Annotated in this window: 55 protein-coding genes and 1 pseudogene (1 of these 56 running past the window's edge); 34 read left to right on the forward strand and 22 right to left on the reverse strand. The window is 71.5% G+C overall.

Annotated features, from left to right (window positions below):
* On the reverse strand, positions 1 to 1,443 hold the 5' portion of the coding sequence (locus ACFY12_RS31605) for a HAMP domain-containing protein (protein ID WP_390719370.1). It extends 1,020 nt beyond the left edge of the window; only the first 1,443 of its 2,463 coding nucleotides appear in the window; it begins with the start codon at positions 1,441 to 1,443; its stop codon lies beyond the left edge, outside the window.
* Between the two features lie 677 nt (positions 1,444 to 2,120).
* Between ACFY12_RS31605 and ACFY12_RS31610 the strand changes: the two genes are divergently transcribed.
* From ACFY12_RS31610 to ACFY12_RS31630, 5 genes are all read left to right on the forward strand, one after another.
* Complete coding sequence (locus ACFY12_RS31610) at positions 2,121 to 3,563, forward strand: alpha/beta hydrolase family protein (protein ID WP_390719371.1); 1,443 nt, start codon at positions 2,121 to 2,123, stop codon at positions 3,561 to 3,563.
* A gap of 103 nt (positions 3,564 to 3,666) precedes the next feature.
* On the forward strand, positions 3,667 to 5,745 hold the full coding sequence (tkt, locus tag ACFY12_RS31615; RefSeq protein ID WP_390719372.1) for a transketolase: 2,079 nt from the start codon (positions 3,667 to 3,669) through the stop codon (positions 5,743 to 5,745).
* Between the two features lie 115 nt (positions 5,746 to 5,860).
* The gene (locus ACFY12_RS31620; protein ID WP_390719373.1) at positions 5,861 to 6,607 is read left to right on the forward strand and encodes an HAD family hydrolase; all 747 of its coding nucleotides are present in this window, start codon (positions 5,861 to 5,863) and stop codon (positions 6,605 to 6,607) included.
* Positions 6,604 to 8,988 (forward strand): glycoside hydrolase family 65 protein, encoded by a 2,385-nt coding sequence (locus tag ACFY12_RS31625; RefSeq protein WP_390719374.1) that lies wholly within the window; start codon positions 6,604 to 6,606, stop codon positions 8,986 to 8,988. Before ACFY12_RS31620 ends, ACFY12_RS31625 begins: the two co-directional genes overlap by 4 nt.
* Positions 8,981 to 9,634 (forward strand): histidine phosphatase family protein, encoded by a 654-nt coding sequence (locus ACFY12_RS31630; protein ID WP_390719375.1) that lies wholly within the window; start codon positions 8,981 to 8,983, stop codon positions 9,632 to 9,634. The genes ACFY12_RS31625 and ACFY12_RS31630 overlap by 8 nt, the downstream gene beginning before the upstream one ends.
* Positions 9,635 to 9,712: 78 nt before the next feature.
* On the opposite strand, the gene ACFY12_RS31635 is transcribed toward ACFY12_RS31630, so the two are convergent.
* The 6 genes from ACFY12_RS31635 to ACFY12_RS31660 all read right to left on the reverse strand — a co-directional run bounded on the left by ACFY12_RS31635 (position 9,713) and on the right by ACFY12_RS31660 (position 18,366).
* Positions 9,713 to 10,375 (reverse strand): response regulator, encoded by a 663-nt coding sequence (locus ACFY12_RS31635; protein ID WP_390719376.1) that lies wholly within the window; start codon positions 10,373 to 10,375, stop codon positions 9,713 to 9,715.
* A complete protein-coding gene (locus ACFY12_RS31640) occupies positions 10,372 to 11,529 on the reverse strand; it encodes a sensor histidine kinase (RefSeq protein WP_390719377.1) in 1,158 nt (385 codons plus the stop codon). The genes ACFY12_RS31635 and ACFY12_RS31640 overlap by 4 nt, the downstream gene beginning before the upstream one ends.
* Positions 11,530 to 11,658: 129 nt before the next feature.
* Positions 11,659 to 13,641, reverse strand: a complete 1,983-nt coding sequence (locus ACFY12_RS31645; RefSeq protein ID WP_390719378.1) for a hypothetical protein — start codon at positions 13,639 to 13,641, stop codon at positions 11,659 to 11,661.
* Positions 13,642 to 13,804: 163 nt separating this feature from the next.
* Positions 13,805 to 15,643, reverse strand: coding sequence for a transglycosylase domain-containing protein (locus ACFY12_RS31650; RefSeq protein ID WP_390719379.1), 1,839 nt, complete (start codon positions 15,641 to 15,643; stop codon positions 13,805 to 13,807).
* 227 nt (positions 15,644 to 15,870) lie between these two features.
* Positions 15,871 to 17,145: a hypothetical protein gene (locus ACFY12_RS31655; protein WP_390719380.1), complete on the reverse strand. Its 1,275-nt coding sequence runs from the start codon at positions 17,143 to 17,145 to the stop codon at positions 15,871 to 15,873.
* A gap of 72 nt (positions 17,146 to 17,217) precedes the next feature.
* Positions 17,218 to 18,366 carry an amidase domain-containing protein gene (locus tag ACFY12_RS31660; RefSeq protein WP_390719381.1) on the reverse strand — a complete coding sequence of 383 codons (1,149 nt, stop codon included), beginning with the start codon at positions 18,364 to 18,366 and terminating at the stop codon, positions 17,218 to 17,220.
* Between the two features lie 561 nt (positions 18,367 to 18,927).
* Between ACFY12_RS31660 and ACFY12_RS31665 the strand changes: the two genes are divergently transcribed.
* The 11 genes and pseudogenes from ACFY12_RS31665 to asnB all read left to right on the forward strand — a co-directional run bounded on the left by ACFY12_RS31665 (position 18,928) and on the right by asnB (position 32,534).
* Entirely contained in the window at positions 18,928 to 19,944 is a 1,017-nt protein-coding gene (locus tag ACFY12_RS31665) for a C-terminal binding protein (RefSeq protein ID WP_390719382.1), read from the forward strand.
* Positions 19,945 to 19,986: 42 nt separating this feature from the next.
* Positions 19,987 to 21,162, forward strand: coding sequence for a KamA family radical SAM protein (locus ACFY12_RS31670; RefSeq protein WP_390719383.1), 1,176 nt, complete (start codon positions 19,987 to 19,989; stop codon positions 21,160 to 21,162).
* A gap of 40 nt (positions 21,163 to 21,202) precedes the next feature.
* Positions 21,203 to 22,378, forward strand: a complete 1,176-nt coding sequence (alr, locus tag ACFY12_RS31675) for an alanine racemase (RefSeq protein ID WP_390719384.1) — start codon at positions 21,203 to 21,205, stop codon at positions 22,376 to 22,378.
* A 97-nt stretch (positions 22,379 to 22,475) separates the two neighbouring features.
* Positions 22,476 to 23,573 carry an iron-containing redox enzyme family protein gene (locus ACFY12_RS31680; RefSeq protein ID WP_390719385.1) on the forward strand — a complete coding sequence of 366 codons (1,098 nt, stop codon included), beginning with the start codon at positions 22,476 to 22,478 and terminating at the stop codon, positions 23,571 to 23,573.
* Positions 23,570 to 24,658, forward strand: a complete 1,089-nt coding sequence (locus ACFY12_RS31685; protein ID WP_390719386.1) for an aminotransferase class I/II-fold pyridoxal phosphate-dependent enzyme — start codon at positions 23,570 to 23,572, stop codon at positions 24,656 to 24,658. The genes ACFY12_RS31680 and ACFY12_RS31685 overlap by 4 nt, the downstream gene beginning before the upstream one ends.
* 53 nt (positions 24,659 to 24,711) lie before the next feature.
* Positions 24,712 to 25,908, forward strand: coding sequence for a methionine adenosyltransferase (metK, locus tag ACFY12_RS31690; RefSeq protein ID WP_390719387.1), 1,197 nt, complete (start codon positions 24,712 to 24,714; stop codon positions 25,906 to 25,908).
* 206 nt (positions 25,909 to 26,114) lie between these two features.
* Entirely contained in the window at positions 26,115 to 27,464 is a 1,350-nt protein-coding gene (locus ACFY12_RS31695; protein ID WP_390719388.1) for a glutamate-cysteine ligase family protein, read from the forward strand.
* Between the two features lie 120 nt (positions 27,465 to 27,584).
* Positions 27,585 to 29,273, forward strand: coding sequence for an S-methyl-5-thioribose-1-phosphate isomerase (gene mtnA / locus ACFY12_RS31700; RefSeq protein WP_390719389.1), 1,689 nt, complete (start codon positions 27,585 to 27,587; stop codon positions 29,271 to 29,273).
* Positions 29,270 to 29,848, forward strand: a complete 579-nt coding sequence (locus ACFY12_RS31705; RefSeq protein ID WP_390719390.1) for an acireductone dioxygenase — start codon at positions 29,270 to 29,272, stop codon at positions 29,846 to 29,848. Before mtnA ends, ACFY12_RS31705 begins: the two co-directional genes overlap by 4 nt.
* Positions 29,845 to 30,549, forward strand: coding sequence for an acireductone synthase (gene mtnC / locus ACFY12_RS31710; RefSeq protein ID WP_390719391.1), 705 nt, complete (start codon positions 29,845 to 29,847; stop codon positions 30,547 to 30,549). The genes ACFY12_RS31705 and mtnC overlap by 4 nt, the downstream gene beginning before the upstream one ends.
* A gap of 109 nt (positions 30,550 to 30,658) precedes the next feature.
* Positions 30,659 to 32,534 (forward strand): annotated as a pseudogene (gene asnB, locus ACFY12_RS31715) (asparagine synthase (glutamine-hydrolyzing)).
* Between the two features lie 50 nt (positions 32,535 to 32,584).
* Here asnB and ACFY12_RS31720 read toward each other — a convergent pair.
* From ACFY12_RS31720 to ACFY12_RS31730, 3 genes are all read right to left on the reverse strand, one after another.
* Entirely contained in the window at positions 32,585 to 33,916 is a 1,332-nt protein-coding gene (locus ACFY12_RS31720) for a glutamine synthetase (RefSeq protein WP_390719433.1), read from the reverse strand.
* Between the two features lie 117 nt (positions 33,917 to 34,033).
* Positions 34,034 to 35,992 carry an APC family permease gene (locus tag ACFY12_RS31725; RefSeq protein WP_390719392.1) on the reverse strand — a complete coding sequence of 653 codons (1,959 nt, stop codon included), beginning with the start codon at positions 35,990 to 35,992 and terminating at the stop codon, positions 34,034 to 34,036.
* Positions 35,993 to 36,142: 150 nt separating this feature from the next.
* Entirely contained in the window at positions 36,143 to 37,471 is a 1,329-nt protein-coding gene (locus ACFY12_RS31730) for a glycosyltransferase family 4 protein (protein WP_390719393.1), read from the reverse strand.
* 113 nt (positions 37,472 to 37,584) lie between these two features.
* Here ACFY12_RS31730 and ACFY12_RS31735 point away from each other — a divergent pair, with 113 nt between their 5' ends.
* The 3 genes from ACFY12_RS31735 (at position 37,585) to ACFY12_RS31745 (ending at position 43,178) form a co-directional block, all read left to right on the forward strand.
* Entirely contained in the window at positions 37,585 to 39,909 is a 2,325-nt protein-coding gene (locus ACFY12_RS31735; protein WP_390719394.1) for a PIG-L family deacetylase, read from the forward strand.
* 154 nt (positions 39,910 to 40,063) lie between these two features.
* Complete coding sequence (locus ACFY12_RS31740) at positions 40,064 to 41,671, forward strand: alpha/beta hydrolase (protein ID WP_390719434.1); 1,608 nt, start codon at positions 40,064 to 40,066, stop codon at positions 41,669 to 41,671.
* A gap of 127 nt (positions 41,672 to 41,798) precedes the next feature.
* A complete protein-coding gene (locus ACFY12_RS31745) occupies positions 41,799 to 43,178 on the forward strand; it encodes an MFS transporter (RefSeq protein ID WP_390719395.1) in 1,380 nt (459 codons plus the stop codon).
* Positions 43,179 to 43,189: 11 nt separating this feature from the next.
* Here the strand turns inward: ACFY12_RS31745 and ACFY12_RS31750 are convergent, their stop codons facing one another.
* The 3 genes from ACFY12_RS31750 to ACFY12_RS31760 form a co-directional block, all read right to left on the reverse strand.
* Entirely contained in the window at positions 43,190 to 47,068 is a 3,879-nt protein-coding gene (locus tag ACFY12_RS31750; RefSeq protein WP_390719396.1) for an amino acid adenylation domain-containing protein, read from the reverse strand.
* A gap of 616 nt (positions 47,069 to 47,684) precedes the next feature.
* The gene (locus ACFY12_RS31755; RefSeq protein ID WP_390719397.1) at positions 47,685 to 48,488 is read right to left on the reverse strand and encodes a 4'-phosphopantetheinyl transferase family protein; all 804 of its coding nucleotides are present in this window, start codon (positions 48,486 to 48,488) and stop codon (positions 47,685 to 47,687) included.
* Between the two features lie 278 nt (positions 48,489 to 48,766).
* Entirely contained in the window at positions 48,767 to 49,699 is a 933-nt protein-coding gene (locus tag ACFY12_RS31760; RefSeq protein WP_390719398.1) for a LysR family transcriptional regulator, read from the reverse strand.
* A 181-nt stretch (positions 49,700 to 49,880) separates the two neighbouring features.
* Between ACFY12_RS31760 and ACFY12_RS31765 the strand changes: the two genes are divergently transcribed.
* The 3 genes from ACFY12_RS31765 (at position 49,881) to ACFY12_RS31775 (ending at position 53,217) form a co-directional block, all read left to right on the forward strand.
* Positions 49,881 to 50,330, forward strand: coding sequence for a hypothetical protein (locus ACFY12_RS31765; protein WP_390719399.1), 450 nt, complete (start codon positions 49,881 to 49,883; stop codon positions 50,328 to 50,330).
* Positions 50,331 to 50,365: 35 nt separating this feature from the next.
* Positions 50,366 to 51,778: an MFS transporter gene (locus ACFY12_RS31770; protein WP_390719400.1), complete on the forward strand. Its 1,413-nt coding sequence runs from the start codon at positions 50,366 to 50,368 to the stop codon at positions 51,776 to 51,778.
* A gap of 395 nt (positions 51,779 to 52,173) precedes the next feature.
* On the forward strand, positions 52,174 to 53,217 hold the full coding sequence (locus ACFY12_RS31775) for a hypothetical protein (protein ID WP_390719401.1): 1,044 nt from the start codon (positions 52,174 to 52,176) through the stop codon (positions 53,215 to 53,217).
* A gap of 96 nt (positions 53,218 to 53,313) precedes the next feature.
* On the opposite strand, the gene cynR is transcribed toward ACFY12_RS31775, so the two are convergent.
* Positions 53,314 to 54,246, reverse strand: coding sequence for a transcriptional regulator CynR (gene cynR / locus ACFY12_RS31780; RefSeq protein WP_390719402.1), 933 nt, complete (start codon positions 54,244 to 54,246; stop codon positions 53,314 to 53,316).
* Between the two features lie 140 nt (positions 54,247 to 54,386).
* Here cynR and ACFY12_RS31785 point away from each other — a divergent pair, with 140 nt between their 5' ends.
* A complete protein-coding gene (locus tag ACFY12_RS31785) occupies positions 54,387 to 55,013 on the forward strand; it encodes a carbonic anhydrase (protein ID WP_390719403.1) in 627 nt (208 codons plus the stop codon).
* Between the two features lie 99 nt (positions 55,014 to 55,112).
* Positions 55,113 to 55,583, forward strand: a complete 471-nt coding sequence (gene cynS, locus ACFY12_RS31790) for a cyanase (RefSeq protein WP_390719404.1) — start codon at positions 55,113 to 55,115, stop codon at positions 55,581 to 55,583.
* Positions 55,584 to 55,638: 55 nt separating this feature from the next.
* Here the strand turns inward: cynS and ACFY12_RS31795 are convergent, their stop codons facing one another.
* Complete coding sequence (locus ACFY12_RS31795) at positions 55,639 to 56,574, reverse strand: alpha/beta fold hydrolase (RefSeq protein WP_390719405.1); 936 nt, start codon at positions 56,572 to 56,574, stop codon at positions 55,639 to 55,641.
* 839 nt (positions 56,575 to 57,413) lie between these two features.
* Here ACFY12_RS31795 and mdlC point away from each other — a divergent pair.
* From mdlC to ACFY12_RS31840, 9 genes are all read left to right on the forward strand, one after another.
* Positions 57,414 to 59,018 (forward strand): benzoylformate decarboxylase, encoded by a 1,605-nt coding sequence (mdlC, locus tag ACFY12_RS31800; protein WP_390719406.1) that lies wholly within the window; start codon positions 57,414 to 57,416, stop codon positions 59,016 to 59,018.
* 71 nt (positions 59,019 to 59,089) lie between these two features.
* Positions 59,090 to 60,493 (forward strand): FAD-binding oxidoreductase, encoded by a 1,404-nt coding sequence (locus ACFY12_RS31805; RefSeq protein ID WP_390719407.1) that lies wholly within the window; start codon positions 59,090 to 59,092, stop codon positions 60,491 to 60,493.
* Complete coding sequence (locus ACFY12_RS31810) at positions 60,490 to 61,908, forward strand: cytochrome P450 (protein WP_390719408.1); 1,419 nt, start codon at positions 60,490 to 60,492, stop codon at positions 61,906 to 61,908. The genes ACFY12_RS31805 and ACFY12_RS31810 overlap by 4 nt, the downstream gene beginning before the upstream one ends.
* A gap of 68 nt (positions 61,909 to 61,976) precedes the next feature.
* Entirely contained in the window at positions 61,977 to 63,338 is a 1,362-nt protein-coding gene (locus ACFY12_RS31815; RefSeq protein WP_390719409.1) for a hypothetical protein, read from the forward strand.
* Positions 63,339 to 63,395: 57 nt separating this feature from the next.
* Positions 63,396 to 65,318 carry a peroxidase family protein gene (locus ACFY12_RS31820; protein WP_390719410.1) on the forward strand — a complete coding sequence of 641 codons (1,923 nt, stop codon included), beginning with the start codon at positions 63,396 to 63,398 and terminating at the stop codon, positions 65,316 to 65,318.
* Positions 65,315 to 65,569 carry a hypothetical protein gene (locus ACFY12_RS31825; RefSeq protein WP_390719411.1) on the forward strand — a complete coding sequence of 85 codons (255 nt, stop codon included), beginning with the start codon at positions 65,315 to 65,317 and terminating at the stop codon, positions 65,567 to 65,569. The genes ACFY12_RS31820 and ACFY12_RS31825 overlap by 4 nt, the downstream gene beginning before the upstream one ends.
* A 228-nt stretch (positions 65,570 to 65,797) precedes the next feature.
* Positions 65,798 to 66,001 carry an azolemycin family RiPP peptide gene (locus ACFY12_RS31830; RefSeq protein WP_390719412.1) on the forward strand — a complete coding sequence of 68 codons (204 nt, stop codon included), beginning with the start codon at positions 65,798 to 65,800 and terminating at the stop codon, positions 65,999 to 66,001.
* Positions 66,002 to 66,121: 120 nt separating this feature from the next.
* Entirely contained in the window at positions 66,122 to 68,320 is a 2,199-nt protein-coding gene (locus ACFY12_RS31835; protein ID WP_390719413.1) for a YcaO-like family protein, read from the forward strand.
* Positions 68,321 to 68,331: 11 nt separating this feature from the next.
* A complete protein-coding gene (locus ACFY12_RS31840; RefSeq protein ID WP_390719414.1) occupies positions 68,332 to 69,552 on the forward strand; it encodes a SagB family peptide dehydrogenase in 1,221 nt (406 codons plus the stop codon).
* Between the two features lie 81 nt (positions 69,553 to 69,633).
* Here the strand turns inward: ACFY12_RS31840 and ACFY12_RS31845 are convergent, their stop codons facing one another.
* The 7 genes from ACFY12_RS31845 to ACFY12_RS31875 form a co-directional block, all read right to left on the reverse strand.
* Positions 69,634 to 71,160: a hypothetical protein gene (locus tag ACFY12_RS31845; RefSeq protein ID WP_390719415.1), complete on the reverse strand. Its 1,527-nt coding sequence runs from the start codon at positions 71,158 to 71,160 to the stop codon at positions 69,634 to 69,636.
* Complete coding sequence (locus ACFY12_RS31850) at positions 71,157 to 74,999, reverse strand: hypothetical protein (protein ID WP_390719416.1); 3,843 nt, start codon at positions 74,997 to 74,999, stop codon at positions 71,157 to 71,159. Before ACFY12_RS31850 ends, ACFY12_RS31845 begins: the two co-directional genes overlap by 4 nt.
* 34 nt (positions 75,000 to 75,033) lie before the next feature.
* On the reverse strand, positions 75,034 to 77,424 hold the full coding sequence (locus ACFY12_RS31855) for a hypothetical protein (protein WP_390719417.1): 2,391 nt from the start codon (positions 77,422 to 77,424) through the stop codon (positions 75,034 to 75,036).
* Complete coding sequence (locus ACFY12_RS31860; protein WP_390719418.1) at positions 77,421 to 82,523, reverse strand: DUF6603 domain-containing protein; 5,103 nt, start codon at positions 82,521 to 82,523, stop codon at positions 77,421 to 77,423. Before ACFY12_RS31860 ends, ACFY12_RS31855 begins: the two co-directional genes overlap by 4 nt.
* Positions 82,524 to 82,664: 141 nt before the next feature.
* Positions 82,665 to 83,456 (reverse strand): ribosome-inactivating family protein, encoded by a 792-nt coding sequence (locus ACFY12_RS31865; protein ID WP_390719419.1) that lies wholly within the window; start codon positions 83,454 to 83,456, stop codon positions 82,665 to 82,667.
* A 246-nt stretch (positions 83,457 to 83,702) separates the two neighbouring features.
* A complete protein-coding gene (locus ACFY12_RS31870; RefSeq protein ID WP_390719420.1) occupies positions 83,703 to 84,263 on the reverse strand; it encodes a DinB family protein in 561 nt (186 codons plus the stop codon).
* Positions 84,264 to 84,334: 71 nt separating this feature from the next.
* The gene (locus ACFY12_RS31875) at positions 84,335 to 85,159 is read right to left on the reverse strand and encodes a M55 family metallopeptidase (RefSeq protein WP_390719421.1); all 825 of its coding nucleotides are present in this window, start codon (positions 85,157 to 85,159) and stop codon (positions 84,335 to 84,337) included.
* Positions 85,160 to 85,441: 282 nt separating this feature from the next.
* Here ACFY12_RS31875 and ACFY12_RS31880 point away from each other — a divergent pair, with 282 nt between their 5' ends.
* The gene (locus ACFY12_RS31880; RefSeq protein WP_390719422.1) at positions 85,442 to 85,993 is read left to right on the forward strand and encodes a GNAT family N-acetyltransferase; all 552 of its coding nucleotides are present in this window, start codon (positions 85,442 to 85,444) and stop codon (positions 85,991 to 85,993) included.
* Positions 85,994 to 86,113: the final 120 nt, after the last annotated feature.

Consider the following 86,113-nt stretch of genomic DNA (forward strand, 5'->3'; position numbering starts at 1 on the left):
CACGGCCGCGAGGTCGGTGGAGCTCCGGGCGAGGGACCGCCGCACCCGGTCGGCGGCGGCCTCGGTGCGTGCCTGCTGGTCGGCGACGGCGGCCGCCGGTACGGCCTCGGCCGCCGGTACGCGGTTGAGCAGGAACAGCAGCGGCACCCCCCATGCGGCGATCACGAGTGCGCAGACGAGGACCAGAGCGCGGGCACCGGGGCGGCGGCCCACCGGCCGTGCGGGCTCCGGTCCCCTCTCGCCGAGAAGTTGGCGGCGTATCGACTCCAGCGCCCGGCCGACCCTGCCGGGCTCGCCGAACGCGAAGACCGGCACCGGTCGCGCCAACTCCTCCCGGTCCAGGGGCGTTTCACCGACTCCCCTGGCCAGCCTGGCGGCGGACAGGTGCAGCCGCAACAGCGGTTGCTGCATGCTGCTCCACAGCACCAGGGTGACCAGCAGGGCGATCATCACCAGCGTCCCCGCGGCCACGAGGGCGAACCGCGTATGGTCGGCCCCCTCCTTCGCCGGAGGCACATCCCGCGCCGTGAGGACGGTCAGCCCCAGGCCGGAGGTGTCGCCGTCCTTGCCGTCAGCCGCGGCGACCGATGCCCACCCCGTGATCCTGCGCAGCCCGTGGCGACCGTCACCGAGCTCGCTGCCCGAGACCTCGCCGGCGGGGAGACCGGCGTCCGCGGCATTCGTGACATTCTCAGTGTTCCTGGCATTCGCCGCGTTCGCCGCAGCAGTCGGCAGAGCGAGGGGGGCGGCAGGGGGCGCCTGGGGCGTTCCGTCCGCGGTGGCGGCGGTGGCGGCGGCGAGCGCCTTTCCGTTCCGGTCCGCCAGTTGACCGGTGCGCCCCGCTCCGTACACCGCTGGAGCGGCGACCTTCTCCGAGACGACGAGCAGGAGTTCGCGCTCACCAGCTCCCTGCTCCCCTTTCAGGTCGCCTGCCTGGTCGTGGTTCTCGTCCTGCTTGCGGCCCGGAGCCGGGACGGCCACCCGGGCGAAGAGCAGGAGCCGCGGTTCACCGGCGCCGGAAAGGGCCAGCCGAGGCGCGATGTCCGCGGCCCCGGTCCGTACCAACGCCGCCGCGTCCACCCCGGTCAGCGGCACCTTTTCGCCACTGGCCGCCAGTGGTTTGCCGGTGCGCGGGTCGAGCAGCACACCGCCCCCCGCGGGGTGCCCGGCCGGGAGGAGGGAGCGCAGCAGCGCCATCGGATCACGGGTGCCGGCCGGCGCGTCCGACGCCGCGGAGCGGCGCACCGCCGTGGCTCGTGCGGCGAGGGAGGTCGCGACCGAGTCGGCGGCGTCTTCGGCGATCCGGCGCTCGGCGTCGCGCAGGGCCTGGGGGACGGTCTGTTCGTGAACGGCGCCGAGACCGAGTGCGGTGAACGCGGCAACTACCAGCAGAGCGCAGAGCAGTGCGGCGATCGGCGGGCGGACGCCGCCGAGCAGAGGCATGTCGGCACGGCGTCGGATGCGGTGCGGACGGGGCGCGCGGGCAACAGCGGGCAGGGCAGCGTCCTCTCGGCATGTGGGGGGAGTGAGGGCCGTGCGACAACCGTGTGCAACTCGACCAGTATCAATACGGCGAGCACAGGATAATCACAAGTCCGTTCGTGCTGCGCCCTTTATACCGTCCCATGCGGAACTGCGCTCAACTCACCCTTGGGGGAAGTTGCTTACGTCTTTCCATCCCTCTCCGCAGCGGGTTCGTATGCACTGCGTGACACACAGTCGCGGGACGTTGAAGGTCATCCCGAAATCTACCCATTCTCCAGGAATTCACAGCCGCTTTGGGGTAGTTAGCGAGGTGGGAGGCGGTGGGCGGGGCTCAGGAGTTCCCGAAGTTCCCGAAGATCCTGGAGTTCACGAACTGCTGCGTAACAAAAACGCTCAGTAAAACCGGCGGGAAGCTTCGCCCATCATTCCAGGGCATTTCTCCCGCACCTATCCCGTTTGGGCACGCAATCGCCGAGGGATAAATCCCCGCACGGTCAGGGGGGTTGGCTTGGCCATGGCAAACTGCCTATACGATGACCGGCAGCCGATCGCTGGCCACGTGGCGATCACCGCCGTGGAGGGGGCTGCCCATGAAACACGTACGAGGGCGACACGCACGAAGGCGACAGAGCCATGTGCGCACCCGGATCGCCGGCACCACAGGATTGCTGACTCTCGCCCTCGGCGCCGGAGTCGCGCCGGCCACCGCCGCGGAGAAGACCGCCGGCCGGCCCGTGACGACCGCGGCGGCACGGGATGCCGCGGCGCCCGCCGACAAGGCGGCAGCAACCCCGGACAAGGCGGCGACCCCAGACAGGGCGGCAACCCCAGACAGGGCGGCACCCCCGGACAAGGCGGCACACCCGGACAAGGCAGCCACCCCGGACAAGGCGCCGGCCCCGAAGCGGGCGGCAAACCCGGCCCCGGTGGCGGCCCCGGCTCCCGCTCCGGCGGCTCCGGCTCCCGCCCCGGCGGCTCCGGCTCCCGCCCCCGCGGCGACCCCGGCCCCGGCGCCCGTGCCGGGCCAGCTGACCCTCCCCGCCCCGACCGGCCGCCATCGCGTCGGAACGGTGGACCTCCACCTGCGCGACTCGAAACGCATGGACCCATGGGTGCCCGGACAGCAGCGCGAGCTGATGGTCTCGCTGTGGTACCCGGCCACGCACACCTCCCGCTACCCCGCCGCGCTTCTCCCCAACAGCCAGCAGGTGCTGCCGGGTGGGGTGACCCTGCCCGTCACCGCCGGGCACACCGGCGCCCCGGTTGACGCCAAGGCCGGCAAGCTGCCGGTGCTGCTGTACTCGCCCGGCGGGCGGGGGAACCGGGGGACGGGCACGGCACTGGCTCAGGACCTGGCCAGCCGTGGCTACCTGGTCGTCACCATGGACCACACACACGACACCGGCGACGTGATGTTCCCCGACGGGCGGCATGAGCTGAGCATGCTGCCGCCAGGCACCAAATCGCGCGACCTGATCGACGTCCGGGCGGCGGACAGCCACTTCGTCATCGACCAGCTGGCCAAGATCGCACGCGGCCACAACCCCGACGTGGAACACAAGCCGCTCCCCCACGGCTTGACCGACGCCGTGAGCACGAAGCACATCGGGATGTTCGGCGCTTCCCTCGGCGGAGGATCGGTGGCCGCTGCCATGCACGCGGACTCCAGGATCGACGCCGGTGTGAACCTGGACGGCCAGCTCTTCGGATCGTCGGCCGACAAGCCGCTCGACCGACCCTTCATGCTGTTCAGTTCCGAGCACCACAACCGCAACAGCGACCAGAGCTGGCAGCGGCTGTGGAAGAACCTGCACGGAGAGCGGCTCGACCTGAAGCTGCGCGGCTCCGGGCACAACTCCTTCGTCGACAACCAGGTCCTGTTCCCCCAGGCACCGGGCGCATTCGGGATGACCCCGGAAGCAATGCAGCAGGCACTCGGCACGATCGACCCCAACCGCTCCATCGAGGTCCAGCGCACCTACGTCGCGGCCTTCTTCGACAAGCACCTGCGCGACCGGAAGAGCCACTTGCTGGACGGCCCCTCGCGCGATTACCCGGAGGTCTCCTTCGTCCGCTGAACGCCGATCCCGTGCGGCACGGCTCCCGTACCGCTCTGCTCCCGTGCCGCACGGCTGATCGCGTGGAGATGCGTGCCCTCCGCTCCTGCCGTGTACTGGGAGGATGACGGAGCCGGACTCACTCGACACCCTTGCGGTGAACACCCTGCGTGGCCTGTGCATCGACGCCGTCGAGCAGGCGAACTCCGGGCATCCGGGCACCCCGATGGGGATCGCGGCCGTCGCCTACACGCTCTGGCAGAGGTTCCTGCGGTTCGACCCGCAGGACACGATCTGGCTGAACCGCGACCGGTTCGTCCTCTCCGAGGGGCATGCCTCGGCGCTGCTGTGGTCCCTGCTGTACCTGACCGGAGTACGTGCGGTCGACCCGGACTACGAGGTGCTGGGCCGCCCGGCGGTGACACTTGAGGACCTGAAGACGTTCCGCCAGCTCGATTCCAAGTGCCCGGGGCACCCGGAGTACCGCTGGACCAGTGGGGTGGAGACCACCACCGGGCCGCTGGGCCAGGGAGTCGCCACGTCCGTGGGAATGGCGATCGCGGGGCGCTGGCTGGCCGCGCGCTACAACCAGCCCGGCTTCACTCTCTTCGACTACGACGTGTACGCGCTCGCCGGGGACGGCTGCATGATGGAGGGCGTCTCGGCGGAGGCCGCCTCGCTGGCCGGGCACCTGCAACTGGCCAACCTGTGCTGGATCTACGACTCCAACCGGATCACCATCGAGGGGTACACCGACATCACGTTCACCGAGGACGTGGCGGCGCGCTTCCTGGCGTACGGCTGGAACGTGGTCACGGTCGCCGACGCCAACGACCTCGACGCCGTGGGGCGCGCCCTCCACTCGTTCCGGGCGGAGACCGAGCGTCCCACGCTGGTGGTGGTGCACAGCCACATCGGCTACGGCTCGCCCGTCGAGGACACCCCGAAGGCGCACGGGTCGCCGCTCGGGCCCGAGGGCGTACGGGCGGCCAAACGCTTCCTCGGCCTGCCGGAGGACCAGAACTTCCATGTGCCCGAGGGGGTACCGGAGCACTTCGCGCGGGGCATCGGCGCGCGGGGCGGGGAGCTGCGCGACGGCTGGGTGGAGCTGTTCGACGCCTACCGGCGTGCCTACCCCGCGTTCGCCGAGGAGCTGGCGCGCATTCAGCGCCGGGAGCTGCCCGAGGGCTGGGACGCCGAGCTGCCCGAGTTCCCGGCCGACGAGAAGGGACTGGCCACCCGGGAGTCCTCCGGGCAGGTGCTGAACGCCCTCGCCCGGCGGGTGCCCTGGCTGGTGGGCGGTTCGGCGGACCTGGCACCGTCGACGAAGACCCTGCTGGAGTTCGACGGCGCCGGGGACTTCCAGGCGGCCACCCCGTCCGGCCGCAACCTGCGCCTGGGCGTGCGGGAGCACGCCTCGGCCGCGGTGGCCAACGGCATGGCACTGACCAAGCTGCGCCCCTACTGGTCGGGATTTTTGATCTTCTCCGACTACGCCAAGGCGGCCATCCGGCTCTCCGCGCTGATGGAGATCCCGTCGATCCATATCTTCACCCACGACTCCATCGGCGTCGGCGAGGACGGACCGACCCACCAGCCCGTCGAGCAGCTCGCCGGGCTGCGCGCGATGCCGGGGTTGCTGGTGTTCCGCCCGGCCGACGCCAATGAGGTGACGGAGACCTGGCGGGCGGTGGCCCGGCTCCACCACGAACCGGCGGCGCTCGTCCTGTCCCGGCAGGCACTGCCCACCCTCGACCGCTCGCGGTTCGCCCCGGCGTCCGGTGTGGCCCGGGGCGCCTATGTGCTGGCCGACGCGCCCGACGGCGGCGTACCGGACGTGATTCTGCTCGCCACCGGGTCCGAGGTGTCCCTGGCGCTGTCGGCGCGGGAGGAGCTGGCCGGCGACGGCATCGGGGCGCGGGTGGTGAGCATGCCGTGCTGGGAGCTGTTCGACCGCCAGGAGCGGGAGTACCACGAGCAGGTGCTGCCGCCGTCGGTGACCGCCCGCGTGGGCGTCGAGCAGGCGTCGACGTTCGGCTGGGAGCGGTACGTGGGGGACCGCGGCGCCGTCATCGGCATGCACACCTACGGCGCCTCGGCTCCGCTCAAACACCTGCTCAAGCAGTTCGGCTTCACCCCGGAGCGAGTGGCGCAGACCGCCCGCGAAGTGGTGGAGGCGGCACGCCGGGACGCGACGGGGTGACGACGACCGGTGCCCGCTTCCCGGCTGCTCCGGGCGGACCGCTGGTTCACCCGCCCGGCGCAGCCGCGGCGCTCACCGGTGACCGGATCCGCCCGCGCGGCCTAGCGTCGAGAGCATGCTGGGACTTCCCGCCCGCGTCCACACCTGTCTGTTCGACCTCGACGGGGTCCTCACCCGCACCGCGAAAGTGCACGCGGCCGCCTGGAAGGCGATGTTCGACGCCTACCTGCGGGAGCGGGCCGCGCGCGACGGGTCCGCCTTCGTGCCGTTCGACGCCGTCGACGACTACGACACCTACGTGGACGGCCGCCCCCGCGCCGACGGAGTGCGTACCTTCCTCACCGCGCGCGGCATCGAGCTGCCCGAGGGCACACCGGACGACGGGCCGGAGCAGGAGACCGTCAACGGCCTGGGCACCCGCAAGAACGCGCTGGTGCTGCGCATGATCCAGGAGCGGGGCGTGGAGGCGTACGAGGGCTCGGTGGCCTTCGTACGGGCCGCCCGGGACGCCGGCCTGCGGTGCGCCGTCGTCTCGTCCAGCGCCAACTGCCGCGAGGTGCTGGAGGCGGCCGGCATCGCGGACCTCTTCGAGGAGCGCGTCGACGGGATCACCGCGCGGGAAAAGGGGCTGCGCGGCAAACCCGCCCCGGACACCTATCTGGCCGCGGCCCGCGCCCTGGGCACCGAACCGGGCGGGGCGGCGGTGTTCGAGGACGCGCTGGCCGGCGTGGAGGCCGGGCGGGCGGGCCGGTTCGGGCTGGTCGTCGGTGTCGACCGCACCGGGCAGGCCGACGCACTGCGGCGGCACGGCGCGGATGTGGTGGTGAGCGACCTCGCCGACCTGCTCCAGGAGCGCCCGTGATCACCCACCCCTGCTATGCGACCGAGCCCTGGTGCCTGCGGGAGACCGAGCTCAGCCTGGAGGTGCTCGCCCAGAGCGAGTCCGTGTTCGCCCTCGCCAACGGCCATATCGGCTGGCGCGGCAACCTCGACGAGGGCGAGCCGCACGGACTGCCGGGCGCGTACCTCAACGGCGTCCACGAAACGCACCCGCTGCCGTACGCCGAGGCCGGCTACGGCTATCCCGAGTCGGGCCAGACGGCCATCAACGTGACCGACGGGAAGATCATCCGGCTCCTGGTCGACGACCACCCCTATGACCTGCGCTACGGCGAACTGGCCGCGCACGAGCGGGTGTTGGACCTGCGGACCGGCGTCCTGCTCCGCACGGCGGAGTGGGCCTCCCCGGCCGGCCGCACGGTCCGCATCACCTCCCGGCGGCTGGTCTCCTTCACCCAACGGGCCGTCGCCGCCGTCGAGTACGTCGTGGAGCCCCTGAACGGCCCGGCCACCGTGGCCCTCCAGTCCGAGCTGGTCGCCAACGAACAGCTGCCGCACACCTCGGGGGATCCGCGGGTCTCCGCGGTGATCGACGTACCGCTGCGCTCCGAGGAACACTTCGCGCAGGACACCCGGCTGCGCCTGGTGCACCGCACCGGGCACAGCGGCCAGCGGATCGCCGCCTCCGCCGACCACCTCGTCGAGGGCCCCGAGCACACGACCTGGACGTCCGAGAGCGAACCCGACGTCAGCCGGCTGACCGTCACCGCCTCCCTCTCCCCCGGCCGGCGGCTGCGGCTGGTGAAGTTCGTGGCGTACGGCTGGTCGGGCGAACGGTCGCTGCCCGCCCTGCGCGACCAGGCCGACGGCGCGGTGGCCGCCGCCCACAGCACCGGCTGGGACGGCCTGCTCGCCGAGCAGCGGGCGTACCTGGACCACTTCTGGTCCGGTGCGGACGTGGAGGTCGAGGGCGACGCGCAGATCCAACTGGCCGTCCGCTTCGCGCTCTTCCACGTGCTCCAGGCCGCCGCCCGTGCGGAGGGCCGGTCGATCCCCGCCAAGGGGCTGACCGGCACCGGCTACGACGGGCACGCCTTCTGGGACACCGAGTCCTACGTCCTGCCGGTACTCACGCACACCGCGCCGCACGCGGTCGCCCCGGCCCTGCGCTGGCGCCACGCCACCCTGCCCGCGGCGATCGAGCGGGCCCGCCAGCTCGGGCTCGCCGGAGCGGCGTTCCCCTGGCGCACCATCAGCGGCGCCGAGTGCTCCGCGTACTGGCCGGCCGGCACCGCCGCCTTCCACGTCAACGCCGATATCGCCGATGCCGTGGTGCGGTACGTGACCGCCACCGGCGACGAGGACTTCGCCCGCGGCCCGGGGCTGGAGCTGCTGGTGCACACCGCCCGGCTCTGGCACTCCCTCGGCCACCGGGACGCGCGGGGCGTCTTCCACATCGACGGCGTCACCGGGCCCGACGAGTACAGCGCCATCGCCCGCGACAACCTCTACACCAACCTGATGGCCCGCAAGAACCTCCTGGCCGCGGCGGACGCGGCGCTGCGCCACCCGGACCAGGCGCGGGAACTGGGGGTCGACCACGAGGAGGCGGCCTCCTGGCAGGACGCCGCGTCCCGTGTGGCCGTGCCGTACAACGACACGCTCGGGGTGCACGAGCAGTCCGCCGGCTACACCAGCCTCCAGCACTGGGACTTCGACGCCACCGCCCCGGAGCAGTACCCGCTGCTGCTGCACTTCCCGTACTTCGACCTCTACCGCAAGCAGGTCGTCAAACAGGCCGATCTCGTCCTCGCCCTGCTGACCTGCCCGGACGCCTTCACCGCCGAGCAGAAGGCCCGCGACTTCGCCTACTACGAGCAGCTGACCGTGCACGACTCCTCCCTCTCGGCCTGCTGGCACGCCGTCCTGGCCGCCGAGACCGGACACCTGCGGCTGGCGTGGGCCTACACGGGCGAGGCGGCGCTGATGGATCTGGAGAACCTCGAACACAACACCCGCGACGGCCTGCACATCGCCTCCCTCGCCGGCACCTGGATCGCTCTCGTCCTCGGCTTCGGCGGGATGCGCCCGTACGTGGACGAGGACGGGGCGCACGGTTGCCTCGCCTTCGCTCCCCGGCTCCCCCGGCCGCTGACCCGGCTGGCCTTCACCGTGCTGGTCAGGGGCCGCAGGCTCCGCGTCGAGATCCGGAACGCCACGGCCCGTTACACCCTGCTGGAGGGGGAGCCGCTGGGGCTGCAACACCACAGTGAACCGCTCACCGTGACCACCGCCGAACCGGTCGAGCGCCCCGTGCCCGCGCCGCCCCGGCGCCCGGAACCACGGCAGCCCGCCGGCCGCGGACCGGCCGACCGGCTCGCGGGAAGCGATGTCCATGGGTGAACTGCTGCTGGTCCGGCACGGCGAGACCGAATGGAGCACAGCCGGCCGCCACACCGGTCGCACGGACCCGCCCCTCACCGAGGAGGGCGAGCGGCAGGCCCTCGCCCTGGCCCCCCTCCTCGCCCGGCGGCGCATCGCGCGGGCCCTGTGCAGCCCCCTGCGGCGTGCGGCACGAACGGCGGAGCTCAGCCTTCCGCCCGGCACCGGCGTACGGCTGGAATCCGGGCTCATGGAGTGGGACTACGGGGCGTACGAGGGCCTGACCACCGCCGAGATCCGGCAGACCCGGCCCGGCTGGGACCTGTGGCGCGACGGTGTGCCGCCCGGCGACGGGAACCACCCCGGCGAAACCCTCGCCCAGGTCGGCGAACGCTGCGACACGATCCTCGCCCGCGCCACCGCCGCACCGGACGAGGACCGCGACGCGGACGTGGTCCTGATCGCCCACGGCCACGTCCTGCGCGTCCTGACGGCCCGGTGGCTGGGACAGCCCCCGGCAGACGGCGCCCTGTACCGCCTGGACACCTCCGCACTGTGCGTCCTGGGCACCGAACACGGCCGCCATGTGATCGCGGGCTGGAACCTCCTCCCCTGGCCGGAGTTCCCCGGCCGCGGCTCAGGCCAAGAGCCCACACGCAGATCATGAGCCCACACGCAGATCATGAACTCACACGCAGGTCATGAGCTCAGACGCGGGTGGACAGTTCAGACGCAGGTCCATGGCTCATACGGCAGGCGGCTGCGCTCCGGAATGGAGCTGGTACGCCAGCAGCGCCGCCTGCGTGCGGTTGTCGACGTTGAGCTTGGTGAGCGTGCGGGAGACGTACGTCTTGATGGTGGACATGCTCATATACAGCTGCCCGGCGATCTCGGCGTTGCTCATGCCCTCCCCGAGGAGATCGAAGACCTGCCGCTCACGTTCGCTGAGCCTGGTGACCAGCGCGCGGGCCTCGGCCGCGCGCTGGGGCAACGGCGCCCCGCGGGAGAGGAGTTGCTGGGTGACGGTGGGCGACAGCACCGTGCCGCCGGCGGCGACCGTGCACACCGCGTGGATGAGCTGTTCCGGGCTGAGCTGCTTCAGCAGGAATCCCGATGCCCCCGCGTACAGCGCGGCGGTGATGTTCTCGTCCATGCCGAACGTGGTCAGGACGAGCACCTTGGGCGGATCCGGCTGCCCGAGCAGGTGCCGCGTGGCGGTCAGGCCGTCGCAGCCCGGCATCTCGATGTCCATCAGCACCACGTCCGGCCGGCTCCGGCGGACCTCGTCGATGGCCTCGCCGCCGTCCCGGGCCTCCGCCGTGACCGTGATCTCCTCGGAGGCCTCGACGATGGCGCGGATTCCCGCGCGCACCAAGGCGTCGTCGTCGGCTATCAGGACGCGGATCATGCTGTCTCCTCGGTGCGGGACGCGGGGCCCGGCAGGCGGGCTTGCAGGACGAAGCCCCCGCCGCATCCGGGGGCCGATTTCAGGGTGCCGCCCGCGGACTGGACCTCCTCGCGGAGCCAGACCAGGCCGTTGCCGGTGCCCGGCAGCGGGTCGCTGCCGGGCGGCGGTGCCTGGTTGCACACGGTGACGATCACCTCGGTGCCGGTCTGGTCGATCCGGACGGAGACGGCGGCGCCGCGGGCGTGGCGTGCGGCGTTGCTCAGCCCCTCCGTCACGACCTTGTACGCGAGGTCCTGGGTGGCCGGGTCCGGCGGGGACTGGGAGATGCGGACGTTGATGGTGATCAGGTGTCCCCCGCTGCGGTAGCGGCCGATCACGGGGGCCAGGTCCGTCAGGACGTACCGGCGTCCGGCCGGTGGGGTGTCCGCGGGGTCGGGCGTCTTGGCGAGCGTGACGATCTCGCGCAGGGCGTCGACGGCGTCGCGCCCCGCTTCGGAGATGAGCCGGCACCTCTCCTTGACCGGTTCCGAGGCGTCCTTGCGGACGGCGATGGCACCGGCCTGCAGCACCATGAGGGTGATCTGCCGCCCGACCCCGTTGTGGATGTCCCGTACGAGCCTTTCGCGCTGCTGCAGGGCCGCCTCGCGGAGCCGGCCTTCCTGGAGGAGGGCTTCCTGGGCCTGCTGTTCGACGGTGAGCTCGGCCATCTTCTTGTTCACCTTGGCCAGGTAGCCCATGAGCACCGGCACCAGGACGATCACCGCGGCGCCGGAGACGGTGGCCTCGGGGTGCGGGGCGTGCGCGGTCAGCGCCTCCGGTGTCACCAGCGCGAAGACCAGGGAGACGAGCACCAGGATCGCGGCCAGCACGTAGCGGCCCTTGCGGACCGCGGTGTAGCAGGCCACCGTGGTGCACAGCAGATGACCGGTGACCGCTACACCGGCGACGGAGATCGCGCTGTAGGGCAGGAGCGCGCGTTCGCGCCACACCGTGCCGACCGCGATGGCGAAGGACACCAGCACCCCCGCGGTCGGGTCCCGGACGAGCCCCGCGTGTGGCATCGCCAGTGCGATCTCGACGAGCGGGATGCCGTAGATCCCCGCCAGGACCGTGTTCTTCCACCGGCTGTTGCACAGGGCGGTGTACCACTTCATGCCCGTGCCTTTCCTGCCTTGCCCGTCGCCACCGGCCCCGCGGATATGATCATGAAATGTCCGGATCGGTGGTGAAGTCTATCCTCCTCGCCGGTCCACCCTCCTTGCCGGTCCGGCCTCCCTGCCGGCTTACCCTCCTCGCCGGTCCCGTACGAGCTCCTGGAAGATCCTTTCCCGGTCGCGCTCCGGGTCGCGGAACACCTCCTTCGCCGGGAAGTACTTCTGCTGCATCGTCCGCAGTTCGTCCTCGGACAGGGTGGTCCGGCCCCCGGCGGACAGGGCTCGGCGCACCTCGGCCAGCTTGTCCTCCGTCATCTTCTTCCACCGCGCCTGCCGACGGCTGAGCTCCTGCTGGCCCCACACCCTGGCCCCGCTGGCGTCGAACTCCTCCTTGGAGATCCTGCCGATCAACTTGTCGAGATACGGCTTCGCGCTCTTGTCGAGGAAGTGGTCGTTGAAGGTGTCGAATCCGCTCTTCCCGTCCTTGCCCGGCTTGAGCGTGGCGGCGAAGGCGCCCGTGGCGACCTTGACGATCTGCTGCTCGTACAGCGCGGTCCGGGCGTCCTGCTGCTCCCACACCTTCGCGTCGATCTTCTTGTTCAACGCGGACGCATGGGCGCCGATGCGCTGCTTCTCCTCCGCGGAGGCCGCGCGGGCCCGGGACCGTTCGGCGATCCTGGCGACGGCCGCCTTCTTGGCCTTGGCCCACTTGCCCAGGGTGACCACGTCGGATGTCAGGACGCGGTTGAACTTCTCGTTGAGCTGGGGGAAGAGCTCCTGCACGGCCTGCCCCACAAGACGGTCGCGCCACTGCGTGTCACGGTGCGCCACCAGGTCCTTGGCGGCGCCGTCCCACTGGGCGCGGTCGTGGGCCAGCTGCTTCTGCTCGGCGATCCACCCGGCGACCTCGTTGTACACGAGCTGCGCCAACTGCTCGGCGAGCAGGGCGGGTTCGAGGAGCGGGGCGACCTCCGGCTGGGCGACCATGGCCACCTGAAGCCCCTCGGCGACCGAGTCGAAGGCGAGGTTCGCGTAGTCCCCGGCCTTGGCGTCCTCGGCGACGGCGTAGCCGGTCGCGGCGATCCCCACGTACGGCAGGGCCTTCACACCCAGCTCACCGGCCCGGCCGACCTTGCGGCCCACCTCGGCGAGCAGGCTCGTGTCGGTGGTGAGCCCCTGCACGGTCCGGAGGTCACGGCTGAAGGCCTCGCCGACCTGGGCGGAGAACGTCTCGAAGTCCTTCGCGCCGAGCTCGGCGGACGCGGCGTCGGCCAGGACCTTGTTGGTCTCGCGCAGCGGCGACAGCAAGGCCTTGGGATTCTTCTCGAACTCCTCCAGGGACGTGACGTACTCGACGTCGTCGCCGTGCGTGCGCAGGCGTTCCCGTTGGGTATGGGCGACCCCGTCATCGCCCCAGCTGCACGACGCGGCCGCGCGCTTCGTCCGGCCCGATGCGGCGCCGGTCGCGCATACGCCATTGCCGTCAGGCCAGCCCTTGCCCGCGAGCCACTGACTCATACCGGGGTGGGAAGGGTTGTCGACCCCCTCGATGAACAGGTACTTCCGGGGGATGTCCCCCTTGTACGCCCACGCTCCGTTGGTCGACACCCCGCCCAGCGGACCGCCGCTGTGGTCCCCCTTGAGCGTGCCACTGAATATGCTGCCGTCCCGCTTGAGCGCGTCCCATCGGACCTTGACCCGGATGGCGTCACCGTTCTTCTCGATGGCATTGGCGCCCTCGATGCCCTGCTTCGAAGAGCCCTCCCACAGGAAGACGTGCTCGTGGTGCCCGTTCCTGGCATAGCCCGAGCCCGCTCTCCTCAGCTCCTCCTCCACGTTCTTTCCCTCGGCGAGCCAACGGCTCTTCGAGGTCTGCAGGCCGTTTCTGCCCAGCGAATCGCGCAGCTCGCCGAGGTTCACCTCTCCCCTGGGCCGCTTGTCGACAACGATATGGGTGTATTCATCGGCGTACTGCTGAGTGGTGGCCGCATTCCCCGCCTGGCCGGGCGGAGCGGCCTGGGCGGTGGCTTCGCCGGTGACGGCGAACACCACGGCCGCCGCCATGATCGTGGTGATGACGCGGGGTATGACCTGCTGTCCGGGGTTTGTCATGCCCAGAAGCTTTCGCTTTTCGCGGCAGGGAATCGTCATCCCTTCGTCCAGTCGGTGTCGTCTGCGGTGCCACGCACACCCCTCCCGAAGGGGGAGTCCGTACCCCGGTCCGTGCTCCTCCTGCGGCAGGACCCGGGCGGGCTACGGGCCCTCCCGGCCGGCGCTACCGGGCCGTCATGTACCGCGTCCAGATCTCGGCGGGGAGCGGACTGCCCGGCTGTCCCTCGGGGGTGCCGCCGAGGCCGTCCAGGGGCAGCAGTTCCTGACTCCTGGGGTCGATCCGGGAGAGCGAGACCGCCGTGGAGAGCGTGCCGCGATAGCCCACGAACCAGGCCGACCGGTTGTCCTGTGCGGTGCCGGTCTTGCCGGCCGCGTCCTGGCCGGCGGCGTGGGCCCGGACTGCCGAGCCCCGGCGGACGGCGTCGTGCAGGGCCTCGTCCACGGCCTTCGCCACGGGCGCCGGCAGCGCCCGCCCGGCCGTCGGCCGTTCCACCGGCACGTTCGCGCCGTCCCGGGTGAGCCGGGACACCGAGTACGGCTCCGTGTGCAGGCCCCCGGCCGCGAACGTCGCGTAGGCGTCCGCCATCCGGATGGCGCTGGGCGTCGTGGCGGCGCCCAGTGAGAAGGAGGGCAGCTGGACGCCGAGGCTGCTCTTGAGCAACCCCGACTCCGTGGCCAGCCGGCCTACCCGGTTCAGGCCCACGTCCATACCCACCTGCATCATCGTGGTGTTGACGGACTGGACGACCGCTTCCTTGAGCGGGATCCGGCCCCAGGACTTCCCGTTGTCGTTGACCGCTTTGACGATCTTTCCCGAGCGGTCCCAGTAGGGCCCTTCCGGCGTGTGCAGCGAGATCTTGTCATCACCGTCGTAGACCGTCGCCGGGCCGACCGGGGTGCGGGGCTTGTCGCGCTGGAGCTGCACCCCGTCGCGCAGGGCGGCGGCGTAGACGAAGGGCATGAAGGCGCTGCCGGCCGGTACGACGGTGGAATTGGCGTCGTTGAACCCCTGCTGGAGATAGCCCGGTCCGCCGTACAGCGCGACGATGCGTCCGTCGGTGGTCACCGAGGCGGCACCGATACGGACATTCCGGTCGGCCTCCCGCTGCTGTGGCCGCAGGCCGTCGCGCAGCTTTGTCACGCTCTCGGCCAGGGCAGTGGACCGCGGTTTGTCGAAGGTGGTGCGGATCTGGTAGCCGCCGCGGTCGAACTCGCGGTCGGAGACGTCGCTGTGAGCGAGGACATAAGCATGGGCGGTCTCCACCAAGTAGCCGGTCTGGCCGGTCAGTCCGGTGGGCCGGGGCGGGGCGAGGGGTTCGGGGAAGCGGGTGTAGCCGGCCCGTTCCTTCGGGGAGAGCCTGCCGATGGCCACCATCCGGTCCAGCACCCAGCTCCAGCGCTGCACGGCGCGTTTGCGGTTCTCGGGGCCGAGCGCCGGGTCGTACCGGGAGGCGCCCTGGAGCAGCGCGGCAAGGAACGCGCCCTCACTGGGGTCGAGTTGGGAGACGCTCTTGCCGTAATAGGCGTGTGCGGCCCGCGCGATGCCGTAGGTGCCGCGCCCGTACCAGCTCGTGTTGAGATAGCGAGCGAGAATCTCGTCCTTGCTCATCTTCTGGTCGAGCTTGATCGCGATGAATATCTCGCTGAGCTTGCGGCCGAAGGTCTGTTCCTGGTCGAGGTAGGCATTCTTGACGTACTGCTGGGTGATGGTCGATCCGCCTTGGGTACTGCCCCCGCCGATCATGTTGACGGCGGCCCGGATCATACCGCTGGGCGAGATACCGCTGTCGGAGTAGAAGGTTTCGTTCTCTGCGGCCAGCGCGGCCCAGCGGACCTTCTCCGGCACCCTTTCCAAGGGGGTGTCCTGCCGGTTCACTTCGCCCGTGCGGGCCATTTCGGAGCCATCGGCCCAGTGGTAGACATTGGCCTGCTGGACGGCGAAGGCATGGAGACCGGAGGGTATGTCGGTGCGCACGTACATGATCAGCAGGAGACCGGTCACGGCACCTGTGAAGGCGCCGGACAATCCGAGTACCTGTAACCACGACGGTATCCAGCGCCGCCAGCCGACGCGGCCCGGGCGTGGATAGGCCGGACGCGGCGGGAAGCGGCGAGCGGAATTCCGGGCGTGTGCCCCTGCATGACGTTTGATCACATCTCGACCCTAAAGGACGCGGAAGCGACGTTACGCGCCCGGCCGCCTCCACCGCGGCGGCCGGGCCTCACGCGCTACTTCACCAGGGTTGCCCAGTCGGGGGACTGCGCCGGATCCAGCATGCGCAGCTTCGCCAGGACCTTCGGGTCCTGGACGTCCAGCCAGTCGGCGAGCTGTTTGAAGGTCACACAGCGCACCCCGTCCCGTGTGCACACCGACTTCGTGACATCCTCGACGGCCTTCATGTATATGCCGCCGTTCCAGTCCTCGAAGTGGTTTCCGATGAAGAGCGGTGCGCGGCTCCCGTGGTAGACGCGCTCAAAGCCGTTGAGATAGCCGTCACGGGTCAGCTTTCGCCACTGCTCGTACTTCGCCGGATCGCCGCGGGTGTTGTCACCGGACTGGTTGTAGAGGAAGTTGAAGTCCATGGACAGAACCTGCTTCTCGCTCCTGGGGTAGGGAACCAGCTGCAACGGGAAGTTCCAGATACCGTGGATCTTGGACGGCCAGATCTGGAAGTCACCGGGTGAACTGGCGTCGTAGCGCCAGCCGAACGACTTGGCGGCCTTCAGCAGGTTCGGCTGCCCCTCCAGACACGGCGCCCGTCCACCCGCCAGTTCCTTCTTGTAGTCGAAGGGCAGCGGGGGCAGATCCTTGAACCCGGTGTTCGTCTTCCAGTGCTGCACAAACGCATACGACTGGGTTATCTCGCTCTTCCACTCGGCCGTACTCCAGTCACCGCCGCCCTTGGCCCCGCAGAAGTGACCGTTGAAGTGCGTGCCTATCTCGTTGCCTTCCAGCCAGGCACCCCGAAGCTGCTCCAGAGTTTCCCTGATGTGCGGGTCCGTCGCATAGGAGATCGCCATCTCACCGGGCTTGTGCTGCGGCGGCCGGTACATCGACGCCTTCGACTTCGGCAGCAGATAGGTACCGGTGAGGAAGAACGTCATCTTGGCGTTGTTCTTCCGGGCGACCTCGCGGAAGTGCGAGAAGAGCCTGTCGTCGCCCTGCAACGCACCGTCCCACGAGAAGACCACGAACTGCGGTGGCTTCTCACCGGGCTTCAGCTTCTCCGGTCGGGGCTGGTGCGGCTGCGGACCGGTAGCCGACGTGGAGCCGTCCCCCAGCACCCGGACTTTCCCGTCCCACTTCTCCTCCGGTGCCCCGCTCTTCGACGCGGACGGGTCCGGGGAAGCGGATGCGGGCGGGGAGGAAGCCGGAACCTCGGGAGTGGCCACGGCCTTCGTCCCGGCTCCCTGCTCACCGGAATCACAGGCCGACAGCGACCCGAGGACAAAAGTCGTCCCGGCCACCAGAACCAACGCGCCGCGTGCGGCCTTCTTGGACAATTTCCTACTCCAGACGCCAATTGAGCTGCCGTGCCAAGGCGGGCCGGGCTCTCCGCCCGGCGGCCTCGTGGATCAGGTGCGGTAGGCGTACCACTTCGCGGACGGGGACATCACCGCGAGGCTCAGCATCGACCGTCGGTAGGTGTCGTACGAGTGGTACGTGAGATACGGCATGCCCAGGCTGTTCCGGTACGTCACGAGCATGGTGTGGTCCTTCGACCCGTCACCGTCGAAATCCGCCTGCAGAACGTCCCCGACCTCCATCTGGTAGACGTTCGAAAGGGACTTCACCCGCTTCGAGTTCAGCGCGAACCACGACCATTCGTCGGCGCCCACCCACGAATCCGACTGTGTGTCGGACCCGTACCACCACTTGTCGTAATCACCGGCCCTGCCCGGAGCGTGCTTCCAGCCACCCGCCTTCAGCGCCTGGCTGACAAAGTTCGTGCAGTCCCCGCCTGCCCCGAGGCTGTACGCCCGGTAATCCGGGTTGTGGTTCTTCCAGTACTTCTCGGCGTAAGCGGCCATCGCCGCGTAGTCGTATCCGGTGTTCCGGTTCTTCGGCACGCGCTTCGCGAAGGGCGCCACACCCGCCTCGGGTGCGCTCGGGGTGTCCCCCGCGGCCGACCTCGGCTGCACCGCGGGCGCGGCCGGTGCGGGCGCGTTCACCTGCGGCATCTCGTCCAGCGGCTGGACGGCCGTCAGCTCCCACCCCCCGCCCCGGACGGGTGCGAAGCTCAGCTCGTGGTGAGCCCGGAAGCCCGTGGTCCCCGGCTCGTCACCGCGGACCTTCCGGTACGTCAGCACCGTGCGCTCGGTGACCCGCACCGTGGCCTGCCCGCCGGTGACCCGGGACGAGTCCACGGTGACCCGGGTGCTGCCGGCGGAGTACGCCTCGCCCAGAGAAGCGAGCTTCTTCTTGCGCAGCCGCAGCGAGGACACAACGGCCCGCTCCGAGCGCTCCGTTCCGGGCGAAAGGCGCGCCGTGTTCCCGGACGGCGGCGGTGTGCCGTGCTCCGTCTCCGTCGGCCTGCCGTCGACCATCGCGGCCGTACGGTCCGCTAACACCTCACCGGCGATACGGCCGAAGGACTCGACCGCCGCCTTGTCCACGCGGTCGGGACGCGCCGCCGCCCCGGCAGATGACGCGGGTACCAACACGGCCGACACCGCTATGGACGCGACCACCCCGACAGCCGATCTGAGCGTCAAAGACTTCACGGAACTCCCCTCATCACCCCGGCCAACTCCGGCTCAGGCACGACGAATCATCGCATATGCATTCGGAACGACAGCCCATGGAAGGAAACGAATACGCCAGATTCACGTTTCCGGACACGGCCGCCCCGCACCGGACCCGAACTCACCAGGCTCCCTGCGGCAACTCCGCATTCCTGCTGCGGAAAACCCGCAATTTCCGAAACCGACCGGGAAGCCGCCCTCTCGGTGCCCGCGAAGTCCCCCACGGCCGCTCGCCGAAGGCGGCGTCCTGCGCCTACCCACCCGCCACCGCCCGGTCAAGGGTGCGTAGCGGACGTGATCCCGAGGAGGCGCGGAAACCTTCCGCCCTGTTCAATGCCACAGGTCTCCGCGCTTACGCGGCGCCCGACTCGTGGGAGTGCGGCGGGCTCTCCGCTGTTCGCCTGCGCGTTGAGCTGCGCGAACAGCCCGCGAGAGAAAAACATCCGCAAGGCCGAAAGCAACCTGGTTCGCCTCTCCGCCAGTGACTTCAATGGCTGATCGTGCCTCGTACGCTCCCCCATGCAGAGAGGCGGAAGAGTGGTGACTCGGTCCGGCGTCAACAGCTCCGGGGAAACCGCACATGACCACACGCCCTCGGTCGTCGTACTCGACGCACCGGGGGCGGGGTATGTCGAAGGGGCTGATCTGGAGCAGGAGATCATCAGCCCGTTCGGCAGAGTCCGGCCATTGATCGTGCCGGCGCAGGACCACGGGCGCCTCCATGAACTGGGCGCCGATTACGTCATCCTCTGGCATCGCGTCTCGCTGAACGCGGACTTCTTCAGGAAGTCGGACGCCTGCCGGGCCGTCGTCTGCGCCAGCGTCGGTTACGACCACGTCGATATCGAGGCCGCCCGTGCCCGCGGTATCCCCGTCTACCACGTTCCGCACTACGGAACCGAGGAGGTCGCCGATCACACCCTGGCGCTCTTCCTCGCGCTGGAACGCCGGCTCGGCGAGCTGCGGAGGCATGTGAGCGACGGCGGCTGGGACTGGCGCGCGATCGGCGATCCGCGGCGGCTCAGGGAGATGGTCTGGGGCGTGGTGGGCCTGGGGCGCATCGGGCTCGCGGTCGCGCGGCGGGCCCAGGCCTTCGGGCTCCGGGTCGTCTTCTTCGATCCGTACAACCACCCCGGTATCGAGAAGGCGCTCGGCATGGAACGGCAGCACCACCTCGACCAGTTGCTGGAGGAGTCCGACGTCGTCAGCCTGCACGTGCCGCTCACCACGGACACCCGCCATCTGCTGGACGCCGGCCGTCTGCACCGGATGAAGCAGAAATCCGTCCTGATCAACACGGCGCGCGGCGCGCTGATCGACATCTCGGCCCTCGAGGGCGCGCTCGCCGAGGAGCGGCCGGCCCGGGTCGGCCTGGACGTGGTCGAGGGCGAGCCGGACATCCCCCCGTGGCTGCGGGCCCACCCGAGGGCCCTGATCAGCCCGCATGCGGCCTTCTACTCCGTCCCGTCCCTTGCAGAACTGCGCGCACGAGCCGCCGAGGCGGTCCGCCAGATGATCTCCGGTGAGCCGGTCACCACGGCGGTCGCCGTGCCCTGAGCACTGCCCGCGCACCCGTGACTCCAGTCCGAGGAGAGCAGGATGACCACCGAAGTCGCCCGCACCATCGACCGCGAGAAGTGGACCGACTGGAAATGGCAGCAGCGCAATGCGATCCGGACGGCCCGGCAGTTCCGGCAGCGCTTTCCCCGGTGTGATCAGGAGATCCTGGAACGGATCACACGTCATAACCTCTCCCAGCGCTTTCAAGTGACCCCGTATTACCTGAGTCTGGTTGCCACCGACGCGCACACCGGGGGTCCGTCGGTCGACGACCCGTTATGGAAGCAGGTCGCCCCGCAGGGGTCCGGGAAAAGTGACGCCCCGTACGCCTATGACGGGAAGACCGAGAACTGGGAACTCCCGCACGAGATGGTCACTCCCATCGCCCAGCACAAGTACGACAACCGCGTGATCGTGCGCTATGCAAACGTCTGCCACGCCTACTGTCAGTTCTGCTACGAGGCACTCCGCACGCTCGACAAGGACTCCACAAAGGCGACCTTCGACCGTACCCACTGGCGGGCCACCCTGGACTATCTGCGGGCCAACCCGCAGATAGAAGAGATCATCCTGAGCGGCGGAGAACCGTTCATGCACAGCAACGACCAGATCGACCAGGCGCTGAGGGAGGCCCGGGACGCCCGGCCCGACCTGCTCCTGCGCTTCCACACCCGGGCCCTGACGTTCAACCCCTACCGGATCGACGACGGGCTCTCCGCGGTGCTCGCCCGGCACGGTGTCGTCTCGATCGGCCTGCACATCACCCATCCCCGGGAACTGACCCCGGAATTCGATACCGCGGTCAAAAAACTCCAGTCCGCCGTCCCCATCATCTTCGCCAACGTTCCGCTCCTGGGTGGCGTCAACGACACCCCCCAGACGATGCGTGAGCTGTGCATGGGCCTGTACCGGCGGGGAGTGCACGCGGGGTATCTCTACCACTTCATGCCGCACAGCCCGGAATCCGCGTGCTTCCGCACCCCGGTGCAGCGCGGAGTGGAGATCGTCCGCTCGCTGAAGCGGCACATTTCCAATCCCGCCGTCCCCGAGTACGTACTTCCGCATGCCACCGGGAAATGCACGGTCCCGCTGATGGACATCGGCTCCGTGGACGAATATCCCCGGCACGTCCTGGACGACAACGGGCTCCGCGTGCTGGAACTGGTTAACTGGGAGGGGGAACGCGTGCACTATCCGGATATGGAATCGGTATGACGCTCCTTCGCCCACCACCCGCTGCCGGGAAGGAGATCCGATGACCCGCACCGGGGTGGCACCGCGCGAGTCCCCCGCCCGGCTGGCCGCCGCCCGGCTGGCGAAGACCGTCGCCGCCGACGCGGTACGCCACAACCTCGGGGTGCTGCGCGCGGCGGCCGAGGGCCGGCGGCTGATGGCCGTCGTCAAGGGCGACGCGTACGGGCTCGGCGCACCGGCGATCGCGCGCCTGCTGGTCGCCTCCGGGGCGGACGCACTGGCCGTGGACTCGGTCGCCGAGGGGGCCGAGCTGCGGGAGCACGGCATCGACGCCCCGATTCTGGTGATGGACGTGGACGTCGCCGACACCGCGGCCGCCTGTGCCCGGTACCGGCTCATGCCCGCCGTCGCCACCCCGGAACAGGTCCGGCGCCACGGGGCGGTGGCGTGGCGTCAGGGCGCGCCCGCCACCGTGTGGCTGCGGACCAACGTCGGCTTCAACCGGTTCGGACCGCGCGAGGAACCGGAATTCGCCGCCGTACTGGACGCCCTGCACGAGGCGCGTACCGCCGTCCGCGTGGCCGGAATCTTCGCCCATCTGTCCAGTTCCGGCCGGGACCGGCGGGAGACCGCCGAGCAGGCGGGCACGTTCCGGTCCCGGGTGGCCCGGGCGCGCGCCGCGCTCGGCTCCCCGCTCGAAGCCTCGCTCGCCGCGACCCACGGGCTGCTGCACCCCGAGGCGCTGCGCGGTACGGACTGGGTACGGCCGGGCATCGGCCTGTACGGACTGCTGCAACTGGGCAGCCGGGAAGCGGCGGGGCCGGCCGGCGCCCGCCTCGACGGGCTGCGGCCCGCGGTCTCCGTACGCGCCCGGGTGCTGGAGCTGGTCACCGTGACCCGCCCGGAAGGGCTCGGCTACGACCGGTCCGCGGCCCTCTCCCCCGGCCGGCGCCTGGCCTCCGTCGCCATCGGCTTCTCCCGCGGGGTGACCGGAACCGCCCCGGCGTTCAGCGGACTCCTGCGCGGGCGGAGCTGCCCCATGGCCGGCCGTCCCGGTATGGACTGCACACAGTTCGATGTGACGGACGTGCCGGATGTGCGTCCCGGGGACTGGATGACCTTCATCGGACCGGGGCGCACCGCCCAGGACGCCGGGGCGGAGCTGGGCCTGAGCCTGTACGAACTCCTGGCCACGCTCCGGATGCCCGTACACCTCGAAGACCCGCAGACGTCCTGAAGACCCGCAGACGCTCGGAAGACCGCAGACGCTCTGACGATCGCGCCCGCCACGGCGGCCGTCCACCACCCGCCGTCGCAGTGACATGGAGGAGAACATGACCAAAGACCTGGGCCTGGAACGGATTCCGCCCCGTGACGGTGTGCTGCGGCCGGCTGCCCACGTTCCCGAGGGCTCGGTGGAGGGCCTCCTCAACGCCGCCCTGCGCGGTCCGGTCGAGCCGCTCGACCTGACCTCCGGTCACCGGTCGCTGCTGACCGCGCTCGACGAGGCCCTGAAGCGCGGCGCCGACGGCGACGCGGCGGCCCTGCTCGATGTGCACCGCAGCGCGTACACCGTCTACGAGGGCCTGCTCGGCCACCCGCTGGGCGTCGCCGCTCATGAGCGCAGCGCATGGCTGAACGCGTTCCGCTGGAAGTACGAGGAAGCGGTACTCCGCGGGGACACCGAGGAGATCGCGGACCGCCTGCCGTCCCCACGGGACGCCACCCGCCCGGAGTTCGTCCGGGAGTGGTTCCTCGCCGAGGCCGGGGAACGCAACACGCTCGACCGCCAGGTGGAGGACCATCTGGCGGAGCGCGCCACCGTGGAGCAGCTGGCCCACTTCATCCAGGCCGACGGCTACCTCAACTACCGCTTCTTCGACGCGCTCGTACTGGCCCAGTCGCACTTCATGGAGACCGTCAAGCACGAGATCAGCCACCATCTGTGGGACGAGTGCGGTGAGGGCGAAGGGCACCGGGCCCACACCCTCCAGTTCACCCGGAGCCTGCAGACGCTCGGGCTGTCCCTGCCGACGGTTCCGCCGTGGGAGGACTGGCGTCCGTACGCCGGGCACAACCTCTACTTCGTGCTGGCCTGCAACCGCCGGAACTACTTCAGGGCACTCGGCAGCCTGGCCATGCCGGAACTGTTCGACGTGGACCGTGACGCCGCCGTGGTCAAGGGCCTGGAACGGCATGGCTACGGGGCCGAGACGGACTTCGAGTTCTTCCACAACCACATGGAGGGAGACGCCGAGCACGGGCCCGAGTGGCTGGACGGCGTGATCCTGCCCATCGTCGAGGCCGAGCCCGAGGCCGGCATCGAGCTCATCACGGGCGGGGCGCTCCGCATGCTCGCCATGCGCCGCTACAACGCCTACCTGGCCGCGATGCTCGGCATGGCCGCGGCGGCTCCCGAGCGGAACGCATGAGCCCCGCGGTGGACAACCCGTTTCCGTCCCTGGAGATGACGGAACGGGCCACCGGGCTCCGGGCCCGTGAACGGCTGAGCACCAACGAGAACGAGTTCGGGCCGTCGGCCGAAGCCGTCCGGGCGATAGCCGCCGCGGCGGCAGAGGCCCACCGCTACCCCGACTGCGACCACTTCGCGCTGCGTGAACGGCTGGCCGCCCGGCTGCGGACCGGGCCGGACACCCTCAGGGTCGGCTCGGGTGTGGACGGGCTGCTCGGCGCGACGGTACGGGCCTTCCTCGGCCCCGGCCGGACCGCGGTGACCAGCGAGGCCACCTATCCGACGTTCGGCTACTTCGCCCGGGCCGCGGGATCCGGACTGCGTCTGGTGCCCTACCGGTCGGGAGCGGCCGACCTGGAGGCGCTGTCGCGCTGTGCGCACGAGCACCGCGCCGATGTCGTCTACCTCGCGGATCCCGACAACCCGACCGGCAGTTCCCGGGGCGCGGCGACGGTTCTGGCCCTGGCGGACGACCTGCCCGCCGGCACCCTGCTGGTGGTCGACGGCGCCTATGCCGAGTACCAGAACCCGGCCGACCGGCTGACCGCGCGGCAGGTGACGGGCCGGCGCATGCTGTGGCTGCGGACCTTCTCCAAGGCCTATGCGCTGGCCGGGCTGCGGGTCGGGTACGCGATCGCCGACCGGGAGTTGCTCGGCGCGCTGGCCGGGGGCGCCGAACACTACGTCGTCGGCCGGGTGGCCGAGGCGGCGGCACTGGCCGCGCTCGACGCCACGACGCACCTCTCCCACGTCATCGAGGAGACCGCGGCCGGACGCGCGCACTACACCGCGGCCCTGAGCCGGCTGGGGCTGACCGTGCTCCCCGGCATGACCAACTTCGTCACGATCCGGCTGGCCGACCAGGCCACGGCCGGACGCCTCGCCGGTGCCCTGGCGGCGCTGGGGATCTTCGTACGGCACCTGCGGGTTCCCGGTATGACGGACTGCCTGCGGATCACCATCGGTCCCGCCACGCAGCGCGCAACGGTCCTGGACGCCCTCGCGCGGTACCTGGATCACCCCGTCACCGTGCCCGCCCGATAGCCGGAGCTCCCGTCGACCACCGTCCGTTCCGCTTCCTGTGTGAAGGAGTCTCCATGCCCCTGCCAGCCCCCGAACCGACGGCCACGCAGATCGCCGAATCGGTGTGCCCCGGCCACCCGGACAAGGTCGCCGACCAGGTGTCGGACAGTGTGCTCGACGCCTTTCTCGCCGAGGATCCGCACGCCCGCGTCAACTGCGAAACCCTCGTCACCCGGGGCAGTGTGGTCGTCACCGGGCAGATCACCTCCACCGCCGACGTGGACGTGGAGCGCACCGTCCGCGCGGTGCTGCGCGAGGTGGGCTACCACGACCCCGAACGGCACGGGCTGTCCGCCGACCGCAGCGAGATACGCCTCCAACTGGACCGCCAGTCACCGGAGATCGCCCACGGCGTCGACCTGGGAGGCGCCGGCGACTCGGGCATCGTCTACGGCTACGCCACCGACGAGACACCGGAGCGGATGCCCCTGAGCTGCGTACTGGCCCACGACATCGCCCGCCGCGTCAGCACCGCGCGGGACGACGACGGCGGCAGGCTGCTGGGCCCGGACGGCAAGGTCCAGGTGCAGCTGGCCGAGGAGCCGGGCGCGGGCGGGGAGACGGGCCGGCGGGCGGTCGTCGTGGTGTCGGCCCAGCACCCCACCTCGCTCGGGCTGGAGGAGCTGTCCGGCATGGTGGCCGAGAAGCTGGTCGGCCCTGCCCTGCGCGAGCGCTCCGTCACCCCCGCGCAGATCCATGTGAACCCCGCGGGCACCTTCGTCGTGGGCGGCCCGGCGGCGGACGCGGGACTGACCGGCCGCAAGCTGATGGTGGACTCGTACGGCGGGCTGGTGCGCCACGGCGGAGGCTGCTGCTCGGGCAAGGACGCCACCAAGGTCGACCGCTCCGGCGCGTACGCCGCCCGGTACCTGGCGGTGAATCTGGTGGCCGCGGGGCTGGCACGGCGCTGCCGGGTCGGACTCGGGTACGCCATCGGCCGCCCGCTCCCCGTATGGGTGGACGTGGATTTCCTGGGCACCGGCACGGTCGACGCCGAACGGGTCGCCAGGGAGCTTCCGGGGCTGGTGGACCTGCGGGTGGAGGCCGTGATCGAGCACCTGGGGCTGCGCTCGGTGCCGTTCCGGCCGACCGCGGCCTTCGGCCACTACGGCCGCGCCGACCAGGAATTCGCCTGGGACGGAACCACTCTGGCCACGAAATTCCGGGCACACTTCGCCACTTCGGGTGAGTCCGGCTCCGCGCGGCGCTGAGCGACACCGCTCGTACGGCGGCCGGGGCGCCCGGGTGCACAGCCCGGGCGCACGGGCGTCACCGTCCCACGCGTCCAGCTACCGACGGGAACGACGGCGTGGGAGGATCGGAGCCATCCCGGGATGTCGGAATTCCACCATCGCGCTCTGCGCCCGAGAGCGCGTGCGCACAAGAGCAGTTCTCCTTCGTAATCCCAAGGTGGATCATGTCTGTTGCCTCCGAAGCGTCCTCCCTCTCCCCAGCGGAACTGCGCAGCGTGTTCGAGAAGAACAGCTCGCGTGAGCTGGTCGGCATCGAAGTCGAGTCCGCCGCGCTCGATCCCCGTACCGGTCTCGGAATCCCCTACGACGGCGCGGCGGGAATCGGCGCCTACCTCGCCCACATGGTCGAGGCAACGGGCGGTGAACCCCTGCACGACTGCGGATTCCTCGTCGGAGTCCGGCTCTCCGACGGCGGGATGATCTCTCTCGAACACGGCGGTGCGGTGGAGTATTCGTCTCCTCCCGTGTCCTGCGTCGCCGACCTGATGGACCTCACCCGGCGCACGCTGGAACAGCTCGCGGAGCACGCGTGCCGCTTCGGATTCGCCCTGGTGCCCGGGTCCCAGTACCCCTTCACCGCTTTCGAGGACGTGCGGTGGATGCCGCACTCCCGTACCTCGATCATGCGCGAGCACTTCGAAAGCCTCGGCAACGAGGGCATGTTCGGCCCGCGCATCATGTCGATGATTCTCTCGACACAGGTGTCGTTCGACTTCACCTCGCCCGTCGACCTCGCCGAGAAACTCCGGGTCCAGGCCGCGGCCTCCGCCCTCTTCGTCAACGCGCCGATGGAGGCGGGCAAGCCCTGCGGCGCGCTCTCCCGCCGTATGCAGTTCTGGAGCCGTGCGGACCCGGCCCGCACCCGCGTCATCCCGGTCACGCTCCGGGAGGACTTCACCATCGAGCGCTTCATCGAGTGGGCGCTGACGCTGCCGATGGTGCACCGGGGAATGCCGGACGGCAGCCGGCACCGGGTGGCGCCCGTTCCCTTCGGCACTCTGCTGGAGCAGGGATTCGACGACGGCACCAAGCCGGACCTGCGGGACTGGCGGGACCATCTGTCGCAGATCTTCCCGGACGTCCGGCTGCGGGACACCCTCGAACTCCGGGCGGTGGACGGGCCGCCCTACCCCGCACTGGGCACCGTACCCGCGTTCTGGAGCGGGCTGACCTACGACGCCGCCGCCCGCGCCGCCGTCTGGGACCTGCTCCGCAGCATCAGCCCCGAACAGCACCTCCAGGGGCTCGACGACATCGCGGAGCGGGGCATGGACGCGGAGCTGGCGGGCCGCCCGGTGCGTGAACTGGCCGCGGAACTGCTCCGGTTGAGCGAAGCGGGGCTGCGTGCTCAGATCGACGCGGGGCGGGAGCGGGAGGAGGCCGCCGCGTACCTGGAGCCGCTCAAGGACATCGTCAAGACCGGCGAGACCTTCGCCGACCGGGTGCTCGCGCTGTGGCACCGCGATCCCGGGCACTTTCCCGAGACGTTCGTCGATGCCTACCGGATCCGGTGAGTCGACACCTGCCGGATCCGGTGACCCGACGCGTGCCGGATCCGGTGAGCCGAGGCCTACCGGATCCGGTGGGAGGGCAGGGGAAGGACACACACATGGGGACCACAGGGAAGGACATACATGGGCACCACGACGGGTGATCAGTCCCCCGGCTTAGCCCTGCACTGGCAGGACGACGCCCTCATGGCCGTCGACCAGCGGCTGCTCCCGCACACCTGCCGCCTCCTGCGCCTGCAAAGCGTCGACGCGCTGATCGACGCGATACAGGGCCTGGCCATCCGCGGTGCGCCCGCCCTCGGCCTCGCGGGAGCCTTCGGCGTCGCCCTCTCCGCACAGGCGCATCACCGCGCGGGAACGGTCGACGAACCGGCCGTGCACGCCGACGCCCATCGGCTGGCCACCGCCCGGCCCACCGCCGTCAACCTCGCCCGTGGTGTGCGCCGCGCCCTCGGCCGGCTGCCCCAGGGCCCGCAAGCGGTCCTGGACGAGGCGCAGCGGATGGTCGCCGAGGACGCGGCCGTCAACTCCGCCGCGGCGACCCGGGCCGCGGACCTGGTGGAGACGCTCACCCCGGACCGCCCGCTGCGCCTCCTGACGCACTGCAACACCGGTCGGCTCGCCACCGGCGCCGTCGGCACCGCACTCGGCGCCATCCTCGAACTCGCCCGCCGCGGACGGGTGGCGGAGGTGCTGGTCGACGAGACGCGGCCGCTTCTCCAGGGCTCCCGGCTCACGGCCTGGGAGCTGCGCGAGGCCGGGGTGCCCTACCGCGTCTGCGTGGACTCGGCGGCCGCCGCCGCGATGTCGCGGGGACTGGTCGACTGCGTCCTCGTCGGGGCGGACCGAATCGCCGCCAACGGCGACACGGCCAACAAGATAGGCACCTACGGGCTCGCCCTCGCCGCCGCCCGGCACCGGATTCCCTTCCTCGTGGTCGCGCCCGAATCCACCTGGGACGAGGGCCTGCCCGACGGCAGCGGAATCACGGTCGAGGAACGGGACGGCGCCGAGGTCGTCCGGCACGGTGACACGCCGGTGGCGCCGGCGGACGCGACGGCCTTCAACCCCGCGTTCGACGTGACGCCCCGCGAGCTGATCACCGCCCACGTCACCGAGAGCCGTACCGACCTCCTCCCCCGGGAGACCCGGGCACTGGCCGAGCTCTCCCGCGAGCTGTACCTCCGCGGCTGGATGCCGGGCACGGCGGGAAACCTCTCGGTGCGCCTGGCCGGGGAGCAGGCAGGCACGGCGCTCATCACGGCCAGCGGCCGCGACAAGGGAAGCCTCACCGCCCAGGACGTGGTCGCCGTGGACGCCGCGACGGGCGAGGTCCGGGTGCCGGGGCGGCTGAAGGCCTCGGCGGAGACCGCCATCCACGTGGCCGTGTACACGGCGACCGCCGCACACGCGGTCGTGCACGTCCACTCCCCGTACGCCACCGTGATGGCCGGCCGGTCCGCCGAGCCGGGGCGCACGGCCCAGCTGCCGCTGACCCGGTTCGAGCTGCTCAAGGGGCTCGGACTCCGGGACCCGTCGCACACGGTGCTGCCGGTCTTCCCCAACTGGCCCGACGTGCGGAGGATCGCCGACGAGGTGGCCGCGTACCTGACGTCCCGGCCCGACGCGCCGCCGGCCCTCCTCATCGCCGACCACGGCATCACCGTGTGGGGGCAGGACCTCGCGCAGGCCCGCAACCGGCTGGAGTGCGTCGAGGCGATCTGCCGGCTGCTCGTGCTCGGCACCGGAGGCGGAGACAGCGGCGGGCGCGAGGGCGGGAACACCGAACCGGAGGAGGGCCAAGCCCCATGACACTGCTTCAGGTCATGCCCGACGACGATGCCGACCGGGTGCTGCTGCGCACCCGGGACGCTTCCCGGATCGCGGACGTACTGCGGGGACTCGGTGTGGAGTACGGCCGGTGGGACGTGCGTGCTGAGGTGCTCCCCGACACCACCCAGGACGAGCTGCTGGCGCACTACCGCGGGGAAGTGGACGCGCTGTGCGCACGGGACGGGCTGGTGCTGGTCGATGTCGCGCAGCTCCGCCCCGCACCGGGCCCGGAGTGGGCGGAACGCGCCGCCAAGGCCCGGGCGGCCTTCCTGGAGGAGCACCGCCACGCCGAGGACGAAGTGCGGTTCTTCGCCCACGGAACCGGCTGCTTCTACCTTCACCTCGAACAGGCCGTCCACGCCGTGGTGTGCGAGGCGGGCGATCTGCTGTCCGTTCCGGCCGGCACCCGTCACTGGTTCGACATGGGCCCCTGCCCGGATTTCGCCGCCATCCGCTTCTTCAAGGAAGAGGACGGCTGGGTGGGCGATTTCACCGGGGACCCGATCGCCCGGAGCTTCCCGCGGCTCGACTCGCTGCTGGACGGCGACCGGTGAGCCCGGGGGCCGTCGTCCTCGATGTGGAGGGAACCGTCGGCGCGATCGCCCACGTCCACGACGTCCTCTTCCCGTACGCGCGCGAGCGGCTGCCCGGGTGGTTCGCCGAACACCGCGGCACCGCGCGCGCCGCACGCGTGCTCTCCGGGGTCCGGGAGTACCTCGGCACCACGGACCTCGACGAGGCGGGCGCCGTCGCACAGCTCACCCGCTGGATCGACGAGGACGTCAAAGCCCCTCCGCTGAAGACGGTCCAGGGGTGGATCTGGGCCACCGGCTACGCCGACGGCTCCCTCACCTCGCACGTCTACCCGGAGGTCCCGCGGGTGCTGCGGCGCTGGCACGCGGCAGGCGTCGCGCTCTACATCTACTCCTCCGGATCGGTCACGGCACAGGAGGACTGGTTCGCGCACACCCCGTCCGGTGACCTCACCCCGCTGCTGCGGGGCTACTTCGACCTGGACACGGCCGGGAGCAAGCGATCGCCCGACGCGTACCGGCGCATCTCCGCGGCGATCGGCACCCCGCCGGACGCCACGCTCTTCCTCAGCGACTCGGCCGAGGAGCTGGACGCCGCGGAGGCGGCCGGCTGGCACACGGCCGGCGTGCGCAGACCGGACGACCCCCGCCCCCACCCCGTTCCCGGGCGCACCACGGTCCGTTCACTGGACGAGCGGGAGCTCGGCCAGCTGATGCGGTGACTTCCTGCGCCGCCGGAGTGGCCCGACGCGCCCACGCGGATATGCCGCACACACCCCGGGCACGTGAAGCAGGAACGCGCACACCAGACGCGACGAAGGCAGTGTTGCCATGTGCGGAATCGCCGGATGGATCGCCTACGACAGGGACCTCACGGGGGAACCTGAGCGGCGCGTCCTCGCGGCCATGACCTCCGGCCTCCAGTGCCGGGGGCCCGATGCCGGGGACGTGTGGGTCTCCCCCCACGCGGCCTTCGGCCACCGGCGGCTGGCCGTGATCGACATCGAGGGCGGCACCCAGCCCATGGTGGCGGAGGAGGACGGACACCCCGTCGCGGTCCTCACCTACAGCGGCGAGGTGTACAACTACCGGGAACTGCGAAGGGAGTTGGAGGACAGCGGCCAGAAGTTCCGCACCACGAGCGACACCGAGGTGGTGCTCCGCGCCTATCTGGTCTGGGGCTCCGGCTTCGCGACCCGGCTGAACGGCATGTACGCCTTCGCGCTCTGGGACCCCCGCCGGGAGGAACTGCTCCTGGTGAGGGACCGCTTGGGCGTCAAGCCGCTCTACTACCGGCCCACCCCGTCCGGCGTGCTCTTCGGCTCCGAGCCCAAGGCGGTGCTTGCCCACCCCGAGGCGGACGCCACGGTGGGCACGGCGGGACTGCGGGAGGTGCTGAGCCTGGTGAAGACGCCCGGGCCGGCCGTCTACGACGGTATGCACGAGGTACGTCCCGGCCACCTCGTCCGGGTCCGTCGTTCCGGCATCAGCGACCACCGGTACTGGAGGCTGGAGTCCCGTCCGCACACCGACAGCCTCCGGACCACCGTGGCCACCGTCCGTTCCCTGCTGCGGGACGCGGTCGGCCGGCAGCTGGTCGCGGACGTTCCCGTGGGCACGATGCTCTCGGGCGGCCTGGACTCCAGCACCGTCACCGCGCTGGCCGCCGAGGAACTGCGCCGGCAGGACCGCGGGCCCATCGCCACCTACTCCATCGACTTCGTCGGGCAGGCCGGCCACTTCACCGCGGACGCCGTCCGCTCCACCCCCGACGGTCCGTACGCCCGCGCGGTGGCCGCGCACGTCGCCGGTGACCACCACGAGGTGATGCTGGACTCGGCCGACATGGTGGCGGCGCCCACCCTGGAGGCGGCGGCGCGCGCCTACGATCTGCCCGCCGTCCTCGGAGAGCACGACACCTCGCTCTATCTGCTGTTCCGCGCCGTCAGCGGTCACACGAAGGTCGTGCTCCGGGGAGTCGGCCGACGAGGTCTTCGGCGGGTACCGCTGGTTCCACGACCCGCGCACGCGCGCCGCCGGCACCTTTCCCTGGATCGTCGAGGGGCTGCCGGCGGAGGAGACCGCGGACCCCGCCCAAACTCTCTTCGCCCCGACCCTGCTCGACCCCACCCTGCTCGCCCCGGACCTCCTCAAGGCGCTGGACCTGCCCGGATACCGCCAGGACCGCTACCACGAGGCCCTGGCGGAAGTCCCGCACACGGACATCGCGGATCCGCTGGAGCGCCGGATGCGGGAGGTCTCCTATCTGACCCTGACCCGCTTCCTGCCGCTCCTCCTCGACCGCAAGGACCGGATGAGCATGGCCTCCGGCCTGGAGGTGCGGGTCCCCTTCTGCGACCACCGGCTGGTGCAGTACGTCTTCAACACCCCCTGGGCGATGAAGTCCTTCGACCACCGGGAGAAGAGCCTGCTGCGCGCCGCGGCACGGCCCCTGCTCCCCTCCTCGGTCACCGACCGTGTCAAGAGCCCCTACCCCCGTACGCAGGACCCGCGTTACACCGACGCGCTCCGCACCGCGCTCACCAGGATCCTGGACGACCCGACGGCCCCGGCGCACGACCTGGTGGACGTCGAGGCGGCACGGCAGGCAATGAGCGGAGACCCGGAGAAGCTGCGGTACGGAGTGGACGTCGTCCTGGCCCTGGACACCTGGCTGAGGACCTCGGGCGTCCGACTCGCGCTGTAGAACGGCCAGTTGGCTGGGCAGCCGCCGGCCGGGCCCGGGCGGCGGGCGTTTCAGTAGCGCCAGCGGACGGCCTCGACGGCCTCCGCGCGGGCGCGCCCCGCGAAGAGCCGGTGCTCCGCGCGCCGCACGGTGAGGACGGCGCCGAAGAGGTGGTCACCCATCGCCTTGCGCAGCACGGCCGACTCCTCCAGGTGCCGGACGGCCTCCAGCAGGCTGTCCGGCAGCCGTTCGATACCGTACCGGGCCAGCTCGTCGGCGTCCGCGCGGGCCGGATCGTCCCCGTACTCCGCGGGCAGCCGCAGGGTCTCGTCCAGGCCGGCGAGCCCGGCGGCGATGAGCGAGCCCACCAGCAGGTACGGATTGGCCGCCTGGTCGAAGCACTTCACCTCGGCATTGGCGCAGGTGCCGCCCTCGCCCGCCGCTCCGGTGATGAAGCGCAGTGCCGCCTCGCGGTTCTCCAGCCCCCAGCACCGGTACGCGCCGGCCCACACCGACGGCTCCAGGCGGAGATAGCTGACCGGAGTCGGGCAGCCCACGGCGGTCAGGGCGGGCAACGACCGCAGCACACCGGCGAGGAACGCCTCGCCCTCCGCGGTCATGCCGTACGGCCCCTCCCCCACGTACAGCAGGTTCTCCGCCTCGCGCCAGAGACTCAGGTGCACATGCCCGCCGTTGCCGACCCCGGAAGGGGTGGTCAGCGGGGCGAAGGAGGCCCGTAGCCCATGGGCCCGGGAGACGGCGCGCACCGTGTGCCGGACGAGGACGGCCGTGTCGGCGGCGCCGAGCGGGTCCTCGGCGGCGGTGGAGACCTCGAACTGGCCCGGCTCGTACTCGGGGTGGATCTGAAGGACCTCCACGCCCTGTGCGGTGAGCGCGTCGAGGACGTCGAGGAGGTACGCCCCGGAGTCCGCCAGCCGGGCCAGCCCGTACGCGGGGCCGTCGCCGAGGCGGTCGGACTCGACCGTCCACTCCGTCTCGAACCCCATCCGCAGGCTCAGTCCCCGGTCGGCCGCCGCCCGCGTCATACGGCCCACGAAGAGCCGATGGCAGCCGGGGTAGGGCTCGCCTTCCTGACCGAAGCGGTCCGCCGGTGCCCACGCCCACCCGGGCTGGGCGGCGAGCCGGGTGATCCGGTTCAGGTCGGGCACCAGCCGCAGGTCGCCCGAGCGGCTGCCGTAGCCGTCCGCGGACGCCATCGAGTCATCCGCCAGGAAGGCGTCGAACGCCGGGGAGGCCCCTACACCCCGGAGCGCGACGTCGGGCAGCCGGCCGAGGGGCACGGCCTTGACCCGGCTGATGCCGGCGTTGTCCACGAAGCTCACGGCGACGGCCCGCACGCCCTCGCCCGACAGGCGCGCCACCACGCGCTCCGCGCCTGACATCCCGCCGGCCGTGACCCCGGCCGTGCCGCCCTCGTCCATGCTCCATGGTGTGTCCTCGGCACACCCGTCCGAAACTCCTCAGCGCACCCCTCCAGGACGAGGGCCGGCCGGTGATTCTCAGGAAGGGGGCGCCGAAGGGGGCAGCAAGGTCGCCGGGGGTGAGGACTGCCGTCTGGCGGTGTCCAGCTGGTAGGGCACGCTGGTGACCATCACTCCGGGGGTGAACAACAGCCGGGCCTTGAGCCGCAGTGCGCTCTGGTTGTGCAGGAGTTGACCCCACCATCGGCCGAGGACGTATTCGGGGATGAAGACGGTGACCACGTCGCGGGGGCTCTCACGGCGGAGGTTGCGGATGTAGTCGAGGGTCGGTCGCGTCATCTCGCGGTAGGGGGAGTCGAGTACCACCAGGGGGACGTCGAAGGAGTGGGCGTCCCAGGCGCTGCGCAGACTGTCGGCTTCGTCGGGTTCTACGGAGACGGTCAGGGCCTCGATGGTGTCGGGGTGGATGGATTTGGCGTAGCCGATGGCGCGCAGGGTGGGAGCGTGGATCTTGGAGACGAGGATGACGGCGTGGTTGCGTGAGGGGTGCTCGGCCGGTGCGTCACCGGGGACGGCGAGTTCGGCGGCGACGCTGTCGTAGTGCCGGTGGATGGCCTTCATCAGGAAGAACAGCACCGGCATCGCGACGGTGACGATCCACGCGCCGTGCAGGAACTTGGTGATGAGCACGATCACCAGGACGATCCCGGTGAAGGCGGCACCGACGGCGTTGATCGCCCGCGAGTGGTGCATATGCCACCGCTGTGCGGTGCTGGTGGTGCGGGCCAGCTCCTTGTTCCAGTGCTTGACCATGCCGGTCTGGGACAGGGTGAAGGAGACGAAGACGCCGATGATGTAGAGCTGGATGATGGCCGAGACCTCGGCCTTGAAGGCGATGATCAGGCCGATGGCGGCGAGTGCCAGCAGGATGATGCCGTTGGAGAAGACCAGGCGGTCGCCGCGGCTGTGCAGCTGGCGGGGGAGGTAACGGTCCCTGGCGAGGAGCGAGGCCAGCATCGGGAAACCGTTGAAGGCGGTGTTGGCCGCGAGGATGAGGATCCCGGCCGTGAACGCCTGCACGTAGTAGAAGAGGACGTGGACGTCGCCGAAGCTGGCGCGGGCGATCTGGGCCAGCGCGGTGGGCTGGGAGGCGTCCGCGGACAGGCCCAGCTCGGTGGGGCTGCCCGCGACGTGCACCCGGTAGTTGAGAGCCAGCACCGTGATGCCGACGAACATCGAGACCGAGAAGACGCCCATGATCGCCAGAGTGGTGGCGGCGTTGCGGCTCTTGGGCTTGGTGAACGCGGGCACGCCGTTGCTGATCGCCTCGACGCCGGTCAGCGCCGTACAGCCGGAGGCGAAGGCGCGCATGGCCAGCAGCACCAGCGCCAGGCCCGCGTAGCTGCCGACAGGGTGGACGGGCAGATCGGCGGACTCGGCGCGGAGGGTGTGGCCGGACAGCAGCCGTACGGCGGCGAAGGCGAACATCAGGTAGATGCCGAGCACGAAGCCGTAGGTGGGGACGGCGAAGGCCCGGCCGGACTCCTTGACGCCGCGCAGGTTCATGAACATGAGCAGCAGGACGAAGCCGACCGAGATCGCCACGGCGTGCTCGGCCAGCGCGGGTGCGGCCGAGGTGATGGCGGCGACCCCGGCCACCACGGAGACCGCCACGGTCAGGACGTAATCGACCAGCAGCGCACTGGCCGCGGTGAGGGCGGCGGTCCGTCCCAGGTTGTCGGTGCTGACCGCGTAGGCGCCGCCGCCGTTGGGGTAGGCGTGACAGGTCTGCCGGTAGGAGGCGATCACCACCACCAGCAGGGCGACGATGGCCGCGGCGACCCACCAGGCCAGGTGCAGCAGCGCTGTTCCGCCGAGCGCCAGGATCAGCAGGATCTCCTCGGTGGCGTAGGCGACCGAGGACAACGGGTCGCTGCAGAACACCGGCAGCGCCAGCCGCTTCGGCAGCAGCGTCTCGTCCATCTGACCGGTTCTGAGGGGGCGTCCGACGAAGAAATGCTTGAGGAAGCTCGGCACAGCGCGAGCTTAGGCACGGCACGGGCGAGGGGCTGAGGGGCACGCGTACGCCGAACGGGCGGTGAGGCCCGGCTGGAAGCGGCCGACGCCGGGGTGGCCCTGGAACCGGGATAGCCCTGTAACCGGGGTGGCCCTGGGGAGGTCACTACGTCATACGCCCTGCTCAGGCCGGTCGTCGCGGTTCGTCCCGCCCTGCGGACGGACGGGAGTGCGACGACGGGGAAGAGCCCCGCGGACCACCACCTTGACCAGGTCCTTGACCACGTACCACGCCCCCACGCCGTACGCCGCCGTCCGGTGGCCGAGTCCGCGCACTCGTCCCCTGGTGCCCGCCCTGCGGTCCATCAGCTCCTGGAAGGCCGCCTCGTACCTCGCGACGATGCGCGCCGTGTCGTACCTGCGGCCCTTCTCCAAGGCTGCCCGGCCCATGCGTGCGCGGCGCTCGTCGTCGTTGATCACCTCCAGCATCGCGTCGGCCAGCGCCTGGGGATCACGCGGCGGAACCAGCAGACCGTCCACGCCGTGCTCGATGATCTCACCCGGTCCCAGGGGGCAGTTGGTGCTCACCACCGGCAGACCGACCCTCATCGCCTCGACGATGGTCATGCCGAAGGACTCCATGCTGGAGGAGACGACCAGCAGGGAGCCCTTGGCCATCTCCGGTTCGACGGGCGAGGCCGAGCCCATCAACGTGAGGGCGTCATCGAGACCCAGTTGGCCGACGAGCCGTGACAGTTCCCCCTTCTCGGGTCCCTCGCCGTACAGCCTCAGATCCCAGTCCGGCCGCTCGGCCCGGACCTTGGCGAAGGCCAGAATCAGGTCCCCGTACCGTTTCACAGGAGCCAGCCGGCCGACCGCGACCACATGTCTGGCGTCCAGTGTGCTGGGCGCGATCCCCGGATGGGGGACGCTGTTGGGCATCGCCTGGATCCGCACACCCGGCAGCCGCAGCCTGCTGCGGTACGAGGCGGCATCGGCTTCGGTGGTCGTCGTGATCGCGTCCAGGCGCGGATACAGCCGGCGCAATCGGAGCACCAGCCGGGTGGGATGGGTGTTCAGCGTGAGATGCTCCTGGCCGATCCGCACCAGGCGGCGGGGGGCCTGCCGGGCGAGGTGCACGTTCAGGCCCGGCCGGGTCCCGATGACGATGTCGGCGTCCAGGTCCCGCAGACAGGCGCCGAGCCGTTCGTCCGTCAGCTCGCTGTACTGGGGATAGCGGCCGTCCTCGCACGGGAAGACCTTCGAGGGACGCCGGGCGAGCGGATGACCGCCCTCGTAGGACGCGCGCTTCTTCCGCAGATCCACGAGGTGGCGCAGCCGCACTCGCGGGTCGAGGAAGAGCCGGTGTTCCGTCCGGTACCGGAACACGGAGACGATCTCGACGGTGTGCCGCTCGGCCAGGCCGTTGGCCAGGTTGAACGTGGTGCGGATGGTCCCGCCGATTCCATAGGCGTGGTGGATCAAGAAGGAGATACGCATGCGTCCCGTTGCTCTTGCCGCTGTTGTTCCCTAACGCTGCCGCTTCGTTCCTACCGCTGCCGCGGACTGCGCGATACGCCCCTTTTAACCGATTAATCTGTGACCGATGTCCCATGGCTCACGACCAGCATCCGTGGAAGGCCGGCCGCCTCATGCCCCCTCCCCTACGAGGCTTCGCCTCACCGTCCCGCCGTGAGGTACTCACCGCCGCGGCGCTGGGCGCCCTCTGGGCCATGGGGATGCCGACGGGCCTGGGGAGACCGGGCTCACGGGCCGGGCCGCCCAGGACGGAGGAGTCGGTCCTGCAGATCGTGGCCCACCCTGACGACGACCTGTTCTTCATCAACCCGGAGGTCGGCCAGTCACTCCGCAGTGGCCGTCCGCTGGCCTCCGTCTATCTGACGTCGGGCGAGGCCAACGGCGTCAACGGCCCGGACCCGAACGTGCCCCCCGGAATGTTCGGGCGGCCCGTGCCGGACAAGGCGAAGTACGCGAAGGCCCGACAGAACGGCATCCGCGCCGCCTACGCCGAGATGGTGACCGGCGACGCCGCCCGCCCTTGGCGGCGCACCGTCATCACCACGGCGGGCGGCGGCCTCGCCGCACTCGACACGCTCCGGGGACATCCCCATATCCACCTGGTCTGGACGCTGCTTCACGAGGCCGGCAGCGTCACCGGTGACCGCCCGCAGAGCCTGCACGCGCTGTGGGACGGCCGGACCCGCCGCATCCGCTCCCAGCTCGCGTACGGCGGTCCGGTCGTCCGCGACTTCTCCTACAGCGCGGCACAGCTCGTCCAGACCCTGGTCGGCTATCTGGAGCTGTTCCGCCCGACCCATGTCCGGATGCAGGACCCGACCCCCGGCCGCCTGGACCGCAACCACAAGTACGCCGACCATCAGGACCACTTGTACGGCGCCCGGTTCGTCCAGCAGGCTCTCGCCCGCTACTCGTCCTCCGGCGAGCGCCCGCACTTCACCGTCCAGACCTACCTCGGCTACTTCAACGGCGGTCTGCCGGAGACTCTCGACCCGGCCTCCGGCGCGTCCAAGGACTGCACCGTCAAGACGTATGCCCTGGGCGGTGCGCCGTGGAACTCCTGCCGGGACCCGGCGGGCTGCGGCGACAGGAACGTCGCTGTACGCCCCAAGCTCCACTGGTCGCACAGCATCCACCACACCCGCGACACCGACACCTGCTGGCTGCGGACCGGCAGGGACGGCGGCCTGTGGGCCTTCGCCGTGCTCAGCGGCCGGATCGTGTTCTGGCACCGCCCGGCGGGCGGCTCCGGTCAGGTGAGCGCGGGGCAGTGGTCAGGACCCACGGTGCTCCCGGGGTCCGGTATCGATGAGGGCATCCGTCCGCTCACGCTCCCCGACGGACGCATCGCCGTCGTCGGCACCCGCACCCTCACCGGCAAGCGCCCGGGGGGCTATCGCCGGGAGGTGGGTTTCACCGTCCAGCGGGACCCGGGCCACTCCTCCGGGCCCTTCGGGCCCTGGCATTCGCTGGGCAGCCCGGAGCCGTGCGACCGTGCCGGCACCTCGGACATCAGTGCCCCCGCGGTCTCGGTGCAGACCGGCGACGGCCACACGATGACGGTGTTCCTGCGCGACAGCAGGCATCAGCTGACGGCCCGCACCGGACGCGTGGGCGGAGAGTGGACGCCTTGGCAGTACCTGGGCGGCGAGGCGGTGCACGGTGACCCGGTCGTCGGCAGGGATGCCACGGGCCGCACCTACGTCCTGGCCGGCACACCGCACTCCGTGCTGGCCTGGGTCCGGGACCAGCCGGGCGCGTCCGCCCGCGGCCGGCCGCTCACCGGGCCCCTGGCCCCCGGTCCCTGGCCCACCGGCCCGCTGCCCACCGGACTGCCGCCCACCACCCTGCCGTTGACCGTCCGGCGGGACGGCGACGGCATCCGCGTCTACTTCCGCAAACCCCGCTCCGGGAACGTCCTGACGGCCCGGCTTCGCGCCGCCGACCTCGTCTCCACGCGACCGCGCACCTCCCGGTGGCCGGGCAACGCATCGTCACCGGCGGACGTCACCGACCTGGGCGGGCCGCAGGGCTACGGCCCGGTGAGCGTCCACCGCACCGGCCGCGGCGGCCTCCTGCTGGCGGCGCGGTCCGCCGCCGGAGATCTGGCAACGGCCTGGAGTCCCTCCGCCGCTCCCACCCGCCGGCTGCGGTGGAGCCACACCGGCTTCCTCCTCGCCGGTGCCCCCTCCAGCACCCGACTGGCGTCGGGCGACGTGGCACTGACCGTACTCGGTCTCGACGGCCGCCTGTACTGGACGCACACCACCGACCAGGGCCCCTTCCTCGCCCCCTTGCGGCCGGCCGTGCCCACGGGCGACAGCGACGGCTGTCCAGGTGATCGCGCGGCCGCCGCGCAGGCCGGTCGGCCCAGCCACGGGAGTGAACTCCTCCCCTGAGGGGTTGTCCGCGGCACGTCTGTGGCGAGGTTGTTCGCACGGGAAGAACGATCGTCGGCCGAGTGCGCCGGGCAAGGAGTCTCCTGTGAGAGGGCTCGTGGGTGTCGCCGCGGCCGCCGTGGCGAGTGCGGTCGTGGTGGCGATCGGCGTCGTGATGGTGGTGGGTGCCACGGACAACGCCGGGGAGACCTCCCCTGAGGTCCAGGCCGGCGAGACGTCCCCCGGTGGAGACACCGAGGCCGAGGCCCGCGGGGTGCGGAAGGCGGCCGCCCGGGCGGCGGAGGCGGGCATCGACTGGCGGGCATGCCCGTCCGGCTGGGATCTGAACCCGGACTATCGCTGCGGCTCCGTGACGGTCCCGGTGGACTATGCCGAGCCGGACGGCGCGACCATCGAGCTGTGGCTCGACCGCTTCCCGAGCATCGGGCAGCCACAGGAGCACCAAGGCGCGCTGGTGCTCAACCCGGGCGGGCCGGGCGGCTCGGGCGTGGCGGGTCTCATGAACCTGACGAAGGTCGAACCCCACCAGCCCCCTGTGTGGGGGAACGTCGCGCAAGCCTACGACCTGGTGGGGTTCGATCCGCGCGGGGTCGGCCACTCGGCTCCGGTCTCCTGTGCCGATCCGCAGGAGTTCGTCAAGAGCCCCAAGCCCGACCCGGTCCCGGCGGACGCGGCCGACAAGCAACGGCTGCGGGACGACGCCCGGGCCTACGCGCAGGGCTGCCAGAAGCGCAGCGGTGCGCTCCTGCCGCAGATGACCACGCCGAACACCGCACGCGACCTCGACGTCATCCGCGCGGCGCTCGGTGAACCGAAGCTCAACTACCTGGGCGTCTCGTACGGCACCTACCTCGGCGCGGTCTACGGCACGCTCTTCCCCGATCATGTGCGGCGTATGGTGCTCGACTCCGTCGTCGATCCCTCACCCGACAAGATCTGGTACGGACTGCACCAGGCGCAGATCCCCGGTTTTGAACGCCGCTTCGGCGACTGGACGGCCTGGGTCGCCCAGCGCGACGCGGATTACCACCTCGGCGACACCCGGGCGAAGGTGCAGGACCGGTGGCAGAAGCTGCTGGCCACCGCCAAGGAGCACCCGATCGACGGGACCGTGGGCCCCAGCGAGCTGATCAACTCCTTCCAGCAGGTCGTGTACTTCGACGAGACGTGGGCCCCGAAGGCCGAGGCGTGGAGCGCGTACGAGGCCGGGCATCCGGAGAAGCTCGTCAAGGACGCCGGGCCGAACCGCTCCGATACCCAAGGCACCATCGCCCGAGAGAACGCCGACGCCGCCTACACCGCCGTCAACTGCGCCGACGCCAAGTGGCCCACCGACTGGAACCGCTGGGACCAGGACGCCGTCCGCCAGGACGCCAAGGCCCCGTTCATGGCCTGGTTCAGCACACGGAAGAACCTGCCGTGCGCGACATGGCCCGGCACTCAGCACACTCCGATCGACGTCAAGGGCGGCAAGCAGCTCCCGCCCGTCCTGCTCGTACAGGACGACGGCGACGCGGCGACCCCGTATGCGGGAGCCGCCGAACTCCACCGGCGTTTCCCGGGCTCAAGCCTGCTGACGGTGAAGAACGCCGGGGCGCACAGCGTCACCACCGAACGCAACCCGTGCGTCAACGACCGGGTCGACGCCTACCTCCTGCGCGGCACCCTCAACTCGCAGGACATGACCTGCGCCCCAGCTCCCTCCCCCTCGCCCACTCCCGGAACGCCCACGTCCGCGCCCGGCCAAGGCGAAGTCCGGTAATGCCGGTTATCACCCGTTCGGGTTGCTTCGCCCCCCCATGACGCTCGTCCCGCATACCCTGCCCTCGTCCTCCGGCTTCAGGGATGGACACGGCACGAAGCAACCGGCGTAGCGGAGGCGGCGACCGATGACAGCGGAAGTTGGGGCAGGCGCCGGCGGGGCGGATGCGGCGCGCGGGACGGCCGGTCGGGACACGGCTGATCGGCATACGGCCGAGGGGGCGGTGCGCACGGTGGCCCGGAGGCTGCTGCCACTGCTGTTCGCGCTGTACGTCATCAACTTCCTCGACCGCGCCAACATCGGCGTCGCCGCGCTGGCCATGAACACCGAACTGCACCTGAGCGCCACGGCCTACGGAACCGCCGCCGGGATCTTCTTCCTCGGCTACCTCCTCTTCCACCTCCCGGCTGCCGTGGCTCTGGGCCGGTTCGGCGCCCGCCGCTGGCTGTCCGGCGTGGTCATCGCCTGGGGCCTGTGCTCGGCCGCCACCGCGTTCGTCACCGACGCCCACAGCCTGTACGCGGCCCGGTTCCTCCTCGGACTGGCCGAGGCGGGCTTCTTCCCCGGTGTGATCGCCTACCTGGCCGCCTGGTTCCCGTCCCGGCAGCGCACCCGCGCCCTGGCCGTCTTCCTGCTGGCCATTCCCCTCTCCACCGCCATCGGCCTGCCCGCCTCCGGCCTGCTGGTCGAGCACTCCGGCATGTTCGGCCTGAGCGGCTGGCGGTCGATGTTCCTGATCGAGGCCGCCCCCGCCGTCGTCCTCGGGATCGCCGCGCTGCGCCTCCTGCCCGACACGCCACGCCGGGCCACCTGGCTGACCGCCGCCCAACGCGACGCCCTCGAAGCCCAGTTGGCCGAGGACGCACCACTCCCCTCCCCAGGCGGCACCGCACTCGGGCGCACCGGGCTCGGCCGTGCCGCGTACTTCGCCGTGGTGCACGCGGGCGTGTGCTTCGCCCTGTACTCGCTGCACTTCTTCCTTCCCCAGGTCCTCACCGCCCTCTTCCCCGGCACGGGCACCTCCGGCCTCTCCATGCTCGCCGCCGTCCCGTCCGTGGCCGCGGCCCTGGCGATGCTCGCCTGGAGCCGCTACAGCGACCAAGCGGGCCCCGGGCCCAGGGCTTCGCTCATCGCTGCGCCCCTCGCGTTCGCCGCGCTCGCCGCCGTCCTGGCCGCACTCTCCGCCCTGCCGGCGCTCACCCTGGCCGCGCTGGTCGCGACGGTCGCGGGGAGCGTGGCGGCCGGACCCACCTTCTGGAGCCGGTGCACCGGCGTCCTGGCCGGCCCCCACGCGGCGACCGCCATCGCCGGAGTCAACGCGGTCGGCAGCCTCGCCAGCTTCGCCGGCCCCTACGTCACCGGGCACCTCACCGATGCCACCGGCGGCTACCGGCTGGTCTACGCCGTCCTCGCGTGCGCCCTGGCGGTCTCCTCAGCGGCCGCCCTCCGGCTCCCCGCCGTCCCGGCCGCCGCTTCCGCCCCGGTTCCGCACCGTACGCCCGGCTGACGGGAGAGGGCTCACCGGTGGGGCGAGGGACCAGCGTGAACGGTCCGCGTGTTCCGGCGGGTGTGGATAGCCGAGGCGAGTTCGGTGATGCCCGTGTCCTTCAGCGCACTGTAGTGGTCGGCGTCGAGGTCGATCACGGTCGGGAGGGCGACGGAGTAACCGGACCTGCTCTCGATGAACGAGTAGTCGTCACCGGTGGCCTTGACGATGGTGACCGGTGCGTGGAGCTGCCGTTCGGCCAGTTCACGGAAGCTGTACTGGAACTCGTAGGTCCGCGCGACGATCCGGGTGATCCGGCGGATCAACTGCTGGTCCAGCGACGGGAGAAGGCGGTGGATGAAGGCGACGAAGCCGTTCTCGTCGCGGACGGCGGCCAGGCACTCGTCGAGGTCGGGCCCGGTGATGGATCCGGTGAAGACGGAGAACAGGATGGTCAGGTACGCCGGGTTGGCGTAGGACGCCTGGCGTCCGTGGCGGTCGGTGTGGGCATGGTGGACCTTCGGGTTGCCGGGGCAGATCAGCAGCAGGTCGTCCACCTGCCGGCCGGACTGTTCGAGCTGCCAGGCGGTCTCGAAGGCGACCCGGGCGCCGAAGGAGTAGCCCCACAGGGTGTAGGGCCCTTCGGGCTGTAGCCGCCGGATCTCGGTGAGGTCGGCGGCGGCCATGTCCCGGATGGTCGGGTAGGGCTCCTCGCCGCGGTTGATGCCGTACGCCTGGATGCCGTGGAAGGGGCGGCCCCTGCTCGCCCGGCGTGCCAGCAAGCGCAGGTTCATGGGGTAGCCGCCGAGTCCGGGCCAGCAGAAGACGGGCCGACCGGCGCCGGTGTCGGTGCCGGTGTCGTGCAGGGGCACCAGCCGGGACGACGGCCGGGCGGCGCCGTCGGCGACGCGGGTAGCGAGGTCGGCCAGCTTCGGGTGCTCGAAGATGACCTGGAGCGGAAGCCGGGTGCCGAACGCGCGGTTGATCGCGTTGACGAGTTCGACGGCGGTGATCGAGTCGCCACCGCACGCGAAGAAGTCGTCCTCGGCCGAGACGGTGTGGTACTTCAGCGCCTTGCCCCAGGCCTCGGCGAGCCACTTCTCATACGGGGTGACGGGGGCCACGTACGGCGTGGCGGTGTCCGCGGACCGCACCTGCTCGCAGGCGGTGAGGGCTTCGATGTCGACCTTGCCGTTCGCGGTCAGCGGCAGCCGGTCGAGCACCAGAACCTGGTCGGGCACCATGTAGTCGGGCAGGGTACGGGCCAGCTCATCCTTGATGATCTCGGCCGGCCCCTTCATGTGGACGGTGTCCTCACGCATGCCCTCGCTGCGGATCTGCTCCTCGCCGACCTTGCCGCCGAGGAAGAAGTACGACGGGCCGGTGGGGATGCCGCAGGAGGCGAGGATGTCGTCCATCCGCAGGGCGGCGGGCAGCGGATGACCGGTCTTCGAGCTGTAGCCGGAGGACATGAAGCCGAAGTCCAGGCAGTTGCGCTGGAGATGGTGGAGCTTCCTGCCCAGGGCGATGTACTCCAGCCACGGCTGGTCGGCGCGGCTGACGGCGGTGATGCCGAAGCCGGCGCGCTCGTAGACCTGCTGGTTGATGGCGATGACATGCCGGGGCAGCAGCAGATCGTCCGAGATGCGCTCCAACGCACCGCCGGTGTAGCGGTACTGACCCGCCGGCAGGTCCCGCACGCGGCCCGGGTGGGCCTGCACGTAGATCTCTGTGGGATCCGGCCAGGGTTCCCCGCCGGCCGGGCGGATGGCGAACGTGCCCAGGTAGTGGTCCTCGTCCGGGACGTCCAGACGGTCCTTCACGGACAGGTCGTGGGCCAGCGGCAGGATGGTCAGCCCGTACTGCGGCAGCACGTCCTCGAAGACGCCGGTCATATGCCCGGTCTCGATCTCCAGAACCTCCTGGATGTTGTGCTTGTACACCGGCTCGATGGCCCGCCGGTGGCCGAGGAAGTGGACGAGGAGCTGACCGTCATACGGCCGGTGGGAGGAGGCTCCGATACGTACCAGGGTGTGGTCGACGGGGTGGTAGTAGTACACACCTGCCTCAAGTCCCCCGGAAATCCCGCCGGTTTCCAGGTACAGCTGCGTGGCGTACAGGGCTCCCGGGGAGGCGTAGGCGTACTTCGGGAGCAGCCGCTCGTCGCTGTGGTACGCGCCGAACCAGCGCAGCAACTCGCCCAGTTCGGCGAACGTCAGCTCGCCGAGCGCACGGGGAGCGCCGCCGGCCGGCCGCTCGGCGAGCAGGGCCAGCACGTCGTCCCGGGTGACCGGGCCACCGTCGTAGAAGCGGTAGGTCTTGCGGGCGAAGACCTCCCGGCGCTGCCGGGACGTCTCCTGTCTGCCGGGCAGTTCGACCACCGGACGGCCGGCGAGCTGCTCGCGGCTGCGCAGGCCGGGGTTGGACAGCTGTGCCCTGACCTGGAGTCTGCTGGCCTTGGACTGGTGGTGGGCGCCGTGGTTGCCCTGGTCCATCAGCGCCGCTTCCTTGGGGTTCAGCTCGACGCAGGCGATCAGGTGCCGCGAGCCGGTGCGCCGGTTGTCGGTGACGGCCGCCGCCGCGCGCTTGACCCAGGTGTGCTCCCCGATGGCCAGGGCGATCTCGTCGAGTTCGACGCGGCAGCCGTGCAGCTTGACCTGGTTGTCGGCCCGGCCGGCGAACTGGATGGTGCCGTCGGGGTTCCAGTACGCCAGGTCGCCGGTCCGGTACAAGCGCTCGGTGGGGGCGAACGGCGAGGTGATGAAGCGCTCCCGGGTCTGCTCGGGACGGTTCAGGTACCCGCGGGCCAGCTGGATGCCGCCGATGCACAGCTCGCCGGTCTCCCCGATGTCCACCGGCGCCAGGTCGGCGTCCAGGATGAAGCACTCCGTGTCGCCGACCGGCTCCCCGATCGACACACTGCCCCCGCAGTCACCGGCCGCGTGCGGGTCCACCCGGCACGACGTGGCGTTGATGGTGCACTCCGTCGGGCCGTACAGGTTGACCAGCGAGACCCAGGGAAGCTCGTCGGCGAGCGCACGGGCGAGCCGCCAGGAGAGCGCCTCGCCACCGGAGAACACCCGCCGCAGCGAGGTGCACCGGCCGAACTCCTCGGTGTCCAGGAGCGCCTGCAGCAGCGTGGGCACGCACTGGAGGGTCGTCACCTCGTGCTCGACGACCGCGGAGATCAGGGCATGAGGATCCCGGTGGATGCCGGGTGTGCCCATGACCACCCGGCTGCCGACGGCCGGGGCGAGGATCTCCCACTGCGCCGCGTCGAAGCTCATCGGCGTCTTCTGCAGCACGGTAGTGCCCTGGCCCAGGTGCCCGCAGCCGAGCATCCACCGCATCTGGGACGTGATGCTGCGGTGTTCGATCATCACGCCCTTCGGTCTGCCGGTGCTGCCGGACGTGTAGATGACGTACGCCAGCGAGTCCGGCGGCACCGGCACCGGGGCGGCGATCGTGGTGCAGCGCCGCACGTCGGCCGGGGTCACGATCCGGGTGCCCGGCGGGGCCAGCTCGGTCAGCCGGGCCGCCAGGTGGTCCTGGGTGACGATGACTCGGGTACGGCTGTCGTCGATCATGTAGCGGAGCCGGTCCTCCGGGTACTCCGGCGACAACGGCAGATAGGCCGATCCGGCGAGCAGGATGCCCCACATCGCGGTCATCAGCTCCAGGGACGGTTCGACGAACACTCCGGTGCAGGCGTCCGCGGACACGCCGAGTTGGCCGAGGCGTGCCGCCAGCCGGCACACCGCGCCCTCGAGCTCGCGGAAGGTCAGCCACTGGTCGCCGGAGACCACGGCCACGGCATCGGGCGATGCCTCGACCTGCTGCCTCAGCAGGCAGGGCAGGCATCTGGCCGTGCTGGTGAGATCGATTCGAGTGCGACCCGGTACGGTCTTCACGGCTTTCCTCTACTAACCGGGAAGTGGTGGGACGAGCCGGCGGCGGTGTCTTCGGCCGCTGCCGCATGCGCACGATGACGTCTCCTCCGCGCACGACGGCATCTCCGCATCGCTGGGAAGACCCAGGGCTGGAAAGACCAGGGCTGGGAAGACCCAGGGACACCAGACGGCTCTGATCGTGACGTCCGACCCACACCTGGTGGGCCGGCGAGAACACTGGATCAGGCAAGACGCAACCGGGTAACCCCGTCTCGGCGTGGGGTCACAGCTGCTACCCGGCGCCGATGTGACGAGCTCGCCCGGACGCCTCCTCCTCCCGGCACTGTGGCCGCACGCGCGACAGAGGCAGACAGGTCTCGTAAGTCTCCCTGTCCCACCGCCGCCGCTTCGTCGGCCGCTCAGCCGGGTTTCTGGCCCCCTCGGGGGAGCTTCACTGTTGTCCTTACGATGTCCTTACTCAACGATACGCTCAACAGGGCCAGGCCTCATGCTCGGAGCTTCTTCGGTCCGACGTCGGTCCCGCCGCCCGGACTCCCGGCGCGCCGGCCCCCGGGGCAGGCGCCGGGGGACCATGGCCGCCCCTCTGTCGCACCGCACCGTCAGTCGCACCGCGGCATCAGTCGAACCGCAGCCGCCGACCGGGTCCCTGCTGCCAGGGGAAGCCCTGGTTCACGAGCACGGTGTGCTCGCCCCGGCCGTCGCACTCCACGGCGACCGCCACCATGGCGTCGGGTCCGGCCTCGAATCCCAGGAACCGCCAGCGGGAGGCCACATCGTCCTCGGGAGGCCGGAAACTGACGACCCGTCCGGCGTCGTCCAGCGTGAAGGCGAAGGAGTCGAAGGGCAGACCGAGCCCGATCCCCCGTGCCTTCGCATACGCCTCCTTCAGGGTCCACAGCCGGGTCGCCACCCTCCGGCGCTGCCTCCCCTCCCCCAGTGCCCGCAGCCGGTGGCGCTCCTCGTCCGCGAACACCGTCACGACCGCCTCCGGGCCGTGCCCGGCAGGCCGGGTGAGCCGCTCCACGTCGATACCGACGCGGCCGTGGCGGGCCACCGCGAGGGCGTTGATCCCGTCGGTGTGGGAGAGGTTGAAGTCCAGGCGCTCCTCGCCACCGGGGAATCCGCCCTGCGGAGCGCGCAGGTAGGGCCGTCCCCACGCCGAACGCGCGATGTCCAGCTCCGCCTCGGGAATCCCGGTCTCCAACGACAGCGTCCGCCGCACCAGGACGCGGGCGACCCGGTACCGGCGGCGGTCGCGCTCGGAGCGGAGCCGTTCGCCCGCCGCCCGCTCGTCATGGTCCAGCCACTGCCGGGCCAGCGTGTCGGCGAGCAGCGGCGGGAGCGCCTCGTTCGGGCAGAGCCACACCGTGACAGCCGCGGGATCCTGCCCGGACGGCGCGGGGTTCGGTGGCGTGACCATCAGCAGTGCGCGGTACGGGCCGACGCCTGGCGGGCCCCTCCGGCGGTGCGCCGGGCCCGCGACACTGCGACAAACCTCTTGAGTGGGGCAGTTCCTGACATTCCCGAAATTCCTGACCGCATGGCGGGCACTTTATCGAAACAGCCGACCCCGTCTGCTCGACCGACACCTGGGTCAGGCGGTCGCGCCTCGCCCCGTCCCGACTACACCGCGCAACGGCGACCCATCGAAATGGCATATTCCGCGACGATCCGCGACCACGCGCACACGCACGGCGGTCACCCTCGGGCAGTCATCGCGTCGGTGCTGATGGGTGGGCGCAGCAGCGAGATCAGCAAACCCGTGAACTGGGTTGCCGTCCAAGGGAGTCGGCGGCCCAGCATGGTCTGTACTTGGGCCTCGCGGCGGCGGAAGACCGGATGGTCGAGCGGTACGTAGCCGACGCCCTCCGCGGTGGGGTCCGGGTGCGGGTCGCCCAGGTCGCCGACGAGGGCGACGCCACCGCCGGAGCGGACGAACTCGTACTTCGAGGCGATGGCGTCGCAGACCAGAGCGGGGCGGACGGTCAGACCCTCCAGTTGCACGCCGATGTCGAACAGGTCGCGCTGGGTGGTCCCCGTCGGGGCGAGGGCGAGGGGGTACGCGCACAGCTCGGCCAGGCCGACGCGTTCCCGGCCGGCGAGTTCGTGTCCGGGTGGGACGATGGCGGCCATCGGCACCACGACGGCGCACTCCACCCGTACGTCGTGCCGCGGGCCCATCGTGTAGGTGACGGCGACATCGGCGATGCCCTCGGCCACCCGCCGGGTCGCCTCCTGGTGAGGTACGCGGTCGAGCCGGAAGGTCACGTCCGGGTGGTCGCGCTGGAAGACCGCTATCGCGTGCGGGACGAGGCGGAGCGCGAACCCTTCCGAACAGGCCACCACGACGCTGCGGGTGTCGGCGCCGCTGCCGGTCCGCAACTCGGTGACGAGCGCGGAGGACTCGGCCTCGTTGCGGCGGACATGGGCCAGCAGGCGTGATCCGGCGTCGGTGAGGGTCATGCCGCGCGGATGCCGGAGGAACAGAGCGACGCCGATGCCGGATTCGAGCTTGGCGATCTGCCGGCTGACCGCCGAGGGGGCGACCCGCAGGTTCTGGGCGGCCTCGCTCACCGCCCCGGTGCGGGCGACTTCGAGGAAGTACGCCAGGTGCACCGGAATGAGCTGCATCGGACCTCCCGGGGGCGAGCGGCGGCACCTGGCACGTATGACCCGTACGCCGGTTTGCCGAGATTAGAACGCAGCGCGGCACAAACGGCAATAGTCAGGGCGGGAAAGCGCCCGTACGCTGCTGAGCCATCACGGCGCGTACCGTGCAGCCGCTACCCGTACCACGCCCAGGAGCAACCCAGTGATCACCGAGAATGTGGTCCGGCGAGCCGAGGAGTACGTCGACTCGGGCGCCTTCTTCGCAGACCTGGGCGCCATGGTCGGCTGTCCGACGGAGAGCGCCCGCCCGCAACGTCACCTTGCCGTCAAGGCATACCTGGATGAGATTCTCACCCCCGCACTGACCGAACTCGGGTGCCCGGTCGCCGAGTACGCGAACCCCGACCCCTCCGGCGGACCGTTCCTGGTCGGTACCCGCGACGAGTCCCCGGAGCTGCCGACGCTGCTCGGCCACGGGCACGCCGACGAGGTGGACGGCCACCCGTTCCCCTTACGCGGCGGCTTACCCTCCCCCTCCCGCACGAGCACGAGCACGCGTCCGCGCCCGCACCCGCGCCCCGGCTCAACTCCCGCTCCCCCACAGCTCATCGGACCGCCTCCCGCTCCTCATCCCCCTCCTCGTCCGGCCTGACGCCCGTCGGTCCGGCGCCCGCCGGAAGGACCGCGATGTCCGGACTCGCCCCTCACCCCACCGCGCCGGGGATATCGCCGGCCGCGCCCCCGAGGCGGGCGTCCGCCCGGCGCGCAATCGCCGCGGCGACGATCGGCAACGCCCTGGAGTTCTTCGACCTCGCGCTGTACGCCCTGATGGCGACGTACATCGGCAGGACCTTCTTCCCCGACGACGACCCCGGCGTCCAACTCGTCCAGACCTTCGCCGTGTTCGGCATGACCTATCTGATCCGCCCGATCGGCGGCCTGCTGCTGGGCTCGTACGCCGACCGGAAGGGGCGCGAGAAGGCGCTGCTGCTGTCGATCCGGCTGATGGTGCTCGGGACTGCGCTGATGGCGTTCATGCCCGGCTACGCGACCCTCGGGTTCGTCGCGCCGTTGGGCGTCGTGCTCGCACGGCTGGTCCAGGGCTTCGCGGCCGGTGGCGAGTTCGGCGCCGCCACCTCCTTCCTGGTCGAGCGGGACAGCCGGCGGAAGGCGTTCTTCGGCAGCCTCCAGTTCGCCGGCCAGGGGCTCGCCACCGTGCTGGCCTCCGGATTCGCCACGGGTCTGACCGCGGTGCTGTCCGACGCCCGGATGACGGCCTGGGGCTGGCGGGTGCCCTTCGTCTTCGGCCTCCTGGTCGGCCCGGCCGGCTACGTCCTGCGGCGCTATGTCGAGGAGTCGCCCGCGCTGGTACGGGCACGGGACGGGCCGGAGCGCAGTGGCCGTACTCCTTCACGCGGCGGTGCTCCTTCGCGCGGCGGTACTCCCTCACGCGGGGGAACGCCGTCGCACGACGGAATGCCGTCGCACGGGGGACCGCCCTCGCCGATCCGCTCGGTGTTCCGTCACCACTGGGGCGGTCTCCTGCTCGCCGGCGGTGCGCTGATGGTCTCCACCGCCCTCACCTACTCCCTGCAGTACCTGCCCACCTTCGCGATCAAGGAGCTCGGCCTGGACGACTCGCTGTCGTTCGCCGCCCTGCTCCTCCCCGGCACCATCCTGACCCTCGGAACTCCGGTCGTGGGGCTGCTCGCCGACCGCGTCGGCCGGCTGCGGATCATGATCCCCGCCGCGGCCCTCATCGGACTGAGCGCCGTCCCGCTGTTCGTCTGGCTCACCCACGCACCGTCCTTCCTGACCCTCGCCCTGTGTATGACGGTCCTCGGCCTGTTGAAAGCGGCGTACTTCGGCGCGCTGCCCTCGGTGATGTCCGACGCCTTCCCCGTCGCATCCCGCGCTACAGGGCTCGCGTTCAGCTACCACACGACGGTCGCCCTCTTCGGCGGCTTCACCCCCACCATCGCCGCGTCGCTGGCCAAGGCGACCGGCTCCCAGATCTCGCCGAGTTACTACCTACTGGCCGTCTCCCTCCTCAGCATCACCGCTCTGGTGGGCGGTCACCGGATCTGCGGCATCCGCTGAGCCGGCGTGCGCGGGCGCCGCAAGGCAGCCGGCGAGCCATGAGACGGGCCACGAGATGGGACATGGGACGGCCAACTCCCCCATGACCAGGGGCTGAGCGCGACGCGTTGCCCCACCCGAGGCACGACCGACACGACCGACCGGAGGTGCAGACTGAGTCACATCTGTTACAAAAGCCATGGGCAAACGCAATAGTAGCTTTCTAGGTTCTTTGCCGCAGGCGCACCCATTCGGAACGTCAACTCCGTTCTCCCGTCGCACACATCGCCGGCCACCTCACCTTTCCCGCCCCGGGAATCCCGGCCTGACGAGCTGCGTCGACCACGTGCGCCGCACTCCCCCCACTCATCGGCGCGGCCCCGAGCGGCCGATGCCCGACCGACAAAGGAGACCGCGTGTCCACGCAGGTACAGACCGACCTCACTCCGGGTCGGCGCAAGAGCAGCATGGTGGCCGGAGCGCTGGCCACCGCTTTCCTCACCGGCATATCCCTGATCGGCTCCCAGGCCCCCGCCTTCGCCGACGACGGTCAGCCCGCGAAGGTCGCCGACGGGACCTACGAGTCCGATCAGGCCGTCCTCGACGCGATGGGCAAAACGGATCCGGTCAACCCCTCGGAATCCTCGATGGGTTACCCGGCCGGGCTGGATAAGGACAAGGACGGCAACGTCAAGGCCGTCACCCTGGCGGACGTGAAGGACAAGTACGATCCCGAACAGGCCGTCAAGGACGCCCAGGCGGCGGCGACGCAGTACGCGGCCGACACGAAGCACTCCGCGCCGCTGCGGAAGAGCGCCAAGCACCTGGCCGAGGGCTGGGCCGACCCCGGGTCCGAGTCCCAGACGAAGAAGCCCAACGGCACCGAAGTCCGCCAGAACACCAAGGACGGCACGCTGTCCGGCGGGCTGACCGCCGAGCGGTACTGCAACATGAGCAACAAGGATCCGCAGAGCGGGTCGTTCGGGCAGGCGGCGCCCTGCATGTTCGTCGGGAAGGTCGACGAGAAGTACCCGCAGCGGGGAGCCAGCGACGGCCTCACCGGCGAGGGCAAGCTCACCTACAAGGTCACGGCATCCGTGGCCGACGAGAAGAGCACGACCGAAGGCTGGGAGGTGGGCGGCAAGATCACACCCAGCATCAGCGGTAACGGCGCATCGACCGGCGCCGAGGCCAGCTTCACCTACAGCTACTCCAGCACCTCGACCACCAAGGTGCAGAGCACCCGGGAAACGGACGTCGAGATCAACGTGCCGCAGGGCAAGAAGGGTTACCTGGAAGGCCGGGCCAACGGCGCCACCTACACCGGCTACATCGTCGTCCGCGACCTCGACACCAGCACCAACCAGGAGCACCTCATCGCCATTCCCGCACGGGCCTACGTCCAGGCCCCTGGCAGCAGTAGCCCGGTCACCTGGGTGAAGCGGCTCAAGGGCGCGTAACAGGCCGGCCCGTCCGGCGTACAGAGCCGGAGCCCGGCCGACCTCGGTCGGCCGGGCTCCGGCCCCTTCCGGCCTCCGCGGGCCGTTGCCGGTGTCTCAGTGCGTCGGTGCGCGTGGATCGACTACAGCGGGTGCGTAGGCGCGGGACCGGACCAGGTCGTGGGTCAGGCGGGTGAAGGCGTGGGCGGCAGCACTTCGGTAGGCGTCGGCGCGCCGGAGGAGGGTGACGGTACGGGCGGGGATCGCCGGGTCGAGGGGGGTGGGGGTGAGGTGGGGGTGGTCGTGGGTGAGGGCGTCGGGCAGGACGGTGGCGAGCGGGGTGCGCTGGACGATTTCGGTCAGGGCTTGGATGGAGTTGCCCTCCACGGCGATACGGGGGCTGACGCGGTGCCGGGCGAAGTAGGCGTCGAGGTGGGCGCGGGTGGCGAAGTCGCCACTGAGCAGGGCGAGTGGGAGCCGCGCCGCGTCACGGACGGGCAGCGGTCGGTCCTGGGCGGCGTCGGCGTGGTGGGCGCCGGTGACCAGGCTCAGGGTTTCGGTGAACAGGGCGGTGGCCTGGATACCGGGGAGGTGGGTGCCGGCGAAGGCGATCCCGAGGTCGAGATCGTCGGCGAGGAGAGCCGGCTCGATGCGCTCCTGGGACATCTCCCGGATGGTCAGGGCGATGCCGGGGTGCCGGGCATGGAAGTCGGCGATCAGCGGGCCGATCAGGTAGGCGGTGAAGGTGGGGGTGACCGCCAGCCGCAGGTGACCGCGGGAGAGGTCCTTGACGTCGTGCAGGGCGCGTTCGGCGGCGGCCAGGTCGCGTAGCGCACGCCGGGCATGGTGGGCGTAGGTCTCGCCGGCGTCGGTGAGGCGTACGGCGCGGCCGGTGCGGTCGAGCAGCTGCTCGCCCAGGGTGCGCTCCAGCTGCTTGATCTGCTGCGACAGGGTGGGCTGGGAGATGTGCAGGTCTTCGGCGGCGCGGGTGAAGTTGCCGTGGTCGGCCACGGCGAGCAGGTAGCGCAGGTGACGCAGTTCCAGAGCCATGCGACCGACTATAGAGGCGACTATAGATGTCATCGATGGCAACCATGCCCAACACGTCTTGGACCCTATACAAGCAGGTCATGCATGGTGGATTTCGCCAGCCCAGCAGATGGGCGGCAGCTACCGAAAGGGAGTGACCCATGCGAGACCTTGCCGACGGCGTCGCGCGTTTTCAGCGGGACGTCTTCCCGGCCAAGGCGGATCTGTTCGCCGATCTGGCGACCAGCCACCGGCCGCACACGCTGTTCATCAGCTGCTCCGACGCCCGCGTAGTCCCGGAAGTGATCACCGAGTCCGAGCCGGGTGAGCTCTTCGTCATCCGCACCGCCGGCAATCTCGTGCCCGCCTACACCCCGGGCGCGGACGCGGACGGTGTGGCGGCCGGCATCGAGTACGCCGTCACCGTCCTGGGCGTCAGCGACATCGTCGTCTGCGGGCACTCGGCCTGCGGGGCGATGACCGCCCTGGCCCAGGGCCACGACCTCACCTCCGCGCCGGCCGTCGCGAACTGGCTGCGGCACGCGGACGCCGCCCGGGCCCGTGTCACCGCCCAGGCCCGTGTGGCGGCCCGCGGCGACGTCGCGGCGCTCGTACGCGAGAACGTGCGCGCGCAACTGGCGAACCTGGTCACGCACCCGTCGGTCGCCCAGGCTCTGGCGGAGAAGAAGGCGACCCTGCACGGCTGGCTCTTCGACATCGCCACCGGCGGCGTCGAGACCCTCGACGGCACCGGCTCCCTCGCCGCCTTCGCCACTGCCGCCGCCTGATCCGGCCCCCTCCGGCCCCAACTCCTGAGGCCGGCCCCAACCTCTGAGGCCAGCCCCAGCCCCTCTGTCAGCCCCCTTGTCCCGAAAGGCAGAACCCTCATGATGCACGCTCAGTTCACCCCCTCCGCCCGCCAGGCCCTGACCGACGCCGCGGTCGAGGCCAAGACCCGCAAGGACCTCACCTGGCAGCAGATCGCGGACGCCGCCGGCCTGTCGGTCGCCTTCACCACCGCCGCCGTTCTCGGCCAGCACCCCCTGCCCGAGAAGTCCGCCCACGCCGTCGCGGAGCTGCTGGGGCTGGACGAGGACGCGGTGATGCTGCTGCAGACGATCCCCACCCGCGGCTCGATCCCCGGCGGCATCCCCACCGACCCGACGATCTACCGCTTCTACGAAATGCTCCAGGTCTACGGCACCACCCTCAAGGCCCTGGTCCACGAGCAGTTCGGTGACGGCATCATCTCCGCGATCAACTTCACGCTGGATGTGAAGAGGGTCGCCGACCCCGACGGCGGCGAGCGCGCGGTGATCACCCTGGACGGCAAGTACCTGCCGACCAAGCCCTTCTGACGGAACGTGGCCGGGCCGGGCCGGTGACGACAAGGCGTTCAGGCCGGCAAGGTGTTCAGGCCGACATGACGGGCGGCGAGACACGTTCGGCGTCGCGCGCGTAATCGAGGCCGGTCAGGGGCTCCCCTGCGAAGAAGCGGGTGCACAGATCGACGACCTCCGCGCTGCGTTCGAAGGGCATCATGTGGTCGGCGTCGGAGACGGTGGTGAACCAGCTGTCGGCGCAGGTGGCCGCGAGCTCGCGGCACAGGGCGGGGGTCGTGAAGTGGTCGTGCTCGCCGGTGATGACCAGGACCGGCATCGACGGGGCAACGGTCATGTCGAGCGTCTGCCGGGTGAGGAGCCGGGTGGTGTTGGCCACGGCCTGTTCGGCCTCCTGCGGGGGCAGGGCCAGCAGTCGCCGCCGCATGGTCTGCCGTATCCGTTCTCCGGCGGTCACCGGCCCGGCGGGGTGGGGATTGAGCAGCAGGTCGAGGACCTGGTCGGCGAAGTCCTCCATCCGTCCGGCGTGCAACAGCTCGATGGCCCGGCCGGTGGCGGCGCGGACGTGGTCGGGGATGAAGGTCATGGTGCCGGCCAGGACCATCTTCCGCACGTGGTCGGGGTGGCGCTGGGCGAGGGTGTAGACGACGGCGGTGCCATAGGAGCCGCCGACGACGTTCGCCTCGTGGATGCCGGTCTCTTCCAGGATGTGGCACAACGCATCGGCCAGGAAGTCGACTCCGTGCCGGTCGGGGAGGACGTCTGCCCGGCCCGAACCGGGCAGATCGACGGCGAGCACATCGGCGTGGGCGAGGAAGCCGGTCTCGATCCGGCCCCAGGTCTCCTTCGTCTGGAACGCGCCTCCCACGAGCACGACGGGCGCGATCCGGGGGGCGGTCGAGCGCACCAGCCGGGACTCACAGTGGTATCCCTGCCACGCATGGGCAGCTATGACTGCCGTGGAGACGTCCTTCGCCGGGGCGGTAATCGTTGCGGTCGGACTGGGCATGTTCTCCCTCTCTTACGGCCCGGCTGCCACAGCCTTCCCTCCCTGCCGACGGAGGTGGTCGATGTCAGGTATCGCCATCCCCCGGCCGGGACGGCGGTGCGGCTGCGGTCGGCCGACGGGTCGGAATCGGTGGTGCTGGCCTCGGGCCGCCTCCGGCGTGCGAGGGGTTCCTTCAGGTCTCCGTGCCGTCCGGCTTCCGGCGGCACCGCCGCTTCCTGCTGCTTGCGGCTCGGCTCCCCTCAGCTCTGCGCCGCGTCCTAGCCCTCCTGCTTCTCGGCCATAGCGATCGTCTCTCTCGGTCTGCCGGCCTTCAGGCTCACATGGCCACCGGCGGTCGGCACCCGAGGTGCGTTGAACGGGTGAGCTGCGGAGATTTTCGAGGAGCGAGCAGAAGAATTCCGGGCGCCCGGACGCTGACCAGGTGACGCGGCACTCCTATGTCTCTCGTTCATGCCTCTCGTTATGTCTCTCGTTCATGTCTCTCGTCGGAACTGGCTGCCGGGCTCCGGACGGAGTCGCCGGCAGCCGGATCAAGAACCGGAGAACGCGGACGCTTACCACACCACGGTGGTATGCACATGTGGACGCCCTCGACCGCTGGGCAGCCAGACGGCCAGGCGGCCCGGACGAAAGGTCAGGAAGAACGTCATCACGTGGGGTTTGGCACACACGTGGTTGACGGAAGACCGGCCCTCTCGCGGAAAAGCGCCTGGTGCGGCGGCTCGGGGCAGAGTTAAACGAAGAGATCCAGACATTTTGTCAGACCGTATCTCTCGTGCTGTATTGCCCTTCACGCGCTGTGACCACCGTCACCGTCAGCTCCGCGGGAAGGGACCACCATGCGCACAGTCCGGGAATCTGCCCTCGATGTCCTGAGGGCACGTGGCATGACCACGGTCTTCGGTAACCCCGGCTCGACGGAACTACCGTTCCTCAAGCAATTCCCCGACGATTTCCGCTACTTCCTCGGTCTTCAGGAGGCCGTCGTCGTCGGTATGGCGGACGGATACGCGCTCGCCTCCGGGACCACCGCCCTCGTCAATCTGCACACCGGTCCGGGCACCGGGAACGCCATGGGCGCCATGCTCAACGCCCGCGCCAATCGCACCCCCATGGTGGTCACCGCGGGCCAGCAGGTACGGGCGATGCTGACCATGGAGGCGCTGCTCGCCAACCCCCAGCCCACGCTGTTGCCGCAGCCGGCCGTCAAGTGGGCGTACGAGCCGCCGCGTCCGGCCGACGTGCCGTCCGCACTCGCCCGCGCCGTGCAGCTCGCCGAAACCCCACCGCACGGGCCGGTGTTCCTCTCGCTCCCCATGGACGATTTCGACGCGGCCGTCACCGAGGCGGAGGACCGGGCCGCGCTGACGACAGCGGCCCGCAGAGTCGAGCACGCCACGCCCCCGCGGCCGGAGACCGTTCGCTCGCTCGCCGGCCGCATCGAGGCCGCCCGCTCCCCCGTCCTGGTCGTCGGTGACGATGTGGACGCCGCCGGTGCCTGGAACGCCGTCGTCCGCCTCGCCGAGCGGGCCGGCATCCCGGTGTGGGGAGCGCCCGCCTCGGCCCGCGTCTCCTTCCCCCACGACCACCCGCTGTACCGAGGTGAACTGCCGCCCGCCATCGGTCCGCTCGCCAGGGCTCTGGAGGGCCACGACCTGGTCCTGGTCATCGGGGCGCAGGTCTTCCGCTACTACCCCTACGTGCCCGGCCCGTACCTGCCCGACGGTACCGAACTCGTCCTCCTCACCCGGGACGCGGAGGAGGCCGCCAGGGCGCCGGTCGGCGACGCGGTGATCGCCGACTCCGCGCTGACCGCCCAGGCGCTCGCCGCGCACTTCCCGGACCGCGAGTCGGCTCCGGCACCGCACCGGCCGGTGCACACCCCGCGGACGGAGGACGGTCTCCTGCCACCGGGCGCTGCCCTGGCGGCCGTTGCGGAAGGAGCGCCGGAGAACACGCTGTGGGTGAACGAGTCGCCGTCCAATGTGCCGCAGTTCCACCAGGCGGTACGGATCAGCACCCCCGGCTCCTACCTCTTCTCCGCGGGCGGCGGGCTCGGATTCGGAGCCGCCGCGGCCGTCGGTGCGCAACTCGGCGCTCCCGACCGGCCGGTCGTCGCCGTCCTGGGCGACGGTTCGGTCCACTACGCCGTACAGGCCCTGTGGACCGCGGCGGCCTACCGCGTGCCCGTCACCTTCGTGGTGCTGAGCAACGCCCGCTACGCGATCCTCCAGTGGTTCGCACAGCTCGAACACGCACAAGGGGCTCCTGGCCTGGAGATTCCCGGACTCGACATCGCCGCGATCGCCGCCGGGTACGGGGTGCGGTCCGTACGCGCCGAGAGCGCCGGGGAACTCACGAAACTCGTACGGGACGCCACGGCTCAGCACGAGGGCCCCGTGCTGATCGATGTGCCCATCACGACGGAACTTCCTTCGCTGTAGAGCCACCGGACTCCCCTCGCGGTGAGTCACCGCGTGCCATCCCCCCTGTCGCACGACCTCTGGAAGGCTCCATGTCCCCTCACTCTTCACAGCTGTTGAGCGAACTGCGGGAACGGCTCCCCGCCGAAACCCTGCTCACCGATCCCGAGACGCTGGCCGCTCACGCCCGGGACTCCGCCCCGTTCTCCGCGGCCGGCGTGCCCGCCGTCGTCGCCCTGCCGCGTACCGCCGCTCAGGTCGAGGACGTGATGCGGACCGCGTACGAGTGCGGCGTACCGGTCGTCCCGCAAGGCGCCCGCACCGGACTCGCGGGTGCCGCGAACGCGGTCGACGGCTGCGTCGTGCTCTCCACCCTCCGCATGGACCGGATCGGCACCATCGACCCGGTCAACCGGCTCGTCCGATGCGAGCCGGGCGTCATCACCAAGGACCTCCATGACGCCGTCGCCAAGTACGGACTGACGTACCCGCCCGACCCCGCGTCCTGGGAGACCTGCACGATCGGCGGCAACATCGCCACCGGGGCCGGCGGTATCTGCTGTGTGAAGTACGGCGTGACGGCCGACTACGTGCTGGGCCTGGACGTGGTACTGCCCGACGGGCGGCGCATGCGCACCGGGCGCGACACGGCCAAGGGCGTGGCCGGATACGACCTGACCCGGCTCTTCGTCGGTTCGGAGGGCACCCTCGGAGTCATCGTCGGCGCCACTCTCGCGCTGCGGCCCGCCCGGCCCACCGCGCTCGCGCTGCTCGCCCAGTTCCCGAGCCTGACCACGGCCGGGCACGCCGTCGCGGCCATCTCCAGCAGCGGCTACACCCCCTCGGCCGTGGAACTGCTGGACCGGGCGACCTCCCAGGCCGTCGCCGCGTTCGGGCACGCGCTGCTGCGACCGGACAGCGCCGCCACCCTCATCGTGGAGAGCGACGCTCCCGATCCGGCACCGGACCTCGCGGCGATGAAGGCGCTGTGCGAGGACGCCGGCGCCGACCAGGTGGTGGCCGCCGGCACCGAGGAGGAGTCACAGAAGATCATCGAGGCGCGGCGGCTGGTGTCCCCCGCGCTGGGTGCGTACGCCGCGTCCCTCGGCGGGCAGCCCACGGCGTTCATCGAGGACGTGGCCGTTCCGCCGTCCGAACTGCCCAAGTTCGTCGGCACGATCGAGGAGATCGCGCGGCGCCACCGACTGCGGATCTTCACCCTCGGCCACGCCGGGGACGGCAATCTGCACCCCACGGTGGTCTTCGACGAGTCCGATCCCGACGAGGTGCGCCGGGCCCGCATCGCCTATGACGACATCATGGCGGCGGGACTGGAGCTCGGCGGCACCACCACGGGCGAACACGGCATCGGCACCCTGAAGCGCGAGTGGCTCGGCCGCGAACTCGACGCCGTGAGTCACGGGTTGCAGCGGGAGATCAAGCGGCTCTTCGACCCACGCAATCTCCTCAACCCGGGAAAGGTCGTGGAGGCATGACCCGACCCGTACCCGCCGCCGGCCCGACCGGCCCCCACGGCCCCGCGAGCGACGCCCCGCACGGCTCCACGGACCCCGGCGTCCCGGCCGGTTCGCCGGCCGGGAACCCCGTAGTGCGGCCGCGCCGCGCGAGCCGGGGCGCATCCCTCCGCTTCGCCCTCACCCACACCCTGCCCGCCTTCGCGCGCGGAGTCCCCGCCCCGCGCCCCGCGATCACCGGGCTGCTGGGCGCGGTGGGCCAGCCCCGCTGGTCGGCCGCCACCCTGCGTGCCCTGCGCGATCGCCACGACGGCGCCCCCGTGCTGATCGGCGGGCCCTCCGGTGACCTGCTCGTGCTGCTCGACCCCGCCGACGTCCAGGAGTTCTTCGCCCGCCCGGTGCGCGAACTGGCCCTGGACGCGGTGGACAAGACCAGGATGCTCTCGGTCTTCGAACCCAGCGGTGTCGTCTGCTCCCACGGCGACCTGCGCGACAGGCGGCGCGCCGTCAACGACCAGGTGCTGGCGCCCCACGAGGAGACCCACCCCTCCTGGGACACGTTCCGCACCGTCATCGCCGAGGAATGCACCCGGCTCACCACCGGCCCCACCCTTTCGTACGCCCGGCTGCAGCACACCGTTCAGCGCATCTCCCGCCGCATCACGCTGGGCGACCAGGCCGCCGGGGACGAGGAACTGCACCGCTGGCTGCTCACCCTGCGCAAGGAAGGCAACTGGGGAGCGGTGCGACGGGGCCCCACCGCCGCCAACCAGCGGCTGTACGAAGCGGCTTCCACCCGGCTGCATGTCTACGCCCCGCACGCCCCCGCGCACAGCCTCCTCGGGCGCGTCAGGACCACGGCCTGCGGCGAGGACGTCGACGCCGTGGGCCAGGCCCACCACTGGCTCCTGGCGCTCGACTCGGTCGCCGCCATCGTCGCCCGTACGCTGCTGCTGCTCGCCTTCCACCCCGCCGAACAGGCCGCGCTGTACGAGGCGCCGCATGCTCCGGACACCACGAGGCTGGGGGCCTGCGTCCTGGAAAGCCTGCGGCTCCACCCCGTCGTGCCCGACCTGCTGCGGATCCTGCGTACCGACACCACCTGGCGCGGGATGCCCTGCCCGGCCGGGACGCACGTCCTCGTCCCCATCGGGTTCCTGCAACGTGACAGCGAACTGGTCCCCGGCGGTGGTCTGTTCATCCCCGGCCGCTGGCTCACCGAGGGAGCCGACGACGACCCGCGGATGGCGCCGTTCAGCCACGGCGAGGGCCGCTGCCCGGGCGACCGGCTCGGACTCATGGTGGCCACCGAGGTCTGCGCGCAGCTGCTCCGCGAGCACCGCGTCACCGCGGGACGCCCCCGGCTCGATCCCCACCGGCCGCTGCCGAACACCCTGAAAACCTCCGGTATCCAGCTCACCCTGGCTCCTGCCTGACTCGCCCCGGCCCGTGCCTGGCCCCGCCCGCCCACCGACCATTCCGACGGACACGAGGGACACCATCCATGCCCGAGACCGACACCGAACCGGACGTGGCCGGGCTGCACGACGTCAGCCGCGAGCTGGGCGAGGCCGCGGACGCCGTACGCCGGGCCGCCCAGTACACCAGCGAACTCGCCCTGGGCACCCGCCTCCCGGCTCAGGCCCTCGGCAGCGGCCGGGCCCGCGCGGCGCTGCGCTGCCTGGTGGGTGCCCTCACCGACCCGGCGGGACTGGGCTGGGCCTTCGACGGCCGACGGCCGGCGGCCCGCGGCGCCTGGCTGGCCGGGGTCCTCACCAGCCGGGAAAGCCTCGCGGTGAGCCTGGCCGTGGCGGGGCTCAAGGCCCGTATCCGGGCGGCGGCCGTCACCCACCCCGACCTGCTCACCGACCCCGACACCGGCCGGGTGCTGCGGGCGATCGAAGAAGACCGGCAGGGCGAAGCGCTGCACGCCTTCCGGTCCATCATCCGCAGCCGCGGCGCCGAACGCGTCTTCGCCCTGCTCGCGCCGTCCTTCGGCGACATCCTCGCGTGGAACGCGCTCACCGACGAGAACCCCTTCAACGATGCCGCCGCCTGGGACATCGCCACCGGCCGCGCCCTCACCAGTGCGGAGCCGCTCTTCGGCATCGGCGCCCGCGTCTGGGCCCTCCTCGACCGCGGCCCCGGACGGGCCGAACCCGTCACCCCCGCCCCGTCCCTGCTGGACCGGTTCGACTGCTCCGGCACCGTCGTCGGCTGTATCCGCAACATCGGAACCCTCGGCACCGGCGGGACGCTGCTCGTCCAACGGGTGACCGGCCCCGACTCGGTGACGCGGTACGTCGTCCAGCTCGCCGGAATGGCCACCGACGCGATCTCCAAGGACAGCCCCCAGGACGTGCTCGGCGCCATCCACGCGGTGGCCCGGACCTCCACGCCCTACTCGCGCGCCGTCACCCGGGCCCTGCGCACCCTGGTGCCCTCCGGCACCGAGATCGCCCTCGTCGGGCACAGCCTCGGCGGTATCACCGCGCTGAACCTCGCCGCCGATCCCGATTTCTGCGCGCTGTACCGCGTCACGCACAGCGTGGCGATCGGCTCGCCCGTCGACGGCAAGCGCCCCGCCGATCCGCATACCCAGGTGTTCTCGCTGGTCAACCAGCACGACGTGGTCCCCAGCCTGGACGGCCGCTCGGCGGTCTCGCCGTACGCCCTCCCGGCACAGTTCACCGAACACACCTGGACCGACGACACCCACGCCTTCCCGCTGTGTCACGCGGCCGAACGCTACGCGCACAACCTCGAGTTCGACGTCCCCGAGGTGAGCGCCGACGTGGACGCGGCGCTCGCCCCGTACCGCGGCCGCGTGACCGCGACCCGGCTCTTCGCGCTCTACGACCGCTGAGGCCGCGTGGCCCTGCCTTGTGCCCTTCCCTGCCGACTGTCCGTCCGGAGGTTCCCGATGACCGACACCTCACCCCGCAACACCGGCGCGTCCGCCGGCCCCGTCGCCGCCCGGCCGGGCGTCCCCGAGCAGTCCGGGAGCCCGCACGCGGCTCACCCGGCGCACTCCGCACCACCGGAGCCCTACGCGGCGCCCGGCCTCCTCGAACGCCTCGGCTCCGCCGCCTTCGCCCGCCTCAACCACCGCCGCGCATGGCACGAACTCCCCACCCCGCTCGCCCTGTTGAACCTCCGTGTGCTCCGCGACGACCTGCGCCGCGACAACCTCCACGACACGTACGGCGCCGGCGGCGAACGCACCCGCCGCGCCCCGGCCGGCCTTCCGCCCCACCGGTCCTACGACGGATCGGCCTACGACCCCCATGACGAGGACATGGGCCGGGTCGGCACCCGCCTGGACCGCAACGCCCCGCTCCACCTCTCCTTCCCGGACCCCGAAGCCGAGCTGATGTCTCCCAGCCCGCGCGAGATCAGCCGCCACCTCCTGGCCCGGCGCGGCTTCACCCCGGCGCCCACCCTCAACCTGCTGGCCGCCGCGTGGATCCAGTTCGAGAACCACGGCTGGGCCAACCACGGCGACAACCACCAGGCCGAGCCCTTCACCGTTCCGCTGGCCGAGGACGACGACTGGGCGGGGCAGTGCCCCATGCGCATCCACCGCACCCGCCCCGACCCGGTCGCACACACCACCCCCGGCGCCCCGCCCACCTACGAGAACACCGTGACGCACTGGTGGGACGGCTCGCAGATCTACGGCTCCACCGAGGAACGCTGCCGGTCGCTGCGCACCGGCGAAGCGGGGCAGCTCATTCTCCGGGACGGCCGGCTGCCGGCCGATCCCGCACCGGGCCTGTCCTGCCTCGACGCCACCGGGATGAACAGCGACTACTGGGCCGGCCTGTCCCTGCTGCACACCTTGTTCGCCAAGGAACACAACGCGATCTGCGACCACCTACGCTCCCACTACCCCACCTGGGACGACGAGCGGCTCTTCCACACCGCCCGGCTCGTCAACACCGCCCTGATGGCCAAGATCCACACAGTGGAGTGGACTCCGGGCATTCTCGACACTCCCGTCCTGCACCGGGCGATGCACGCCAACTGGTACGGCGTCCTGCCCCGCTGGGTCCGCAGGAAGTACGGCCGGATCGGCGGCGGCGAGATGCTCAGCGGCATCCTGGGCTCGCCGACCCACCACCACGCCGCTCCGTTCTCCATGACGGAGGAGTTCGTCTCCGCCTACCGTCTCCACCCCCTCATCCCGGATGAACTGCCCCTCCGCGACCACCGCTCGGGGCGCCGTGGCGAGACCATCGGCTTCGACGACATGCAGGGCGCCACGACCCGCACATCGATCGACACCTACGGCATGAGCGACCTGCTCTACAGCTTCGGCACCGCCCATCCCGGCGCCCTGGTCCTGCACAACCACCCCGACGCGCTGCGCAACTTCGCCCGGCTGACCGGCGAACACATCGACCTGGGCACCGTCGACATCCTCCGGGACCGCGAACGCGGCATCCCCCGCTACAACGCCTACCGGCAGATGCTCCGCAAGCGCCCCGTCGCCTCCTTCGACGAACTCACCGGCGGCCATCCCACCGACACCAAACTCCTGGAAGAGCTGTACGAGGGCCGCCTCGACCGCGTCGACACCCTCGTCGGCAACCTCGCCGAGCCGCGCCCCGCCGGCTTCGGCTTCAGCGACTCCCTGTTCCGCATCTTCATCCTCATGGCCAGCCGACGCCTCAAGAGCGACCGCTTCTTCACCACCGACTACCGGCCCGAGATCTACACCCCCGAAGGGCTGGAGTGGATCGACCGGAACGGCATGATCCGCGTCCTCCTGCGCCACCACCCCGAACTCGCCCCCGCGCTGGACGGCGTCTCCAACGCCTTCGCCCCCTGGAGGAACCTGTGACGCTCCCACCCTCCACGGCCCCCGCCCCCCGCCCGGCCACCGACGGCCGGCGCGCCGCCGCCTCCCGGCTACGCGCCCACGCCGCGGCTCTCCGGTCCCACGCCCAACGACTCCGCGCGAGCGCCGCCGCCGTCCGCTGGTCCGGCCCGGAGGCAACCGCCTTCCGGCAGGAGGTCGAGCAACTCGCCGGCCGCTGCTCCGTCGCCGCCCAGGCCCTCACCCACTCGGCAACCCGTCTCGACCCTTCGTGATCTTCGATGGACGGAGTTCTTCCGCTGGCCGGAAAGAGGCGGTGTGCCGCGCCTGGCCGGTTTTCACGCTTGCAGGATCAAGGGATTCCGGATCCAGCCACGAATTCCCGGAAATCCGCAGGTGGTTGACCTTCGCCAGCGCCAGGAAAACCGTAGGATGGCATTCCTGGCGGAGAATCCAGTCAGTTCGGCATTCTTCCTTGACGGGAAATACCCCTTTCTCGCGCAATGGAGGACGTGCGCCGGGCCGGAAGTATTCGGGTGCGGTGCACAACGTCCGTGCGAGTCCGAGAAAACGGAAGGGGAAGTTACGTGTCCGAGAACGAGGAACTTTTCGAAGAGATGGTCATCCCGGAGTCGGAGACCGCTTTCGCCGGCCACAGCTGCCTTTGTTTTGTCACTGAGTACGACGACTCGGAGCCGGCCGAGTAACCGAAAGAAGTAACGGAAAGAAAAGAAACAGCCTCCCGGCCTGGGTGGACCGGCCGGGAGTCGCTTTCTTCCCTCACCGTCCACGGCTCTCGGCACCCGGCTCTCCGAAGGCGGACAGAATTGGAAACCTCCCGGCCCGGCCCCCGGCTCACCCCTCGTTCCACCAGTCCGCTGACCCTCCGCCACGACGTACGGCTCGTCGCCCGTGGCGAGCACCTCTACGTCTGCGCCGGCACGGGCACCCTCCGCGTCCCCGTCCGGCTGCCCGGCGCCGAGGACGACCACGGACTGGTCGCGCTCGACGCCGTGCCCGAGCGCGTGGCCGAGGGGCTGCGCGCCCGCGGTCTGGCCCACCCGGAGGACGGGCGGTTTTCCCATCCGCTCTACGGGGACGGTGCCGCCCTGCGCGGCCGGACCGTCGCCCTCGCCGGTAACGGGCCCCTCGCGACCGAGGCGGCGAACCTCCTCACCCGGGCGGGGCTTCGCGTCCTACCGGCCGGTGAACGGAACGACGAGCCGACCGACGAACCGAATGAACTCCAGGCCGTGGTCCTCCCGCTGAGCCTGCGCGAGGAGGAACTCCGGCGCTGGACCAGCGCGTTCCTCGACGGCGGCACGGCCCCGGCGGCTCTGGTGACCTACCTCAGCACCCCGAACCGGCTGCTGCTCGCCACCCTCACCCCGCCCCGTACGCCGTGCCCGGTCTGCCTCGTACGGCGGATCCGCGCCAACCACACCTGGCAGCCGGTGGCCGGTCTTCCGCTGGATCTGCTGCTGGGCGCGGCGGAGAGCGAGGCATGGCCGACCACCGCCATCGCGGCCGGTGTCCTCGCCCACACGGTCCTCACCGCGCTCGCCGCTCCCGAGGCGGCCGACGGGCCGCCGGTGCTGACCGAACTCGACCACGCATCCCTGAAGCGCACCCGGCACGCCCTGTTCCACACTCCGGGCTGCCCCGGCTGCGGCAGCACCGCCGTACCGCCCAAACGGGACGAGAACGCCACCGTGGACGTGCGGGAGAGCTGGCGGCTGATGCGCGACGCGGTCGATCCGCTGACCGGACTGGTGCCCGAACTGCGGGTGGACGAAGCGGACAGGCCGGAGCAGACGGGTCCGGCGGGCGGCACGACCTACGCCCGGACCGCCGGCATGATCGCCACGACCTGGTTCTCACCGGTGGCGGCCGAAGCCCGCGGCGGGGCGGTCAAGAGCGACCCGGTCAACGCCCGGGTCTGCGCGGTGGGCGAGACCATGGAGCGCTACGCGGCCGGAGTGTACGACCCGGGCCGGCTGATACGCGCCACACTCGCGGCCCTCGGCGACGAGGCGATCGATCCGCGCGGCCTGCCCCTGGGTTCCGCCAACGAGTACGCCGAGCAGCGCCGTTACGCGCCCTTCGACCCGGACGTGGAGATCGACTGGGTACCCGGCCGGTCCCTGACCACGGGCCGGCAGCGGTACGTCCCGGCCTGCGCGGTCTACCTGCCGTATCGCTTCCCGCGCGCTCACAAGCCGTGGTTCGACCCGATCTCCACCGGGCTGGCCGCCGGCGGCTCGTACTACCACGCCGTTCTCGGCGGCCTGATGGAGAGCGTCGAACGCGACGCCACCCTGGTCTTCTGGGAGAACCGGCTCACCCTCCCCAGCCTCGACCTCACCCGCCTCCCCGACGGGCCCGCCCGCCGGATCGTCGAGCGGATCAGCGCCCAGGGTGCGACGGTCTCCGCGAAGGACCTCACCACCGACCTGGGCATCCCGGCCGTCGCCGTACGCTTCGCCGAACGCACCGCCCAGCGGCCCGTCGTCATCCACGCCGCCCGCGCCGGCCTCGATCCGCACGCCGCCCTGCTGGGAGCTCTGGAAGAGGCGTGCCTGTGCCGCACCGGGGCGGGCATCTGGCTGGAAGAGGCCGAGATCCCGCCCGCCGACGCCGCCCTGAGCAGCCTCAGCGAGTTCTGCCTCTACTACTGCGCGCCTGAGCGCCAGCACCATCTCGCCTTCTGGGACGACGGCCCGCTGAACCCGCTGCCCGACGCCCGGCCCGCCGGCACCCCTCGGGACGACGTCGCCGAAGCGGTCCGCCGACTCGCAGACCGGGGCCACGAGACGATCGCCGTCGACATCACCCCCATCGACGTGGCCGAATGCGGCGTCACGGTCGTCCGGACGGTGATCCCAGGCCTCTGCCCGCTCACCCTGCGCAGCGACTTCCACCGGCGCGGCGGCCCCCGGGTCTTCACCGCACCCGTCGCCATGGGTGTCCGCGACACCCCGCTGACGGAGGATCAACTCAATCCGATGCCCCTGCCGTTCCTCTGACGGCCATCGGCGTGCCGCGAAGCCGTCACGCCCCGACGACCCGACAGAAGGCGCAGAAGGCACAGCAGGCGCAGACGGCACAGCAGGCACAGAAGGCGACGACAGCCATGACCAAGGCCCCGCACGACGCTCCCTCCGACGACCACGGCGACAAGTGTCACTACCGCCGCAACCCCGACCTGCTGCTGGAGTGGGCCGAGGGCGGCGGTCCGGTCCTCGTCGACTGTCGCCGCTGGCGGAAGTTCACCGCCAAGCCCGCCCTCGTCGATCTCCTCAACCAGCTCGACCACCCACAGACCGCGGACCAACTCCACGACCGCTGGGGGGAATCCGCCCCTGGTGGCGACCTCACCGCGCTCCTGACCCGGCTCACCGCGGCCGGCATCCTCCAGCGCCGCGCCCCCGACGCCCCGGAGGGCACCTGGACCGGGCCCGGCGGGGACGACGGCTGGACCCCCTACGAACTGGCCGTCCACGCCCGGTCCGGCCACGGCCCGGCCCCGGGCACGGGTGAAGGCCACCCACCACCGGCCCGGCTCCGCCACCCCGAGGCCGAGGCCGTCATCCCCCTGCCCGACGGCACGGACGCGCCGAGCCGCCCCCTGACCGATGTCCTGGCCGCCCGCCGCAGCGTCCGCGCCTACGCACCCGCGCCCCTTCCGCTGCCCCTCCTCGGCGCCCTCCTGGCCCGTTCCGCCCGTGTCCGCGGCCATCTGCCCCCGCGCGCCTACGAGCAGACCCAACGCCCCTCGCCCTCCGGCGGCGCCCGCCACAGCCTGGAGATCTACCTCCTGGCCCGCGACACCGAGGGCCTGGCCCCCGGCGCCTACCACTACGACCCCTTCGCCCACACCCTGCACCAGCTCTCCCCCTGGAGCGGCGAGCTGGCCGCCCTCCAGCAGCGCACCGTCACCGACCTCGCGCTCCTGGACTCCGCGCCCCCGGCCAGCCTCTACCTCGCCGCCTGCGCCGCCCGCACGACCTGGAAGTACGAGGGGATGGCGCTCAGCCTGATCTACCGCGACACCGGCTGCCTGATGCAGACCCTCTCCCTGACCGCCACCGACCTCGGCCTGGCCTCCTGCCTGACCGGCCGGATGGAGTCCCCGACGGCCGCCCCCTTCCTGGCACCGCCACACCGCGACCACCTGATCCACGTGGGCAGCATGGCCCTCGGCCTGCCCACGGGACGCCCGGCCACCCCGAGAGCCGAACCACTCGACGCCCCATAGGCGGTAGGGGACGAACGGGGTGGCGCGCCCGGTCACTCCTGTGACATGCCGGGCGCGCGTCGCGCCTCCGTCCCGGTGCGGTCACTCCCCTGCCGGGGGCTCCTCGGAGTCGGGGATGTCCTCGGCGGCCGGGAGGCCCTGGGGGGCTTCCGCGGTGGTGGAGTTCCGCTCGATCTTCCAGTAGCCGTTGCTGATCGGGTTGCCCGGCTTCCACCGGAAGATGTACCCGCGGGAGCTGTCGTAGTCGTAGACCGGCGCGTAGAGGTAGCCCCCGTACTGGGTGTTGCTCATGCTGATCGTGTCGTTGTGGCTGAGGACGCCCTTGCCGCCCCGCCTGATGTCACCGCCGGTGCTGAGCCCGCCGGTGATGTTGAGGGAGCCGGTGAGGTCGCCGTTGACCTGCATGTCCTTGCCGACGACGAGTTTGCTGGGCGTGTAGATCGTGACGTTGTGGTGGAAGACCGACTCGCCTGTACTGCCCGTCGTGAACGACTTGTTGACCTGGACGTCCCCGTCCGCCGTCAGCTTTCCGGTGACGCCCGCCGTGCCGCCGACGGTGGCGTTCCCGTCGACGCGCAGCTCGCCGGTCGCGGTCAGCTTCTTGGCGTTCAGGACGGAGACGGGGTGCTGGAACTTCGTCTCGCCGGCAGTGCTGGTCGTCAGACCACCGTTGAGCTGGAGGGCGCCGTCCACCGTCAGTGAGGCCAGCGTCTGGTCCGTGACGCACACGGTCAGGTGGTCCCAGCGCACCACGAAGCCGCCGTCCGGGGTGGGCGTGACCGTCTTCAGGGCGAACGCCGTGTCGCGCCGCACGATGTCGGACGGGACGTCGTACTTGCTGCCGCCCGCGATCGCGGCGTCGGTGATGCGCCGGCCGTCCATGTACAACTCGTGGCTGTCGCCGCGCACATGGTGCCACTCCAGGCGCACCGGCGCGTTCGCGGCGATGCGGGTGGCCGGCGGGCCGCCCTGGCTGGTGAGGGCGACGAGGGCGCGGCCGAGGCCCGGGGACGGGTCGGCGCCGCTGCGGAAGGGGAACTTCGCGATGTCCAGGGTCGTGGTGCGGGGCGTGTCGGGGATCGTCCCGTCCTCCGTCGACCACTCCTCGATCTCGATCCTGGCGGTGCCGGCCTTGTCGCTGACCATGATCCGGCGGAGGGTGAGGTACAGCCCGTCGACGGTGACCTCACTCGTGCCGCCCTGCGGCGCGATGCTGAACCGCACCTTCGCCGAGCCCTCCGCGCCCGCCGCACCTGCCCCGCCCGCCGCCGCGAACACCGCCGTCTCCGCCGTCGGCACCGCGAGCAGGACGTCCGACTGCACGTCGACGACGGTCCAGCCCGACTCGGGTTCGACGTAGGCGGAGATGCCCTCGCCCGTCAGTGCCAGGTCCTGGGCGAGGGTGCCGACGGGCAGCACGATGGCGATCCTGCTGCACCGTACGGGGGTACTGCCGCTGTTGGAGACGACGAGGTCGATATCGGCGTAGGAGTTCTCGTCCTCGTCTCCCGGCTTGACGTTCGGCGGGCTGGTGGTGAGGGGGTTGGGCACGGTCGTCAGTGCGTAGGTGAGCAGGCAGCCCTGGTCCGTTCGGGGCGCGTCGGTCATCGGCGGTCTCCTTCGGTCAGGTCGTCGGGGGTGGGGCGCAGGGTGAGGCGGCCGGTGCGCAACGCGGGGGCGGGGTGCGGGTGGCGGGCCTCACCGTCGGTGGCGTAGGTGTCGGCCTCGGACGACTGGTCGCCGGTCCCGCTCTCCACCCAGGTCCAGGTGCCGTGCCGGTCGGAGGGGCGGGGCAGCAGGAGCGCGGGCGGCCGGCCGCCGCGGCCGCCGTCGCCCGTGGGGTCCGGCTGCGGGGCGTACGGGGTGACCGGCAGCGGGCCCAGGCGGAAGGAGACCGGGAGTTCGGCGAGGGGCGGCTCGACGAGCCGGGCGGGCAGCCGCACTTCCGCCGTGGGCAGGATGTCGGTGGTGGCGTGCACGGTGCCGCGCGGGTCCGCGAGCAGGGTGAGGAAGGCCGCGTCACGGTTGTCGGGGTCGCTGCCGGGCGGCCGGGCGGGCAGGGTGAGGGAGGCTCCGGTGCCGATGGGGGCGAAGTAGTCGCGGGCCTCGTCGGGGAGTTCGGGGGTGTCGAGCACGGTGTGCAGCAGCGCGTAGTCGGTGGCGCGGTGGTCGCCGTGGAAGTAGCCGACGAGGCCGTCCGCGAGTTCGCTGCGCTCGCCGAGCCGGACCGGCCAGCGGTAGGAGGGGTAGCCGGGCGGTGTTCCCTCGCGCAGGTTCCGCCAGGCCGGGTCGGTGTACGGCGGCCCGTCCAGGTCGATGCCCAGGCGGACGCGCAGCAGCGCGAGCGGACGGCCGAGCAGCACGCTCGGGGTGTGCGGAGCGGGGGCGTCCCCGGTGGGCGCGGTCGTGGAGAGGGTGCGGTCGATGACCGTGAGGAGGGCGCGCAGGGCGGCCGGGCCCCGGTCGGGGGCGCTCAGGGCGGCCAGGAAACCGTGCAGGTGGGGGTAGTCGTCGCGCAGGTCGTCGATGGTGCGGTAGCGGGAGTACGGCAGCGGGAGCCAGGTGGCCCGGGTGACGCCGTCGGGCGGGAGTGTGGTGCGCAGTTCGCCGAGCGGGTCCCCGTCGGGCGCGTAGGCGTACAGCGCCCGGTCCAGGTAGCCGGGGACGAGCCAGGCCGCGACGGCCGTGGTGTCCGGATCGCTCGACGTGGTGAGCGGGTTGAGGTCGTCGAGGGCGTCGAGCAGGGTGAACCCGGCGCGGGCCGGCTGGACCAGGCGCGGGGGGAGCTGGGTGAAGCGGTACCAGGTGGGCGGGTTGATGGTGTGGTGGCCCCGGGCGGGGTCGGCCGGGTCCTTGAGCGAGGGGGTGAGTTCCTCGGGGAGCTCGGGGGCGAAGCGGCGGGCGGGGACGCCGACGCCGATGGTGTCGCCGGGTTCGTTGCCGGGTGCGAACAGCAGGGCACGCGGATCCGGGAAGATGGCGGGCAGGGTGTGCCCGAAGCGGTCGATGACGGCGAGCCGCTGGAAGGCGAACTGCCCGGCGCTCAGCGGCTGGTAGAGGGAGTCGTTCCAGCCGGTGAAGGGGCGTGGCCGGGCTCCGGGGTCGGGCGGCAGGGTGCGGGCGGCCGCCTCGGTGAGCGCGGTGCGCAGGTCGGGCGCGAGCCGGGAGTGCGGGTTGAGGGAGGCCGGGGTGTGGCCGCGCGCGGTGAGCTGCTCGGTGAAGCCGACGAGCGGCTGCGCGAACAGGTCGGCGTCGTCGGCCTGCCGGGCCAGGGCGCGCAGGGCGCCCGCGGCCGGTCCCGGGTGGGTCCGGGCGTACTGGCGCAGCGCCGCGGCCGTGGTCTTCCCCGGGGTCGGGGTGAGGAACTGGCGGCCGCGCAGGCTGAGCGGGACCGGGTGGGCGCCGGTGCCGAGCCAGCGGTAGGAGGTGCCGTCGAAGCTCCAGTTGGCACGTCCGGTGCCGGTACCGTCCGGGTCGCCCTGCCAGGCGATCGGGAAGTAGTCGACCTTCCACTCGAAGAACAGTGGTGACCAGGGCTGACGCCAGGGTCCGGTGTACGCACCCGGGGTGCCGACGGCGTTCTCCTCGGGGGCGCGCATGGCCTCGGCGAGCGCTGCCACGTCGCCCGGGTAGCCGGCGGCCCGGGCGAGGGTGCGGGCGTTGGAGGAGGCGAGGTGGAACAGCTCCCGCAGCAGGGCGCCGAGCACTCCGGCCAGACCCTCGGGGGCGGGCAGGTGGGGTGGTGCGGGGCTGTCCGCCTGGCTCGCGGAGACCGTGGTGCCGGCGACGCGGACGCCGGTGACGAGCGCCGCCGGCCAGCGGCAGGAGAGCGGCGGGTCCTCGTCCTCGTCGTCCTCCGGGTCGTCGTACGTGCCGTCGGGCACCGGGTAGGGGCCGGGTGCGGCGAGGTGCTCGGGGCCGGGCGGTACCGGCCGGTCCTTGGTGCCCCGGATCACCACGACCGGGTCGTTGGGCCGTTGGAAGCCGGGCAGGACGTCCCGTTTGAGGACGACCTCGTCGGCGGGCAGCCCGTGGGCGTCCTGGTAGGCGCGGATGGCGGCGGCGAGGTCGTCGGGGGAATCGCCCCAGGGGAGGGCGGAGCGCAGCGTCGCGACGGTGGCGCGCCGGGTCCTGGCCTCCTCGGTCGCGGCCCGCACCAGCTCGTCGAGCCGGGCGCGGTAGGCGCCGGCGGCCTCGCCCGGGGCGTCGGGCACCTTGGGCAGGTTGGCGGCCCACCACAGGTCGTACAGCCGGCGCTGTGCGGCGATCAGATCCTGAACGGCGGCGTCGTGCGCGGCCTGGGCGGTGTTGAGCCGCGCCAGGGTCTCGGCGTACGCGGTCCGCGCGGCACGGGAGCGGGGGCGCGCGGCATCCCCCGGGTCCTGCTGCCGGACGTCCTCCAGCACCCAGGTGTAGCCCGCTTCGGTGGGGGTGAACCAGGAGGCATGCACGGCGCGTTCCGCCTGGAACTGCCCGTCGGGCTCGTCGAGCAGGTCGAGTACGCCGGAGTGGACGGCGGAGAGGAGCGCGGCGAGCTCGGGCGGGGCGCCGGCCCGCCGGCCCGCGTGCTCCTTGAGGGCCTTGGTGGCGTGCTCGGTGTTGTTGCCGACGCCGATGGTGACGTAGTCGGGCCGGTCGGAGGCGGGCATCGGGCTGCCCTGGCGCTGCCACGCCACGTCGAGGACGGTGCCGTGGCAGACCGTGCGGGCGACGTCCGGTGCGGTGCCGTCGGCGGCCCAGCGGAGGGCGGCCATGCGGGCGGCGAGGTCGCCGGCCAGCGGGTCCGCCGCCGGGTCGCCGTACCAGCCGGCGACGAGGTAGTTGAGCTGCCACGCCGCCTTCGGGTCGAGGTCGTCGGTGCGGTCGTGCACGGAGAACACATCGGTGTTGTAGGGCTGGTAGGCCGCGAACGTGGGCAGGCCGGGCCCGACGGCGGTGAGGAACAGCCCGCCGGGGGTGCCGGGTTCGCTCCACTCCCCCGTGGCCAGGTCGATGCGGCGGCCGATGCGGGTGAGGTGCCCGTCCCGGTCGAGGTAGGGGCTGGAGCCGAGGGCCGGGTCGAGGAAGTCGCTCTCGACGATCCAGCCGCTGTCGGTGCGCTCCCCCGTCGCCGTGGCGACGGCCTGGCGTACGACCAGCCACCGGTTGGGGGTGAGCGGGAAGGCGGGGACACCGTCGCCACCGGTGTCGATGCCGTGCGTGAGGGCCTCGGGCAACTGCCAGTGCAGGTAGACGCCTTCACGGGTGGGGTCGGAGTTGAAGGCGGTGTCCGTGTTGGAGAACGCGGGCGGTTCGGGCGACAGATTGAGCCGGGTGAGGGCGTAGTTCGCCTGCCACCGCTGGAAGACCTCGGCCAGGCGCACCCGCTCGTTGACGGTCAGTGCCTCGATCTGCATGGGGACGACGAGCGGCTGCTGCGCGGCGGCCGCTTCCGGGGATTCCGTCACTGCGCATCCTGCTCTTTCTCTGGACGGTGTGCGGTCATCGGGCCGGCTCGCGGGTGATGAGCTGGCGGAGGGGCGCGTTGACGAGCTGCGTGGCGAGGCCGGCGGGGCCGAAGTCCGCGGCGGCCTGCTGACCGAGGGCGGTCAGCCGGGCGCCGAGCGCGCGCAGCAGTCCCGTGTCGGCGGCGGGGCGCAGGTCGAGGACGGCGGGGCGGCCGGCCGGGTCGGGGCGCAGCAGGGCGTCGAGCCCGTCGGGGCCGGCCGGGTGGGGGAACGCCTCGTTCGTGACCTCCTGGGCGACGGGCGCGTCGACCCGCCGCAGGTTGATCGTCCGGCGGCCCTCCCGGTCGATGTCGATGCCGAAGGAGAGCCCCTCCGGCGGCTCGGCCAGCTCGATCTCGTCGGGCACCTGATCGAAGAGCACGAGCAGCACATCCGGGCCGAGGGTGTCCTGGCGCAGCACCGTGAGGGGCTGCCGGGCGGCGCCGCAGCCGCGGTACGGGCGGACGAGCAGACCGGGGCACTCCCGGACGAGTGCGGAGCGGATGAGGAGGCCCGCGCGCGGGGTGACGGCTTCGTCGCCGCGCGCCCAGGGGGCGGCGACGCGGGCGACGGCCGTGTCGAGTTCGCCGGTGATCGCGATGCCGGCGGCGCCGGACACCAGGGCGGTGAGCCAGCCGGGGTCGACGTAGAACACGCGCAGGGACTCGGCGGGCAGGGCGCTCTCGTCGGGCACGAGGGCCGGGAACGGGAGCTGATGCAGGAGCCGCAGCTTCCGGAGCCACTCGGTCACCGGTTCGGCGGCGTCGGCGAGTTGGGCGGCCAGGGCGGTGCACAGCGCCGCGGGCGGGTCCGCGAGGAGGGCGGCAGTACTCGCGGCCCGGCCCGCGCCCCGGTTCCCGGCCACGGGGGCGCGCCGGGCGGGATCCGGCGGCGCTGGGACGGGACCGGCCTCGGTGGGGTGGGTGGCCGCGCGCAGGAGGCGGGCGGCGGTCCCGTCGGCCGCGAGCTCCTCCAGCAGGGTGCCGAACGGGCGCGGGCCCATGGCCCTGGCGTGCCGGGCGGCGGCGTCGCCGCGCGAGACCGGTGTGCCCAGGGCCTGTGCCGGAAGTCCCGCCTGCCCCGCGGCGTCCGGCACAGGCCCCAGCCCCGGCGCGGCGAGGCGCTGGGCCATCGCGGCGGCGCGGGCGCGGGCCTTGGCGTGCCAGGCGGAGAGCGTGGCGGCGAAGTCGGCGTCGGCGAGCGCGAGGGCCCGGCCGAGCGTCCAGGCCGCGCCCCAGCCCGCGTCGAACAGGCCCCACGCCCGTTCGTAGACCATGAGTTGAGCGGCGCTGGTCCAGCCGGCGTCCGGGGTGGCGGGGAGCGGCTGGGCGGGGTCGGCGGTGAGCGGCCCCCGGTACCAGGCGTAGGTGTCCTCGCCGGTCTCCAGCCGGTAGGGCAGCGCCACCCGGCCGGATTCCAGGCGGGTACGGGCGGTCCGGTGGGCATCGGAGTCGCCGCCGGCCGGGGGCGGGGGCACCCGCAGCAGCAGGTCACGTCGTCCGCCGGCGGAGTCGAAGAGGAAGTGGCGCACCCGGCCGGCGAATCCGCCGCCGGGGGCCGGGTCGCTGGTGAAGGACCAGCTGCGCAGGGCGGCCAGCCGGACGGTGACCTCGTGGGTGAGCCGGCCCGCGTCGGCGTCGGCGAGGATCGACCGGCAGCCCTCCAGGGCGACGAGGTGCGCGGCGTACCGTGCCTGCGCGCTCCGGGCGGGCAGGCGGGAGGAGACGACGACCGCGTACGCGCCCTCGGCGAGCTGTTCGCCGCGCAGGCCGGTGTCGGTGGTGACGTCACGGACGTGCAGGAGGTGCCGGAGCTCGTCGGTGCGGGGCGCGACGGCGGCGAAGACGTCGCCGGGGATGTCGACGGTGCGGCACAGGGCGGTGGGGTCGCCCTCGATCTGCGAGGGGGCGATACGGGGATGCCGTACGCCGTCGGCGTCGGTGAGCAGTTGCTCGGCGGTCATGTCGACGGTGAGGCCGTCCGACCGGGGGTCGGCGGGGAGCTCGCCCTCGGCGAAGACCAGCAGGGCGAGCCAGGGTTCGGCCGGTGCGGCCGCGGCGCGGCCGGGCTCGTCCAGGCGTCGCATCCAGGGCAGCAGCGGATTGGCCAGGGTGAGGTGGGCGAGGGTGGTGGAGTAGTCGGAGTGGCCGCCGGGGGCGGGGTTGACGGCGTGCACCTGGTCATCGGCGAGCGCGAACTGGGGGGCGCGGACCTCGAAAGTCTCCTCGACGGGGACGAGGTAGCCGCCGGTGTCCACGCCCGGCAGGGTCTGCGTGGCGCGGACGCGGTACAGCCCGGCGTCGATGGCGGGTTCGCGGTTGTCCCGGAAGTGCAGGACGAAGCCGGGGCCGGTGACCGGCGCGGGGGCGTCGAGCTGGTCCGTCATCGTGCGGCCCCTTCCGAGGCGGTGGCGGAGAAGGTGGTGAACAGGGCGGCGGAGGCGACGGTGCCGGGCGGCAGCTGCCAGCGTTCGGTGACGGCGGGTCCGTCCGCGCCGAGGTCGACGACGGCGACGGTCGCGTCGTCGCAGGCGACGAACGCCCGGTCGGCGTCGGGGGTGAAGGTGAGGGACAACGGGGCGGCGCCGAGCGGGAGTTCGCCGAGGAGCCGCCCGCCGGCCACGACGGACACGGCGGCCGCGTGCCGCACCCAGGCCCGGTCCCGGGGGTCCAGTGCGAGGGCGAGCGGGGCGGCGCCCACGGCGACGTCCGACTCCATGACGGTGACCGGCGGGGAGGAGTGCGGCTGCTCGTAGAAGGTGACGACCTGCCCGGTGTCGCCGACCGCGCGGAGGACGACGGCCCGCCGGGCCGAGGTGGTCAGCATGGCCAGGGCGGTACCGCGGGCGGTGAAGTTGTACGGCGTGTACGAGGCGCCGGCGGTCGGCACCGGTACCACCTGCACCTGGCCGTTGCTGCCCGCGGCGGAGCCGTACACGTACACCCGGCCCGTTTCGCCCGGGGTGACGAACGTGGGCGTCGCGGGCCCCCAGACCTGGCCCAGGAGCGCACCGGTCGAGGTGTCGTGGGTGACGGTCTTGCTGGCGTCGTTGGCGTTGGCGTACAGGCGCCCCGCTTCGACGTCGACGGCGATACCGCCGAACTTCCCGGTCTGGATGTCCACGACCGTGTGCACCGGCGGGGTGTCCCCGGCGAGGTCGACGGAGGCGGCCGCCCGGGACGCCGGGCAGGCGACCACCGCGCGGGTGGTGTCACGCCGGACCGTGAGCACGGTGGGCCGGCCGCCGAGGGTGAGGCCGGTGCGCGGCGGCCTCGCCCGCTGGGCGACGGTGTCGATGACGTCGATCTGCCGCCCGTCGGGCCCCACCGCGTACAGGCTCGCGCCGTCGGCGGAGGTGGCGGCGAGGTACGTGCCGGGCGGGCCGACCCGGACGCGGCCGATGACGGCCGTGGTGACCGGGTCGACGGTGAGGACCTGCCCGGTGGTGTCGTCGAGGACAAGGAGGACGGGGCCGGGGTGCGGCGGCGCGGGGTCCTCGGTGAGCAGCAGCGGGTCCGCGTCGAGGCCGAGGGTGCCGGCCCGGTCGGCGAGGGTGCTCACCGTGCCGTTGGGGAGCGGGCTGCCGGGGAACAGCTCGGCGAGGGCGGTGTGCATACGGGTGCGGGCGGTGCCGGCGGAGAGTGTGGCGAGCTCGTCGGCGAGGACGCCGACACCCGAGCCGACGGGTTCGGCCAGGTGCACCGGGCTGCCGCCGGGCACGGCGCCGGGGTCGAGCGGAAGCAGCGCGTCGGGGCTGAGCTTCTCCTGGGCGATGTCCCGCTCGGCGATGGGCCCGAGGTCCTGGCCGACGGTCTTCGGGCCGGGCACGGTGACGCGCAGCCCGGTGAGGTGGTCGATCAGGGGATCCTGGCCGAGCGTCTTGTCCTGGGCGACGTCCGGATCGCCCCAGAGGGCGAACGGCACGTTCCCGCGCTGGGCGTCGACCTGCCAGAGCTCCTCGCCCGGTACGGCACGCCAGGCCGCGAGCTGTCCGCGCCGGGTGTCGCTGAACTCCACGGTGACGTGCAGAAGGCCGGTGAGGTCCTTCTTGCGCATGGGCCGGATGTCGACGCCGCCCTGCCCGACGGCCGCGCGCTCGTTGAACTGTGCCCGCGCCGTGGGAACCACGGTGGAGACGGCGAAGGAGAAGCCGGAGGGGTCGGCGAGCCAGGGTTCCGTGCCCGCCTCGACGCGTGCGGCCCGCAGTTCGGGGTCGGCGTCGGCGTCGGTCAGCAGGCCGGTGAGCGGGTGGGCGGTGAGGGGCGCATCGGGCGGCAGGAGCTGGGCGCGGAACTCGTTCCAGTCCAGGGGTGCCGGGCCCGTCAGGGGGGCGCCGAACCGGACCGTGACGGTGATGAAGACGAACTTCGCGGTGACGGTGCCGCCGGTGGGCGGGCCCCAGAGGTCGAGCGAGGCGCCCAGTTCGCCGCTGACCGTGAACAGCAGCTTGACCCTCGCGCCGACGCGGACCGAGATCCCGGCCCGGAAGTGCAGCGGAGCCCACTGGATGAGGATGTCGGCCCGGGCGGTCAGCCACGCCTCGACGTTGCCCGCGCGGTAGCGGACATCGAGCATCCCACCGGCCATGACGGCGTTGGGGGTCAGCGCGAAGTAGGCGCCGCCGGTGACGGCGACGGCCGAGCCGACCGACCAGGTGAAGCCGAGGCGCGGGACGACCGGGAAGTGGCCCGGGACCTTGTAGTCGGGGTGGTAGCCGCCGACGGTGAGGACGAAGTCACCTGCGTGGGGACTCGGGCCGAACCACGAGGAGAAGGCGAAGCCGCCGGTGAGGACGCAGGCCGGGTCGATGACGTAGGAGTCGACGAGCTGGGCGGAGGCGGCGAGTTCGCCGCGCGCCGACTGGAAGACCACCCGCAGGTCGACGCCGATACGGGCGTAGGCCTTGCCCTTCTTGGGGAAGCCGGCCACGGCGTGGCCGAGGAGAGCGACGGTGAGGTCGTGGCCGGCCTCCAGAAGGAGGAGCACGCGCGCCCGGAGGAACTCGAAGGAGGTGAAGTCCAGTCCGCCGGCCAGCCAGATCTGCCCCTGGCGGTCCGTCACCCACGGCTGGGGCCCGTCGGTGAGCCGGGCGAGCGCCTGCATGGGGTCGTCGGGCAGGTCGCCGTCGAGTCCGGCGACGAAGGGGAAGGCGCTGACCTCGTCCTGGCGGGGAACCCGTACCGAGCTGTTGTAGCCGAAGCCGAGGGCCACGCCCGTCACCCGGAACGGGGGTGGGCCGCCGAACGCGGCGGTGGCCCGGCCGAAGACGAACATCGACGCCTCGTGGCCGGTCCGGCGCTGGTAGGCGCCGACCGCGGTGACACCGAAGGTCGGCATCTCGATCGCGAGCTGGCCCTGCACCATCAGGTCGTAGCCCGGTTCCTGACGGGTGATCAGTCCCCCGCCGACCCGTAGCGGGGGCCGCTCGAAGGAGACCAGCAGTCCGTCGAGCCGGGGCGTCGGCACCAGGGAATCGCCGTTGAGGTCGAAGCCGAGCCCCAGCCCCTGCACCCCGATGTCCAGTCCGGCGGCGCCGAGGGAGCCGTCGAACAGGAACCACAGCCTGCCCCGGTCGTAGCCGAGTCCGATGCGCTGGATCTGTACGGGCCCGAAGGCGCGGCCCACGTCGACCCACAGGCCGCCCCGGTCGGCGGGCGGAGCGGCGGAGACCTCCGCGGCCGCGTCGCCGCCGGTGCCGCCGGCGGCGGGGAGCGCGCGGCCGGGCGGCGGCACCGGGGCGGCCAGGCCGGCGGACAGCTCCAGGGTCGCCGGGCCCAGGCGCAGGTCGGCGCGGGCGGCCGGCCCCGCCTTGAGTCCGGCGGCAGGCAGTGGTTCGGCCCCGGCGGCGGTGAGGAGACGATTGACCGTGGCCGTCGTCGTCACGTCGAAGTCGCCGGAGCTGTAGAGGACGTGCAGGTTCTCGATGCCCAGGTCGCCCTCGGCGGGCAGGAACTCACCGACCAGCGGCAGGGCCGAGAGGTCGAGCCGGGCGGCGAGACCGACCCCGAGGCAGAAGCGGGGTGGTGCGCCCGGCGGCTTCACCCGGACGAACTTGGCCTCGGCGAGCGCCAGCGTGAGATCGGCGGGGACGCCCGCCGCGGCATCCGGGAAGACCGCTTCGACCCATTCCCGCAGCGAGATCCGCAAGGCCTCGCCGTCGGTGTTCCGGAAGGTCGCGACGATCACGTCGGTACCGGCGCCCGCCGTGTCCAGCAGGACGTCGAAGGCGAAACCTCCGAGGGAGAGAGCCCCGCCGTACCGCACCGCGCCGTCGTCCCGTGTGATCGTCACGGTGAGGGCGCCGGTGACGTCCTCGGTGACCGAGAACTCCCCGGTGCAGCGGAACTCGGTCTTCGAGGTGCCGGTGGTGTGGGAGAACCAGAGGCCGGTGAGGCCGAGGCTCGCGACGACCTCGGGCACATCGGTGAGGCCCAGGGCCGAGACGACCTGCGGCATGCCGAAGGCGTCGCCGGACGTGACGCCGCCGCGGAAGGTCCAGCCCCGGCCGCCGGCGCGCCGAGCGGCGGCGAGGTCGAGGGTGATGTCCGGGCCGATCGCGACGGTTCCGCCGAACCGGGCGACGAACTTCTCGGCGTGGTTGTAGGAGAGGTTCAGGGACAGGCTGCTGAGGGTGAAGGGGCCGAGCTGCCAGTCCCCGGTGAGCTTCAGCCGGAGGGCGTAGGCGTCCCCGAGGTCGGCGGCGAATCGCAGCTCGGCGGTGCCGAGCGCGTCGGGGACGTCGTCCACCGGCAGGCCGAAGGACGTCAGCAGCGTGCGGACGTCGGCGGGTTCGCCTTCCTTGAGCCCGCCGGTGATCCGGAGGCCGGGGAACCACAGGGCGACGTCGAGGGCGGGCGCGGGGCCGCTGGGCGCGGGGAGCGCGAGCTCTGCGACGACCGCCATCGAGGTGGCCTCGTACGCCCCGTCCCGCGAGGTGAGGCGGTAGTCGAAACCGGCGACGCCGTCCGGGGAGAACCCGAAGTCCGCGAGGCCGCGCGCCGCGCTCTCCCACACGGCGTCACCGGCGAAGGCCCGGGCGAGCTCCTCCAGGGCGCCGGCGAACGCGCCGGGCTGTTCGGGCCGTACGGCCGCGGCGATCCGGCCGGGGCCGTCGGCGGTCAGCGTGGCGGACACGTTGTTCTTCGCGAACGCCGCGCCGAGGAGCAGCGTGGTGGCGCCCTCGGCGGTGACGGTCACCGTCACCTCGGTCACCTCGACGGTCATGGCGGTGTTCGCGGGCCAGTTCTGCGCGGCGCAGGTGAGGGGGAGAGTCAGCCGGGTGCGGCCGGCGTCCACCTCGGGGCTGCCGGAGCCGGCCGCACCCTGGAGGACGCCGCCGGGGAACACGGCGAGCATGTCCCGTAAGGAATCGGGCAGTTGCGCATCGGCGGCGGTGAGGACCGGAGGGGACCCCAGGCTCAGGAGGTGGTCCCGCAGCGCCTCCAGATCCACCGCGGTCCGTTCGTCGGGACGGGACGTCGTCATACCGCTCTCCGCTCTGTCACCAGGGTTCCGCTCGTGAGGGCCGGAGGGGGTGTGTGCCGGGCCGGGTGCATTCCAGGCCGGGGGCGTTCCGGGCCGGGGGCGTTCCGAGCCGGGTGCATTCCGGGCCGGGGGTCGGCCGGTTCAGGCCTGTCGCCAGCGGGCACCGTCGGCGAGGATCGCCGCGGCCTCCACTTTCGCCATGGCTTTGCCGCCGAGCTGGAGGGGGGCGCCCTTACCCGCTTCCGTGTTGGTCACGGCTCGCCACTCCAGCACCACGGCCTTGAATGCCGGGGTCGTGTAGTCCTTCTTCGCCCCGGAGCCGTAGTCGAGTTTGATGGTGACCGTGTGATCCTGGCCGATCCCCACTTCCCAATTGGCGAGGAGTTCCGTGGCGAACAGCCCGAACCGGGCCATCTCCGCCGTCATCCTGGCGACCGCGTACAGCGCGGTCTTCGCCTTCTTCAGGTCGGCGGGTTTCCCCCCGGAAACAGCCGTGAGATAGGTGTGCAGGAGACCCAGCTTGGAGTCCAGCGTATCTCCGGAAAGCCAGTCCTGGTCCGCCGTCGAATCATATTCGGCCGGTAGGAAGTACTTCTTCATGTGGGCCAGGCCAGTGGGGATGAGCCTGTCCTTCTCCGCGTCGCTCTTCTTGGCTTCGTCCTTGTCCCAGGCCGCCATGTACTTGTTGCCGTGGTCGATCGTGTAGCCGCGCCCGTAGAGGTTCCTCTTCAGGAAGTAGAGCTGCACCGACCGGCCGTCGGAAAGGATCACATCGATCATGAAGAAGCGTCTGTCACCGGTCTGTTGCGGGGTGTAGGTGCCATAGCGCCCACGCAGAAAATCAATCGTCTTCTTGAACTGCCCAGGCCCTGAGGCACTTTCCTCACTGAAGTCAAGGGCATTGTCGAGAATGTCGTCATGCTCCAGGGCCATACGCAAACCCCTCCCGCACCACCTACGGCCGATACGCGTACCGCTTATGTAGTCACAGCGGGGGTATGCCCGACAAGTATGCCTTCAGGCGAGGGGCGCCTTCCGGACATCAGGGGAGGGTCGCCTTCCGGACATGGGTGAATTCCGAACCTCCGCGGCGGAGCTCGCCCCGATCCCCCGCACCCGCAAGCGCACCCACGTCGAGGAGAACTCCGAAAGAAACGCCACCCGCGCGCGGAGAAAACCTCACTGACCCACCCGTCCGTCGATGCACTCGCGCAACAGGTCGGCATGCCCGCAGTGCCGGGCATACTCCTCGATCCTGTGTACCATCAGCTCCCGCACCGCGATCCCGTCCTTGCCCAGACGTTCGCTCAGATCCGGGTGCTCGGCCAGGGCGGCGTCGGTCGCCGCCTGCTCGCGCGCCAGATCGGCGTACGCGGCGTCGACCTCGGCCCGCTCGGCTACGGCTCCGTCGAAGTCCGCGTCACGCGCGCCGTACAGCTTCGGCAGCGGATCACCCTCGCCGATCCAGTTGCGCCAGTCCCGTTCCACCTCGGCGAGGTGCCGAACCAGGCCGAGCAGCGACATCGTCGACGGCGGTACCGACCGACGGGCCAGCTGCTCCGCGTCCAGGCCCTCGCACTTCATCCGGAAGGTCATGCGGTAGTTCGTCAGGTAGTCCTGCAGCGTCGCAAGCTCGCCCTCCGGACTGGCTCCACCGCTGTCACGAGGGTCATCGTCCGGGTCAACCCACATATCAGGGTACGTAGTTGCCTGGCTCCATCGTGCGGTTCGGTCACTCATACGTTGCATGTTCGTCCGTGAGGCCCCAGGCCGGCCAGTGGATTTCTCCACGTGATCACTTCCGGATTCCTTCACTCGCCCATGCCCCGGGTGAGCAGGACGGCGGTCACGAACCTGCGGTAGAGCCGGACCGGGTCCTCGTCCGTCAGCCGGACCGTCACGGCGTCGGCGCGTTCGATGCCGCTGATCCAGGTCGCCATATCGGCGAGATCGGGATTGCGGAAACGTACGGTCAGCGTGGCCGGCAACGCGATCCGCGGCAGAGCGGCCCGCGGCAGGGTTTGCACCGCCGCGCGCGCGGACTGGCGGATCAACTCCCGGGCCTCGGCCGGGTGCAGGCTGTCCGCGGCGAACCGGGACACCGATGACTTGACCACGGCGCTTCGGATGCCCGGGCAGAAAGGCTCGATCTCGGCAGCCGTCGTATCGTCCCCCGTGACCAGCACCACCGGCACACCGTGCCCCAGGGCCACCAGCGCGTTGATCCCGCTCTCCCCCGCGGTGACCCCGTTGAGGAGCACCTCACTGATCGCCAGGGGGTTGTACGTGTGCGAGAGAGTCGCCGGCGCGCCCGCCATGGAGCCGTGGTACGAGACGAAGAAGACGCCGTCGAAGGAGGAGTCCAAGCCCTGCATCATGTACAGGGGTTTGTGCCGGCCGGACAGATAGCGCGCCCGGCCCGCCAGGGCGTCGGGGCGCAGATTCGCCATCTTCGAGTGCGAGTCGTTCACCAGGAACTCGGTCCCGCCGCCTTCCATCGCCCCGGTGATGGCGGCGTTGACCTCTTCCTGCAGCAGGCCCCGGTAGTAGGCGTATTCGGGCTCCGGGGGGCGGCACTGCGACCAGTCCACGACGCCCGCGGTGCCTTCCATATCGGACGAGACAAAGATCTTCATCACAGGCTCCAAAGACCAGCAATACATTGCCGGGCGTCCGGCGCATGGCCGGACCACGCCGCGCCGGCCAATCCATCCGCTCCGCTCACGACCGCAGTGTGCCTGCCCGCCGACCTCCCGATCGATGACGAGACCGGCCACTTCCGCCGCCGGGAGGCGAACGCGGGAACCGACGGCCGTCGGGCTCTCACTGGCGGCGCTGGTCGCCTGCGACCTCGGCGGGTATGCCGGCCAGAAGTGCGGCGATCGGCACTGTCAGTGGTGCCTGCGACACTGCCGTGTATGAACACCGACTCCATCCAGCTGCACCAGGCCACCACCCCTCACGCTGTCGGACCGCAGCTGCGGTCTCAGCTGATCGACTGCTGGATCGAGGTCACCAATGCCGGCGGGGCAGCCGGTTTTCCGTTCCCGCCCATAGACGCCCAGCAGGCCGCACCCGGCGTCGACGCCATCATCGACAGCCTCGCTCCCGACACCTGCCGCCTTGTGATGGCCCTGGCCGGCGGCGAACTGGTGGGCTGGCTGAACATACGCTGCGATACCTTCGCCCTCGTCGCGCACTGGGGAACGCTGCACCATGTCCAGACCCGTCCCGCCATACGCGGACGCGGTGTCGGTGCGGCGCTGGTGGACGAGGCCCGCCGGATCGCCCGGGAGGAAATGGGCCTGGAGCAATTGCGCCTGGCCGCGCGCGGCGGGATGGGGCTGGAGGACTTCTACGGACGGCTCGGCTGGAAGGAGATCGGCCGGTGGCCCGGTGCCCTGCGCCTGTCCCCGGACGACGACCGGGACGAAGTCCTGATGGTCCTGAAGCCGCTGGCGGTCCATTGAAGCGCTCTCCTTCCTTCGCGAGCTTAGGGAGGAGATTCCGCCCTACCTTGCGGTGGGAGGTTTGACGCGACGAGCGCGTCTGACGACTGCTCTTCCAGCAGCCGGGATCGCCACGAGGCC

This window comes from Streptomyces sp. NPDC001339, from assembly GCF_042895955.1.
Taxonomy (GTDB): domain Bacteria; phylum Actinomycetota; class Actinomycetes; order Streptomycetales; family Streptomycetaceae; genus Streptomyces.

What these genes read in the sequence shown, in the direction of transcription:
- tkt (WP_390719372.1), top strand. Translation starts at nt 3,667, where the DNA reads ATGACGGAGCCGGACTCACTCGACACCCTTGCGGTGAACACCCTGCGT.
- ACFY12_RS31620 (WP_390719373.1), top strand. Translation starts at nt 5,861, where the DNA reads ATGCTGGGACTTCCCGCCCGCGTCCACACCTGTCTGTTCGACCTCGAC.
- ACFY12_RS31630 (WP_390719375.1), top strand. Translation starts at nt 8,981, where the DNA reads ATGGGTGAACTGCTGCTGGTCCGGCACGGCGAGACCGAATGGAGCACA.
- ACFY12_RS31635 (WP_390719376.1), bottom strand. Translation starts at nt 10,375, where the DNA reads ATGATCCGCGTCCTGATAGCCGACGACGACGCCTTGGTGCGCGCGGGA.
- ACFY12_RS31640 (WP_390719377.1), bottom strand. Translation starts at nt 11,529, where the DNA reads ATGAAGTGGTACACCGCCCTGTGCAACAGCCGGTGGAAGAACACGGTC.
- ACFY12_RS31645 (WP_390719378.1), bottom strand. Translation starts at nt 13,641, where the DNA reads ATGACAAACCCCGGACAGCAGGTCATACCCCGCGTCATCACCACGATC.
- ACFY12_RS31670 (WP_390719383.1), top strand. Translation starts at nt 19,987, where the DNA reads ATGACCACCGAAGTCGCCCGCACCATCGACCGCGAGAAGTGGACCGAC.
- alr (WP_390719384.1), top strand. Translation starts at nt 21,203, where the DNA reads ATGACCCGCACCGGGGTGGCACCGCGCGAGTCCCCCGCCCGGCTGGCC.
- ACFY12_RS31680 (WP_390719385.1), top strand. Translation starts at nt 22,476, where the DNA reads ATGACCAAAGACCTGGGCCTGGAACGGATTCCGCCCCGTGACGGTGTG.
- ACFY12_RS31685 (WP_390719386.1), top strand. Translation starts at nt 23,570, where the DNA reads ATGAGCCCCGCGGTGGACAACCCGTTTCCGTCCCTGGAGATGACGGAA.
- metK (WP_390719387.1), top strand. Translation starts at nt 24,712, where the DNA reads ATGCCCCTGCCAGCCCCCGAACCGACGGCCACGCAGATCGCCGAATCG.
- ACFY12_RS31695 (WP_390719388.1), top strand. Translation starts at nt 26,115, where the DNA reads ATGTCTGTTGCCTCCGAAGCGTCCTCCCTCTCCCCAGCGGAACTGCGC.
- mtnA (WP_390719389.1), top strand. Translation starts at nt 27,585, where the DNA reads ATGGGCACCACGACGGGTGATCAGTCCCCCGGCTTAGCCCTGCACTGG.
- ACFY12_RS31705 (WP_390719390.1), top strand. Translation starts at nt 29,270, where the DNA reads ATGACACTGCTTCAGGTCATGCCCGACGACGATGCCGACCGGGTGCTG.
- ACFY12_RS31720 (WP_390719433.1), bottom strand. Translation starts at nt 33,916, where the DNA reads ATGTCAGGCGCGGAGCGCGTGGTGGCGCGCCTGTCGGGCGAGGGCGTG.
- ACFY12_RS31730 (WP_390719393.1), bottom strand. Translation starts at nt 37,471, where the DNA reads ATGCGTATCTCCTTCTTGATCCACCACGCCTATGGAATCGGCGGGACC.
- ACFY12_RS31735 (WP_390719394.1), top strand. Translation starts at nt 37,585, where the DNA reads ATGGCTCACGACCAGCATCCGTGGAAGGCCGGCCGCCTCATGCCCCCT.
- ACFY12_RS31740 (WP_390719434.1), top strand. Translation starts at nt 40,064, where the DNA reads ATGGTGGTGGGTGCCACGGACAACGCCGGGGAGACCTCCCCTGAGGTC.
- ACFY12_RS31745 (WP_390719395.1), top strand. Translation starts at nt 41,799, where the DNA reads ATGACAGCGGAAGTTGGGGCAGGCGCCGGCGGGGCGGATGCGGCGCGC.
- ACFY12_RS31755 (WP_390719397.1), bottom strand. Translation starts at nt 48,488, where the DNA reads ATGGTCACGCCACCGAACCCCGCGCCGTCCGGGCAGGATCCCGCGGCT.
- ACFY12_RS31760 (WP_390719398.1), bottom strand. Translation starts at nt 49,699, where the DNA reads ATGCAGCTCATTCCGGTGCACCTGGCGTACTTCCTCGAAGTCGCCCGC.
- ACFY12_RS31770 (WP_390719400.1), top strand. Translation starts at nt 50,366, where the DNA reads ATGTCCGGACTCGCCCCTCACCCCACCGCGCCGGGGATATCGCCGGCC.
- cynR (WP_390719402.1), bottom strand. Translation starts at nt 54,246, where the DNA reads ATGGCTCTGGAACTGCGTCACCTGCGCTACCTGCTCGCCGTGGCCGAC.
- ACFY12_RS31785 (WP_390719403.1), top strand. Translation starts at nt 54,387, where the DNA reads ATGCGAGACCTTGCCGACGGCGTCGCGCGTTTTCAGCGGGACGTCTTC.
- cynS (WP_390719404.1), top strand. Translation starts at nt 55,113, where the DNA reads ATGATGCACGCTCAGTTCACCCCCTCCGCCCGCCAGGCCCTGACCGAC.
- ACFY12_RS31795 (WP_390719405.1), bottom strand. Translation starts at nt 56,574, where the DNA reads ATGCCCAGTCCGACCGCAACGATTACCGCCCCGGCGAAGGACGTCTCC.
- mdlC (WP_390719406.1), top strand. Translation starts at nt 57,414, where the DNA reads ATGCGCACAGTCCGGGAATCTGCCCTCGATGTCCTGAGGGCACGTGGC.
- ACFY12_RS31805 (WP_390719407.1), top strand. Translation starts at nt 59,090, where the DNA reads ATGTCCCCTCACTCTTCACAGCTGTTGAGCGAACTGCGGGAACGGCTC.
- ACFY12_RS31810 (WP_390719408.1), top strand. Translation starts at nt 60,490, where the DNA reads ATGACCCGACCCGTACCCGCCGCCGGCCCGACCGGCCCCCACGGCCCC.
- ACFY12_RS31815 (WP_390719409.1), top strand. Translation starts at nt 61,977, where the DNA reads ATGCCCGAGACCGACACCGAACCGGACGTGGCCGGGCTGCACGACGTC.
- ACFY12_RS31820 (WP_390719410.1), top strand. Translation starts at nt 63,396, where the DNA reads ATGACCGACACCTCACCCCGCAACACCGGCGCGTCCGCCGGCCCCGTC.
- ACFY12_RS31830 (WP_390719412.1), top strand. Translation starts at nt 65,798, where the DNA reads ATGGAGGACGTGCGCCGGGCCGGAAGTATTCGGGTGCGGTGCACAACG.
- ACFY12_RS31845 (WP_390719415.1), bottom strand. Translation starts at nt 71,160, where the DNA reads ATGACCGACGCGCCCCGAACGGACCAGGGCTGCCTGCTCACCTACGCA.
- ACFY12_RS31855 (WP_390719417.1), bottom strand. Translation starts at nt 77,424, where the DNA reads ATGACGGACCAGCTCGACGCCCCCGCGCCGGTCACCGGCCCCGGCTTC.
- ACFY12_RS31860 (WP_390719418.1), bottom strand. Translation starts at nt 82,523, where the DNA reads ATGACGACGTCCCGTCCCGACGAACGGACCGCGGTGGATCTGGAGGCG.
- ACFY12_RS31865 (WP_390719419.1), bottom strand. Translation starts at nt 83,456, where the DNA reads ATGGCCCTGGAGCATGACGACATTCTCGACAATGCCCTTGACTTCAGT.
- ACFY12_RS31870 (WP_390719420.1), bottom strand. Translation starts at nt 84,263, where the DNA reads ATGAGTGACCGAACCGCACGATGGAGCCAGGCAACTACGTACCCTGAT.
- ACFY12_RS31875 (WP_390719421.1), bottom strand. Translation starts at nt 85,159, where the DNA reads ATGAAGATCTTTGTCTCGTCCGATATGGAAGGCACCGCGGGCGTCGTG.
- ACFY12_RS31880 (WP_390719422.1), top strand. Translation starts at nt 85,442, where the DNA reads ATGAACACCGACTCCATCCAGCTGCACCAGGCCACCACCCCTCACGCT.